Raw genomic sequence first — 115,343 nt, forward strand, 5'->3', positions numbered from 1 at the left:
AGACAGTAGACTTGCTGCTGAAATCCAGCGCGAGAAGACTTTAGGAAAGTATTCCGACGCAAGTCAAAACCGCGGCGGAGTACGAATTTCTCCAAGCCGTATATTTAGCAAAGAGGGAAAACAAGCACGTTCAAATTATAAACTCTTAGTCGATGAACGTGAGAAAAGAGCAGTTGATCGCAAATTCACCGAAAATCTGATCAAAGAATTGACTCCACTCAATGGTTCGGATCTAGCCCTGTTTAAGGAAAGATTTAGACCTTCCTATAAATTTATTCAAAACAGCAGCCAAGAGACTCTGAAAGTCTATATCATGGATAGCTATAAAAAATTTAACGAGAAAAAATAAAAAACAAACACTTTTATCACGTGATTGTCAGAAGGTTTTAAACTGTAATAATTTTTATTTCAGTTTAAAACCTTTTCTGTTACTTTGTGTTATAATTTAGAAAAATCAGCAGAGGATGTTACACAACTTGAGGTTCGCAACAGCATTACACATTATGGTTCTGGCACAGTTAGAAGAGTCAAATCAATGGCTTTCTTCTGAATATATCGCGTCAAGCATCCAAGTCAATGCAAGTGTGGTTCGCAAAGAAATTGCATCTCTCAAAACAGCATCTTTACTAACGAGTAAAGAAGGTAAGGGCGGCGGTATTCGCATAAATCCCGAAAATCCAACGATTACCTTGGCTGATATTTATATCAGCACCAAGCAAACCGATTTCGGTGGGAAATTTAACAGTCCCAATCCGGCCTGTATTGTGGGCAAAAATATCAACTCCAAACTCCAGGATCTGTATCAGGAAGTCGACACTGATATTGTACAGCGTTTGGAAAAGATAATCCTGTCTGATTTTAGCAAAACATTTAATTAAAGGAAGCATGAAAGTAGCAGTAATTGGATCCACAGGATATGTAGGATCTCATCTCGTAAAAGAATTGGTAGACCGTAACTATGACGTAGTCGCCATCGCCCGCCACATCGAAAATATTCCATCGAGTGAAAAAGTAACCAAACTCCAAGTAGATATCAATGATAATAATCAATTGGTTTCTGCCCTAAAAGGTGTTGATGTTGTTGTTTCGGCTTTCAATGCCGGATGGACCAACCCTAATCTTTATGAGGATTTTACAAAAGGTGCATTGGCCATCCAACAGGCTGTTAAAGATGCCGGTATCAATCGTTTCATTGTTATTGGTGGTGCAGGAAGTTTATTGATTGATGGAAATAGACTGGTCGATTCACCGGATTTTCCCAAAGAAATTAAACCTGGGGCATTAGCTGCAGCAGATTATCTGAATACCATCCAGAAAGAAGATCAACTTACCTGGACCATGTTTAGTCCCGCTATAGAAATGAATTCCCATGCTGGTGGAACACGTACCGGAAAATACCGCACAGGCCTTGATGCTCCTGTATTTGATCAGGAAGGTCGTTCTAGATTATCAGTAGAGGATCTTGCTGTAGCAATAGCAGACGAAATTGAGAATAAACAATTCCTCAATAAACGCTTTACAGCAGCGTATTAGTACCCAAACAAGCATTTGATTCAGATTTTATTACAAAAGGGAGGAGCAATCTTCCCTTTTTTCATTGAGATCATTTATATTTGACATTAATTAAACAATTGAAAAGCTAAATAATCGTAAAGAATTAATCCTATGCTATTTAAAAAATCGATTCCTCAACTCATTGCTGAAGCAAATGAAAATGGAGAACACACGCTAAAGAGGACACTGTCCAGCTCGGGCCTTATCGCCCTCGGTGTCGGGGCCATCATTGGGGCAGGACTTTTCTCCCTAACAGGGATTGCTGCTGCTGAAAATGCAGGGCCAGCTGTTATCCTATCTTTCATTATCGCAGCAGTAGGCTGTGGGTTCGCAGGTCTTTGTTATGCCGAATTTGCCTCTATGATTCCTGTTGCCGGAAGTGCTTACACATATTCCTACGCCACAATGGGTGAATTTGTCGCCTGGATTATCGGCTGGGATCTCGTCCTAGAATACGCACTGGCAGGAGCTACAGTAGCGGTCAGCTGGTCCCAATATTTCAACCAGCTCCTGATGATATTCCATATCCAGCTCCCCGATACCCTACTCAAAGGCCCTTGGGAAGGTGGAGTGGTCAACTTACCTGCTATCATTATTGTTTGTTTACTGTCGCTATTGCTCATGCGTGGTACACAGGAATCATCCCGTGTAAACAATATATTGGTTATCCTAAAAGTCGGTGTTGTATTGATTTTTATCGCCTTGGGATGGAGCTTTATCAATCCTGCAAACCACGATCCATTTATCCCTGTAAATGCAGGTGAAGAGCTTGTAAAAAGTGGACAACAAAGCTTCTGGTCATTTTTAAAGAGTGATGACTTCGGTCACTTTGGTATCAGTGGTGTATTGCGCGCTGCTGGGGTTGTCTTTTTTGCATTCATCGGCTTTGACGCAGTGAGTACAGCTGCCCAGGAAGCGAAAGATCCAAAAAAAGGTATGCCAATCGGTATCATCGGCTCGTTAATAATCTGTACACTTTTGTACGTTTTATTCTCTTACGTAATGACAGGCATCGAAAACTATACGATGTTCAAAGGTGACGCAAAACCTGTTGCGACAGCTTTTGCAAAAACTGGATATCATTTCTTAAATACAGCGTTGATTATTACGATTATTGCAGGATACACTTCAGTTATTCTCGTGATGTTACTTGGTCAGAGCCGCGTATTTTATTCGATGAGTAAAGATGGTTTGCTTCCAAAGATATTTTCAGACTTATCCAAAAGACAGACTCCTTGGAAAACAAATGCTATTTTCATGGTATTTGTAAGTATATTCGCAGGTTTCGTTCCAGTTTCTGACCTTGGCCATATGGTAAGTATTGGTACCCTATTTGCCTTCACTCTCGTATGTGTAGGTATTCTAGTACTGCGTAAAACAGATCCTAATTTGGAACGCCCATTTAAAACACCATTGGTTCCTTTCGTTCCAATCATGGGTATCTTGGTCTGTATTTTAATGATGGCTTCATTGCCAATTGAAAGCTGGGAGCGTTTAGCCGTCTGGCTTGCTATAGGCTTATTGATTTACTTTGTATACGGCAAAAAACATAGTGTCATTAGAAAACAACATCAGAACCAACAAAAGGTTGGTTAAACATAAAAAAGCTTCTTAATAAAGAAGCCTTTTTTATGTTTAAGAAATCCAATAACACATTCTTATTACAGCGCATTCAGTTTAAAATATCCATTCGCAATGGTATCTTCTTCTAGACCGATCTTTGGCGTAATTTGAATACTATACAGCTCTTTATCATGAGGTAATAGCAAATCTTCTATCTCATAAATATCATCAACATCCAAACCGTACTTATCATCGATATGTGCCGAACTGTGGTGCTTCCAAAAAACAGTGCGTTTTGCCTTTTCAGTCGCCTTGGCCAAACTAGATGCTACAATAAGTTCTTTGTAATGGAACTCGTCAAATTCATTCGGTTTGTAGCCACCTAAATTGACAAAAAACAACTTCAATTCCGAATCAATAGCCTGTTCATTCCCCCTTTCAGTAACCTTGATCTCATATTCCCCAATCTTATGGACAATACGGTACGCATCAATGTGAATTTTACCGTCAGCCTCTGGCCAAAAATCTTTAATGGGATCGACAAAATCCTTGAGCTCATTACCAATACCAAAGAAAATGTCATGCTGTTCTGTCCGTCTATTTTTCGGTTTACAACCGATCAAAATCATAAATAATTTCATAGTCAAAATCAGTCTTCAATGTCCGTGCTAGTATATCCAGTTTATTTTTCATCGATGTCTGTGCGTACGAATCATGGATATTTCATAACTTAAGCCCTATAAACAATAAAAATAACTATTATCCACCACATTTAACATATATTATATCTTCACAATGCACAAAATATTCCTATCATTTGCGTTACTATTCTCATCATTACTGTCCTTTGGTCAAAAAGCCGCTACCGATAAAAAACTCGAATCACAGATTAAACAGCTGATTCAGGGTTTTCAAGGCGATGTTGGCATTTATGTACACCATCTCAAAAAAAACAAAGAAGTCAACATCCAGGGCGACAGCATTTTCCCGACAGCAAGCATTGTCAAAATCCCCATTTTAGTCGGCATATTTGATAAAATTGAAAAAGGTGAACTACAACTTGATCAGCAACTGCTCTACCGTGCTAGTCAACGATATGGCGGCTCAGGGCTGATGCAATTTTTTAAGGACAGTACACAAGTTGATCTGAAAACCTTGGTTGCGCTTATGCTATCTTATAGTGATAATGTAACCAGCATTTGGAATCAAAAACTTGCGGGCGGAGGTGTCGCGATCAATAAATTAATGAGCGATCTTCAACTGGCCCACACACGTGTCAACTCACAGACAGAGGGACGGAAGCCGGATTGGGAAAGATATGGTTGGGGCCAAACTACACCAAAAGAAATGGCCGACTTGGTCACACGGATCCGACAAGGCAAAGTTGTATCCCAAAAATCTTCCGATCAGATGTATCGTTTTATGGGCAACATGTTCTATGATGAAAGAGGGCTATCGCAAATCCCATCCACTGTTAAAACAGCTTCAAAAACAGGCTCTTTAGATGACGTACGCAATGAGGTCATTTTGGTCAATGCGCCGAAAGGAGATTACGTTTTCAGTATTTTCACTAAGAACAATACGGATAAAAGCTGGGGAAAAACAAATGAAGCAGAGGTACTAACCCGTAAACTTTCCAAATTGTTATGGGATTACTACCAATAAGCTTATTTAAGCCAACGTTATAAAGATGTGATATAAAAAGGGGAGCACTCAAAAAAGTGCTCCCCTTTCCTATCGTTCAAATGAAATATGTCAACTAATTTTTCAACGCTTCACCTACATTTTTAGCTTTCCGACTAATATCGTCACCTACTTTTTTGGAAGCATCTTTTACATCTTTAGCAGCCTCCTTGGTTCCGGTAGCAACATCATTTGCAACTTTCTTCGTACCGTCAGCGACATCTTTTGCAGCGTCTTTTGTTTTATCAACAGCTGTATTTGTCGCATCTACTGTCGCATCTTTTGCATCTTTCAATCCCTCTTTTACATCCTCTCCAGCATTACGCAAAGCATCCTTGGTTTTCTCCCAAGCTGTGTTAGCTTCTTCAGAAGCAGCTCGAGCTTTTTCCTCGGCGGCTTTATCGCCTTTCGCGATAGCTTCATCCAAATCCTTTTTCGCTTGTTCTGCTTTCAAACGGGCATTTTCCTCCGCATTTTTTAAATCTGCGATTGCCGCATCTACATGCTCACCGACTGTTTTTGCCGAATCTGTCGCTGTAGTGTCTTTTTTCTCCGAATTGTTGCAAGAAGACATGACCAATGCTCCTGCTACGACTGCTAAAAGTGCAATTTTTTTTCATTATAAATTGATTTATGAGTGTAGTTTTCAACGGCTCATCAGAGCACGTATACATCAATTTACAACTTCTATGCCAATTAGACAAAATTATTGCTTCGGATAGATTGTTCCTTTCGCAGCTTCTAACGTATTTTTCAATAAACCCACGATTGTCATTAACCCAACTCCGCCCGGTACCGGTGTAATCCAGGATGCTTTAGGAGCAACATTTTCAAAATCGACATCACCAAATAGCTTAAAACCAGATTTTGTAGCTGTAGAAGTTTCTCTATTAATACCGACATCAATCACAACCGCACCGTCTTTAACCATATCTGCTGTAACAAAATTTTTCTTACCGATTGCTGCAACAATGATATCACCCCGCAAAACCTCTGTTTTAAGGTCTTTTGTGCGACTATGTGTTAATGTCACAGTACAATTACCTGGATTGGAATTACGAGCCAGTAAGATACTCATTGGCGATCCCACAATATTACTTCTTCCAACCACTACAGCGTGCTTGCCTGCTGTATCGATCTTATAATATTCCAACATCAACATAATACCATATGGCGTAGCTGGAATAAAACAAGGAAGATTACGTTGCATACGTCCCAGGTTGATCGGATGGAAACCATCAACATCTTTGCGGTAATCAATTGCTTCGGTAACTTTATCTGGATCAATATGTTTTGGTAAAGGCAACTGCACAATCAAACCATCGATAGACTCATCCTGATTGATTTCTTTGACCTTAGCGATCAATTCATCCTCTGTTATGTTTTCATCATAACGAATGTTTGTTGATTCAAAGCCGACCAGTTGACAGTTGCGCATTTTGCTAGCTACATAGGTTTCGCTACCACCATCATTCCCCACAAGGATAGCAACCAGATGAGGCTTACGGCCAGTCTGTGTCGTAAATTCAGCCGCATCTAACGCAATTTGCTCTTTAATTTTTTCGGAAACTAGTTTACCATCTAAAAGATTCATGTTTAGGAGATTTTATTGTATTTAAAAGGAGCCCAAGAGCTCCTTTATTATTGTGTTATTTTGATTAATCTAATTTCAATACCGCCATAAATGCAGATTGCGGAATCTCTACGTTCCCAACCTGACGCATGCGTTTCTTACCTTTCTTTTGTTTTTCCAAAAGCTTACGCTTCCGGGAGATATCACCACCATAACATTTTGCCGTAACATCTTTACGTAAAGCTGAGATCGTCTCCCGGGCAATAATCTTTGCACCGATTGACGCCTGGATACGAATTTCAAATTGTTGACGGGGTAACAGTTCTTTTAGTTTTTCACAGATCTTTTTACCAAAATCATACGCGTTGCTCCGATGTATCAACGATGACAAGGCATCTACAGGTTCATCGTTCAATCGAATATCCAGTTTTACCAAATCTGACTTGCGATAACCAATCTGGTGGTAATCAAATGAAGCGTAACCTTTAGAGATTGTTTTCAACTTATCATAAAAGTCAAATACAATTTCTCCCATTGGCATTTCAAAAACCAATTCAACACGATCTGAAGTCAAATAATGCTGGTTCATGATCGTACCGCGTTTTTGGATACAAAGTGACATAATTGGTCCAACGAAATCCGATTTCGTAATAATATTAGCTTTGATATATGGCTCTTCGATTGAATCCAATTTACTTGGATCAGGTAGATCAGAAGGATTATGTACGATCACTTCCTCTTTATCTTTGGTCATATAGGCCTTATAGGATACGTTGGGAACTGTCGTGATCACCGTCATATCAAACTCGCGCTCTAGGCGTTCTTGAATAATCTCCATGTGAAGCATACCCAAGAAACCACAACGGAAACCGAAACCCAAGGCTGCCGACGACTCTGGTTCAAACACCAAAGAAGCATCGTTTAGCTGCAAACGGTGCATCGATTCACGCAACTCCTCGTAATCCTCCGTATCTACAGGATAAATACCCGCAAAGACCATCGGTTTCACCTCTTCAAACCCTTGGATAGCCTCAGAACAAGGGCGATCTTTATGCGTAATGGTATCCCCTACTTTCACTTCACGTGCCTCCTTGATACCAGAGATAATATAACCTACATCACCGGTCTTAATGACTTCTTTAGGTACTTGATTCAACTTCAGTGTACCAATTTCATCGGCAAAATATTCTTTCCCAGTAGCAACAAATTTCACGCGGTCGCCCTTGCGGATTTCACCATTTTCAACTTTAAAATAAGCCATGATACCACGGAATGAGTTGAAAACAGAGTCAAAAATCAAGGCTTGCAAAGGTCCATCAGGATCACCAACTGGATGTGGAATACGGTCCACAATAGCCTCCAAAATATCCGGAACACCAAGACCTGTTTTACCAGATGCAGGAATAATCGCATCGCGGTCACCACCGATCAAATCCACAATCTGATCTTTGACTTCTTCAGGCATAGCACCAGGAAGGTCCATTTTGTTAAGAATTGGGATGATTTCCAAATCATGTTCCAACGCTAGGTATAAATTTGAAATCGTTTGCGCCTGAATACCTTGAGATGCATCAACGATCAACAAAGCGCCCTCGCAGGCAGCAATTGAACGCGACACCTCATAAGAAAAATCCACGTGTCCCGGGGTATCAATCAGGTTCAAGATATATTCCTGACCATCTCTTTTATAATTCATTTGGATGGCGTGACTCTTGATCGTAATACCACGTTCACGTTCCAAATCCATATTATCAAGTAATTGTGCCTGTGCCTCACGCTGACTGATGGTATTGGTATACTCTAAAAGGCGGTCTGCCAAAGTACTTTTGCCATGGTCAATATGCGCAATAATACAGAAATTACGAATGTGCTTCATATAGGATTTTTAAACTCTTTTGCTAAAAGGCAAAGATACCTTTTTTTATATATATTTATATAAACTAGCTTTTTTTTAGTTTACTATACGCGAAGAAATCAGACTAGACACTATTCCTACTAAGAACGGTAGAAACTGCATCCGCTATTCAGCAATAGCATATAAAAAATGTTTCTGATTTCGTGTAACATTGTCTGTGTCCCAAGAAATTCGTCCCCGAAATTGCTCCGAACGAATTGGACAATTGCCGACCTGACAATATTGGCAGCACTGTGGAAGACAAGGATCCGCATGAACGAAAAATTCGGTCCGTACCGACATTTCCTTATTGACAATCTTATCTACAGCAGAAATTTCATCATGCACCTGGATCAGGTCAAGGTAACGGGGTAGTGTGAGATGGCAATCCACATGGAGTTCGTTCCCATAGCGCTGTACACGAAGATTATGAACATCAATCCATTCATCTTTCCGATTGCGCTCCAAGATTTCGACTACATCCTGTACGAGCGCTGTATCCGATTCATCCATCAATCCACCGATCGATTGGCGAAGTAGCTTATAACCATTGAAGAGGATAAAAAGCCCCAGTACAATTGAAATGACCACATCGATCCATTGGAAACCTGTCAGTCTCATCAATAGTAAACCCAGTATCAATCCGACCGTACTATAGGCATCTACCTGCAGATGTTTTCCGTCCGCCACCAAGGTAATAGACCCCAATGCACGTCCACGCTTCATGATATAGAATCCTACTGCAAAATTTATCACAGATGTAATACCAATTAGATAAATCCCTTGTTCAAGGTGTGTTAACGCTGCAGGAAAGAAAAGATTGTAACAAGCCTTGGCTAAGATAATGGCGCCGGCGATAAAAATAAGTCCACCTTCTAAAAACACCGAAAAGAATTCCACTTTACCATGCCCGTAGGGATGATTCTCATCCTTAGGCTGCGCCGAAAGATAAATACTATAAAATGCAAAACCCGAAGCAATCACATTAACGATACTCTCTGCCGCATCTGTAAAGATTGCACTGGAGTCCGTTAAAAAGTAGGCAAAAAACTTCACAATCATCAAACCTATTCCCGTAAAAAGCGATAATAAAACCAATCTTCTTTGTCTTGACATGATGCTTATCTTCTATATGAAACCTTCTATGAGCTAATGATGAAATGAGGACTAGCCAGCATTTTTGTGAGCGCAAAGGTAAAGATATAACGACAAATCAGAACGATTAGTTTTGAACATCCAACATCAGGGATCAATTAAATAACTGTGCTAAATCGCTTCAACTGCCCTTTTATTAAAAAAGCCCAATAAAAGAGCTACTTTTCTTTGTAAATTCTCAAAAATAAAGAAGATTATTTGCAACGTATATAATATCTTTGTCTTACCATGAGCACATCATCATACTTATCAGACAGGATAAATAATTTGTCCGAATCGGCTACACTTAAAATGACCAAGTTGGGCCGCGAATTAGCAGCAAAAGGCGTTAATGTAATTAGCCTTAGCGTAGGTGAACCTGATTTCAACACCCCTGAGCATGTAAAAGATGCAGCGAAGAAAGCCCTAGATGAAAACTGGACGCGTTATTCGCCGGTACCGGGATACCCTGAATTGCGCCAGGCAATTGTAAACAAGTTGAAGACAGAAAACAATTTAGATTATGATATCTCTCAAATTGTTGTTTCTACAGGTGCGAAACAATCCCTGTCTAATGTAATTTTGACTTTGATCAACCCAGGTGATGAGGTAATTATCCCAACACCATATTGGGTATCATACTCCGAAATGGTCGTTTTAGCAGAAGGAAAATCGGTATTTATCAATACAGAGATCGACAATAACTTTAAGATTACACCAGCACAATTGGAGGCGGCAATTACACCAAAAACCAAATTGTTTATGTTCTCTTCGCCAAACAACCCTACAGGAACAGTTTACAGCAAAGATGAATTGGCTGCATTAGCCGAAGTTTTCGAAAAACATCCACAGGTATTTATCCTATCCGATGAAATCTACGAACATATCAACTTTGTAGACAAACACGAATCCATCGCACAATTTGAAAGCATCAAAGATAGAGTAATTATCATCAATGGCTTTTCAAAAGCATTTGCAATGACGGGATGGCGTTTAGGTTATATCGCTGCCAACAAAACCATTGCTGCCGCGAATGATAAATTACAAGGACAGACAACCTCAGGTACATGTTCAATTTCTCAACGTGCGGGTATCGTCGCTTATGAACAGGGATTAGAATCTGTCAACAAAATGAAAGAAGCTTTCGCTCGTCGTCGCCAATTGGTATACGATCTATTGACTGAAATCCCTGGCGTAAGAACAAATCTTCCAGAGGGTGCATTCTATTTCTTCCCAGAAATCTCTTCGTTCTTTGGTAAAAAAGACCAAGATGGTAATGTCATTAAAAACTCATCTGATTTGGCATTGTACTTATTGAATGTTGGTCACGTAGCTACAGTAGGTGGAGATTCATTCGGTAACGACAATTACATCCGCTTGTCTTATGCAGCCTCAGACGAAAGTTTGATCGAAGCTTTAAAAAGAATCAAAGAAGCATTAGGAAAACTGGCCTAATCTCCTATCCAAATATAAAAAAGAGCTCCTCTGAGCTCTTTTTTTATGCAGTTCTAATTTTCCTCCTAAATTTTCGGCACAGCCTAACCGCCTATTCGGTCAAATATCATCTCAGCCCCATAATTTAAGCAGATGTTATCGCTTAAAATAAATATTTATTACATTTACTCCTATGAGTATTTTAACAGAGAAATTTAAAACGCAGCACGACACGGCTCCGTTTTCACAGATAAAAAACGAAGATTATATTCCCGCATTTGATGAAGCTATTCAGAGGACAAAAGATGAAGTCGATGCTATCGTCAACAATCCCGAAACGGCAACTTTTGACAATACCATCGCTGCTATGTCCTACTCTGGACAGACACTAGATCGTTTGTCCAATATATTTTTCAATCTCCATTCCGCTGAAACCAATGCTGATCTCGAAAAGATCGCACAGGATGTCGCCCCAAAACTATCTGCTTTAGGTAATGATATCACCTTAAATTTCGATCTTTTCAAAAGGGTTAAGGCTGTATACGATCAGAAGGATCAACTGACATTGACAGCAGAGCAAACCACCTTATTGGAAAAATCCTATAAGGATTTTGTACGCAACGGCGCACTTTTAAATGATGAACAGAAAGAAAAGCTCCGCGAAATAGATGCTGAGCTATCACTTTTAAAATTGAAATTTGGAGAGAATGTCCTGGCCGAAACCAATGCCTATCAGCTGGTGGTAACAGACGAAAAAGATCTTGCCGGACTTCCAGAGGGTGCTGTAGAAGCTGCCCATGCTTTGGCTAAAGCCAACGAAAAAGAAGGCTGGCTTTTTACCCTGGATTTCCCGAGCTATCTTCCTTTTGTCACTTATGCCGACAATCGGGAACTTCGCAAAGAAATTACCCTCGCCGCAGGCCGTAAAGCTTTTCAGGACAACGAGCACAACAACGTGGGCAATGTCCTTAAAATTGTAAAACTGCGCTTCGAACGGGCCAAATTATTAGGCTACGCCACCCATGCAGACTTTGTCCTTGCCGAACGTATGGCGCAAAACCCAAGTAAAGTCACCGAATTCCTAAACGACCTCCTTGGAAAAGCGAAACCAGCAGCAGTGAAAGAATTTGCAGAATTATCCCAATTTGCAAAAAACATGCATGGCATAGACCAATTGGAAAAATGGGATGGTGCCTATTATGCCGAAAAGTTGAAACAAGAACGCTTTAATCTGGACGATGAAAAGCTCAAACCTTATTTCAAACTCGAAAATGTCTTACAAGGTGCATTTGAAGTAGCCCATCGCTTGTTTGGCATCAACTTCAAGGAAGTCGATACAATAGATACCTACCACGAAGAAGTACAAACATTTGAGGTCAGTAAAGACAACGGTGAATTAGTCGCTATCTTCTATGCCGATTTCTTCCCACGTAAAGGAAAGAGAAATGGGGCCTGGATGACATCTTTCAAACCACAGTACATTCAACAGGGTAAACAAGAACGTCCGCATGTCTCCATTGTTTGCAATTTTACGCGTCCTACAGCTTCAAAACCTTCGCTGTTGACCTTTCAGGAAGTGACCACATTATTTCACGAATTTGGACATGCCCTACATGGTATGCTAGCTGACAGCACTTATCCTACACTATCTGGAACCTCTGTATATTGGGATTTTGTCGAGTTACCGAGTCAGGTGATGGAAAACTGGTGCTACGAAAAAGAAGCTCTTGAGCTATTTGCCAAACACTATGAAACTGGCGAAGTGATCCCGATTGAACTTGTCGAAAAGATCCGCGAAAGCGCTTCATTTCTTGAGGGTATGGCAACAATGCGCCAATTGAGCTTTGGTCTATTGGATATGGGCTGGCATGGACAAGATCCAACAGCGATCTCGGATCTGAAAGCATTCGAAGATGAACAGTTTGCCTCAACAAAACTCTATCCCGATGTCAAGGAAAATGCCATGAGCACGGCCTTCTCCCATATTTTCAATGGCGGTTATTCTTCGGGCTATTACAGCTACAAATGGGCCGAAGTACTGGATGCCGATGCATTTGACTACTTTAAACAAAACGGCATTTTCAATCAGGAAATCGCAACCAAATTCAAGGATAATATTCTTTCAAAAGGTGGAACCGAACATCCAATGGTCCTTTACAAACGTTTCCGCGGACAAGAACCTTCGGTAGAACCTTTGTTGAAAAGAGCTGGATTGATCAAATAATTAGATTGATCAAATAATAAAAAAGCTGGATTTTATATCCAGCTTTTTTATTGGAAACATAAATCCATCAAGAACTTCCTCCCTATCAAAATCCCTGTAAAAGTAACAGAACACTCAGCCAATCAAATCAGGTTCGATTCTTAAGCTATTTTATTAAAGCATCATTTGTTTTCCATTCAGAACCAAAGCATTAAACAAGAATCGCACGTATCTTGCTGATTAAGCAAAAAAATTGTACCTTTGTAAGACATAATTGGGGTTGACCGGAATTGACAGGATGGAGACGGTTATGTAAGCATGTAGTGCGTTGTTAGTAGAGCACTTTAATCTGAACTTTCAGAATTATAACTGGCGAAGAAAACTACGCCTTAGCTGCTTAAGTTAGACTTAACATAGCTATTTGTCCCGTTAGATCCTGTTCTTTGGTTTAACATTCGGGGCATCGAACAATAGAACTGGCAAGTGTGATGTTGCTAAGCACTTGTGAGAAACAGCAACTACGGCGTACGGTATAGGTAAGCGACTCACCTTCCCTCGCTCGACAATTAAAGAGAAGCTAAACATGTAGAAAGCGTATACAGTACCATGACTGGACGAGAGTTCGAATCTCTCCAGCTCCACAAACAAAAAAGCCTAACTCACGTTAGGCTTTTTTGTTTATTCTAGAATACCTTTGTAGACGGCATCCCGTAAGATACCTCCTGCTGTATCTCCCGCGTATTCCCAGTACATCGCACCGAGTAGTCCTGTCGTGTGTACATAATCGCATTTAAGTGCAATCGATTCTGGCGTTTCATAAGTCAGTACAAAATCCCCTTTATCGTTGACAAGATAATGCGCTTTAGCCTCATCGTCCCATTTCTGCTCAAAGCCCTGCAGTGAAAGCAGATCTTTATAATCGATAAAACCCTTGACTTCAGTTTTATTGCCCCGACCATAGAATGGAATTCCCAGCACCAATTTTTCAACAGGCATACCGCCCTCGATATGGGCCTTAACGGCCTCCACACAAGTTGTATGTCCAGATAAAGGTGAACGGTGTAAACTCGCGTGATGATAAGGCGGATGACCCGAATCATAAGTCATGATATTCACAAAATCCACATCATTCTTAATCTTGTCAAAAGCAATATACTTACCGTTCGCAACAGAAGCCAAAGTCAACAGTTTCTTCTTACCAATAGCCTTGCGGATATCGTGCATGAGCAAGGTGAAATTCTCCGTATCCGCTAAAGAAGACGAGATCCCTGCAGAAGAATTCGTTGGATATTCCCAGTCGATATCAATACCATCAAGATTAAACTCCTTCATCACACGCCAGCAGTCTTTGGCAAACTTTTGCCGATTAGATTCATTAGCAGCCATTTCGCTAAACCGACCGCTTCCCCAGCCGCCAACGGACAGCAATACCTTGAGATGTGGATGTGTTTTCTTAAGATCCGTAATAGCCTTCAATCTAGATTCATTATCTATACGTAGGCCGTCAAAGCTGTCGCTGACATGTGCAAAGGCATAATTGATATGCGTCAGATAAGTCGGATCAGGCATCACTTTAGACCAGGAAGTGACATAGGCGATAACAACTTTTTTGTTTTTCGCTCGTGCACAACTTACACTAGGATACAACAATAAAGTCAATAACAGAACAGTGAAGGTCTGACCAAATATTGATTTCAATTTACATTCCATAATAGCTTTTTATTTTGTTTCTAGATGATATTGATCGTCCTAAAATATAATCCGTAAAGCATTCACATTTGATGCTTACTCGCTAACTAAAGTTTCAGATAAATATGTAGCTTCTTTAGCAAGATTGCATACCACAACATGGCTAAAGCCCAAAACAATGAACCGGCAATAGCTAAGCTCATATAATCAGATTGCTTATAAAAGAACAGTGGAAGATGAAACCCCCAACAGACAAAGTAAATCAGATCAGGAGCAAGATAGGTCGTTAATGAATTCTTTCCGGCCTCCTCAAACAATCTTATCCCGCGATGGTAGCCTTTCACATCAATGAAATAATAAAGTGGTATCAAAAGCAATACACTAATCCCGCAACAAACCAATGCCCAACTTGGCGTACCATGATTTTGGATAAAATAAACCAAAAACGCAATACAAAACCTGCAACTAGCCAAATCAAACCAATAACCAGCAAAAAACGCAACAATACCCTTGGATTTGCCGCATAACGTTTCATAAGCATCCCTATGATTGTTCCAGACAACACAATACAGGGTATATTCCCAGCTAGAAGAACATGTAAATATCTTCCGACACCAGGGAATTCAACTTTAAATCCCATTTGGCTCAGCATATTGAGTACCAAAAACACCAACCATCCACATACAACCACAATTATCTTTCCCCTGCTCAATAAGAAAATAGAAGCCGAGGCAAAATATCCCCATCCTATCAACCCTAAAATCCCCCACCACCCTACTTCCAAGCCTTTTCCATCCGACGCTTTGAAAATATACAGGAGATAAATAATCCCCATAATACCAACTGCACGCAGCCCCTTATAAATGGACTGATATTGCATGTCTTTTGGATAATGATTCCAAATCAGAAAAACGAATACATACAGCAGTCCCAACCACAACAAATGTGACATCCCCGTCAGCTGTGGATCAACTCGCGAACCATTCAGTATCAATACACCAATAAGCAATAAACTTAATGTTCTGATCAGCATATGAACAAAAATGACCGTTGTCGATGAACCTATCTTTTCCCTGGCCGCAACAGCATAAGGCACTGCCATTCCAACCATAAAAAGAAATCCCGGAAATACCCAATCCGCCAATCCCATTCCGTCCTCATCTGCTTCCGAATGAACCAGCCATTTAGGTACACCTGGAATAAACAAGTCGTTGACAAATAACATCAAGAACAGCGTGAAACCACGCATAACATCCATTGAACGGATTCGGATTTTAGGTACAGCTTGCAATGCGTTCATAATTGATTCGTTGTATTCAAAAAAGTAGCTAACAGCATGGCTGCTAGCCAATCTCTTCCCTAGATCCTTCTTAGATAATTTTTTAGTGATTTTATGGCGACCGGAACTCGGTGAAAAATTCCTGTTTAGAAAAGTTCCTGTATAACTAAACGAAAAGACAAGCTATTTCGCTAAGATCTATCATCAATAACGCTGATGTCTCTTCGTTGAATGATCTAAGATGAGAAAAAAATAACACTATGTAGTGAAATATTTGTTCAAATTAGTGTAAATTTCACTCATAAAATACAGAAATCGTGTAATTTACCCCTGTGATCGATATAAACCAGCCAGAAACACAACAAGAAATGTCTCACATGTATGAATTGTTACCTTTATGAAGGGTAATTGTATTGCATATAAAAAGCAATTTATCTAAGTTTGACAAAAACAGATTTAATATAAAGCCGATCTTCATGAAATTCATTCTTTTTATCTGCTTGTTATTCGCAACACAGGCTATCTTCGGGCAGCATATCAGAGTCGTCCAAACAACAATTAAACAGTACAAACCATGAATCAATTAAAATTTCGCGACGCAGCACAACATGATTTACCACGCATAGTAGAAATATACAACTCTACAATAGCCTCCCGCATGGTTACTGCAGACACTGCCCCAGTATCTGTTGCCAGTAGACAAAAATGGTTTGACGAACATAACGCTTCGAAAAGACCCCTGTGGCTGATAGAAGATGAAAATAACCAGATACTTGGATGGGTAAGTTTCCAATCTTTCTATGGTCGTCCAGCTTATGACGCAACAGTAGAAATCAGTATCTATTTGGATGAACAGCAGCGTGGCCGAGGCCTGGGTAAACAGATTCTCCAGTACTGCATTGATAAAGCTCCAGATTTAGGCGTACATACCTTATTGGGATTTATCTTTGCACACAATCTTCCAAGCATTGCATTATTTGAAAAAATGGGTTTCAAGGAATGGGCTAACTTACCCAATATAGCAACCTTAGATCAGGAAGAACGTAGTCTAAAAATATTAGGTATACGAATTAAATAATAGCATGACTACCTAAGCTGTCGCCAAAAATAAAATTGTTAAATTAAAGTATTAACTTGATAAGATCTATAATTCGGTAATATGAAACATTTAATCCAATTCTCCTTGATGTTGATTGCTTATGTATTTATTTTTTCCAGCCCCCTGTTGGCACAAAATCCAGACCGTACTAAAACTATCCCGATCGCAAGTGATTCGGCATACAGCAAGATAATACAAGTGCTTCAGGATGGTGGTTATTTTATTGTACAGCTCGATCGGCCTTCGGGATTTATTCAAACCAGTACATATCTTGAAAACAATAATCTCCTAAGCAATAAAGAAGGAGAAAAATTAATTTTCAACTTCCTGATCAGCCCTTTACAAGCTAAAAGATCAAAAATAGTTCTAAATATATTTTCAATACAAAGGCGTAAAGGCGGGAGTTTTGACGCACCTAATTATTATGATGAAGATAAGGGAATCGTCCGGAACAATAAAGCCTACCAGCAAATTTGGGATAAGATACTCCCTCTATTTCAATAAGTACAATCAAGATAAAGCCCAGTTGATCTCAGCTCACCTGGGCTTTTATAGTTAAAAAGAATTAGATCGAGATTGTCAGCAAAGGAACATCCAGCCCCGAGGCCATCATACGCGTCTTACTTCGATGGGTCAATGAGCTCCAAAAACCGTACCTATAGGGGATCATAACCAACAGATCCGTACTGCTTTCTTTTACCTCGTCCCGGATAGCTTTTACGACCTCATTGGACGTTACATTTTTGTAGTAATAACTTACGATTCCCATCACGTCGTTGATGGTTTCCCTTGTTTCTTTTCCTTTTTCCTCATTTAGCTGCTCCACTGTTTTACGAATGTTGAGTACCTCCAGTACCGCACCAAACTCAGCGGCAAAACCCTTTACTTTTTCAAGAATTTCCTTTTGCACACCACGAACAATATCACAGGCAAAAAGAATATGCTCCAGACCCGTAAATTTTGCGCCGAGCGGAACTGAAAGGATTGGTATTTTTAACTTACTAATGGCTGCCGTGGTCGTATTGCCAAGCATATCTTGATCAAAGGAACGTTTGGCCATTCCCATCACCAACAAATCGGCATTCGTCTCATGGATGCACTTGGTAATCTGGTCATAAAACAAGCCTGCTGCCAGATATGGAATAGTCAAAACACCACTTTCGGCAGTAATAGCCTCGGCTTTACGTCGTAAAACCTTACTTTGATGTTCAAAAATTTTGAACATAGAATCGGGAGAAAGTCGAGCGTTCATCGCATGTATGGAAGGATTTTGAAGAGAAAATAAAACGAGCTCGTATTCTTTTCCCGCGAAAACTTCCATAATAAACTTTAAGGCATGTTCGGCCTCTTCAGCGTAGTCTGTAGCAACAATAATCCGTTTCATATGGTCTAATTTAATCCAATAAAAAATCCCTTTTTATTACATTCAAGTTAACGAAAAATAATAAATCTATCAAACGGAGAATTGTCTCAACTGGGTCAATTTTCTCCCGATTTCCGGCTATTTTAAGTAGCTAGCCTTTACAAAAGAAGCTTTTTTTAGATAATCAATGCTTTGTTGTAAACCGGTGTAAATATCGTTACGTGTTTCTTCCAGCTCAACAAAAATATATTGCAGGCCAACAACTTTTGAATTGTTAAAAATTGCATCAAAACCGACCATACCACTTTGACCAATCTCACGGTGGTCCTTAATGTGCAAAGCCTTGAATCTGCCGGCGTATTTATTGAAATAATCAACAGGACTAACTTGTCCCATTACGGCCCAATACACATCCATCTCGAAAAATACATTCTCAGGATTTGTATGCTCTATCATATAATCGTACATCACTTTATCTTCCACTTTTCTAAACTCATGTGAGTGATTGTGGTATCCGTATACGATTCCCTGCTGACGGCATTTCGCACCCACAGCATCAAGGTAGCGACATTGTGTTTCCAGATCCTTAAGTGTTTTAGGCACATCCATCCAAGGCGTAACAATATATTTCATTCCCGCCGCTTTATGAGTAGCAATACATTCGTCCCACCATTTTAGCGATTCCGTAAAATCTCCAGAAGCTAGCTCCTTGTCTGATAAAGTCTTCGTTGCGTGTGATGAAATTACTTTCATTCCAGCTTTTTCTACTTTTGCCTTAAACTCTTGTGGACTCAAGTTATATAATTTACCATCCTTGTATCCAGCGGCTTCCACTCCTGTATAACCCAATGCTGAGATCTTTTGTAGAATCTGGTCGAAATTCGGGTTTTTCCCGATTTCTTCACGTACAGAATATAACTGTAGACCAATTTCCTTTTTTGCAGCTTTCTGTTGTGCAAATGTTGGACTAACAGCCAACATCATACATCCAGCTACCAATGTTCCGATAAGAGTTCTTCTTTTCATTTAGTGCTCAATTATTTATTATAGACTTCGTTCAACGCAAAATTATTTGTAAACGCAGGGTTTACAGGTTGTTTAGGTTTATCGCGTTAAATATAGCCGCAATGTATGCAAATACTCGAAAAAACACAATGCTTTACCGTTTTATTTATTCACATCGCGCACTCAGTGCCACAAAACAGGTCTTTTATATGAATTAAAAATTGGCCTAACTCAACGATTTACAGTCCACCGCTGTTCTACTTATGATAACAAACAAATTGAATCATGGAAAATAAATATGACATCCCCGAGCATAACGACCAAAAACAGGAGGAGAAATTACCTGATGTTGCCATTGAGGAAAAAGATGATGAACCCGCTGGACGAAATTTAAAACGTACACTTATCATCGCAGTCTGTGTATTGATCGTATTTTATCTGATTTATTATTTTATGAGTGGACGATAATGTGCAACTCACCACAGCTCCGGCGGAACTTGACGGATTCTTGGAAACCGAAGCTGGGCAAGCCGACTTGTTTCGCCATACACGATTTGGTAGAAACTGACCATAGAATTGGCCATCGTGCTGACGTGCGATGTCATTTACCTTAGCTCCGGTGGAACTTGACGGATTCTTGGAAACCGAAGCCAGGCAAATTGACATTTTTCTCTTACAGTATCTTGTTTTTCATATGCCTATGTCCCATTAAGATAGCGAACTATCGTTAAGGTTATTTACATAGGTTGGAGATATAAGGTGTGCTAGTAGTCACTCTAAAGATTCAGTTCTGGCACTCATTCAAAATCAACCTAGACTTTCATGAAATGATTCTTATCACCGATTAAAAACATCTGTTATAACAAATATAAAACAAAAAAGAATAAATGCAAATTTTTAAACAAAAAAATAAACTATATTTTGCGCAAATTGTCATTCATTTCGTTGCATGACGGATGAAGACAAAGCATTACTGGAAACAATTGGTTTACGCTTTCGCGCGAAACGAAATGATCTATATTATTCACTGCGGGATCTATCCCATCTAACGGGCATTTCTACAGGAACACTCAATGGCATAGAAAAGGGAAAAGACTTAACGCTCACAAATTTTTTAACCTTATGTCGTAGCCTGGAAATTCAACCAACGATATTTTTTCAGCATGATATTGTCTTTAATTCTCCTTACTCCCTACCTCCCGATGCACAGGAAAGAATCACGCTAAGCAAAAAACTGGATGACCTCGTCTATCATTCGGATTTTTTCTACTCAGCACGACGTGTTTCGGAGGTATTGGTCCAATTGGGTATTGACAAGAGCCAAAGCAATAAATTCTCTGTTTACCTATCAAACTATTGTGAAGAAGGAACTCTTGTCTATCAGCAGCACGGTAACTATAAAACCTATCGTAAAAAAAGGTAAAAAAATTATTAAACTTTTTTGTTGGAAAGTTCACGAAAACGGTTTGCCCTCCTAAATGTTCCCAAATCATTAAAACGAACCCCATACTTCCGTAAGATTTCTTGTGCCTTCTTACGACCCATATGACGTACGTAAAATGTTTCATTGACAACAAAATGATGGATGCTATGTGTCCAGCCAAAAAAGAAACAAAACAATTGCATCGGAAAAGTCCACCAAACTGTCAATACCTGCGTTTGCTCAATAACATTTCCAGCTTCGACATCGCCAAAATAATGCATGTTTGACGTAATAAAATGTAAACAAAATTGGCGTAATAAGTTTGGTAATAGAATAACATAAATAATCCAATGCAGACTTATCAACATGTTATCAACATAATGTGGAAAACTCAAATCCACCCCAAAAACCTCTCTTAACCAATCAAATAATAGGTCTGCAAAGAAGAAATATAAGATCACATGTGCAAAAATTGTTACTGGAACAATGCTTAAAAACATAATCCGTTTTAGTTTTGAAGAAGTCTCCAATTTTAGATTCCCATTTTTCACCTCTTTGTCCATATCATTAAACATACGATGCAGCCGAAAGAGCCCGCCCAATACAACATCGGCCGTTGTTACCAAACGTTTGATCGACCATTGCTCGCCATTCGTCACACTGCGTTCCTCAACATCATGTAATGTACCCGAAAATTTATGATGATGATGATGCAAGGTCCTGCGTATCCAGGGATTGACAGTCAATGGGCGTAATATCCATACACTAAAAAGCATAAAATGATGAACCACTTTTTGTCTTTTAAAATAAAGCCAGTGAATCAGATCATGTTCTATTTCATGTAAAACACCCATAAAAAAGGCATTACTGACAATCATAAGCCAAGCCGGAACAAGAGCGCGAGACCAAGCTATCGATACAACAACAATGGCCAGGATCGCTAGTGCAAATATGGCCATTCCGATACTGTTCTGACTTTTTAAGATAGGGTACATTCCTTTAAGCTGTTGATAGGAAAGATTTATTTCCCTCCTAATCTGGCTCGACTTTTCCTGATGTCTCAATTCGATGTGATTTTATCGGTAAAATAAGGATTTTTTCGCAGACATCTAAGCAGCTGACGGGACTAATCGAAGCATGAATAGCAGCTATCTCGGAAATATAAGCTTGGAAAGAGGATAAAGGCACTCCAGGGAAACAAATTCATCAACAGGAGAAATAAAACCATTCGAAAATAAGCACACAACACACTTAATTACAATAAGATAACAACATTTTAACCCTGAATTCATGTAAACACCTTAAATTAGTATAAACGATGTGATTTACAATCGATGGTTTCAACAGCCACATCAATTTCGGCCATGAAGCCAATCGTCTTTATATCTAGTAGGCATTTGGTTACCCCCTCAGCAATCCTCAACACATATCCATGTGCAAGCCCTACTACTTTCTCTATTCAGTTCGGCAAGCTCATACCTTGCCGAACATTCTATTACCCATCGGATCAGCCCCACCATGTGACTTAACTGCCAAAAGGATCTGTCTTTTTTTCGGTTTTTACGATTTTAATCAGATGCTCCAACGCATTTTTCAGACGTTTGGCATCCTCTTCCGTTTGGATTGCCCATAAAATTTCATCCGTACTTGGCGAGGACTTAAATCGAATTTGATAACCAGATTTTACTCTTGCGATGACAAGTACATCTGATTTGGCAATATCACTTCGAAAATGCTGGCCACTGGAAAGAAAGACTGTTAACACCTTCCCGTCTACCGTCACCGTATCAATTTTTGTATCCTTATAATGGTAAGCAACCTTATATAGCTTATTAATATAGGCCATGGTCTGTTGTTTATTCAAGCTCGCATTTTGGGCTACCGACGGTACTGTAATACCAATAGCCAAAAGAAAGCACAAGAAAAAATTCTTCATTTATCTAGCATTTTTTATTTCCTTACACCGCAACAACGTATCGCTCAGATTGTACTTGCTTACCACATATCACGTAACGACAATCAGCAGAAGCAAAATACGTTCCTTTTATTGATGACCAAAAATATAGATTTTATTTACTTTTTTGGCTATTGTCCCACAAACTAAACTATTTCCAGCAGCAGCATTTCGATTGCTGCTACTGAAAATCCTTATTTAGTCATTTTTATTTATTCTTTCGATCTCGATAAATCCCGGGCATTTTCTGCAATACGGATAAATTCAGCACGATAACCTTCCTCATCTTTGCCTTTAGAAGCTTTTGCTCGCGCTATGAGCTGATCAAAATTGGCCTTTTGCTTAAAATCAGAATCACGAAGTAATAGACCTAGTTCCGCTACCGCTGTTACGAATCGTAAATCTTCACTCACACTGTTCAATTCCGTAACAGAAGTTCCGACCACCTTTTGCTGCAACTTGCTTTTCTCCCCTTCAGGCTCCTTATACCGAAATTTAACTGTTGCCAGTTCAGCATTTCTCCGTCCGGCTGCCTGATCCGCTTGCTGTTGATATTTTAAGGGATCTACCGTTCCGATCCCCCCCGACTCTACACCGACAGGTACAATTTCATATAAGGCTGTCACCACATGTCCTACGCCCATATCACCACCCATCTTTTGATCATTATTAAAATCCTCAGCCTCCAACAAGCGGTTTTCGTATCCCACTAAACGGTATGCCTGCACATAACTGGGATTAAATTCGACCTGAATCTTGACATCTTTAGCAACGGTAAACAAAGTTCCCCCAAATTCGGTTACCATCGCTTTTCGTGCCTCAGAAATATTGTCTATATAGGCATAATTCCCATGCCCTTTGTCGGCAAGGATTTCCATCTTACTGTCCTTCAGATTTCCCATGCCATACCCCAATACTGTGAGGAAAACCCCCGATTTACTTTCTTTGGAAATTAATTCTTCCATCGATTCGTCACTACTCTCCCCAACATTGAAATCGCCGTCACTGGCCAAAATGATCCGGTTGTTTCCTCCTTTAATAAATTGTTGCTTCGCAATTTCATAAGCCTTCTTAATTCCTGCAGCACCAGCAGTACTTCCACCGGCTTCCAGCTCCTCAATAGCCGATTTTATTTTCATCTTTTCATCACCAGGCGTACTCTCCAGTTTTACCCCTGCCGATCCAGCATAGGTCACAATGGCTACATGGTCCACAGCACGAAGCTGATCGACCAACATTTTCAACGAAGCTTTCACCAAAGGTAGACGCCCCGGTCCCATCATTGACCTCGACACATCGATCAAAAACACCAAATTGGAAGCTTTAAGATTCTCCGTCGGAATATCTTTCGCCTTTAACGTGACGCGCATAAGCTGATGCGTTGTATTCCAGGGTGCCTTCGTCAATTCGGTGACGATATTTACAGGTTCACCATTTTTAGGTCCAGCCACTTGATACTGAAAGTAATTGATCATCTCTTCAACCCGTACTGCGTCTTTTTCAGGCAGAGTTCCCGAATTGATAAATCGACGCACATTACTATAGGAAGCAGCATCAACATCGGCTGCAAAGGTCGATAAAGGCTCTTTACGTGGATTGATAAAGCTATTTTCCTTCAACTTTTGATAAGATTCTTGGTTCTGATTGGGCACATACGCCGTTCCTCTAATATACAAACCCGATACTTGCCCAGACAAAGCTGCATTAACATTCATCACCGATGCCGTCTGACGCTTCGCCTTGTGCTCATATCCGGTCACCACAACCTCATCCAGCGCATTATTTTGCTGCACCAACGCCACATCAACCTTTGACCGATGGTTGACCGCTATCCGCTGCTCAAGATATCCGATATAACTAAAAATCAAGATGTTTTTACCATCAAGGACTTGAATACGATAGTTTCCCTTGTCATCGGTCTGCACATGTGCTTTGGTTGCAGCATTGTTCACCTGTACCCCCACAATTGCCATTCCTGTATTCGCATCGACAACCTTCCCCCTAACCTCATATCCTTGCTTGGCATATCCGCCTAAGGATAGCAACAAGCCTATTACAAAAAGTATTGCTCTCATATCTTTTACATTTTTGCCAAGGGATGCCTCAAATATTAAATTTCCATAAACCAGAAAAAAAAAATATTTTTAACCAATAAAATGTTCGCATTCAAGTCGTCAAAAATAGATACAGCACAAGACCACGAGCTCTTGCTGCACTACCAGGAGTCTAAGGAGCTCCAGGTATTGGGTGATCTATACCAACGACATACGGAGATGGTATACTATGTTTGCTTACGGTATCTCCAAGATTCCGAATTGAGTAAAGATGCTGTCATGAATATCTTTGAAGAATTAATACACAAAGTCAACAAACAAGAAATCAAGGACTTCCCAAGGTGGCTTTATGTATTAAGCAAGAACCATTGTCTGATGTATTTGAGGTCTCAAAAGAACAAAACTCAAATTTCTTTGGATGAATTTGTGAAATTTCCGGGAGACATGCATCAGTATGAACAATATGATGAAAAAGAAGAACAGCTAACAGCCATGGAAGGCTGTCTGGGAAAATTACCAGACAAACAGCAACAGTCGGTTAGACTCTTCTTTTTGGAGGAAAAATGTTACAAAGAGATTAGTGAATCTACCGGTTATAGCTTGAACGAAGTAAAAAGCTATATTCAGAATGGAAAACGGAATTTAAAAAATTGCATGGAGGCTTGGAATGAGCAACAGTAATTACGACATAGCATACTTAAAGAAATACGTCAACGGCGAACTATCTCCTACGGAGATGTATGCGCTTGAACGGGAGGCGCAACGTGACCCCATGTTGGCGGATATTCTTATAGGTATTGAAATGGATCAGAATAAAACCGTACTTACAACAATCAACAACCAAATTGCACAACGTGTTCAGAAAGATAATACCGCTAAAATAACGGTCTTTGATTGGAAGAGACTTGCCATCGCCGCAGCGGCAGTGATCGTGTTGGGGATTGGTCTCCTCCTTTACCGTCAACAGGACAAAAATTCATCCGAAGCGAGGCGTACCGCTGAAGTAAGTATTACGCAGGCAAAACCCAAAACAAAGGTTACAGCAGCAGATTCTATCATTCCTTCAGATGATATTGCATCAAAAATAGGATCTCAAGATCATTCCCCACAATTAGCAGATAATAACAGACCGCGGCTTCATGAACAGCACCCACTGGAAGAGGTGACCGTTTTATCACAGGAACCCTCCCTACGTGTAAAATCACTGGAAGAAATGAAGGAAGGTCTCAATAATGATCGCCCTGTATTTGGATTAAGACCTACAGACAGTACAATTGTTATCGGTTATGCGCCAATGGCAAAGAAAAAAGATGCTTCCCAAACGATTATGATTCGAGGAACCTCAAGTTTAAACAATGCACTTGCAGGCAGAGCTCCAGGTATTTCGATCCCACAACAACAAGGTACACCGCTACAACTTACAATTCGGGACAAAGAGACAGGCTTACCTATTTCGGGAGTGACAATCATTCAACCCAATAGCAAGTTTGCGACGAATACCGACGCACAGGGTCAAGCTACCATCCAACCCAGTACAATGGATTCACTCGTCGACATCATGGCGCTGGGCTACAATTCTGTTGCATTGAATATGCGTCGCAGCAAAAATACAACGATCAAACTGCAACCTTCCGGCGCCACACTTGATGAAGTCGTCGTCACAACGATGTCTTCACGCAAATCAAAGAGTGCCGAACCTATCTGGGGCTGGAGATCGTTCAACAATTATATCAAGAAAAAAACAGCTAAAAGTCGTTATGAGGGCACTGTCCGTTTAAGCTTCTATATCGATAAAGATGGACTCCCAACAAATATCAGCGTTCTCCAAAGTGCAAATGATTACCTCGATGCCAAAGCCAAAGAGATTCTACTTTCGGGACCAAAATGGAAAGGGGAAGACTACCGCTATGTCACGTTAAGCTTCGAATTCACCTTGTAAGGATGCGATCTGAACACATCCTATCTAATTACAACACAAGTTTATCTCGCTATCGGGACAAATAAGCAATCGCAATTGATCGATCCATTTATCTTTTCAACCAATTTAATTTATAAGGGTTTGGATTTAAAATTATTTCATACTTTAGTGTTATAATTCTTAACCATACAGTCATTTTTTATGAAAAGTTTTTTCACTGGCCTCCTCCTGCTTAGTGGTGTATACCTACAAGCGCAAGATTTTTCGTTCGGTAAAATAAAAAAGGAAGATTTTGCCATTACTGTTGACAAAATAGATACAGCAGCAAATGCCTTTGTCTTACGCGAATATGGATCAGCCGAAGTAAGTTATGATAAAAACAAAGGTCCGGTTGTTCAATTTTTCAGACACGTCCGCATTAAAATATTAAATAAGGAAGCTTATAATTACGCTAATTTCAGTATCCCTTTATATAAAAGCGGCAACGACCGGGAAGTCCTTATGGACATCAAGGGAGCGTCCTATCACCTCGTCGGAGATAAGGTTGTAGAAACAGAGATGACGAAAGCGAATATTTTTAACGAAAACGCCTCAGAAAACTATGCGGTAACGAAAGCGGCCATTCCGCAGGTCCAAGAAGGTACAATTATTGAATACCGCTACCGCACAGAATCGCCATTTATTTTTAACTTAAATGCCTGGGAATTTCAGGAAGATCTCCCAAAACTTTATAGCCAATACGTCACGCGTATCCCCGAAGTTTTTCATTATAAAGCCAATTTAAAGGGGGGACTAGCCGTCAGTGACCGGAAGGTAGAAAATTACAACACAGGCCTGGATTCTCAAGTTGGAGAAGTTTTAGGCAATAAAACCACCTATACCATGGAAAATATTCCGGCTTTCCATACCGAAGATTACATGACCTCTTCTAAAAATTTTAGGTCAATCATTTTCTTTGAGCTTGGTCGGTATAGCATTCCAATGGGACCGACAAAAGACTTCTCGCTCACATGGGAAAATGTCAGAGATAAACTCGTACAGGACGAAAGTTTTGGTGGACAGATAAAGCGAAAAACGGCATTGAAGGAGTTCATTGAACCGGTATTGCAGGATTCAAAAGATGACCTGGAGAAAGCGGTACGACTGTATACCTACTTCCAGAAACAAATAAAATGGAATAACCGCCATTCGATCTACGCAAAAAATATCAAAGAAGCCATCGAAAAAAGAACAGGCAATAGCGCCGATATTAACCTTGGACTGGTCAATGCCTTACGTTATGCGAAACTAGATGCCATCCCTGTTATTTTATCGACACGTGAGAATGGCTATGCAGGGCTCTATGCACCAGCGATATCAGAGTTCAACCATGTCATTGCCCAGGTAAAAATAGGTGAAAACTACTACCTGCTGGATGCGACCTCTCCCTATGAGATGTTTGGAAATATTCCAATGAAATGTGTCAACTTTCAGGGAAGATCAATTCCCCTGGAAGGCGAATCTGACTGGGTAAAGCTCGAGGCAAATCTTGCATCTACTTACAGTAACTTCTTCTACGGTGAACTGTCGGAAGATGGTGCATTAAAAGGAAAATGGATTACCTCACGTAACGGTTACGGTGCTTCCAAAATGCGTGAACGCCTTCAAGGAAGTAATTCTGAAGAAGAATTCTACGAAAAAATAGATGAAGAAAACAATCGCATCAAAATCAATAGTTTTAAAGTATCGAATCGGGAATCTCTTGACAAACCACTAACGGAGGAGTTTGAAATTGAGATTAAGAATTTTGCAACCCTGCAAAATGAACAACTTCTATTCAATCCTTATATTGACACCAAAATGTCCAAGAATCCCTTCAACCTAACTGAGCGGAATTATCCGATCGACTTTGGTTCTTTAGTCCAAGAAGAGTGCTACATTGAAATCAAACTACCAAAAGGCTATGCATATCCAACGGAAGGAAAGTTAAAAAATATCAGTATGGCTCTTCCTGAACGTGCGGCCCGATATATTTTCAAAATCAATAATACAACACCGGATGTTCTGATAATAGAATCTGCAACACAATTAAACAAACCCTTGTTTATGCCGGAAGAGTATTTTGATTTAAAAGAGTTTTTCAGCCGAATCATCCAGGCAGAAAAATTAGATGTTGTACTCAAAAAAATATAACAATATCGCTTAACACAAATTTCATTTTATATTGACGATTAGCTTAAATAAGGATGATAACTTTGAATATCAAAAAAATAGTAAAATGATTAAAGATTCAGATTTATTCGAACTAGAGAATACCTTCCTTGGTGAAGGTTTCGAATTAGATGGTGATGATATTATCACCGATGAAGACTAGGTCTTCACTTTTTTAGCAAGTATTATTCCCCTTATATAATCTCAAAGCCCAGACATTCTTTGCTGGGCTTTTTCTTTGCTCCGTTGTTCGGCAATTTGGCCAAAACTTATTATTTCTCTATCTTTATGTCATCCTGACAATCCGCCGTTGAGCTAACCCAGCTTCTATTTTTACAGGAACGCAAGTAACAGGTTTAAATCAAATAACACACATGAGAAAAATAATATTGGATCTGGCCATGACCCTAGATGGCTTTATCGAAGGCTCACAGGGAGAGGTTGACTGGTGCATTATGGATGATGACATGGATTTCGATGGCTTTTTGGCTTCGGTCGATACCATCTTTTATGGCCGGGTAAGCTATGATGCCTGGGGTAATTTCCAGCCGCACGCTAAGGCCGATGAAACAGAAATAAATCTTTGGAAAAATGTCCATGCGAAGAAAAAATATGTTTTTTCTAGTCAGGCAAGGCAAGATGAAAACGCTACCTTCATCCAGACTGAGATCACTAAACAAGTTCAGGAAATAAAAGCACAGCCCGGAAAGGATATTTGGCTATATGGTGGAGCGCGTCTAATTAAAACATTCATTCAAGCTAACCTTGTTGACATCTATCGCATTTCCGTTCACCCTATTGCCCTGGGAAGTGGCAAGCCTTTATTCGAAAACTTACCTGAACGACTATCCCTAAAACTTGTTCAAAGCGTCACATTCAAATCGGGAGTTGTTCAGTTAATCTATACCCCCCAACATGAATCTTAACCATCAGGCAACCCCACAGATCGCTGATGATATGATCAGGAAAGTGATAGATCAACTCGAAAGCATACTTATGCTTCGTTGCTCTAGCCTATCACAAGATCAAACAGGCAGAGCCTATTATGGTTTTAATTTTCAACTGGGCAACAAAAACTTCAAATTTAGAAAGGCCAAGATAACACCAAAAAAAGTAGGATTATTCGTTGCTCTTTGGAAACGTGACAGCGATGGTCAGACCATTCCCTTTACTGCAGATGATCCTTTCGATTATTACCTTATTTTGGTTGAGCAAGACCAGCATTGCGGCCTATTTGTCTTTCCAAAACAGGCGTTAGTTGAACATACAATCCTCACAGCGGGTTCTCAAATGGGCAAACGCGGATTCCGTATTTATCCAGATTGGAGCATGCCAACGAACAAACAGGCTACCAAAAGTAAACAATGGCAGCACACATACTTTGTGGATTTCTGTGGTCCCCACCAAGAAGCCAAAAACAAATTGACCCATATACTGCAAAGCAGCTAGTCGATATTTTCGACCAAATCAGCATAAGCTGCACGCAACAAAGAAATTGCCGCCACCATACTTTGTTCGTCAAGATGAGCAAACCCCAACCGCAATGCAGTGACCGTTTTATTTTGATAAAGGCAATTACTCGGCAACAAAAGTCCCTGCGACCGCACTTTCTCTTGCAAGGCTGTCAGCGAAACAACCTTATTAAACTGTATCCAAAAGGCCAGTCCCGAGGCCGGGACGTCAAACCTGATTTTATCTTCAAAATGCCGTAACAGCAATTGTGCAAACAATTCTTTTCGCTCAGCAATTGTTTTCTGAAATTTACGCTGATACCGGAAGATATCACCCTGGTGGATAATCTCGCCCAATGTCTTCTCGATCATAAAATTCGGCTTTCCGAAGATGTTCAAATACTTTTTTCCCTCTTCCAACAGATCCTGAGGTGCGATCAAAAAATTCATTTGGAAACCAGGGTCAAAGAAACTACCGAAAGCACCTGTATAAATCACACGGTTGCCGCCATTTTTCCGGAAAAGTGATTCACCTTTCTCCTTAAAAAAGGAAGACTCAAAATCCACATCATCCTCAATAATGATAAAGTTATACTGCTCGGCCAACTGTAACAGTTGAATTTTCCTTCGCTCGGAAAGGCTAACCGTCGTTGGATACTGACACCTGGTATTGAGGTAAACACACCTGATTTCTCCGGGTCTAAATTGATCTCCGATCTTATCTACAATCATCCCCTCCGCATCTACGGGAATGGTTTTTAGCTTGGCCCCAGCTTGATTAAAGATCATGTTAGGTAGAAAATAACTTAAATTTTCCACCAACACAATATCGTCGGGCCGGATCAATAATCGGGATAAAATTGAAAAAATCTGCTCCCTGCTGGCAATCGGCAACAAGAAATTCCGGGAAAGATGAAATCCTCTTGTTAAATTCAGATAATAGCTTAACTGATCCCTAAAAAACAAATTTCCCTCAGTCGTCGTCGGAAAGTCATCACTTTTCTTTTTCCGTTTCACCATGGATGCATAAAAACGCACTAGTTCCTCCGCTCCAATGACATTATAATCAGGTGTTCCGTCCGTAAAATAGTACCTTTCGGGAACCTCTGAAATAGGCATATCCAATATGAGTTCCTTCCTAAAAAAGTAAGGCGCAAAATCAGGTGGCTGTCTAAATGCTTCAATCGCCGACCCGGACGTACCGATAAGCTCGGGATTTTTCACAAAAGTCCCGCGATTAGCCAAAATTTTCACCCAGCCCTGTTCCTGCAATTCCGCTAAAGCGGCTACAATGGTTTTTCGATGCACGTTCAGTTCTTCAGCAATTTTCCGGCTTCCGGGCAACAGATCTCCATCTTCCAATAGATTTCGCTTGACGGCATGGATAAATTGATAAACGATCTGTAGATAGATGGCATCTTCCTTCCGGCGATCTATCTTAATAATGGAATGAAAACCTATACTAACCGGACTACTCATTATGTTTATTTCGGACTACCAAAGTTATCATTTAAACTATAATCTTTGCAATCATCATGAAAAAATAATCGCATTGAATTGCTAAATCCGAATGGTCATTAAGTAAAATAGATTTGATTTTAGCATAAAAACTTAGCATTAATATGGAAACAAAACCAAAATGGACGCAGGAAGAAGTTGTCGCTTTATACAACAAACCAATTATGGACCTGCTTTATGAAGCGGCATCGATACATCGGAAATATCACGACCCCAACAAAGTACAAGTATCCACATTGATATCCATAAAAACAGGTGGGTGCCCCGAAGACTGCGCCTATTGTCCCCAGGCCGCACGTTACCATACGAACGTAAAATCGGAAGGCTTAATGAGTGTAGAGCAGGTAAAAGAGCAGGCACTGGCGGCCAAAGCTGGAGGTAGCTCAAGGATCTGTATGGGGGCCGCCTGGCGCAATGTTAAAGATGGTCCTGAGTTTGACCATGTCCTTGATATGGTCCGAACACTGAATAGACTTGACATGGAAGTCTGCTGCACGCTAGGAATGCTGACCGAAAACCAAGCACAACGCCTTTCAGAAGCTGGACTATACGCCTACAACCACAACCTCGATTCCTCTGCCGATTACTATAAGGAAATTATCTCGACCAGAAGCTATGACGATCGCCTTCAAACAATCGAAAATGTACGTAAAACAAACATAACCGTATGTAGTGGTGGTATTATTGGGATGGGAGAAAGTATAGACGACCGTGCCGCGATGTTGATCACACTTGCTTCACTCATTCCACAACCCGAATCGGTACCGATCAATGCGCTCGTTCCTGTAAGCGGTACTCCAATGGAGGTCATGGAAACAGTTTCGATATGGGAAATGGTACGCATGGTGGCTACAGCCCGAATTTTATTGCCCACCACACAAGTTCGCCTTTCTGCAGGACGTACCAACATGAGTACAGAGGGACAAGCGTTATGTTTTTTCGCGGGAGCCAATTCGATTTTCTCAGGCGACAAACTCCTCACCACGCCCAATCCCGACGTCAACGAAGATATGGACATGTTTAAAACATTAGGTTTGGTAGCCCAACAGCCTTTCGAGAAAAGAAATCAACCCGAAACCATCGCAACTGAGATGACACATTACCATGATCTTGGTGAAAGACCAAAATGGTCAAGACCCGAACATAAAATCCAGCGCAACATCGCTAAGCAGCAAAACAAATAACAAAAATAATTCGGCAGACCATCATGGAAAGAGAAGAAATCAACCAACACGACCTTATCGACGATTTTGATAAAAAGCATCTATGGCATCCGTATACCACCATGACAAATCCCTTACCTGCCTACAAGGTTAAACGGGCAGATGGTTGTATAATCGAGTTGGAAAATGGACAGCAGCTTATAGATGGTATGTCCTCTTGGTGGTGCGCCATCCATGGCTACAATCACCCCGTCCTTAACGCTGCGGTCACAACACAGCTCAGTAGCATGTCACACATGATGTTTGGTGGACTTACGCACGAACCAGCAATTGCTCTCGGTAAAATACTGCTTGACATCACCCCTACTTCACTCAACAAAATATTTTATGCCGATTCGGGTTCTGTTGCGGTAGAAGTTGCACTTAAAATGGCTATTCAATACTGGGTCTCACAAAAAAAGACCAATAAGAAAAACTTTGTCACGATTCGTTCGGGGTACCATGGTGATACCTGGAACGCGATGTCGGTCTGTGACCCCATTACTGGCATGCACCGCATCTTTGACAATGCTTTACCCAAACGCTATTTTGCCCCTGCCCCAAAAATAGCGTTTGAGCAAGAATGGGATGCCAATGACATCAAACCCTTGGCAGACCTGATCTGCTCACACAAGGACGAATTGGCCGCTCTCATCCTTGAACCTATCGTCCAGGGAGCCGGTGGCATGCGTTTTTACCATCCGGAGTACTTGCGTCAGGCAGCACATCTCTGCAAAGAAAATCAACTTCTTTTAATCTTTGATGAGATTGCTACCGGATTTGGGCGCACGGGCAAGCTCTTTGCCTGGGAGCATGCCGGAATAGTGCCCGATATCATGTGTATCGGCAAAGCCTTGACCGGTGGCTACATGACGCTATCCGCCGTGATCACCTCAGATCATGTTGCGAATACAATCTCCAACGGTACACCAGGTACGTTTATGCACGGGCCAACTTTTATGGCAAACCCCTTGGCTTGCGCAGTAGCCCACGCTTCCATCAAATTACTATTGGCAACGGACTGGAAAGCGAAAGTAACGTTAATCGAAGAACAATTGAGACGGGAACTTAGCGCTGCAACAGCGCTGCCCCAAGTCGAAGAGCTCAGAATTCTAGGTGCAATTGCAGTCATCGAGATGAAAAACTCCGTCGATCTCTCCAGCATACAACAGCGGTTTATCGAAGAGGGAATTTGGGTAAGGCCATTCGGAAAACTGATTTATATCATGCCCCCTTTTATCATAAATGAAGGTGAGCTTCACAAGTTAACACAGGCATTGCTAGCCGTAATCAGCACAGTCCAATGATTGAAAATAGTCTAATCCAGCGCATTGAAGATGAATTATTCGCCCTTGAAAAACAAGGGAATAAACGAAAACTTCTCCTTATCACACAACAGGATAACACAGCACAGGAGCATGTTAAAGAGCATTACAACCTCTCATCGAACGATTATCTTGGACTTGCGACAGATCAGATACTTCGTCAAGAATTCCTAAACTCGGTGACAAAGGATAATGCTGTATTCAGCGCTTCCTCTTCGCGTCTACTCACAGGAAACCATGCACGCTATACGCAATTGGAAACAAAGCTGTGCCGAATGTTCGGTACGGAGAGTGCATTGGTCTTTAACAGCGGCTACCACATGAATGTAGGCATACTTCCTGCAGTTTGTGATACACAGACATTAATTCTCGCCGATAAGGGTGTGCACGCAAGCCTAATTGATGGCATCCGACTATCCAATGCGGCCTGCTACAGGTACCGGCATTCCGATTATACGCACTTAACGCAATTATTGACAAAATATGCCCATCGCTTCACATGCGTCATCATCGTTACAGAAAGTATTTTTAGCATGGATGGTGATTGCACGGACCTCAACTATCTGGTCAGTCTAAAACAACGTTTCCCCAATACCTTACTTTATGTCGATGAAGCTCACGCCGTAGGGGTACGCGGAATACAGGGACTTGGCTGCGCAGAAGAACAGCAATGTATTGCCGATATTGATTTCCTGACAGGTACCTTCGGAAAAGCTTTAGCATCGGTTGGTGGCTACCTGCTATGTAAGGAACCAATCCGAAATTATTTGATCAATAAGGCACGTACGCTACTTTTTACAACAGCGCTGCCACCAATCAATCTATTATGGACTGTGTTTGTTTTGGAACGCTTAAGTGACTTTACAGACCGGCGCCAACAGCTGCACAAAAATAGCCTATTGCTCAAACAGCAAATAATTGCCAAAGGCTTTAATTGTCCGTCAGAGAGTCATATTTTACCGGTCATTATCGGTAATAACAAGGAAACGGTACTGAAAGCAGAAGACCTGCAGCGAAAGGGATTTTACGTGCTTCCCATACGCCCGCCCACGGTACCAGAAGGAACATCAAGAATCCGAATTTCATTGACAGCAACAATGACATCGTCCATGATCGAACAACTTGCAGCAAGCTTATGATACTTAAAAGAATCGCTCCTAAAAGAGTCACTCCGATCGATAATTTGCCAGGGCAGCATCTTCAGCCAAAATCCAACGAAAAACTACTGTTATTCTTTGCAGGCTGGGGCATGGATGAACATCCTTTTTTGCACTATTCCCCATTCGGCAAAGATCTTATTGTTGCCCATAGCTATACGGATTTACTGTTGGACAAAAGTCTACTGGCAGGCTACCAGGAAATTGAGATTTTCGCCTGGTCTATGGGAGTATGGGCGGCATCAATGGTACTGCCCGAACTTCAAAACAGCAATTACCCCATCAGCACATGTACTGCAATCAATGGAACACCATTTCCAATAGATGACGAAAAAGGAATTCCTAGCCAGTTATTTAAAGGAACATTGGATACACTGAGCAATAAAACGTTAGAAAAATTCAGGTTACGCATGTGTGGTTCCAAGACCCTTTTCAACTACTTTCTTGAAAGAGCCCCCCAACGCAACATCGAAGACCTCCGTTCAGAGCTCATCGCGATTGAAAAAACAGCTGGTGCAAAATCAGCAGCGGCATTCCAATGGCATCAGATATATATAGGCAAAGAAGATCGAATCTTCAACTTAGAGAATCAAAAACGCGCCTGGCCCGGTACTGCATATACGATAATCGATGCTACTCATTATCCCGAACAATTATTTAAGCACCTTTTAAGATGATCATCATGATGGACAAACAAAGGATTAGGTCCCGTTTCGCTAAAGCGGCATCTAACTATCAGTCGGCAGCGATCGCTCAATACGAAATAGCAAAAAAAATGATCAGGTTGATGCAGGAGAACATACAGCTAAGACCGCAAAAAGTATTGGAAATTGGCTGCGGAACAGGTTTTTTTTTCGCGGTTAATCCTACAGCATATCAAACCAAAAAAAATGGTTTTAAATGATATCTGTCCAGAAATGATGCCTGAAGTAATGGATATCTTGACATCGTCGCACACGTTCATCTGTGCTGATGCAGAAACTTATGCTTTCCCCAAAGACATCAATCTAATCGCGTCCTGTTCTACGATTCAGTGGTTCAACAATCCTCGCGCTTTCTTTGAAAGCTGCTATGGATCCCTTCCGGATTCCGGTATCCTTGCCTTCAGCACTTTTGGACATGACAATATGCACGAGATCAATGCAACGGCACATGTTGGACTAACATATCGATCTAAATCGGAACTTATCGCAGAACTTTTAGCGTTGAATTATAAGATCCTCGTTGCACAAGAAGAACATTTAAAACTACACTTTGAAAGCCCACTACAAGTTCTTGTTCACCTGAAACAAACCGGGGTAACGGGAATAAAAAATCACCGGTGGACAAAAGGCACACTTCGGGCTTTCTGTGATAAGTATACATCGCACTATGGGACAGAAGAGGGCGTTTCCCTAACCTACCATCCCATCTATATTATTGCAATAAAAAGCAACAGCTGAGCACTTCAATTACAAACAGTCGAACAACCTACAAAAGAAATACAGCAATGAATGAAAATATCTATTTTGTTTCCGGCATAGATACCGGGATAGGAAAAAGTTATGCAACTGGCCTCCTCGCGAAACAATGGAATACAAGCGGTATACGCACCATTACCCAAAAGCTTGTACAAACTGGAAATACAACTATTTCCGAAGACATCGTCCTCCATCGCCAACTCATGGAAATCCCATTAACGGCAGAAGATCATCAGAAAATCACGATGCCAGAGATTTTCACCTACCCCGCCTCCCCCCATCTAGCAGCACGCCTGGATAATCGTGAAATTGACTTTAAAAAGATCAGACAAGCTAGCATAACATTAAGCCAACGCTACGACGCTGTACTTATTGAGGGTGCAGGTGGGTTGATGGTTCCACTAAGAGAAGATTATCTGATTATCGATTACATCCAAGAAATGCAGTATCCGCTTATTTTTGTCACCTCCGGAAAATTAGGGAGTATCAATCATACCTTACTTAGTCTGGAAGCGATCACCAAGCGCAGGATCAATCTACATACCGTTGTTTACAATACATTCCCTGTTCATAAAGACCGCACGATAAGTACTGATACGGAGTTGTATCTTCGTCGTTATATAGAAACAAACTATCCGGAGACCTTATTTGTTTGCTTGTAAATAAGGTCAAGCTGTTACTATTGATAGATATATAGTAACAGCAGGGAACCCATTCAATAAGAATTGACCGCCATCCCTGCTGAAACAGTACAGATTATGCTAATAATGGATCAGTTGTACACTCAACACCTGTTTCCAATCGCCCTGCGAGCTGAATGACGAAGCTGCTGTCTCCCTTGATTCGTACAGCAATATCATACCAATTTCCTTGACTTTCAACATCCAGGATCAATGGAACTTCTTCGGCGGGAGCTATTTCTTTCGTTATGGCATATTTTCCATAGCTAAGGCTCTCGACAACTACCGTTACCCGCTGGTCACTCTTGTTGCTGAGTCTCAACTGCAATTTCCCTGTCGCTGCCTGAGTTAGCGCTTTCAGTTCCGGAGAAACGGTAGCCTCTAGTGCTGCTGTTCCTTTTTGTCCAGAAAATTTTCGATAAAAACCATTTGGACCGTGCAATTCAAACGCATAGCGATCTCCTTCAAATCGTGCCAGGTCCCACTGATATGCCAAACGATCACCGGCCTTCACCGCAAAATTCCAATTACGGTAAGTTTCACTTTGCCCCTGTTCATCACGATATTCCAACGGACTATAAACGTTGAAGGCTGTACCTGCGGTCCTTTTTCCGAAAAACTTGCTGTCTACAGTCATCGTTAGATGAAACACTCCGTCTTTCACAAAGCCCACCGCATCATGCGCATAAGGCAATGGCAAAGATTTACGAATCCCCCGCTCCTGTATTCGGTCAAATCCCGGAATCCATCCGTTTTTAGTCGCGAGATCAGGATCTTTGACCTCAACAAAGCCTCGCGGATCATCTTTGAACTGCGCATTGTATATCGTTTCGATATACTGATTCCTATCAAGAAAAGGGAGTTGTTCCTTTTGCTGAGTAAAAGGTGTAAAAGCGGTTGTCAAATCACCACAGATTGTTCTACGCCATGCACTGATGTTTTCCAAATGCATATTCTTGTTCAGCTTTTTGTTAAAGAAAGATTCCAAAAATTGCAAAGTAGACGTATGATCAAATACCTGAGAGCAGACCTTACCACCTCGTGACCAAGGCGACGCAATATACATGGGAACACGAAAACCTAGGCCCACAGCCCCTTCGCGTGCCTGTTTTTTAGGAATCCCCTGTTTTAGCTCATTTTCTAAACGAACCATCTCCACCTCCGTATCGATCCCAGGAGAACATGCCCCTGTATCTTTCTTCTTTAAATCAGGTACAAGGAAAGGTTTAACATGATCATAGTAACCATCGTTTTCATCATAGGTAATGATAAAAATAGTTTTTTTCCAAACCTCAGGGTTCTTTGTTAAGATATCTAAAACTTCAGATACATACCAAGCTCCATACCAGGGCGCACTCGGGTGGTCCGAGAAATTCTGTGGGCCGGCCAACCAGGATACCTCAGGCAATTTACCAGTATCAACGTCTTTGCGAAATTGATAAAGAATATCGCCTTTTGGGACTTCCAGCGCAGCTTTTTTCCCCTGTGCCTTAAAATGTAACGTATCAAGCGACCTGTAATTGTTGTCCCCTTTGTTTACCGTAAACGCCCGCTCATTTAATGATTTCGTAAAATCACTTAGCTTTTTATAATTGTTTGGATTGAATTCCTTTAGTTCGGTCTCCGCTCGCTCAAGTGCCTCACTTTTTTTGCGAACATCAGCGCGTATCTTTTCGGCTTGTTCTTCGGAAGAAGGAGACTTCTCTTCCAACTTGGAAATCTGCATGGGCAAATCCCGAACCTGTGTTTCTAGGCTTTTGATATAGTTCTCCTTAAATTTAACTTGATAAGCCTGAAAAAACTCCAGCAGATTACACCCAAAATTGGATAGCCATGCCCTTTCCTGTCCAGAAAACCCGCCGCCACAGCTTGTCTCATTTTGATAAAAACGCCAGTTAATGCCATTCTTTTCAAGCAATTCCGGAAAAGTTTCCCAGGTCATTTTACCATAGCCAAAGTCATCATTCCGAATATTCGCTTTTTGCAGACCATCTTTCATCTCTGTAATCTTACCCGTCCAGAAAAAGGAACGGTTAGGCGTAGTGCTGGTCATGCCCGAGCAAAAATTCTGATCACATACTGTAAAAGCATCCGCTAAGGCATAATGAAAGGGCAAATCTTCACGTGTAAAATACCCCAATGTTAAGGGCATAGCCGCATATTGTTTATTCCCTGATTGCTTCGATAACAGCCAATGATCGTAACGACCTTGGTTAAAGGCATCCACCTGGCTTGCACGACTATGTGGAAGAGAACCCATCCAGGTCACTTTACTTTCCTTCAGGTTTAATCGGAAAGGAGCATACGTTTTTCCCTCTTTATCCGTTTGATACCATACGGGTAAACCGTTCGGTAAACGTATCGAACGTGGATCATTGAAACCCCGAACTCCCGAAAGACTACCTAGCGTATGATCAAAGGATCGGTTCTCCTGCATCAGGATGACGATGTGTTCGGCATCTAAAAAACTACTTCCTGGGTCAGGGTCTATGGCAAAGGCTTTCTGGATCGATGCAGGCATGAAGCTGGCAATACCTGCTGCTCCTGAAAATAGTAGGGTCTTTCGTAGGAATTCTCTTCTGGTTTCCATAACACTTATTTATAATTTCGATTTGAATCTACTTAGATTTCTTTTTGTTTCATATTTCTTCGTGTAAATCTTATGTTACCAAATTAAGTACGAAGAAAACATCGCCTTGATTGGATGACAAAAATTTGTTTATTTTTACGAAAAGACAACAGATATAAATATGGTGGACATTTTGCTGCTCGAAGACGACAAGGTACTCTCTAAAGAGATCCGATCTTTTCTATTAAGCCAGGGCTTTACCTGTGATCAAGCCTTTGATGGAATCGATTTTTTGGCCAAAACACACCAGAAGAAATATGGTTTTTATCTATTGGACATCAATGTCCCCAAAATCAATGGATTGGAAATCTGTAAAAAGATAAGAAGCCATGACGCCTTTACACCAATTATTATTCTCTCGGCATACGATGATATAGATGATAAAAAGGAGGCATTTCTACGGGCTGCTGATGACTATTTGGTTAAACCTTTCGTCTTAGATGAATTGCTGATGCGCATCTATTCCCTATTGCGTCGGCAACAGCATAGCGAAAGCAATGAAACAAAAACACTGGTAGTCGATGATCTGATCATTTATCCTGATGAGGCCCGTGTATTACGTGCAAATGAAGAAATTAATCTTACTCAAAAGGAATTTCAGCTGCTGCTTATCTTAGCACAGGCAAAGGGCCGCACCCTGTCCAAGCAACATATATCGGAGGAAGTATGGCAAAATCAATTTCAGACAACACAGAATACAATTGAAGTTTATATCAACTTTTTGCGTAAGAAGATTGATAAAAACTTTGAGAATAAACTGATCCATACAAGACCTGGCTTTGGTTATTACCTATCGGCAGAAAAATGAATTTAAAGAAGAAAATAGCGATTAGCTTTAGCATTGCATTCTCCGTCCTTTTCGGTATGGCGATGTTGATTATCTACTATGCTAGTTTCGATTTTCGGAAAGATCAATTTCGCCAGCGACTGATTGATAAATTGGACAATATTTCCCATTATATCGCCAGTAACCCCTATTTCAACCGCCAGTCTTACAAAAACTATTTTCACGATGACGAAGATGGCCTTTTCTATGAAGATGTTATCATCCTTGACAAAAACAAACAGCTCGTCTTCAGTACCGTAAAGGATCAGACCATTACCTGGAATGCCTCGATTGTCAACCGGCTAAATCAGGAAAAACAGATCTTCTACAATCAGGACCAATATGAAACGCTGGCTAAATATTATCGCATCAACGGTTTACCTTATTATATTATCGTAAAAGCACAGGATTACTCCGGAAATGAAAAAATGGACCATCTAGCGCTCGTCCTAACGATATTATTTGTCCTGAGCGCTGTTCTGGTCTGGATATTTAGTTATAAACTCATCCAGCGCCTATTGATCCCACTCGATAAATTAAAAGATAATATCACGCAGATTAATGCCAGTAAACTTACCAAACCTGTCGAGTATACCGGTCATACCGATGAGATTGCTGTACTAACCCGAGCATTTAATACCATGCTGCTGCGACTTTCGGCTGCTTTCGAATCGCAGAAAGAATTTAATTCCAGCGCCTCCCACGAGCTGCGAACACCGCTTGCCCGAATGTCCTTTCAGCTGGAGAACCTTTATCATCAAAATCAGCTGAGTGAAGACGTAAAGCAGGTTTTACGTAACATATCCAAGGAAACCTTACATCTTTCGGAGGTAACCGATTCGCTGATGTTACTTTCAAAGTTCGACTCTGAGCGTTTGAAAATGACCTATAAGGAAGAGCGGATCGATGAAATTATCTTTATGGCTTATGAAAAAGTAGCCAAGGTATTCCCCGACCTACAACTGGATTTTTCAATCGGTGGGATCGAAGATCCAAAACTTAGTATTTTCTGTTCCGCACAATTGATTGAAATTGCTTTTGTGAATTTATTTAAAAATGCCGCGCTCTACTCCGATACCAGGGAGGTAAAAGTGATGATTCTAGAATCAACCTTCGAACTCAAGGTACTTGTCAGCAATACTGGCCCGGCTTTAAGTACAATCGACCAAAAGCGGATTTTTGATGCGTTCAGCCGCGGTGAAAATGCAAATGAAACAACAGGATCAGGCTTAGGGCTACGTATCGTTCAGCGTATCATGCAATCGCATCAAGCAACAATAGCATATCAGGCAGATCTAAAACAATCTACGCATACTTTTGTATTACTATTTAAATTGTTTCCTAACCGCGAAGTATAGTTACCTGATTTAGACAGACTATGTCAAGTCTCTTAGCAACAAGAACATCTATTTACTATACCCATTAATACCTATCCACCCATCTGACAAACATGCTTTTTTAAGCTTTTTTTAAGCATTTATTAAGGGGTCTTTAATCTTCGACCAGTTATTTTGTTACATAAGATTTGAAACATATGACAAAGACACCCCTTATATTTTTATTGCTTTTCAATAGCATGACTTTTGCTCAACAAAAACCACCACAAGCTGTTTATACGAGCATTCATGAAAGTACATTTGGGACTAAGCAAAGTGAGATCTTGGGACAACAGATGACCCTGCAGGAATGCGAAGAAGCCTTTATCAAAAGTAACCTCTCCTTGCTCGCGCAACAATATGACATCAGCCAAGCAGAGGCTGACGTCATACAAGCCAAAATATGGGATCTACCACAATTGCAGTTATCTGCCAATGCCTACGATCCACAGAACAAAAAAACATTTCATATTGGTCAATCCAAGGAAGCAAGCGTATCCCAATTGGTTTATCTCGGTGGAAAAAAGAAGAATGAAGTGGAATTTGCCAAATCAAATGTTGAACTTGCTAAGTTGCAGTTCAGTCAATTACTGGCGAGCCTTCGCGCGCAACTGCGTACAACCTTCTACTCCCTCTACTTTGAGCAACATAAGTTGGCAGATATTAAAATTCAGTTGGATTACCTAAATAATCTGCTTGCAGCTTATAAAGAGCAAGGAAAAAAGGGGAACGTTTCTTTGAAAGATCAAGTTCGTCTTCAAACAATGGCCATCGATCTCAACAACGAAAAAACGACAGCGATCAATAATAGCATCAATCTACAGCAGCAATTACGTGTGCTTATTTCCAGTCAGGAAGATGTATTACCGAAGTTAACAGATCAAGAAGCAGATCAGGAACTTGCCGTAAAGCCAACCATGGCTTTGGACAAAATCTATCAATTGGCCTTGGAAAACAATGCCGATTATCAATTTGCCTTAAAGACTGCTGAAAGCTCACAGTTATTTACAAAATGGCAACAGTCTTTAAATACACCTGATATTAACCTTGGCCTTTCCTACAGCCAGAATGGGGGTGTATTCCACAATGAAGTCAATGTTACAGCCGCCATTCCGATCCCCTTGTGGAAACAAAATAAAGGAAATGTTATCAAAGCGAAATACGCCGAAGAAGAGGCAAAGAAAAATATTGAAGTCCAACGGCAGCTGTTGGAGTCACAGATCCGTTCCAACTATCAGTCATGGGAAAATCAATATAATCAATATTTTACCATTACTCCAGACGACCTTCACAACATCGCTGTGGTCTATGATGGCATATTCAATAATTTTAAAAAAGGGAATATTTCTTTAGTTGAGTTCACTGATTTTATGGACAGCTATCGCATATCTATTCTTAAGTTATACGATATGAAAAAGGAAATTATTCTAAACGCCGAACAACTAAACTACCTGGCTCAAACTTCTATATTCAATTCAACTCATGTCAACTAAAAAACTTCTTATAGCCACTGTGGCAATAGTGCTACTTTACTCTTGCCAAAATCATAAAGAAACAGATAATGCAGCCATTGTCAAAGGTTTCGAAATTAGTGAGACGATGCTTAAATCGACAAGTTTTGCTACGGTAAAAAAAGAAAATGTGACCGAAGAACTCAACTTTTTTGGAAAGATATCGGCCGATCAAAACAATTACATTGATATTTTCCCACTCGTTGGAGGGAATGTTGTCTCCGTTAATGTTTCTTTGGGTGATTATGTCCATAAAGGTCAGGTATTGGCAACAATCAGAAGTACGGAAGTCGCTGGTATACAAAAGGATCTTTCGGATGCCAAAACCGATGTACTACTCGCAGAGAAAAACTACCGTGTAGCTGAAGATATGTATAACGGAAAATTGAGCACAGATAAAGACATGTTGGAAGCAAAAGGACAATTGACAAAAGCCAAAGAGCAGCTACGCCGTTCAGAAGCTGTAAGTCAGATTTACAATGTCCGTACAGGCAATATTTATTCGGTCGTATCTCCAATCGATGGTTACATCGTCCAAAAGAACATCAATAAGGACATGCAGTTGCGTAGTGACCGCAGCGACAACATCTTTGATGTGGCCAATACAAAAGATGTATGGGCAATTCTTAACGTCAACGAAACGGATATCGACAAGATTAGTATGGGCATGCCCGCTATTGTGTCTACCCTGAGCTACCCGGACAAAAAATTCCAGGGCAGTATCGATAAAATCTTTAAGATCATCGATCCGCAGACGAATTCAATGCAGGCACGGGTGGTGCTAGACAATAAGGATGGTTTACTTATTCCGGATAGTAAAGCGACCATTAAAGTATTGCATCGCTCCAATACGGAAGCGCTCGCAGTTCCTTCTGATGCGGTCATTTTCGATCAAAACAAATATTTCGTATTAATCTATAAATCCCAAAATGATATTAAGATTCGCGAAATATTGCCGATCAAACAAAACGAAGGAACAACCTACATGGCTACGGGACTACAGGAAGGTGAAAAAGTTGTTGTCAACAATAAACTTCTGATCTATAGAGCTCTGAATAATTAATCCGTCTTAGCATTTACACGAATGAACAAATTCATTAAAAATATCATTGCCTTTTCCATTAAAAATAAAGCATTTACCTTTATTTGGGTTGGTATTTTGGCTATTGCTGGTTTCATTAGCTTTAAAAGCATGCCTATTGAAGCATTTCCTGATGTAACCAATACACAAATAACCATCATTACCCAATGGAATGGAAGGAGTGCGGAGGAAGTCGAACGTTTTGTAACGACACCAATCGAACTAGGCATGAGTCCAGTTCAAAAGAGAACAAGTATACGGAGCACCACCATGTTTGGCCTTTCCATTGTTAAAATCATTTTTGATGATGGTGTAGACGACACTTTTGCCCGCAACCAGGTCAACAACCTCATGCGGTCTGTAAGTCTGCCAGACAATGTCGACCCTGAAGTGCAGCCCCCTTATGGCCCCACAGGAGAGATATTCCGTTATACATTACATAGCGATCAACGCAATTCACGCGACCTCCTTACTTTGCAGACTTGGGTCATTGACCGCGCTTTACGTGGTGTCCCTGGCGTAGCAGATATCAACGTTTTTGGTGGACAGGATTTGGTTTACGAAATCAGTACTGACCCTATCAAACTAGACAAATTTAATCTGACTCCGTTGCAGGTATTTGATGCTGTCAGCAAAAGTAACCTGAATGTCGGTGGAGATGTCATCGAAAAAAGTGGCCAGTCCTACGTCGTACGCGGTATTGGTTTGGTCAACTCAATCAATGATATCGAAAACATCACTGTAATCAACCAAAAGGGAAATCCGGTCTTTGTTAAAAATGTAGCCGAAGTAAGAGAAAGCGCGATGCCCCGCGTGGGCCAAGCCGGTTTTGGTAAAAATGATGATGTGGTAGCAGGAACCATCGTAATGCGGAAAGGCGAAAATCCAAGAGAGGTTTTAACTGCTGTAAAAGCGAAAATAGACGAGCTCAACAACAAAATTCTTCCCAAAGATGTCAAAATGCAAACCTTCTATGACCGTGACAATCTCATGGATTTCACGACCCATACCGTTATGCATAACTTGATTGAGGGTATTGTACTCGTCACCTTAATGGTATTGCTTTTTATGGCAGATTGGCGCACTACGGTCATCGTTTCCATTATCATACCTCTCGCATTACTTTTTGCCTTTCTATGTCTTAAACTAGCAGGCATGAGTGCCAACTTGCTTTCTCTAGGCGCTGTAGACTTTGGTATTATCATCGACGGTGCCGTCGTCATGGTTGAAGGGATATTTGTCATGTTGGACCACCAAGCCCATAAGCTGGGCATGGAGAAATTCAACAAAATGGCCAAAGCAGGTTGGATCAAACAAACAGGAACAGGCTTGGGAAAAGCAATCTTTTTCTCCAAGCTAATTATCATCACCTCCTTGATGCCTATATTCTCCTTCCAAAAAGTAGAAGGAAAAATGTTCGCTCCGCTGGCCTTTACCCTGGGTTTTGCTTTACTGGGTGCATTACTATTTACCTTGACACTCGTTCCGGCTTTATCGCATATTCTGCTCAATAAAAATGTGAAAGAAAGACACAATCCATTTGTTGAATTCTGGAATAAAATTGTCGCCAAGGGTTTTGGATTTACATTCCGAAACAAGCGTCTGAGTATGATCGTTGCAATTACTTTACTAGCTGCAGTCTTATTTTCTGCAAAATTTTTAGGAACTGAATTTTTACCGACATTAAATGAAGGATCTCTTTGGGTTACTGCCGAAATGCCCATGAGCACTTCTTTACGTGAATCGGTTAAAACTACCAAACTGTTAAAGAGTACTTTGGAAACCTTTCCTGAGGTCACCGGTGTACTGTCGCAAACAGGACGGAGCAACGATGGTACCGACCCCAATGGCTTTGGCTTTGTTCAGTTTGCGGTGGCCCTAAAACCTAAAGAAGAATGGACACGTAAAATCACCATGGATCAACTGATCGAAGAGATGGACCATAAACTCAAACAATTTCAGGGTATTACCTATAACTATTCACAGCCTATTTCGGATAATGTTGCCGAAGCCGTTGCCGGTTTCAAGGCCGAAAACGGCATCAAGATCTTTGGCGATAACCTCGCAACCTTAGACCGCCTGGCGAAAGAAGTTTATGCACAGGTCAAAGGTATTCAAGGCATTAAAGAACCCGGTATTATTCTCAATATTGGTCAGCCCGAAGTGAGTGTGGTATTGGATCGGACCCGTATGGCAGCCTTCAACGTTCTACCGGCAGATGCACAGGCGGTACTCGAAATGGCCTTCGGCGGAAAGACCGCTTCCATTTTGTACGATGGTGAACGCAAATTTAACATTCGCCTACGCTATGCACCCGAATATCGGAAAACAGAAAAAGATATTGCACAGCTGATGGTTCCATGTGGTGATGGTACATTAATTCCTTTGAAAAGTATCGCGACCATTGAAAAAGATAATGGTGCTGCTTTTATCTATCGCGACAACATCAAACGCTATATCGGCATCAAATTTTCCATCCGCGACCGTGACTTAGGAAGCACCATTGCTGAAGCACAACAAAAAGTAAGTAAAATTAAGCTTCCGGAAGGATATTCCATTGGCTGGACTGGACAATTTGAAAATCAGCAACGTGCTACACATCGTTTAGCACAGGTGGTACCAATCAGTTTGATCGTCATCTTCTTCCTATTGTTTATTCTATTCGGGAATATCAAGGATTCGCTGCTCGTATTGGCCAACGTTCCTTTTGCGCTTATCGGTGGAATTATTGCCTTACACGTTACAGGTATGAATTTTGGAATTTCGGCTGGCGTAGGTATGATTGCATTATTCGGGATATGTATCCAGAATGGGGTTATCCTGATCTCGGAATTCCATCAGAACAAGAAGGAAGGTCTACCCAATGACCAATCAATTTATAAAGGTGTAAAATCGCGAACACGACCTGTGGTCATGACAGCTCTAATGGCTTCCATCGGACTACTGCCGGCTGCATTATCGACCGGTATAGGTTCGGAATCACAAAAACCTTTGGCGATCGTCATCATTGGCGGACTAATCTCAGCGACGATATTGACGTTGTTGGTATTTCCAATCATCTATGATATCTTCAACAGAAAAGAAAAGGTACAACAAACAATTGCTGAATAATGTTGTCCATATTTTATATACGATATACTTAGACCATTAAAAGGTCATCGATACTGCCCCGCGCTGGGAAGCGGCAGGGCAGTATCATTTTTTTGATGATACTTTTGATGTAACATTTGTATCTATTCCGGCTTAAAAATTTCAAAAACAATAAAAAGCCCTTAAGTTTACAACAAATTACCTTCCATTAAGCGAAAGCTGCTTTTTGGATCACACAAACAAACAAATATTTATGACTATTCTCACCTTTACAATCATCCTTCTCCTGGGTGCTTTTGTAGCAGGACTCTTAGGATCCCTGACAGGCTTAGGCGGAGGGGTCGTTGTCATCCCTTTATTGACTCTGCTGTTTCATGTCGACATCCGTTATGCCATTGGAGCTGCCTTGCTTGCTTCCATAGCGACTTCATCCGGTGCAGCTACAGCTTACGTCAAGGAAGGCATCACCAACATCCGACTGGGGATGTTTCTTGAAATTGCAACTACCATTGGAGCAGTGATCGGCGCTGTTATTGCCATTTACATGCCTACGAATACCATTGCAATCATCTTTGGTGTTGTACTTATCTTCTCTGCGGCTATGACGGTACGTAAGAAAAACGAACACGCACTTTCCGGCGGTTCGGTCCTGGCAGAAAAATTGAAGCTGAACAGTACCTATCCTGCTGATGGCAAATTAATTCCATACAAACTTACCAACATAGCCGGAGGCTTCTCTTTGATGGGGATTGCCGGAATTCTTTCCGGTCTATTAGGAATCGGCTCAGGATCCCTTAAAGTTCTCGCAATGGACAGCATGATGAAAATTCCATTTAAAGTCAGTACCACAACGAGCAACTTTATGATCGGTGTCACCGCAGCTGCTTCTGCAGTAGTCTATCTACAAAGAGGCTATATGGATCCAGGTATTGCTTTTCCAGTTATCCTAGGCGTATTATGCGGCGCCATTACCGGATCCAAGCTCTTAAAACGTATGAATCCGAAGACTTTACGCATTATTTTCGCCGTCGCCATTACATTGGTGGCATTGGAAATGATCTTCAACGGATTCCAGCATAAATTCTAAAAACGGTAGTTTACACGATTTAGAATTTTAGTTTGTAACGTCCTTCCGCTAGACAATGAAGGACATAACTACTCAAAATGAAACAAGTATTTTCGAAACACTATTGGGGAGACAAGGACATCTCACTTTTGGTAGGACAAATTTTACGTATAGGCGTTATACTCGCCTCCTCTATTCTTATTCTTGGTGGTATTTTCTACCTCATTGTTCATGGACAGGATACGGTACCGAATTACAGAGATTTTGTCGGTGAGGGAAATTCCAACACAACAATGACCGGAATTATTACCGGGGCATTTAGCCGAAATATTCCACAGGTTATACAGCTCGGTGTACTGCTATTGATTTGCACCCCCATCGTGCGCGTGATTGGCTCGTTATTGGGGTTTATCATCGAGAAGGATAGGCTTTACATTATTATCACATTAATTGTATTAACCGTCATTATAGGCAGTATACTCAGCGGGGTCAAGGGATAATAAGGCTTTATCTCTTGATCCGCCGCCAGGCCGATTTTTCTAATGCGTATTCAAAATTTTTACGTTCAGGTTCGTTCACATAGCTGACCATCTTTTCAGCCACTTTAATTGCGCCCAAGCGCTCAACTGCTGTCTGAGAACGATAATTTTCAGCCCCCACATGCAGGTAAATTCGATCCACAAAATTGAAGGCAAAATCAAACATCATCTCTTTGACCAATGGATTGATTCCTGCACCCCAATAGGCTCGGGCATAAAACGTATACCCAACAAAAATCGATTTTTCCGCTTCATCAAGCCCATAATACCGCGTACTACCAATGCAGGCACCACTTACCTTATCCAAGATCAAATAAGCAGACTTACTTGCCAAGGCACCTTCAAAAAATAGGCGAAAAACATCTTCCTTCCAGCGGTCCTTATTGGGATGCTGTTCCCAGATCAGGGGATCTTTGGCAACTTGATACAACGTATCAAAATCCGCTGGTTCCATGATTCGTAATACGACCTTATCGTTTTCAAGGGTATTGGGTGCAACAAACTTCATGAGACATATTTATGGTTTTAGCAATCAAATTATTTTAAATCCTACAGAAGATACCAATTATTGATGAAACTATTTAAATTACGGCAATATCCAGTCAAATATTACACCAAAATGTTGATTTCATCGCTGTTTTGATAAAATTGAATAAAAGCAACAACCATCAACTGGATTATTTCAACTTAGAATTGATAGGAGTCAAACAGCTTGTTAAATTAGTATTACAAAATTTTGTATTTTACAGCCAAATGGAACAATTCAAGGAATTTGTAAAACAACGCATTGATGTCACCGAGGAAGAACTGAATGACATCGTTTCACGTTATCAGGTAAGGAAAATAAAGAAAAAAGAATACTTTCTCCGTGCAGGCGAAGTCTGCCATCATGAGGCCTATGTGATCAGTGGGTTATTTAAATCATTCTATGTCACCGCCGATGGAATCGAACATATTCTACAGTTTGCAATTGAAGACTGGTGGATCGGCGATATCGCGAGCTTCAATTACCAGGAACCCGCACTACAAAACATCCAGGCCCTGGAAAACTCCGTAGTACTTACACTGTCAAAAAAAAATAAAGACAAACTCTACGAAGATCATCCAATCTTTGAGAAACTCTCCAGGATAATGGCCCAACGTGCACAAATAGCATCGCAGCACCGTATTATCTCGAGCATAGGTTTTACAGCACAAGAGCGGTATCTGGATTTCATCAAAAGGTATCCTAAAATCTACCCGCGGATCTCCAATATGCAATTAGCCTCCTATCTCGGTGTCACACAAGAGTTTTTAAGCCGTCTAAAAAGGCAAATATTGAAGCCTAATCGAAATTCTTGACCTACATCAATTTTTTCTTTGCTAGTTTATCCCACCTTTGCAAAGCTTGTTCAAACAAACATTTTGAACTTTTGAAGGTTAGATAAATAAAAAAAGAAAACAAGATGAATAAATTTTTCCAAATTCTGGCAGCAGCAGTATTAATGGTTAATGCCGCTGTAGCACAAGTAAAGTGGTCTGCTGACCCTGCGCACACAAATGCAAGATTCGATGTAAAACACCTTGGAATCAGCTTTGTTGACGGTGAATTCACAAAGGTAGAAGGTACAGTTGAAACTGCTACTGGAACAAGTTTTAACAATGCCAAAGTAAATTTCGCTATCGACGTCAATAGCATCGATACACGTATCGCAGCTCGCGACAACCACTTGAAAACCGATGATTTCTTTGCTGCGGAAAAATTCCCTAAAATGACATTGAAGTCTATCAGTTTTAAAAATGCAAAAGTAAAAGGAAAATATGTTATGGTAGCAGATTTGACTATTCGTGATGTAACGAAAAAAGTAACTTTCGATGTGACTCAAAATGGCGGAATCATTACCGACCCTTGGGGAAAAACACGTGCCGGCTTTACTGCTAAAACAAAAATTAACCGTCAGGATTTTGGCATCAAATACAATGATAAATTACCATCTGGTGTAGAGGCAGTTGCTTCTGATGTGGATATCATTGTCAATACCGAATTGGTATTGAACTAATTGAAAATAATAAATCACACAAACTTAGTGGCTATCCTATTTGATATAGGATAGCCACTTTTTTATAAGCCTTTTTAACATACCGCCATCCAGGGGAATATTGGTCCCAGTCAGATAACCTGCATATTCGGAGCAAAGGAAAGCGACGAGATAACCGTATTCTTCAGGCTTACCCAGGCGCTGTGCAGGAACCTGTTTTAACCGCAATTGCAACGCTTCCTCATAGGAAATTCCCAGACGTTGTGCATCTAGGTTGGTTAGCGACTGGATACGATCCGTATCAAACAGACCTGTTAAGATGCTGTTGACAGTCACACCGTCTTTGGCAACATCTTCGGCCAACGATTTACTCCAGCTAATCAATGCTGTACGGATTGTATTGGACAACACTAAATTAGATACCGGTTCTTTCACTGTTGAAGAAGACACATTAATAATACGGCCATATCGGTTTGCCAACATATAAGGCAGCGCACATGAGGTTGTGTAGCAATGATTTTGAAATAAGAGTTCAAAAGCATGTTGGTAATCCGCCAGATTTTTTTGGTCTATGGTTCCAGATTGTGGACCATTCGAATTATTGATCAAAATATCAACCTTATTCGACTCAAAATAATGTGCTATCTGCTTTTTGTATGCTTCGTGGTTGTTATAATCCACCAAGATATATTGATGTACCTGTCCTTTGGAGGTATCAAGACTTTCACAGGTACGCTGCAGCTTTTCCTCATGTCTGGACGCTAAAGTTACAGATACACCGCAAGAGGCAAGCACCTGGGCAATACCTGCACCTATACCCGCAGAACTCGCTCCGATCAACGCCTTTTTCCCATTTAGATTGATTTCCATATTTTTTTGTTTTCTATTTTATCGTGTGTATGTATGCATAGCCCATCATCGTCGCTGAAAATGTATGCTAGATCTAGCTAATCGTTGTCTTTTGCCCGGATCATCGCGATAAATAAATATATGGCAAATACCCATGCTGAGCCAAGGCATATCCAGGCAAAAATGGGAATTCCCCACCACTGCGGTTCTACCCTTGCAACGATAATCATTCCGCCCAGTAAATTGAGTGACATAAACATAATACCGATGACAATACGATTGACCCCCTTGCGTAAAATGGCATTAAAAGATCGCGCACTGATCAGACGATGGTTGAGTGTAAAATTTCCCGTCCGAAACAAACGCACAAGGGCACGCATATCTTCAGGGAGTTTTTCGACATCGCGGGCAAAAGATTCAACTTTATGTTTTCCTTTTTTGAAGATTGCCTCTGGAGAGAGCCGCTCCATCATAATCCTTCGTGCAAAAGGCTTGATACTTTCCATAATATTGAGATCGGGATATAACTGCCGTCCAATACCTTCCATCAACGAAATACCCCGCATTAACTGATAGATATATTCCGGAAAATACAAGCGGTTGTCGCCAATAATGTTCCACAGTTTATTGAACAATAAATCTAAGCTAAGATCCCCGAGAGACACATTGTCAATCATATCGAAAATCTCATATAGGGATCTTTCAAACCGGTTACGGTCCGGAATATGACTCACCACGGCAACGTCTTCAATCACGTCAGCAAGCCGGACAGCATCTTCGGAAATAGCCGATTGAATAAATTCTTCAAGCTGCCTACGGTCTATCCCCAATAATTTACCCATATTTCCGAAATCTAAAAAAGCAATCCGTCCATCCGGCATCACCATCATATTGCCGGGATGCGGATCACCATGAAAGAAACCATGAATAATCACTTGCTCAAGGTATAAATTGATCCCATTTTTGACCAGCGTTTGGACATCCATTCCCCGACGTTTAATTTCAACGGCATCAGTTACCTTGAAACCATCAAGATATTCCATGCAAAGAACACGGTCCGAGGAGAGTTCAGGAAAAACACGGGGTACCTTGATCAGCTTATTTCCTTTAAAGTTCTTCGTGAAGCGTTCGATGTTATGCCGCTCAATCACCAGGGACATCTCTTCCTGCATGGTCGTAGCGAAAGATTCAACAATCAGCAGCAGATTAAGGTTTTCCAGCACATCATTGTACATGGTTAGGATTTTGGCAATATCACGCATGAGCGCCAGATCACAGCGCATAACCTCATCGATGCCGGGACGTCGGACTTTTAAAACCACAGGGGTTCCATCTTTTAAGGTTGCGCGATATACCTGTGCAATAGAGGCCGCAGCAAAAGGTTCCGCAGCAATCTCCTGGAAATGCGCCTCAATATCCAGCTCCAGTTCTTCCTTCAGATAAGATTTAATATCCACTTCAAAGGGCGGAACATTGTCCTCTAGACGCTTCAGTTCCTCTACGAGCTCTTTGGGCAACAATCCTTCCCGGGTCGAAGCAGATTGTCCAAGCTTAATAAAAGCCGGACCGAGCTCCTCAAGTGCCATGCGAATACGGGTATAAACACTAATCTCATCGACATCAATAGGATGTTCTACGGCTGATCTGGGTCCTTTCCACGGCAATCGAGCGATCGCATCTTTAAAACCATATTTGGCCAATATACTTAAGATCTGGGAACTGCGCTGTAACTTCTTTGTCGGATTATACATAATGGACAATGATTTTCGATAACAATATACGAAATATCCATGCGCTATAAACACGAACACCTGTAAAACAAAGTAGATATTTCATGTGGTCGCTCTATTCCGTTTCCATTTGATCCAATTTTTCCTTGATCTCTGCGATATACCTACTGTAGTAACAACGAATCATAATTTCTGTCAGACCAACAACAAGGACGATAGACACAATTGCCGAAAGAATCATCCACACAATAAAGTTCGGTTCCTCTTGGAAAGTTTCCTTGAAATGGTACAACCGATCAAACCACACCGTTGTCTTATTCTGTGCTATCATAATAAGATATAGAAACAAAGCTTGTGGAATCATCACATAGGCCGCAATACGATAAGTCTCTACGGCATACTTCAAATCGTAATACAACTTGAGCAAATGTTCTTTAGAAGCCAACAACTCGATCTTTTTCGTGCTCTTTACCAAATAAAAGAACCTCCGGTAATATAAAAGACTTGATAACGATATCTGTACGATAAAAAAGTAATAGGCAAATGCCGCATAACCTTCAATCTTATACATTGGCAAGATAGGCACCAAAAACAAAAAGCCCATACAAACGACCCAGGAGATAAACTCGCGTTTGATATTCTTGCGCAACTTGCCCATGATATTGCCAACTTCCTTATAGTATTTGAGATTTGGATTCTGTAAATCCTCATCTGTAGGCTGTTCCTGCCAAGATTTCTTTAACTCATCAAAATTCATACTTGTATTTTTTAATGATTTGTTGAATTCGCTCCTTTGTGCGGTTTAATTTTACGCGGGCATTGACTTCCGATATACCCAGATTCTCTGCAATCTCGCGATGACTCTGACCTTCCAAAAACAAAAATATCAGAGCTTTTTCAATTGCATTGAGCTCTTGAACGGCCTGGTAAAAGACTTTCAGTTGCTCATCTTTATCGGTATCGTAAGCTTCTTCTGCAAAATCATGTCGCTCCTCTAACGCATCATAAATCTGATGCTTCTTTTCTTTTTTTAAGAATACCATTGCGGTATTGAGGGCAACACGGTACATCCACGTTGAAAATTTACTCTGTTGCTTAAATGTCGCATAGGATTTCCACAGCTGATACACGATTTCCTGATACAGATCTTGCCGCCCCTCGTGATCATCCATATACATACGGCTCACCTTAACGAGAATACCTTTATTCTCGTCAATCAGTCGAAGAAATTCTATTTCCGATGGGTTCACCTAGCGATTTTTCTTTAAATATATTTAGGTAATAAGTATAGCAAACAAACAAAGTGTTACAGCTTTATTTAAAAATATGTAAATTGTTATTAAAAAAGAGACTAATCGCTGAAGATTATGGAGAATATATTTTATCAAGGTCAAATTATATGGGCGCAGATCGATGCAAATAGACATATGCGGCATTCTGCTTACGCAGACATATGCGCTCAGGCCCGTAGTAATATGTTGAACAAAATGGGCTTTTCGTTGGATAAATTTGCCGAATTTCATATCGGTCCGATTTTGTTCAGGGAAGAACTTATCTATTTTAAAGAAGTACATTTGGATGAATATGTACAGGTAAAAGTAGAACTGACGAAATACAACAAAACAAATAGTCGTTTTTCATTTATACATCAGGTTTTTCGTAATGACGGAGTTTTGTGCTGTACCGTTAACGTCGATGGAGCCTGGCTGGACCTTCAAAAGCGGAAATTAACGAAATTACCAGAAGAGATGGAGCCTTATCTCGCCAGAATTCCCCGATCTGAAAACTATACGGAAACTGAATAGTCTTTTCATCATGTCAAGACCATCCTTATAAAAGAAAAATCCCTCGGAACACAAACGGAACTCCGAGGGATTAAAACATAAACTAAACCTAAAAACTATTGTCTTTTATTCATCTTTTGGTCATTCCCAAAATGAACTATTTCCTGTGCATTGCTGAATTATTTAACTTCAATCAAACGTTTTGCAATGATTGCATCTTCTTTCTTACCAACAGTCAAAATTAATATCCCACCTTCATAGGCAGCCTCGATATTGCTGTAATCTACGGTCTCTGGCAATGTAAATGATCTTGAGAACGAAGAGTAATTGAATTCTTTTTTGCTGTATAATTTTTCTTCACTAACACTTTCCTCTTTTTTCTCAGCTGAAATCGTAATTAGATTTTTATCTACATTGATCTTAAAATCAGATTTATCCAATCCGGGCGCTGCCATTTCAACTTTAAATGATTTTTCGGATTCCGATATATTGACCGCCGGCACACGGGATACCAAACGATCTGAAATGAAGTTATCATTGAATAAATTGTCAAATACAGTGTTTACAAATGGATTTACTGCATCAGTGTTTAAACTTTTTGTAGGGAATTTAATTAATGCCATTTTTTGTCCTCCTAATTTTTTGTTTTATTGTTAAGCTTTTTTGTTCTAACTATTTGAAGAGAATTATTCAATTTGCGTACCAGCAGTTTTTAAAAGACAAAATGTCATTTAAAAACAAAAACAAATGCCATTTTGACTCATTCACAAACTATTGTTAGCGACTTAGCGATCAATCTGTCATCGACGCCCCGCCCTATCATAAATTGTCTCCATATACAGACTAACGTATAGGAGACAAAACAGTTTATCAGAAGGTGTTATTTTTTTATTAAGCATCTGAAGCGGAGCGTTCAACTAACAGACTCACTTAGAAGAGAAAAACAGTTTATCAGAAGGTGTTATTTTTTTATTAGACATCTGAAGCAGAGCATTCAACTAACAGACTAACGTAGAAGAGAAAAACAGTTATCAGAAATCGCTATTTTTATTAAGTATCTCAAGCGGAGCGTTCAAAAAATCATTAAGGTTGATTTTGTTCCAATGCAGCAATCAATAAGAATTTGACAGCATCGTAAATATAGTCCTTAGCCTCTGCATAGGAGATCCCATAGCGTCGAGGTACGACATCAGCATAATGCGGAAATGGCCTAAATAATTTATCATAATAAGCATCCAACTGCACCATTGTCGGCAACTCAAACGCCAAACGAAGCTGAAACCGCCGGATAATGGCTGTATCCAATATTTCGGGATGGTTGGTTGCTGCAATCAATACCGCTTCAGCAGGAAAATAATCGATCAGCTGAATAATGGTATTCACGAGACGACGCATTTCACCCACATCCTTTTCTTCACTAATCCGTGCCTTTCCTATCTGATCGAATTCATCTAAAAACAGTACCGCTTTTTCACGCCCAGCTTTATCAAAGACCTGTTTAATGTGCTGCGAGGTTTCACCAATACGAGAAGAAATGAGGTTGCTCAGATTCAACACATAAATTGGTTTTTCGAGCGCTGTGGCCAAGGCTTTCGCCGTTGTTGTTTTTCCGCAACCAGAATAACCGTGCAGTAAAATCTTATTACTCACCGGCAGGCCATATTGTGAAAGCTCTTTAATATAACGATGCTCTTTAATCAGCTGATGGAGCTTCTGACGGCTCTCCTCTTCCAAGAAAACATCTTCCAAAGCTATCCTTTCCTTATCGGCAATTACAAGATCGTAAATATTCATAATGTTAATTTAAGACTATCAGATAACGGTTGGCAAAACTAAATCTTTCAGTCGATATATAGCTGATCCAGTTTCGATTTAATCCTTGAAATATTTAAGGCCAACTTGGGAGCAGGAAAGATCTCCACCAAAGGGAGGGTTCGATTTACGTATCACCACTTCGATCGTCAGGGCATGGGATACTTTTTCCCGAATCTGATCTAATATTTCTGAAGCCGCAGATTCCAACAATTTCCGTTTAGGCTGCATGACGCTAGCGGTAATCTGATAGAGTTCTTCGTAATTAAGTGTATTTTTTAAGTTCTCTGTCTCGGTATTCAAAAAGGGAAAACATACATCAATAGAAACAAAAAACTCATTGCCAAGCACCTGTTCTTCTTCATAATAACCTATTGGTGCATAGAATCGGGCTTCTTTCAGCGATACTGTTTGTAAAATGGTTGCCATGTACAAACCTAAGGAAATTGTTCCATACAGATGGAATTATTTGTATATTTAGCCATACCAAAAACCCAACAGATGAACTTTTTTTTATCATCAGCACTAGCAACAACGCTCTTATTTGGTGCCACAGCACTGCAGGCCCAAACCAATATGAAAGCCAGTGACACGGAATATTATAGTCCTGTCCCCCCTACATTAACGATCGATCATGGTATTCCAAGCGATGCAATTGTCCTTTTTGACGGGAAGGATCTCAGTAAGTGGAAAAGTGAAAAAGGGAAAGCCAATTGGACTGTAGCCAACAACGTACTCGAAGTAAAACCGGGAGCTGGAGCCATTGAGACTAACGAACACTTTAGCGATTTTCAACTGCATGTTGAATGGAAAAGCCCCGAAGTAATCAAAGGTGAAGGCCAAGGACGCGGCAATAGTGGAATTTTCCTACAGGGGCATTATGAAATTCAGGTATTGGACAACAATAACAACCCAACTTATGTCAATGGTGGAGCGGGTAGCCTGTACAAACAACGTCCGCCATTGGCGCAAGTAATTGCACCGGACAAATGGCATGTATATGATATTATTTATAAGGCGCCTCAATTCAGCAAAGATGGAATATTGACCGCTAAAGGAACGGTAACAGTCTTACATAATGGGGTCGTTGTACAAAACAATACCCAAATCGACGGTACCACAGAATATATAGGACTACCTAAGCAGATAAGCCATGGCCCAGGCCCGATTATACTGCAGGATCACGGTGATTTGGTCCAGTTCAGAAACATTTGGCTACGTAAACTATAGCTAAGCAGCAAGAAGTAAAAGACTGCTGCAAACAATTTTAGTTAGAAAAGCAACAATTCTGTATTAGGTTTTATAGGGCTATTTCCCTAATTTAGCCCTATAAAATTTAAAAACAAACGGAATGTAATGAGCTCCTTGCGCCATTAATTTCTTACCGCAATAGACTTAGAAGCCTTATGTGAGTGGATTAATGACACGCAAATAACCACTGGAATGGGCTCACTTATGCCGTTGAGTATAAACATTCACACAATATTACAGTTTAATGAAAAGAATTGCGCTATTCTTCTTGTTGGCAAGCTCCATCAGCAGCTATGCACAACGTAACCTCAATTTAGAAGAAACAGTATTTGGTCCCCGCACGTATGCCCCAACATCGATAGCCGGAGTATCGTGGATCCCAAAATCAAACAACCTCTCCTATCTCGATAAATCGTACCAGAACCTATTATCCAAAAGCGCTTCCAACAACTGGAGCGAAACAAATCTCGCTTCTAAAACAGACCTCGAAAAAGCACTAAAAACGGCTATCCCCAACGAAACATTTAATTTGCGCGTATTTCCTTACGACTACAAATGGCGCGACGGAAATGTACTATTACTGCAAGTTGAAGGAAAAGATAAAACCTATACGGTAGCTTACAATATTAAATCAAAAAATATTGAAAGTTTTATCGGTAATGACAACAAGGGAGCTAATCGCGAGATCAGTTCGGATTTTTCAAAAATCGCCTATTTAGTAGACAACAACATCGCAATTGTTGACAAAAACGGCAAAATTACCGCTGTAACCAACGATACAGACAAAGGAATTGTCAATGGAAGCGATTATACACACCGTCAAGAATTTGGCATCAAGAAAGGAATGTGGTGGAACAATCAAAATGACAAACTGCTGTACTACCACAAAGATGAGACGATGGTTGCCAATTATCCGTTACCACAATGGAGTCCCAAAATTGCGGACATCAAATGGATTAAATACCCCATGACAGGCCAAAAATCGGAAGAAGTTTCTTTGATCGTTTACAATACCACCACAGGGCAAAAGGTAACCCTTCAAACCGGCGAGCATTCAGAGCAATATTTAACCATGGTCACTTGGGATCCTTCTGGTAAATACATCTACGTCGGAGTACTTAACCGTGGGCAAAATGATCTTAAAGTCAACAAATACAACGCAGAAAACGGCTCCTTCGTCAAAACCCTGTTCGAAGAAACTGCAACAACCTGGGTTGAACCAGAAAACCCATTGACATTCTTACCAAACAAACCGGATCAATTCCTTTATCAATCCGATAAAGAGGGTTATAATCAACTTTACCTTTATAACACGGAGGGCAATTTGATTAAGAAATTAGGCTATAAAGACATTGTCATGGAAGCATTCCTTGACTTTTCGGCTGATGGCAACAAAGTAAGTTATACAGGAGTAACCAACAACGGTTTAGATCGCCAATTATTTGAGGTCGATCTAAAATCAGGTAAAACGGTTCAATTAACGAATGAATCCGGCATACACCATGCTGCGCTAAGTGGCGATGGCAAGTACATCTACGATCAGTATAGTAATTTAAAAACACCAAATAAAGTTCAGATCAAAGAAGTAAAATCTGCTAAAGAAACAACCTTAGTCAATGCTGAGAATCCTTTTGCCGGAAAAATAAATGAACCTAAAATTGAATTTGTACAATTGACATCCGCAGATGGAAAATACCCATTGACAGGACGTATCATTTATCCCAACGATTTTGATCCCGCAAAAAAATACCCCGTCATGTACTATTTATACGGCGGATCACATTCGCAGCTGGTTTCCAACAAATGGCTAGGGGGCGCTGGTTATTTTGACATGTATATGGCCCAACAAGGCTATATCGTGTTCACTATGGACAATCGTGGCACAAATTACAGAGGCCGTGATTTCTATACTGCTACGCATCGCAACCTCGGTCAAAATGAAATGGCCGACCAGATGAAAGGAATTGAGTTCCTAAAATCAAAATCTTTTGTTGACCAACAGCGCATGGGTATTTTCGGGTGGAGCTTCGGTGGTTTTATGACAACTTCCTTCATGTTACATCATAACGATATTTTCAAGGCTGCTGTAGCAGGAGGCCCTGTAATCGACTGGAAATTTTATGAGGTTATGTATGGCGAACGCTATATGGACACTCCACAAGAAAATCCCGAAGGTTATAAATTGACTTCTCTGCTCAATAAAGCCGATCAACTGAAAGGAAGACTATTGATTATTCATGGTGCACAAGACCCTGTCGTTGTACAACAAAACAGCATGGAGTTTTTAGAAGCCTGTATTAAAGCCGGAAAGCAAGTAGATTATTTTCTATACCCTACTCATGAACACAATGTGATGGGAAAAGACCGTATTCATATGTACGAAAAAATTGCAGACTACTTTAATCAGCACCTCAAAAATCCTTCCTAAAACTCGAGCAAGCTAGAAAAACAAAAAAGGCACCTTTCAATATGAAAGATGCCTTTTTTGTTTTATAATGTACAATACGTATCTTTAATGACAACGCTTTAACCGATTATCCATAGACTTTGAAGAAGAACATTCCTTTTGCCCTGATCATACTGCGCCTTGTCTTAGGCCTGCTGCTGTTGCTCTTTTACTGGCTCAAAGTGGATCATTTTAAATGGTATGCAATTTCATTTCTTATAATCGGATTATTAAGCGACATATTCGACGGCATTATTGCCCGTAGGCTAGCTGTTTCTACCACGTTGTTACGTCGATGGGACTCCAGTGTTGATCTCCTGTTTTTTGCCTGCATTTCACTGGTAAGTTACCTAAGCTGTCCCCAATTTTTTAAGGATAATGCTACATTGATTTTGATCCTGGTCGGATCAGAGATAGTAACCTACATCATTAGCTTTGCAAAATTTAAAAAGGAAATTGCAACACACTCCATTGGAGCGAAGATCTGGACGCTGTTTTTATTCGCCCTTTTAGTCGAATTACTGCTACATTGCCAATCAACAATCTTATTTCAGTTAACGGTCTGGCTGGGCCTTCTTACACGTTTGGAAATTATTGCTATTATCCTCACGCTCAAAAACTGGTCTAACGACATCCCAAGTATCTACTACGCTATCCAGCTACGCAAAGGAAAGGCGATCCTTAAAAACAAGTTGTTCAATAGTTAACGCGACTCCTCATCCAAGCTTTCAGATAAGCTATACAATGTCCAATGTTTTGTTTTTATTGACTGAGATTCTGTCCGAAGCAACTGGATAAAATCCTGCACACCGAGTTCTTCATTCCCATTACCATGAATCAGAACAATACTTCCGTTCTTGGCTTGCTGTCCTTTAGCCAACCATGCATCCGAGCCAACTGCAATAAGACCATAAGACAATAGCCGCTCAATAATATTTCGATCTGAAACTAAGCCCGGACAACGAAAAAAAACGGAAGGCATAAGCCCATTTTTTAGCATCAATTTTTCATTCTCCAATACCTCATAATTTAGATTCGTATTTTTAGACAGCAGAAAATTGGACGTTAAAGGGTTATTATTAAAAACATGGTCGTACGTATGATTGATCCAGGTAATCTTTACACCTTTTGTATCCAATGACTTTAGCCATTCCAGATCTGCAGCATGATTTAGCATCCATTTGCCCGAAACAGAAACGGCCAGTGGCAGGGTGCTATCAATTCCCTTAAACGCAACGAGAAGATCCTCAAAAATAGCTTTGTCCAAAGGTTTGTGTGAAGGACATAGATCGATCGTCAAATTAATACCAGCCTCTTTGGGAAGTCTAAAATTCAATCCCGCATCCTGTAAGTTATTTTCAGTTTTTCTGACCAAGGAAAAACAACTTTCATATACCGAACCACTTAGACTTTTCGTAACCTGAGCCGCATCTTTGTACAGAACGCTTACTGATCGATCTCCTACTACACGCGTTTGCAATGTAGTAGGATCTACCGTTAAATAATATTTTACAGCATTTTTCGTGAAACTACGGATCCCCACCAGGGAATTATTATTTTCACGAAGGATTAACCACTCGGTTCTGTAGTTTTCCAAATTAGCAAATGAAGCCTGTCCATAAGAGAATAGGGCGCATACCAAAAATAGACAAACAAAAATGAGCTGTTTCATCATCAGTTACCACTTGTTCTTTTTGACTGTAGATTTGTTGGCCATACCGTCTGCTTGCCATCTTTATCGATTGGCAATATGATCTTTTCCCGGGAGACCAAAGTTGGTTCTTCACAGGCTAGGTAAGTTAAAATCGCAACGATAATAGCGTTTTGTTTCACCTCATCAAACACAATCTTATCGTAGGTATCGCGATTGGTATGCCAGGTCACTTTACCATAATCCCAGGAAGTGGAAGAGAGCCCAAAGGCTGGAATTCCTTTTTGAACGAAAGAAGAGTGATCACTCCCTCCCGTCCCCGGCATGCCCGGAAAACTGGTTTGGATTTCATTGCGGAACTCTTCAGGCAAATATTGCAGCCAGCGGCTAATGTATTCGTAGGACTTTTCAAAACCACTCCCCCCGATACGGACAATTCGCCCCGTCCCGTTATCCTGATTCCATACCACCTGTATATTTTTAGCGATCTCGGGATGGTCCTCGACAAATGCGGAAGAACCGTTCAGCCCCTGTTCCTCACTTCCCCAGTTACCGACCAAAATTGTTCTTTTATTTTCCGGATAAACCTTTCTTAAAATACGGACTGCCTCCATCATTGTAATTACCCCGGTAGCATTGTCTGTCGCACCCGAAGCGCCGTCCCAAGAATCCAGATGTGCAGAAAGCACAACATATTCGTCCGGTTTTTCTTTTCCTTTGATCTCCGCAATACTATTATAGGTTTTTGATGTCCCAAGCTCCTTTGAATTTCCCTGTAGTGATACCCGAGGTTTGACCCCATGTTCTGCCATGCGGTATAACAGACCATAATCTTCTAGGCCGATATTAAATACCGGAATCTGTTTGGACTTTGCGTCAAAAATCCGTGTGATGCCCGGCAACTCCGTCCAGTAAGAATCTATGACACCAACTGCCCCGGCATTCTCTAAAGCCAAAGGAATTGTCCGACGGGTGCTTCCCGTGTAAGACATACTAGTTTCCCATTTCTTCAACTGATCATTCTTTAAGGTTTGATATTTTTCATAACCTTTCGGGGAAGCAGACTCCTTCCAGTTGGCATCAGATCTTCCCGACAGTGGATTCATCCCAATCAATACAATCTTGCCTTTAACTCTTTTTAGCCACGACTGAAAATCAGATTGGGAGCTAAACAAAGGCATAGCGACCACTTCTGCCTCGATCCCTTTCTCCTTCGTCATAGGACTAAAAGCCAACTGTGTACCTTCTAAAGACTTTATTCTCGGATAAGTCATCGTCACTTGAGAAGTTCCCCGTTCCCAGGAACGCCATTCACCATAAGGCTCATTACGAGCCTGTGCTCCAAGCGCATTATAATTTTTGACAACCCAATCATGTGCCTGTTGCATTTGCGGACTCCCGACAAGACGGGGGCCGATCATATCGACAAGCTCAAACGCATACTTCTCCAATTGTGAATTTGCATTTGCCTCCTGCACAATTGACGAAACCATCGCGTCTTTATTTTGAGCAAAAATAGTTGGAGCGCTCAACAATAGAAGTGCCAGCCCCAAAGATTTCATTCCACGGTGTTTCATTGAATCTATCTTCATCTGTATATCATTATTTATAATAAATTGTTAACCAGCGAACACGGCCATCGGGAGTATACTTAATTGTACATTCACTTTCCTATTTTGTTCACCTATAGCTAATTCAGAAACCCAAAGTTTCCTGTGATTGGTTTTTCCGAAAATTACTAAAGAATATTTAAAAAAACACATTCATTTTTAATCAATTAAAGAATATGCCCTTATTTAGTTAAAAAGAGAACATAAAAAAGCCTGAAAAGAGTCTTTCCAGGCTTTACTAAATATAGATATGAGGGTTGATTAGTTACACTGCTTCCACTTTGGATTTTTCATAGCTCTCTTGGTGGACTGAGGCTACAGCTCTTCCAGATGGATCATTCAGATGCTGGAAAGAAGCATCCCAAGCCAAGGCCTCTGGTGTACTGCATGCGACAGATTTTACCGAAGGAACAGTTTGTGCCGCCGCTGTTGAAGGAAAATGGGACTCGAAAATTGTCCGATATAAAAACTCTTCCTTATTTTTCGGTGTGTTTATCGGGAAGCGCGTTGAAGCCTCTGCAAATTCCTGATCAGAAACTTTATTTTCAGCCTGCTCTTTCAAGGTATCGATCCAGCTATAGCCTACACCATCAGAAAATTGCTCTTTCTGGCGCCATGCGATGCTCTCCGGCAAGTAGTCTTCAAATGCCTTACGTACAACCCATTTCTCCATTCTTCCTTCGCGAATCATTTTATCGGAAGGATTGATGCGCATGGCAATATCCATAAATTCTTTATCCAAGAAAGGCACACGTCCTTCTACTCCCCAGGCCGCAAGTGATTTATTTGCCCGCAGACAATCGTATAGATAGAGCTTTTTCAGCTTGCGTACAGTTTCTTCATGAAATTCCTGCGCATTAGGTGCTTTATGAAAATAAAGATACCCACCAAAAAGCTCGTCTGAACCTTCACCTGACAATACCATTTTTATGCCCATTGATTTGATTACACGAGCTAATAAATACATAGGTGTAGAAGCACGTACCGTTGTAACGTCATAAGTTTCCAGGTGATAGATCACATCACGAATAGCATCCAATCCTTCTTGGATCGTAAAGTTGATCTCGTGGTGTATCGTTCCGATATGATCTGCAGCTTTTTGTGCTGCAATTAGATCCGGTGCACCCTTCAGTCCCACCGCAAATGAATGTAATTGAGGATACCAAGCATCTTCTTTATCGTCACTTTCAATGCGTTTGGAGGCAAACTTCTTCGTTACCGCCGCAATAACGGATGAATCCAATCCTCCGGACAGCAGTACACCGTAAGGTACATCTGACATCAATTGACGATGTACCGCATCTTCCAAAGCTTTGCGTAAAACGGCGATATCGGTCTCGTTGTCTTTTACGACAGCGTAACTTTCCCAATCACGTTGGTACCAGCGCTGCGGAGTTTTCCCAGCTTTGCTATACAAGTAATGTCCCGGAGGAAATTGTTCAATCGTCGTACAGAAACCTTCCAGTGATTTTAATTCAGATGCAACAAACAACTGTCCCTGTTCATCTTCACCGTAATATAAAGGGATAATACCCATATGGTCACGTGCAACAAAAAAGGAATCATCACGCGAATCATAGAGTGCAAATCCAAAAATACCATTTAATTCATCCACAAATGAGGGACCTTTTGCTAAATATAAAGCCAAAACAACTTCAGAGTCACTTTGTGTAGAAAACGCATAATCAGGAAGGCTATTTCTTAATTCATGGTGGTTATAGATCTCGCCATTAACTGCTAGTACAACTTTACCATCCGGACTGTACAAAGGTTGACTTCCCGATTTGGGATCAACGATAGCTAATCTCTCGTGTGCCAACAAAGCTTTCTCACCAGTAAATATACCCGACCAATCGGGACCACGGTGACGAATACGTTTTGACATTTCTAATACTTGAGATCTCAATGAGCTTGCAGGTTGCTTTAATTCAAAAGCGCCAATAATTCCACACATATTATGAAAATTTTAAATATTTCGTTTTTACATTATGTTATTGACACAAAGTAAAACAATTAAAAACTAAATTCATAATATTTTTTAATTTTTATTGTGTTTTTATTAAAAATAACTTCATAAACAAACAAAATTATCAACGAAACACTTATTTGTTTACAATAATCACACAATAGATTAACAATTGATCTGCGGATTTATCGTTAAATTAACGTCATAATCAAATAACCAGGACATGGATCTCATTAGAACCTTCTATAGTGAGCTTGCGCTCACACCACAGGAATTAACGGCCATCACGGAGAAACACGAAGCCATAACCGTCAAAAAGGGCGATTTTATATTGACCAAGGGACAGGTTTCAAATGCTTACTACTTGATTGAGTACGGACTTACACGCTCCTTTTTACATGATTATGAAGGCAATGAAGTTACCATCGGCTTCTGTAGTGACAATGATGTTGTCATTGAAGTGGCTTCTTTTTTTCAACGCAATCCAACGGTGGAAAATATTCAGGCGCTCATGGAAACCCGTCTCTGGAAAATAAAATTTGAAGATTTCCAGGAACTCTTTCATCAGATACCTGAATTTAGGGAATGGGGCCGTTCCTGGATGGCTAAAGAACTTGTTCACAGCAAAAATAGAGCTATTGCCATGATTACAGAACCTGCTACTGCCCGCTATCTACGCCTGATTAAGGAAAAACCAATATTGATACAGCAAGCCCCCTTAAAGCATATCGCATCTTATCTAGGTATCACCGACACTTCCCTAAGCCGTATTCGAAAGGAAATTGTCCATGGAAATTAGTCCTTTTTAATGAATAAAGAACTACTTTTTTAAATCTTGCCTTAAGGCAAGATTTTTAAGAAAACTTCAGTTTAATTTTACAAATGTACTCCCAAGCTATTTATTGTAGTCCCCCGGGAACAATAATTGAGAAAAAGAACGAAAAGAAGTAATCATTATATTCAAAAATTAGAAATCATGGCAAAATTACACGCTTATCTAAATTTCAACGGAAACTGTGAAGAAGCATTCAATTTTTATGAAAAAGTCTTCAACACAAAGAACCCAGGCTACATGCGTTACGGAGATATCCCCGCTGATCCACAAATGCCACCTGTTCCAGATGAAGCAAAAAACAAAATCTGTCATACAGCAATTTCGATCAATGGAGACAGCATGTTGATGGGTGCCGATTTCATTCCTGCTTTTGGTCAACAATACATTCAAGGAAACAACAGCTATGTTATGCTGATGTGTGAAAGCACCACAGAGGCAAAAACATTATACGATGCACTGAGTACCAATGCAAAGGCTGTTGAAATGCCGCTCGGCGAAACATTCTTTGCCGAACTATACAGCGCTTTTCAAGATCAATTTGGCATTTGCTGGATGGTTTATTTTGGCGGAAATAAAGAAGAAGATTGCGAAAGTAAGCCTTAAGCCAGCGAAACAGTCCGCAATATATTTGGCAAAAAAGGGCGATAACAACAGTTTACCGCCCTTTCTTTTTGGGGTGACTTTTGCCTATTTTATGCGATCTCAATCGAAACTGTCGCTACAGCAAGTGCATCCCTATTCGACCGTAAGCTCCCCCTAAAGCTGAACGTATTATTTCTTTACCAATACCTCTTGCTCAAACAGGATCCCATCCCAGCCATTTGTCCTAAATTGACGGATGTTCTGATGTCCCTCTCCCTCAGGATTATCGAGTACATTCTGATAATGCTCGGCAAAAAGGCGCAAAGTATCCTCCTGCGAAAGACCATTCAACTGTGCAAAATAGAAAACTTTTGCACTGCCTTGATTTTCTTCTTTCGAATTTTTCAACGTCCCATTCTGAAATGCACTGGGACTATAGCTGTAATGATCGGCAATATGAGCCAATACTTCCTGAAACTGTAATTCGCTTCCTTTTGATTTAATCAATAATTCTGCTGTATTCATCTTGATGTTATACCTTTTAAAATCTATTCTAATTTAATTTCTCAACCATAAACCTGAATGAACAGGCATTAAGCGCCCTTAAATAACTCCATGCAGCGAGCCTCCCTTTGCAGCAAGCTGATCCACACGCCTTTCCACCGCTTCATCTTTAATCAAAGCCGGGGCATGGTGGGGTTTTGTTCGCGCATCAATAATCAGAGGACCTTCACAACCCCAATGTTTAAATGCTGTAAAACTATTTATTCCATAAATATCATACGCAGGATTACTCCGGGTAAACGTTGTCCAAACAAAGTTATTGACAGTAGCAGCGGTAAAGTTAGCATCATCGCATAACACGATCAATGGAAAACCTTCCCAGGAGCTTGCAGCGGCAGCGCGACACCATTCCGCCATAATTTTCGATTCATGCTCGTATGTGGAGAATGCCTGTCCATCTATCGCAATAACACCAGGTATGACAAATTTTGCCTGATTGAAAGGTCGTGGCAGCTCAAAATTGGCTGGCAATTCACGGCCCAATGTTCTTTTCTTTGTACCAGCAGCAGCAAAAACCACCTTTGAACCCGCATTTAATCCATCGCCGGAATAATCTAAGGTATCAATAGTCGTGTTGGTCTGAAAATGAACATCTCGAGTAAGGTCTATGCGTTCAAGGATATGCCCCAAAAAAGCCGGAATATCATAAATATCCAATTGCGGATTATCTTCATGTGCTGAAATAAACAAATATTTAGCAAGGCTGAGCTGGTTTTTACCCAGTATCTGATTGGCTATTGTTAAAATTTCCTGCGGTCGATCGACACGCTGATAAGGCGTATATCGTTCAGACCCTATTGCAAAAAGCAAGGGATGTACACCAGCCGCATCAACAGCATTAACTGCATGGAGACCCGAAATCTCCTTTGGAATAGCTGCACCCGTAATTTCATGGATTAAAGCACCAAAGCTAGTATCTTCCTGCGGCGGTCGCCCCACAACCGTAAAAGACCAAATTGGATTTTTCTTGTGGTACACATTATGCACCTTCATCAAAGGAAACGGATGAGTTAAGCTATAATAGCCGATATGGTCACCAAAAGGACCTTCCGGTTTATTTTCGTTGGGATAAACGGTACCTGTAATAACAAAGTCCGCATCCGCAGAGATACAAAAGCCTTCATCATCATAAAAATAGCGAAACCTTCTATTTCCCAATGCTCCGGCAAAGATCATCTCGGAGAGTCCTTCCGGTAGTGGCATTACTGCAGACAAGGGGTGGGCTGGAGGTCCGCCGACAAAAATACTCACCTTTAAAGGTTTACCGAGCGCGTTTGCCTTAGTTTGATGGACCCCGATACCACGATGTAATTGATAATGTAAACCAATCTCCTGATCGGGCAGATAATCATTCCCGGAAAGCTGAATCCGGTACATCCCCAAATTAGCCTGCATAATACCAGGTTTGGCAACATCTTCCGTATATACCTGCGGCATCGTCACAAAAGCGCCACCGTCCATTGGCCAGTTGACAATCTGCGGAAGTTTACTAATTGATGTTTTTCCGTGAAGTATGGGAGCCGCCGACTTTTTTTTCCAGGGTAAAGCTCCTAGGGCGGTCATCGATGAACCAATATATTGAAAGGGATTTTTCAGCACTGCGGCAGGATTCATCTTAACGTCCACCAATTTTTTCAGGTGATCCAACGAATCCCGAAACATAAACTTCGAACGATCCAGCGTTCCAAATAAATTAGATACAGCGGGAAACTCCGAACCTTTGATATTTTCAAAATACAATGCCGGTCCTTCAACATCAAATACCCGCATATGAATTGCAGCCATCTCCAGATACGGATCGACCTCTTCTTTGATCCGGATTAAATGGCCATGTTTTTCAAGATCCGCAACACATGCTTCTAAACTATTGTATCCCATATATTAAATCTGCTTCAACACGTTAATCCACAAATTTAACAGAATAATTTATTAAACAGGATATAAAGAGAAAACCTTTAGCGATCTTCGATCTTGCTCCCCTACCATCGGATACAACCGACATAAGATGGCCAAAACACCCTAAAAGCAACGTTCAAACAAAACAAGCACATCGAGCAAGGGCTTCCAGTAGCCCACTAGGTATCCATGCAGACATAGGATTTCAAAGGAGTAAATTCAAACGCCTGCACCCGCTGCCAAGTTGAATTGTCTACATTTTTCTCATAATAAAGTACTCTTCTAAATTCGTCGATATCTTCTTTATTGATATCATTCAACCTTGTCAGCAAAAGTTTAGCAAAGAATTTATTGACGCCTATTTCTCTCTTTTGACTCTCGGAAGTGCACTTGAGGAAATGGTAAAATAAGCCTCTAAATGTCATTTCTTCATTGCCGCCGAGGTAAATAACTTCTGATATAAAATTATTTTCCCAAGGCATTTCCCGCAGCCAGCGGTATACATCGAGCAAAGGCAGCGGTCGAAACTTCAGCGAAGCCACCCAGTTCCAATAAAAGATAGTCTGCCGTTTGGCAAGTTTCGCAAATATCCGGTTTAAAACACTCTCTTTCCCGATCACACTACTTTTAATCACAATGGTATATTGGACACGTAAGTTTTCCAGTAGATTACGTACCGGCTCCAAAAAATGTTCATCCATCAACCGAGCAACATAGATGACACGATTATTGCCAGCACGTTTACAAATTTCTACAAAATTGCGCAGGCCGAGCAGTTCAAGCTGAAGCTGTATATCATTGTCAAGCGAGGGAACTTGCGTAAAATAAATCCCAAAATTGAGATCAGTAATTTGAAAACGCTCGAAAGCTTCCCCTTTCCGCAGCAGGTCCAATTCAAAAAGCTTTGCCGTTACCTTTTCTTTCACTATTTTATTAAAAAGGGATAAGTTGCGCACTAATCCCGTCACATCAAAATCGCTGGATTGCAAATAACAGGATGCCCGTCGTCCCAAATAGGTATTTAGCCCGCTGATTAAAACCTTTTTCATTCGTATTCTCTATTTTTATGGCTATGAAACCATCACGATTTAATGATCCGTTCTCACGATCGTGAGCCATTAAATAAGATCGTTTCTTCCTAGTACGCTGTATTTATGTATTACCCTTCCAATCTCTTAAACGAACAAATTCCCTAGGATGGTTTCATTGGTGATGCAGCTATCTTTTCCATGTTTTTCTTACGCTTTTAAAATTTTACTCCGATCGTCTCAAGAGCAACGGCAATGACCTACAAATATCATAATTTCCTGATTTTAGAACAGAGAAACATCAAATAAGTTTAACACTATTTTTATTTTTTCCTAACCAAAATATAGTAAACCATTCAAACAAGTGCCGTCATTGTCCTTTTTTTGTCAATTCGCGCATAAATACTTTCAGGAACACAATATCCTTATATATTTGTAAATCTTCTGAAAATAGGCTGCACTAAAAAGTATTTATCTTCACCTCTATGGACAAAAGGGCTACAATGATCTGGTTTAGAAATGATTTAAGACTTCATGACAATGAAGTATTTTATCAAGCTTCTGAAAAAAGTTCATTTATCATCCCGGTATACTGTTTTGATCCCCGATATTTCGACCGCAATCAATTTGGCACCTTAAATACCGGTGTTTTACGGGCGGCCTTTGTCATCGAAGCCGTGACCGCTTTAAAAGAAAAATTAAAGAGCCATGGTAGCGACTTATTAACTTATATTGGCAAGCCTGAAGATATTATCCCAAGAATAGCACAAAAATACCAAGTCAACGAAGTTTATCACCACCGCGAAGTGGCACTTCGGGAAACTTCGATATCGGAAAAAGTAGAAAGTGAGCTTTGGAGCAGCAAAATAAATTTGCGTCATTTCATTGGCCATACCCTGTACCACAAAGAAGACCTCCCTTTCCCTATTAAAGATATACCCAATGGTTTTTCTATTTTCAAGAAAAAAGTTGAGCGGGAAAGTCTAGTTCGGCAACCAATCCCGTTTCCGACCAATTTCCTTACCCCTCCCCATCTCGAGGACACCAAAATCCCTTCATTAAAAGATTTAGGCTATTCAGAGGAGGAGATCAAATCTGTTGATGACATCTATATTCTCGGTGGCGAAGACACAGCGCTTAGTATTATGCATGCGGTATTGTCAACCTATCCGGAAACGGACCAGGACCCCTTGATTCTAGGGCCTTTTATAGCTTCAGGTGCCTTGTCACCTATTTTACTCTATAACAATATCAAAAAACTTGGTGAAGGTAAAAAGGACAAACGATTTGAAAAAATTGTCGACATCCTTCTCTGGCGCGATTATTTTAGGTTTATGCTTAAAAAATATCCGAATATATTTTTTAAGCCACAGGGCACTAAAAACAGCTCCCATCAGGATCATCCGACCTTAGAAGGAAATGAGGAATTATTTGAAAAATGGAAATCGGGCCATACAGAACATGATTTTATAAACAGTGTGATGGTCCAATTACAGAAGACCGGCTATATCCCCTATCAAGCACGCCTAATCGCGGCCAGCTATTTAGTTCATGAGTATCAGGTAAACTGGCTTCGTGGCGCCTCCTGGTATGAGGAACATCTATTAGACTATTCTCCGGCAACTGTTTATGGACAGTGGTCTCATATTGCCGGGGTTGGGACAAGTGAAAAAGACAATAAGGCACTGGACTGGCAAAAATTGATCAAAACTCATTTCCCAAATGGACTTCCAAAACTGGAGGAAATACTGGTTAAATAAATCTTCGGCAGAAATAAATAATTCCAATAGAAAATAAATTTGTAGTACGCTAGAAGCCCTTTTTAAATCATGCTAAAAATGTTAAGAATTGGATAGATTTATTGATTAAATTATTCAATTTCAGTATTAGAAACTCTTTTTTTATTCATAACTTTGACAAATTTCATAGTTTTAATTGTAAATGGACAATCTGACATATTTGAGTAATGCTGATTCGGCTTATGTCGATGGCTTATATCAATCGTACAAGCAAGATCCCCAATCGGTAGATTTCGGATGGCAAAAATTCTTTGAAGGTTTTGATTTCGGTCAAAATGCTGGTGGAACAACAAGTTCAGTAGGCGAAGCTACTCCTGAGCACGTATTGAAAGAAATCAATGTGCTGAACATGATCAATGGCTACCGTGACCGTGGCCACCTATTCACACACACTAACCCTGTTCGTGAGAGACGTAAATACTATCCTGGCAAGGAATTGGAAACGTTTGGTCTTGCTGAAGCAGACATGAACACCGTTTTTAATGCAGGTGTTGAAGTCGGTTTAGGTCCAGCGACATTAAAAGACATCCGTCAATTGGTGGAGGATACTTACTGCCGTTCTATTGGTGCAGAATTCAAATATATCCGTAACCCAGAAAAAATTAAATGGTTACAGGACCGTATGGAAGCGGACCGTAACATGCCAAAATTCTCTTTGGACACAAAAAAGAGAATTTTAAACAAATTAAACCACGCCGTTGTATTCGAAAACTTTTTAGGTACTAAATTTTTAGGTCAAAAACGTTTCTCATTGGAAGGCGCGGAAAGTTTAATCCCAGCATTAGATTCTGTCATTGAAAAAGGTGCAGAAATCGGTATCCAGGAATTTGTTATCGGTATGGCTCACCGTGGCCGTCTGAATGTATTGACTAATATCATGGGTAAATCTTACAAATCAGTATTCTCTGAATTTGAAGGTAAGACTTACGCTGATGATCCTGAAGTAAACTTTGGTGGTGACGTAAAATACCACTTGGGCTTTTCATCTGAGGTCAAAACAAACGATGGCAAATCTGTCCACTTAAGTTTGGCACCGAACCCTTCGCATTTGGAAACTGTAGATCCAATCGTTGAGGGTATGGTCCGTTCTAAGATTGATTTCAAATACGAAGGTGACTCTTCTAAAATTGCACCGATCATCATTCATGGTGACGCAGCAATTGCTGGACAAGGTGTAGTCTACGAAGTAACCCAAATGTCCAAACTCGATGGTTACAAAACTGGCGGTACGGTACATATTGTCATCAACAACCAGATTGGATTTACAACGAACTACAAGGATGCGCGTTCTGGAACATATTGTACAGACGTAGCAAAAATCACTTCTTCACCTGTGTTCCATGTGAACGGTGATGATGCTGAAGCGGTAGTTTATGCGATTAATTTAGCGGTTGAATACCGTCAAAAATATAAAACAGACGTATTTATCGATCTGTTATGTTATAGAAGATTTGGACACAATGAGGCTGATGAACCAAAATTCACGCAACCATTGTTGTATAAAATCATCGAAAAACATCCGAACCCGAAAGAAGTTTACGCTAAAAAATTAATTACTGAAGGAAGTATTGACGAGGCGTATTCTAAAAATATCGAGAAAGAATTTAAAGCTGAATTGCAAACTAAATTTGAGGAATCTAAAACAGTTGAGGTATTGACTGAAGAGATCCCGATGTTTAAAGGTGCATGGGAAGGATTGCGTCCTGCTAAAAAAGGTGAAGTATTAACAACCTCGGATAAAACGAAAGTTGCAAAAGATCTATTCTTAAAATTAGCAAAAGAAATCACAACCTTACCTTCGGACAAAAAATTCTTCCGTAAGATTACACGTTTGTTTGAAGATCGCGCCAAAATGATCACTGCTGATTCATACGATTGGGCAATGGGCGAATTGATGGCCTACGCGACATTATTGGATCAAGGTAACCGTGTACGTATCTCGGGTCAGGATGTACAACGTGGAACATTCTCACACCGTCATGCGGTATTGACGCTTGAAGATTCGGAAGAGAAATATGTTCCTTTAGCCAATATTAAAGGTGGCGATAAATTCTCTATCTACAATTCGTTACTTTCAGAATATGCTGTTTTGGGATTTGAATATGGTTATGCATCTTCTAATCCAAATTCGTTGACAATCTGGGAAGCTCAATTCGGAGATTTCTATAACGGTGCTCAAATTATCGTTGATCAATATTTATCGAGTGCAGAGACAAAATGGAAACGTTCTAACGGTTTAGTTATGATGCTTCCTCATGGTATGGAAGGTCAAGGTCCTGAGCACTCTTCAGCACGTATCGAAAGATTCTTAGAGTTATGTGCAGATGAGAATATGATCTTAGCAAACTGTACTACTCCGGCTAACTATTTCCACTTGTTGCGTCGTCAACTTGTACGTGAGTTCCGTAAACCATTGGTTGTATTTACGCCAAAATCATTGTTGCGCCACCCTAAAGTGGTATCACCGTTGAAAGATTTTACAGAAGCTGCTTTCCAAGAGGTAATTGATGATGCAAATGTTGCGGCGAAAGACGTTAAACGCGTGTTATTCTGTTCGGGTAAAGTTTACTACGACTTATTAGAAAAACAAGAAACGGACAAACGCAAAGATATCGCTATCGTGAGATTGGAACAATTATTCCCAATTCCTACAGAGCAATTGAAAGCAATCCGTAAAAAATACAACAAGGCAAAAGAATTTGTTTGGGTTCAGGAAGAAAATGAGAACATGGGAGCATGGTCTTACTACTGCCGTAAACTAATGGGTACTGAGATTGCATTTACAGGTTTTGTTGCCCGTAAAGAAAGTGGAAGTACAGCTACGGGTTACATGAAACAACACGTTGCACAACAAGCAGAAATCTTAAATAAATCATTCGAATAAAAACAATTTAAAATCAATTGCGTCTTAGCTATAGGACGCAATTGTCAATAAAGAACATTATATATGAGCTTAGAAATTAAAGTACCAACCGTAGGTGAATCAATCACGGAGGTAACCTTATCACAATGGTTGAAACAAGATGGCGATTATGTGGAGATGGATGAAAACATCGCCGAACTGGAATCAGACAAAGCAACGTTTGAATTACCAGCTGAAAAAGCGGGTATCTTAAGAATCATTGCACAAGAAGGTGATACTTTAGAAATCGGTGCTGTTGTTTGTACAATTGAAGAAGGTGCTGCTCCTGCCGGTGGTTCAGCTCCAGCTGCTGCCCCTGCTGCAGAAGTGTCAAATGCAGCTCCAGTTGCGGCTGCCGCTGCAAAAGATGAAGATCCAGATAGCTATGCTGCTGGTACAGCTTCTCCTGCTGCTGCAAAAATCTTAAGAGAAAAAGGAATTGATCCTTCTACAATAAAAGGAACAGGTAAAGAAGGACGCATCACAAAAGAAGATGCCGAAAAAGCTCAACCTGTTGCTAAAGCAGCTGCACCAGCAGCAAAACCTGCCGCTGCTCCTGCTGCGACAGTTGCTCCGGTAGCGGGCTCTAGAAACGAACGTCGTGAGAAATTATCTTCATTACGTAAAACAATCGCAAAACGCTTAGTTGCCGTTAAAAACGAAACGGCGATGTTGACAACATTCAATGAAGTCAATATGCAGCCGATCATGGATCTTCGTGCTAAATATAAAGATACCTTTAAAGAGAAATTTGGAATCGGTCTTGGCTTCATGTCATTCTTTACAAAAGCAGTAACAACTGCATTAGCTGAATGGCCTGCCGTGAATGCACGTATCGAAGATAACGAGATTGTATATTCTGATTTCGCAGATATTTCAATCGCGGTTTCTGCCCCTAAAGGTTTAGTTGTTCCGATTATCCGTAACGCTGATGCAATGTCATTGGAACAAATCGAAAAAGCAATCGCTGCACTTGCCGTTAAAGCGCGTGACAACAAATTAACGATTGACGAGATGACTGGTGGTACATTTACAATTACCAACGGTGGTGTATTCGGATCAATGATGTCTACACCAATCATCAATGCTCCACAATCCGCAATCTTGGGTATGCACAACATCATCCAACGTCCTATTGCTGAAAATGGCCAAGTGGTGATCCGTCCAATGATGTATATTGCACTTTCTTATGATCACCGCATCATCGATGGTCGTGAATCAGTAAGCTTCTTGGTTCGTGTAAAACAATTATTGGAAGATCCAGCTCGTTTATTGTTGGGTGTTTAAACCGCAATAAAATTGGAAATATAAAAAGACCTATGCTTTGCGGCATAGGTCTTTTTTTTATGAAAGAGTGTCCTATTATTGGCCAGAAAGAACCTTCAGTTCGCTTCCATTACTGTTGGTGCCTGCGAAATCATGAAGGTTTTTATTGACATCGGAATAGAAACAATATACTTGACAAATATGAATCGGAGGTAGACGAATATGAATCGCCTTTTTAATTTCTCCCTTTTAATTTTTACTTTCATCTTGTTAAATATCAAGCATATCCTAATATACAGCCGCCCATGTCATTTAAAGGCCGCATACGAATATGAAACTTGATATTAAGCAGACAATATCAAGCAAATGAAGTATAAAATTCTACTAACAACCGTATATCTATTACTCGCTGTAATGACATTGTTTGCCAACATGGCAAATCCAATGAGCCCCCATAGTATAACAGGACAGCTTGTTCCTGCCGCAAAGCTGAAAGTCACCAATGAGCGTATTGACATTCATCTTTTGGCAGACACTGCTGATTATAATTCGGACTATCGCAGTCACTTCAGCATTGTCTATAACATCCATGCAGAAGAGGCTATCGAATTGCCACTGGTATTTCTCGCTTTAAATATGGACGGATTAGATCGCATCCTTGTCAATCAGAACGAAATTGAAGGAAAAAAAATGGATCAGCCCGGTTCAAAATTTCCCTTTTTACGTTTAAAGGATGGCTATTATGAAATCAGCTACGACAGCGATGAATGGAAACGTATTTCGCTGAATGATGCATTTCATTTTACGGCTAAGCTACGCAAAGGTGATAACAGTATTCAGGTTCAATACAGCGCTTATATGGGCTATGACCGACGGGATATTCGGACCAGATACCAAATTGACTACCTCCTATTCCCTTCCAGGTACTGGTCGTCTTTTGGCCCGATTGAACTGTATCTGCACCTCGATGGAAAGATGGATGTACTTACACAGGATCTGGGAACCGCCAAATTACAGACAGACTCCATTGTTCACTGGAGGATTGATCAGGTAGAAAAGAAAGAAAGTTTTCATATTGAAGTTGGCTTAAAAATCTCTTTGTTAGCAAAAGCAATTCTTTGGTTACATCCCGAGCTGCTCGCCCTGATCGGCTCAATATGCCTGCTCTGCCTGCATATCCGCTGTATTTATCTAAAATACAAAACTGGCCGATACCGCTATGCACTCCTACTTGGAAATCTAATCATTCCAAGCTCTTTCTACTTTTTTATCTGGTTTTGGTCCAGTCTGGCTAACTATCTTGTCAATGGAGTCTTTGACGAAAAGTCCCGCGGTTTTATCCTGTTGGTCATCTTTACCTTACCCTTGATCTACCTCGTCTATGATTTGGTTTTGTTTATTATCGATAGAAGCATTCGCGCTAAATTGAACAGGTAGAAAACCGGCTGCTATTTTTTATAGGTCAGCTTGTTTTCAATCATACGGTTGTTATATTGCTGGATAAAGGCTTTCATCTTGGTCTCCATCGTATCCAATACCGCTGGATGTTGTTTTAACAGATCCTGTTTCATCAAGCGGTCCTTCTTAAGATCATAAAATGAAGTCACTTTCAGTCCATCATAAGACATCATATAATCTTTATAGTAGAGATTATAGCTTCCTGAGTTATTATTAAGCACAAAATTATCCTTACCCGGTTTGAAGGCATCTGAACCAAATGCGAAATAAGGCTCATCATAGTGCAGATAATTCAACACTGTCGGCATAATATCTATTTGCTGTACCAATTTATCCGCTTTGCCAACTAGATTATCACCGGGTGCATAAAATATAATAGGGATTTGGAAGCCCCCTGCTGCCGTTTGATATTCCGGCAGGTAGCTTACGGTAGCGTGGTCTGCACAAATAACAAATACGGTATTCTTGTACCAGGGCATTTTCGATGCTGTTGCAAAAAATTCACGCAGCGCATTATCGGTATATCCAATGGGTTCCTGTACGGGCAAAGGTCCTTTAGGAAATTTCCCCTGATACTTTTCAGGTACCTTAAATGGGTGATGCGAAGATAAAGAGAAGAAACTAGCGAAAAATGGCTGATGAAACGTGTTGATCTTATTCGCTACAAATTGCAAAAACGGTTCATCCCAGATTCCCCATATACCATCAAAGTCAGCGTCATTGTTATATTCGTTTTTACCAAAATAATGCTGGATACCCGCCAGCTTCATATAAGCGGAGAAGCCCATGCTGCCATTGGGTGCTCCGTGAAAAAAAGCAGTCTCATATCCCTTTTTCCCTAAAAGCTTCGCTAAGCTTGTGGTTTCATTTCCAGAATATATCGAAAGTACAAAAGGCTCTCCTATGGAAGGAATACCGGTAATGACTGATGGTAAAGCATCAATTGATTTACGGCCATTGGCATAGGTATCTGTAAATGTGTAAGCATTGCGGATTAATGAATCCAAAAAAGGCGTATAACCTTTGTATTTTCCACCTTGGATATCTTTATTCAACTCACCAAAATGTTCTTTTGCAAAACTCTCTAAAATCAGAACGACGACATTTTTCTTCGCAAAGGGCTGGTCTGATTGCGGCACATGAATAGGGTTGTACAATTGCTCAAGCTCTTGTTCGGAATAATAATGGATAGGTTTAAGATTGACAGCCTTTAAAGTTTTCAATATACTGAATGGCGTATTCAGCACAATATTCATTTCTTCCGGTGTCTCCACATAATCACCCGCATTACTCAATGTAATGGGACGGGTACTATGGGCCCAACCGCCACGCACACCACCAATGAAAAGGAAGGCCGTCAATAAAAACAAAGGCAATTGGATCAAAAATGACTTCCAGCTATATTTCGTAGTCCTTTCAATTTGAATAAGTTTATACGATTTAATCAAACCATACACAACCAGTACCAACACAATAATGAGATACCAATAATCCAAACAGAAATCAAAAGCCAGCTTCATCAGGTTGGATTCATTGGAAAATTGGTCAATTACTGTTCCTGTCGTCCTTTTTAGGGTAAATGGATAGTAGGCAAAATCAATCAGATTTAACGCTATACCAATTGAATTGGTCACGACAAAGATCCATTTTGCAACTTTTTGATAGATTTTATTCGATTTAAACGGACCTGGAACAGTCAGCATCACAATATAAAGAATATTAAAATACAGTAGGGCTACAATGTCGAATCGTACACCACCCGCAAACATCACCAAGAGCTTACCTGCATCGACATGAGGAAATAAGGAAGCATTGACGCCATAAAACCCCAATCGCAATAACGCATAGATGACCAAAAGAAAGATAAAACGAATTGCGACAGCAAAATAAGGTGCAAATACTCCTCTTAATTTCATAGCTCTAATATTTTAAAAATTCACGGTATACGTCTTGATAATACGCTTTGGCAATATTCAATAAGCTGTCTGTTTTGCCAACGGGATATTCCTTATTGGACCTATAATTAATAATCCGTCCTACATTATCAAAAGAAACAGCCTGTTGAGGGGTAATCACTCCAAAGGCATCTTTGGAATTATAGAACGCTATTTGAGGTGTCGTCGGATTAAAAAGATCCCGGCTCCAATGATAACGATCTGTAGGGAGTTTCAGTTGTGTCAATAAGGTAGTCGCCAAATCCGTTTGATTGCCGATTCTATTGAATATTTTCCCACGATATTCAGGTTTGATCACATCACCGAAAAAGATCAGCGGAATATGAAAGCGATTGGGGTGAAATAGCTCCCATTTTTCTGAAGGAAGGCGATGTCCATGATCAGCCACAATTACGAAAAGGGTATTTTTATACCAAGCTTCCTTTTTAGCTTTATTGATAAAATCAAAAACAGCTGAATCCGTATAGTTTGCCGTACTTCGGAATTTATCCGCATTGGTAGCATTGCCAAATTTATAGCCGTGTTTTAACTCAAATGGTTCGTGATTAATTAAGGTAAAGATCGTCGAAAAGAAAGGTTGTTTTTCTTTTTTAAAATCCTTGATCATCTGATTAAAGACCACATGGTCATATACACCCCATGAGGCACGTTCTGCATCCAATCCAAAATTGGCGTTATCCACCACCCTAGACATCCCATGCGTCAGCATATACGATTTAAAATTGTAAAACTCGCTCTGACCACCATGATAAAATGATGTTTCATAGCCGGCATGATCGAACTCCTGTCCAATGGCAGGCATATTTTCATGTTTGTCGATATACTTGATAATACTCTCGGGTCCTTGTGCCGGAAAACCGCTCAAAACCGCTACCATGCCCTTATCGGATCGATCAGCAGCAGAATAAATATGGTCAAACAAAATACCGCCTTTAATCAATTCTTCCATGTGTGGCGTAATTCCCTTTTCCCCGCCAAGAGACTGAATGAGATCGCCGACAAAACTTTCCAACATAATAATAACGACATTCGGACGAGTCGTTGACAATACCTCAACGGCAGAATCAGGTTGGCTTTGAAAGGCAGGTCGTAGCTTGTCCTGAATATCCTTCTGATCCGCGTAATAATTATAGGGGTTTTTTAGCTTGGTACTTTCGGCAAAGAAATCCCGTAAAAAAGACCATTGGGTATTAACCGCTGCATGATTATAAAACGTTTCCTCGGAATAATAGGCTTTACTAGGGTTTAGTGTCGCTCTCCCATAACCACCGCGAATAAACGTGAAAAGTACAAAGACTCCGATTGCCAGTTTGAAAAAATTACCTACAGGAGATTTGATATTGAAAAAAGAGACTTTTTTAAACATCCAGCGGTACAGAAAATAACCACAGAATATACCGATCAACATCCCAACGATGGGGAGAAACACCGGCGTGGACTCAGCCGAAGCTACGGCTCCCGAAGGTGAGGCAAAAAATGCATCGATGGCACGTTTAGAAATTTTGTCACCCCATTCCCGGTAGATGTTAACATTGATAAAGCTTGTCACAAAGAACAATACCAGGACAATAATGGTATAGATATCCAGGATCAGCCGTTTGGGTTTCAGTTTTGGGAAAAAACTTAACATGCAATACACAAGAAACGGCAGCGCACATATATAGGAAACAGCAGAAAAATCCAGGTTCAAACCGTGGTAATAAATTCTGAAAATCTCCTTAAAATTAGAAAAACCTATTTTCTCAAAAAAAGCAGTAACAAAAATCAATCTATCTATAAAACAGATAATTAACCAGAACAGAAAATACTGTGTTAAAGCTCTAAGCTCATTCGCAAATCGTTGCATCCCTTCGTGTAAAAATAAAACAGGCAAATTTACATTAATTTACATGAAATACGGGCTAATTACTTAGTAATATGAAGAAAAGATTAAAAAAGTATAAATCCTGCGTTATGCTTTACCCCACTGCAATAACCACCTCTTCTGCTTAGGAGGATCTTCAATAAACTTATTGCTTAGCCTTTATTCATAACTTCTTTTTGTTTGAGAACAAGATCAATGGATTACTAAGGAAAATAACATAGAATTCCTTACTTTTGTGTTCCTTAAAAGTTTGAATACAAAAATTTAAAATGAGCATAGCGAAAACTTACAATCCAAAAGAAGCTGAAGAAAAATGGTACAGCTATTGGAAAGCGAATGGATTTTTCCGTTCAACCCCGGACGAACGTGAACCTTACACGATTGTGATGCCTCCTCCGAATGTCACGGGAGTATTGCACATGGGGCATATGCTGAATAATACCATTCAAGACGTTTTGATTCGCCGCGCACGTATGCAGGGAAAAAACGCTTGTTGGGTACCGGGGACCGATCACGCCTCCATTGCCACTGAAGCTAAGGTCGTCGCTATGTTGAAAGAACAAGGAATTGACAAACGATCTTTATCGCGTGAAGATTTCTTAAAACATGCTTGGGAATGGAAGGAAAAATACGGTGGTATTATTCTAAAACAACTCGAAAAACTTGGCGCTTCCTGTGACTGGGATCGTACACGTTTTACCATGGATCCGGAGTTATATCAATCTGTTATCCGCGTATTCGTAGATCTATATCGTAAAGGATTGATTTATCGTGGTTACCGCATGGTCAACTGGGATCCTAAAGCAAAAACAAATATCTCAGACGAAGAGGTTATTTATAAAGAGAAAAACGGCAAATTATACCACCTGAAATATCAGGTTGAAGGAACAGATCAATATATTGTTGTGGCGACTACCCGTCCTGAAACCATCTTTGGTGACACAGCGGTGTGTATCAATCCCAATGATGAGCGCTACACCTGGTTAAAAGGAAAGCAAGTCATTGTTCCGATCGTTGGCAGAAAAGTGAACATCATTGAAGATGAATATGTTGATTTGGAGTTTGGTACAGGATGCCTTAAAGTTACTCCAGCGCACGATGTGAATGACTACGCACTAGGTAAAAAGCACAACCTGGAATTTGTCGACATCTTTACTGACGAAGCAAAACTGAACGACAATGGCCTGCATTACGCTGGCATGGATCGTTTTAAAGTCCGCAAGGAAATCGAGAAAGAGCTGGAGGAAAAAGGATTATTGGAGCAAGTTGAAAACTATACCAATAATGTTGGAACTTCAGAGCGAACAGGTGCTGTTATTGAGCCAAAAATCTCTAATCAGTGGTTCCTTAAGATGGAGGATCTTGCAAAACCGGCATTGGATAATGTCATGGACGATACCATTAAATTTCATCCGACGAAATTCAAAAATATTTACCGCAATTGGATGGAGAATGTTACCGACTGGAATATCTCAAGACAATTGTGGTGGGGACACCAAATACCGGCGTATTTCTATGGCGATGGAAACGAAGACTTTGTGGTTGCACAAACGGTTGAAGAGGCCCTTGTTTTAGCGCAGGAAAAATCAGGTAATACAACGCTTCATTTGACCGATCTACGTCAAGATGAGGATGTGCTTGATACCTGGTTTTCAGCTTGGCTATGGCCAATTTCGGTTTTCAATGGCATCAACGAACCAGAAAATGCAGAAATAAACTACTATTACCCTACGCAAGATTTAGTCACTGCCCCAGACATCATTTTCTTTTGGGTAGCACGTATGATCGTTTCAGGATATGAATTCCGCGGACAATTGCCTTTTGAAAATGTTTATTTCACAGGTATTGTACGCGACAAACTGGGCCGTAAAATGTCTAAATCACTGGGCAACTCTCCTGATCCGATTGATTTGATGAATGAATATGGTGCAGATGCTACGCGAATGGGAATGTTATTGACTGCTCCAGCAGGTAATGACCTTCCTTTTGATGTAGAACTTTGTGTACAGGGCCGTAATTTTGCCAATAAGATCTGGAATGCCTTCCGCTTGGTTAAAGGCTGGGAAATTACAACTACTCCAGCTTCAGATTCAGATAAGATTTCGGCAGCTTGGTTTGAGGCAAGGTTAAATCAAGCTCTGGTCGATATCGAAGAAAACTTCAAACACTATCGTTTATCAGATGCATTGATGACAACCTACAAATTGGTATGGGATGATTTCTGTGCTTGGTACCTTGAATTAGTGAAACCGGCTTATGGCTCCCCTATTTCTAGCGAAACCTTAGCAACAGTAAAATCTTTTTTCCAACGTATACTCACTTTAGTACATCCTTTCATGCCTTTCCTAACAGAAGAATTGTGGCATGACGAACTGTTCGGTGTGAAAGACGAGAAAGATTGCATTATCGTAGCCCCTTATCCTACAGCGAATGATTTTGATGAGCAGCTTATAAAAGATTTCGCTATCGCTCAACAGATTATTTCGGAAGTTCGGAATATTCGTAATTCTAAAGGTATCTCCCCTAAAGTTGCTTTACCATTAGCGATCAATCAACAATCGGAGATCAACCTGGAGCAATATATTGATATCATCACCAAGATTGCAAACTTGGAAGGCGTAACTTTTGTTTCTGAGAAAGTAGCTGGTGCCGCAAGTTTCCTTGCTGGCAAAGACGAATGTTATGTTACGTTGGAAAATAATATTGATTCAGATGCTGAACGTGAGCGTATCGAGAAAGAATTGGAATACCTAAAAGGTTTCCTTGTATCTGTAGACAAAAAGCTTTCCAATGAACGGTTTGTGCAAAATGCTAAACCTGAAATTGTTGAAAACGAAAAAAGTAAAAAGGCTGATGCCGAAGCGAAGATTAAAATTCTTCAAGAAAGCTTAACAGCATTAGGTTAACAGCTACACTATAAACATAAAAAAGTCCCGTGCAATGCACGGGACTTTTTTATGTTTAACGAGCGACCAAATTCGGAGATCGTTCGGTGCTTCTTCGGTACTTCTTCGGAGCTCGTTCGGTTCTTCTTCGGTTGCAAGCGAATAAGCTCCGTTAAATATCCGAAGTATATCCGATAAAAAAACGTATCAAGAGCGAATCTGACTGACAATTGTACCCCACGAAGAGCACGAGCTTTCACGAAAGAGCCAAACAGATTGCTCAAGTAAATTTTGGCCCATCATTCACGGGCAATATATAACCAAGGATATACCATAAAAACTTTTGAAACAAAAGGCAAAAGCGCTTTGCCCTATTTCAAAATAGCCATACAGTTTATAATTAACCAAAGATCAACCATGCTGATAACTTTATATAAATTCCTGTAAAAAAATGAATAACTTTATAGGAGCGAACTTAAATTATATCATTATGGGATTCAAAGAGACATTTCAGATTAACGGTGAAAACCTTTTACAAAAGATCAAAGAAATCATTGCTGAGGGCAATGTGAGCAAAATCAGCATTTCGGACAAACATGGCAAAGAAATCATGAGCTTTCCAGTAACTGTTGGTGCCATAGGCTTGATCTTAGCACCTGTTTTTGCTGCAATCGGTGCTGTAGCCGCATTGCTTACAGAATGTACGATCACCGTAGAACGAAATACAAACAAGGAAGAAAAAGACAAAGAAGATAACAGCACTGATCCCCCTACAACGATAACCGTAAAATAATCAATTTAAAATTGACCGTTATGAAGATCTTTAAAAATATACTTTGTATTTTATTTGCCTTGCTATTCATCAATGCAGGGCTGGATAAACTTTTTCATTATATGCCTACGCCACCAATGGATATGGACATGAAAAAAGTATTTGAGGCTTTTGCCACGATTAAATGGCTAATGCCACTGGTTGGAATCATCGAACTCTTGGGCGGTTTATTGTTTATTTTCCCAAAAACGAGAACACTGGGTGCACTGGTCATCTTCCCCATACTCATTGGTATTTTTACCCACAACATGATTTTTTACAGCCAAATGGGACTAATTATTTGGGCTGTACTTTTCATTATTTGGCTATGGGTGGTATTCGAAAACTGGGGCAAGTATAAAAAACTGATGGAATAATTGCCTATATTCTTCTCCAAACGAATATCGAGCAGGATAATGCATCTATTAAATACCTATTACTTTGACAAATTGATAGGTATTTAATGTTTTTATTAACATAAAATTAAAAAACAAAAAACTTTGTACGACTAGAATGGTTTGGTCAATTATTTGATGTGTTTTTAGAACATTCCCACGATAAAATGATTTTATACAAGGGAAATGAAGAGCTGTCTAATATTTGCTAGCAAGTATAGTACATAAATTAAACTTGCATTTACACGCAAATTTACCTTAGTTTGCTGAAATCGTGGCGATATACATTATATAGCTGAAAACTTAGCAAACTTTTTTCCGTTTTAATTTTTATTAATAGATACTTAAATCAAATTATACGTTGAACAGATTTACCCGAATTGCTTTCAAAACAATATTGTGGATTATTGGAGTAATAATTGCGCTGGCTATTTTAATCGTATTTTTAATCAGAATACCCTCCGTTCAGAATTATATTGCTGGAAAAGTAACACACTATGTGGAAGGTAAGATCGGTACCCCCGTTAAAATTGGCTACATTAATATTGATTTCCCTAAAAAACTGGTTTTAGAGGACATCTATTTAGCTGACCAAAGCAAGGATACCTTAGTAGCAGGAAAAAGCATAGCTGTCGATATCAACATGCTAAAACTTCTGAAAAATACCATTGAAATTCAAAGCATTGAAGCAGAAGGAATCACCGCAAAAATCCGCCGTACATTGCCGGACAGTTCATTCAACTTTGATTATATTGTTAAAGCTTTCGCTTCTCAAAAGGAAAGCAAACCGACTGCAGACAGCAGTTCAGCCCTTCTATTTAACCTTGATAAGGTCAAATTTGATAAATTTCATATTGTCTATGCCGATGATGTTATTGGAACGAGTGCTGATGTTTACCTGAACAGCCTAAATACCAACGTCAAGAAGTTCGACCTCACAAAAAACATGGCTTTCAATCTGCCCAAAGTGAAGATAGATGGTCTGAGTGCCACAGTGAAACAATGGCGACCAGTTGTTGATGGCACGGCACCCACGGTCGAAGATTTTGGCATTACAGATAAAACGGCACAAGTAACCACCTTGCTTCCCGATGTCGGTATACAGATTGCTGACCTGACCAATATCTTAGTGCGCTATGAGGATCAATCCAGTCTGCTGAATACAAAATTTTATATCAAAAATCTTCATGCAGACATTAACAAGATCGACCTTAACAAAGAACTTGTCGATATTCAAACGATCAATCTTGACGGTTCAGACAATAATGTGCTCTTTGGAAAGATCCAGAAAAAAGTAAACACAGAAGCGAAAAACACCGCGGATACCACCAAAATAAACTGGGTTGTCTCAGCCAAAGAAATCCAAATCAACAATACAAGCTTAGCGTATAGAGACAACAATCAGGCCCGTATGAAAGGCTTTGATTACTTCAATATTAAGATCCCTGGAATGAAAACCAGTTTAAATGATCTTTACTATAGCGCCGATTCGATCAGCGGATCATTAAAAGAGCTTGTAGCCTCTGATCATTCCGGGTTTGTGATCAAGCAATTGAAAGGGGATTTTAAGTATACAAATACCGGCGCGGAGATCAAAAACCTGTACGCAGAAACACCACGTACCCTACTGCGTGATTACTTAAAAGTAACCTATCCATCTTTGGATATTATTGCCAAAAAGCCAGAGCTGATCTATGTCAATGCAACGATCAAAAAGAGCCACGTAGATATGCGCGACATCTACTATTTTGCTCCTTTTTTGGATACCATGCAGGTGATGAAACCATTGATGGACAAAAAGTTTAATATTGATGGTCGCGTTGTGGGTAAGGTAAATGATTTAAATATTCCGGCAATTGATTTCCAAACCCTGTCCAATACACGTGTCATTGCAAGTCTGCATTTAAAGGGTCTACCCAACGTCGATAAAATGTCAATGGATCTTAATTTAAAGAAATTGACCACAGGACGTTCGGATATCGAAAAGCTGGTTTCAAAAAAAAATGCTTCCTAGCGGAATAGAGTTGCCCAATACGATCGGCCTTACCGGAACTTTTAATGGTGGGATGAATGCCTTTAACACCAATCTTTCGCTGGTAACAGAGAAAGGAACAGCCAAGTTCAATGGTAAAGTAGGCATGATAGGTCGCGATACAACCTATGATGCATTTGTGAGTATTCGTGATTTTGACATTGGTAAGATCATGAAAATGGACAGTACATTAGGCATACTTTCATTTGAGGGAAAAATCAAAGGTCATGGAACAGATCCGAAGAAACTTGTCGCCAATTTTGATGGCAAAGTAAATCGAATGGATGCGATGGGTTATCGTTATCAGAATATCGATATGAATCTCACTGCCGATAAAGGGGATATCAAAGCCTCCGTGGTTAGTCCCGACCCTAATATTCAATTGAAGTTAAATGCAACGGCCAACATGAAGTCCAAATATCCGCAGGTGGATTTTGAGCTTATGGTAGATACCATTAATCTTAAAAACTTAAAATTAATGGATGATGAACTCAAATACCATGGTAAACTTGTGGGCAATTTCAGTTCAGCCGATCCGAATTTTTTAAATGGGGAGGCACATATCACCAATTCATCCATTCTTTACAACGACGCATATTATACTTTAGACAGCATTTCACTTGTTGCAAAAGCCGATACCAGCCGCAATTTGCTGCTACTCAAATCGGACTTTTTGAATGCCCATTTGGTCGGGAAATACAAAATTTTAGAGTTGCAGAATGCTATTCAAGACATTTTACAGGTATACTACCAGCCGGGAAAAGCTGTTAAAGTTCCCAAATATGAGCCTCAGAATATTGAGTTTTCCGCCCAATTGACCAGGACTAAATTTATAAAGGATTTTCTTCCAGAACTAACGGAAATGTCTGATATTACGTTGGATGGTATGTTCAATAGTCAGTCAAAAACTATTCTTGCGAAATTGGATGCCCCTAAAATCACCTATAGTGGTACCGAAATCAATAACGTCACCTTGGATATTAATACCTTGGACAGTACACTTTACTACTCGGCCTTGATCAATAAAATCAAGGTGAGCAATATCGAACTGGTGAATACAGTCTTCAGTGGTAAAGTCATTCAAAATAATTTGGATTTTGGCCTTTGGATTAAAGACAAGAAAGAGAAAGAGCAATATCATTTGGGCGCCAATATGCGCGTTGATAATGGAGCATTTGTTTTTAGTTTACTTCAGGATGGCCTTATGCTGAACTATGACAAGTGGACGATAAATCCAAACAACGTGCTCAAATTTGGAAGTACAGGTATTCAGGCCAATGACTTTATCTTAAGTAATAAAGGACAAGAGCTAAGTATATCATCGCAGGACAGTGTGCTCAATTCGCCACTCAACATTGCCTTTAAAAATTTCCGCATTGAGACATTAAGTAAAATGCTTGAAAGTGAAACAGTCGATCTTGGCGGCGGGATTAATGGTCAGGCAACCATATCACGTTTGGAAAGTAGCCCTGTCTTTGTATCCGATCTTACGATCGACAAATTCTATATTGGACAAGATACTGTCGGTAATGTCAACATAAAAGTTAACAATGAAAAGGAAAACACCTATAATGCGAATATCAGTATCAGTGAAAATGGCAATAATGTCGTATTAAGTGGTGATTTTATCAATCCTCCAAAGGGAGAAGCAAGCTTGGATTTCACCTTGGATATTGCGCCACTCTCCATGCAGACAGTTCAGGCATTCAGTTTGGGTTATCTAAAAGACTCGAAGGGAAATCTTGAAGGCCAGTTAAAAATAACGGGATCGCCATCCAAACCACTCATTAATGGCGATGTGAAGTTTAAAGATGCACAGTTCAATATTGCTATGTTGAATGCACTTTTCAAAGCTAAAGATGAAACCATTCATCTGGATGAAAGGGGTATTACTTTCCCAAAATTTGCATTGGAAGACAAGAAAGGAAATATTGCCAAGGTAACAGGATCCATAGAAACCAAAACGTATACTGATTTTGATTTTAATCTCAATATCAATACAGACAATTTTGAGGTACTCAATTCAACACAAAGCGACAACGACATGTTCTACGGTAAAATGTATCTTACCTCGAACCTTCGCATTCGGGGGAATCTTGATAAGCCTATCGTTGATGGTACAATCAAGGTATTAGATGATACCGATTTCACCTTTGTTATGCCAAACGAGGATCCTGGGATGGCCGATCGTAAAGGTGTTGTCGAATTTGTTGATAAGAGTGATACCACAAGAGCTAACGTATTTGCGAAATTAGATTCGATGACCGTAACCCGTCTGACGGGAATCGACGTAGATCTGAATCTTCAAACGGATAAGGATGCCAAATTTAAAATCCTCTTGGATGCCGGTTCACAGGATGCACTGAATATCCAAGGGGAAGCGGAACTGAACGCAGGCATTGATGCGAGCAGCAAAATTACCTTGTCAGGTACATTTACCGTAGACAAAGGGAGCTATTCATTCAGTTTTGGTCCCGTAAAAAAAGATTTTACATTCCGAAAAGGAAGTACGATCACCTGGAACGGAGATCCCTTGGATGCGCAGCTTAATATCACAGCGGCATACACAACCAAAGCTCCAACGCTGGAGCTTGTAGCGACGCAACTGGGATCAGAAAACGCTAATTTATACAAGCAACGTATTCCTTTCAATGTCTTGTTGAAGATTACAGACAAATTGTTTCAACCGCAACTGAATTTTGATATCGACTTGGACGAAAACAACTCGGTTGTTTCCCAAGATGTGATCAGCAAAGTAAATAACGCATTGACCACCTTGCGTGAAAATCCATCTGAACTTAACAAACAGGTCTTTTCACTCATCGTTTTAGGGCGCTTTATGTCGACCAATCCATTTGAAAGTTTATCCGGTGGCGGTGGTACAGAAGCCATTGTCAGAAATAGCATCAGTTCATTCCTGAGCGGTCAATTGAACCGCCTTGCCTCCGAGCTTATCACCGGAGTAGAACTGGATTTCAACTTAACTTCGGAGGAAGATTATGCTACTGGAGCAGGCCAAACCCGAACAGATCTGAATATCGGTGTATCTAAAATGCTTTTAAATGATCGACTAAAAATTACCGTTGGTTCTAATTTTGAAGTTGAAGGAAATACACGTCCGGGAGAAACCGCCAACAATATTGCTGGGGATATCCAATTGGATTATCAACTTTCGCAAGATGGTCGCTATTTTGCACGGGTATATCGTAAAAATCAATATCAGGTTACACTCCAAGGCCAATATGTAGAAACAGGTATCGGATTTATCATCAATATGGATTACAACCGATTTAAGGAAATCTGGATGAGTTCGAAAAAACTCAAAGCGTACTATGACACGAATAGCAAAGGTTTCAGAAAACGTTTTGATGTGGAACGTATGGAAACCGATTCAGTGTATCGTGATAGCGTACGCACAGTCATCAGAGATAGTTTGATGACCCATAGCCCTGAGTACAGAAAACGTATGGAGAAAAGAGAACAAGAGAAACGTAAACAACAGTTGGACTCCAGTAAAAACACGCCGAAAAGCGATAGTCCAAAATCAAATATAGATACCATCAGAACGACAGCTATAAAAAATGAAGATGAGGAAAGGAGTTATCATGCAAGCTAAACTAAAGTATATTGTTGGAATAGTTTCATTCGCTGCATTTATAGCATCCTGTTCTTCAACAAAGAATCTGAAAGAAGGGGAAAGCTTATATGTTAAAGGCAACGTGATAGTCGATTCGGACACCATCTCCAAGGAAAATAAGGAAAAGATTGCGACCCATTTAGAAGCGGCATTGATGCCCAAACCCAATAAACGTCTAGCTGGCGTACCATTCAAGTTGTACTTCAACAATATGGCCGGCGATTCTGTAGGGAATAATATCATTAAAAAATTTTTCAAGAAAATTGGTGAGAAACCGGTATTGTTGAGCGATGTCAATCGCGAGTACAATGAGAATCTACTGCGTAATCGTCTGGAGAATTTTGGTTTCTTTAATGCTGAAGTAAAATCCGACACTTTAGTTGAAAACAAAAAAGCAACGGTTAATTATACGGCCAAGCCAAATTTTATCTACCGAATAAGGTCTGTTCAATTTGATATTGACAGCACAACGCAGCTGGGTAAAGATATTCGTTCGAGCTCCGATCAAAGTCTCTTACAGGTGGGCAAAAATTATAGCCTTGATGTTATCCTAAATGAGCGTGACCGCATCGACAATGACCTCAAAAATAAAGGGTATTATTATTTCAGTCCTGATTACATCCTGGTTCAGGTAGACAGTTCACACCGGAACAACAAGGTCGACATGTATGTTACTGTAAAGAAGGAAACACCGGCACAGGCGAGGGTACCGTCAAAGATCAATAAAATCTACATTTACCCGAACTACACGGAAACAAGCACCGGTTATCAGCGATCCACCCGTAACGCGGAACTATATGATAGCAGCTACTATTTTATAGACCGCCAGCATCTTTATAGAAAGCCTGTTATCGCGAACCATATCTTCTTCCACCCCGGCGATGTCTACAACCGTAATGCCCACAACCAAACCATCAGCCATCTGGTGAATCTCAATAGCTGGAAATTTGTCAAAAATAACTTTGTTGACAGCAAAGAAGTTCCCAATGCACTAGACGTCTACTACTACTTAACCCCATTGCCAAAAAAATCACTCCGTGTGGAACTTTTGGGAAAAATGGCTTCGGTATACAATGGTACAGAAGTTAATGTCAACTGGACTTTACGCAACGCATTTAAAGGCGCGGAGCAGTTAAGTTTTAATGTATTCGGTGGTTATGAAACCCAAACCGGTGGATCGGCTGACCTCAATTCGAGTTATTACCGTTACGGGATGGAGGCTACATTGACCTTTCCGCGGATATTGTCTCCTTTTGGAAGGATTTCTCCTACGCGACGTTTTATCCCGAAGACTTATGTCAAAGGCCGCTATGAATTTTTAAATCGCCGCAAAGCATATACCTTAAATTCCATCGCATTGGATTACGGTTACATCTGGCAGGAGTCTGAGGAGAAGCAGCACGATCTTGCTTTAATGGAGATTACCTATGTTCAGCCTAAAGGTATTTCTGAAAACTACCAAAAACAAATGGATACTATTCCGGCGTTAAGGCATGCAATAGATCCACAATTTACGATTGGCCCCAATTATAACTTCACGTTTCAAAACACGATGAAGCAGCATTTGAAAAATACATTTTATTTCAAAGGCAACCTGGACCTCTCGGGGAATATACTCGGTTTGATAAAAGGAGCAGATTTCAATAAAGGGAAAACCTTCAAATTGTTCGATGCTTATTTCTCCCAATACATCAAGATCAGTGGCGACGGCAGACACTATCTCAAATTGTCGGAGAATTCGCAGCTTGCTTCACGGGTCAGTTTAGGGCTAAGCTATTCCTATGGTAACTCTCGGTCACTTCCCTATTTAAAACAATATTATGTGGGTGGACCTAACAGTATCCGTGCATTTGGTGCTCGTGCAATTGGACCGGGAACAGTTGCCCCTGAAAAATTAAGCAACGGCCTCTTCTATGCCGATCAGACCGGTGATATCAAATTGGAACTTAACACAGAATACAGAGCTAAATTAGCAGGCTTTGTTCATTGGGCAGCATTCATTGATGCCGGGAATGTGTGGTTGCAACGGGAAGATGTCAACAAGCCGGGCGGTAAATTCAGCAAGAACTTTTTAAATGAATTAGCCGTTGGCGGTGGAGCTGGATTACGCTTCGACTTTACGTTTTTGATCATTCGTACAGATATGTCAATACCTTTCCGCATCCCCTATCTTCCAAAAGGAGAACGTTGGGTATTCAAGGATATCGACTTTGGAAGTTCAAAATGGAGAAAGGATAATTTGATGTTCAACCTAGCCATCGGCTATCCGTTCTAGGAATTCAAATTTGATTTACACGATAAGAAATGACAGGCTTGAACGAATTTCAGGCCTGTTATTTTTTTTTGCTATTTTATAAAAGTCATCGATTTTGGAGGGTTCTATTTCTTATGTCAAAAAACAAGTTATTCCCGCTAAATACATTGATTTACTGACAATAATTGATTAAATTCAAGAATTATTTAGTAACCCACATAAATGCTCATGAAATATCCATTAAGAAAAAGTACAAGCATTCGTGAAGATGGACCGGATATCCGATGTGGCATAAAGACCGCCGGAGGCGGCATGCATATTTAAGCGGAAAAATTAGCTCATGAATAAACAAATAATTTACATATGAAAGTAACTATTGTTGGTGCTGGAGCTGTAGGAGCAACTACAGCGGACAATTTAATCCGTCGAAATGTCGCAGAGGAGATTGTATTATTGGATATTAAAGAAGGTTTTGCAGAAGGCAAAGCGCAAGATATGGCACAAACCGCCGCCTTATTGGGTTTTGAATCAAAAATCAAGGGGGTAACCAATGACTATCTTTCAACTGCAGGTTCTACTGTTGCCGTCATTACATCGGGAATTCCACGTAAACCCGGAATGACACGCGAAGAATTGATTGGGACAAATGCCAATATTGTCAAGTCGGTTGTCGAAAACTTAGTAAAACATTCTCCGGATATTATTATTGTCATCGTATCTAATCCCATGGATACCATGACCTATCTAGCACTTAAATCAAGTGGATTGCCTAAGAATAGAATTATTGGAATGGGAGGTACATTGGATTCAGCCCGATTCAAATATCAACTGAGTGAAAAACTGAATGCTTCTGCGGCCGATCTCAATGCCATTGTCATTGGCGGTCATGGAGATACAACGATGATACCACTCATCAAGCACTCCACGTGGAACAGTATTCCAGTCACTGATTTCCTTACCCCGGAAGAGCAAGACGAAATTGTACACAAAACTATGGTTGGTGGAGCAACATTGACCAGCCTAATCGGTACCTCAGCCTGGTATGCTCCGGGAGCCGCAACGGCTGCAGTCGTCGAAAGTATCGTACGTGATCAAGGAAAATTATTTACAGCATCCGTCTATTTGGAAGGTGAATTTGGCCAAGAAGATATCAATATGGGCGTACCTGTTATCATCAATAAAAAAGGATGGGATCGCATCGTCCCCATTCAACTCGATGAAGAGGACAAAGAAAAATTCAATAAAAGTGCAGAAGCAGTACGGACAATGAATAATGTACTGAAAGAAATAAAAGTGCTGTAGCGCATAAACTATAAACAGATAAGCTGTAGCTTATAAACTATCAAGAGATAAAAAGCTGTTATTCTATCAATAACAGCTTTTTTTATGAACGTTCAACACGCACTGCGGGTTTTAAAATTTCTTTTTTAAGGGAATTTTTGGGTATGTTTGGCTATATGACAACAGTACCATTTCAATTATTGGATTTACAAGGCCAGGGCACACACATTTTAGTCGATGTAGAAATATATAATCGTTCGTTCAAGATGGTAGTTGATACTGGCGCATCTAAAACTGTATTTGATAAAACGCAATTGGGGCATCTTTTGGAGGACCAATTGCAGCTTGAACCTTCAGAAACATTATCAACAGGACTTGGCACCAATTCAATGGAGAGTTTCAATATAAAAATTCCGAGTCTGACATTAGGTGAATGGCAGATAAAAAACTTAAATACTGCGGTATTGGATTTAAGCTCGATCAACTACGCCTATCAGCAGATGGACCTCGAACCAGTGATCGGCGTACTGGGCGGAGATATTTTTGCAGACTATGGCGCTGTCATTGATTATGCAAAGTGCACCTTAAAATTAAGAACCCGGAAATTAAAACTTAAATAGGCGTTTGTGGATATGGAGCCGGAGATAGCCATAGTACACGATTGCGATCAATATACCCAGTCCCCCCATGACGTATAATGTCGTTCGAAGCCCACAGTAACTGGCTAAGGAACCTATCATCAATGTACCAATGGGAAATATCCCCTGAAAAGCCATGACGTAATACGAGATTGCCCGGGCACGATAGATTGGTATGGCATGCGTCTGAATATACGTATTGATACTTGAGTTTTGCATCATCATGGCAAAGGATACCAACATCACATAGACGAGTGCCATCTGCAGCATACTCGAATGCGCCAAAAACAATAATGCAACTCCCATAAGCGCAGCTGCCCCCATCACCTGATAGCGCAAATTGGTACCCGATTTTAAACGGGCCATATTAAATGCCCCAATCATGGCACCCAGGCCGGCCGCACTTTCAAACCAGGAGAACGTACGTTCATCACCATGAAACATTTCTTTTGCTATGGCAGGCAGCAACGAGGTATACGGAATAACGATCAAGCTGGAGAATGTCATGATAATAATCAGCGAGGAGATGTGCGGTGAACGTTTAAGGTAACGAAAGCCTTCGACCAAGCCTTCCCAATTGCTTCCCTTACTCAGTTGAACATGTGTTTCATCGACCTGCATCATCAATAATGTAATAATAACCGGAACAAAACTGATAAAGTTAAGGGCAAAACAGACGAGTTCACCGTATGTACTCAGTAAAATACCTCCTATTGCAGGCCCCAACATTCGGGCACCATTGAAAATTGTTGAATTCAGCGCTATGGCATTCGGCAGATCTTTACGGTCCCCAACCAAATACATCATCAGCGACTGACGCCCCAAAACATCGAAGGAATTAATGACTCCCTGTATAAGACCTAAGATGGAAAGCCATAAAACACTCTCCCATTTCAGATAAACGACCAGGGTCAAGATCCCAGCCTGTATCATCAGACCAATTTGGGTCATCAGAACCAATTTATACTTTTTATGCTTATCGACAAAACTGCCGATAAATGGAGACAGGACCAAAGAAGGCAACAGGGAGATAAACTGCACAAAACCAAGCCAAAACACAGATCCGGTCAATTCATAGACTAACCAACTGATGGCTATCCGCTGCATCCAAGTTCCCATAAGGGAAATTGCTTGACCTATAACATGTAACCGGAAATTTCTATAATGGAGCGAACGAAAAACCTGCATACGTAAAGATAATACTATATTAAAAGTATAACAAAAAATTAGGAGAAGAGATTCCTTTTTGCTAAAATAAAGATACAATAGGTGAAAATCAATGCTTCAATACTGGAATATAATCAATAACTTTGCATCATTATTTTGAACTTTAGAATAATCAAATTATTATCATTCAATAACATATACAATGAAATTTTTTATTGACACAGCGAACCTAGAGCAAATCAAAGAAGCCCAAGACTTAGGCGTATTAGACGGGGTAACAACCAATCCAAGTTTAATGGCTAAAGAAGGTATTAGCGGTGATGAAAACGTAATCAACCATTATAAAGCGATCTGTGCAATCGTTGATGGCGATGTCAGTGCTGAAGTTATTTCTACAAATTATGAAGAAATGATCAAAGAAGGAGAAGCGTTAGCAGCTCTTGACAGCAAGATAGTTGTCAAAGTCCCTATGATCAAAGATGGCGTAAAAGCAATTAAATATTTCAGCAAAAAAGGTATTAAAACAAATTGTACATTGGTATTTACAGCTGGTCAGGCACTATTGGCTGCTAAAGCTGGGGCAACCTATGTATCTCCTTTTATCGGTCGTTTGGATGATATCTCTACAGATGGATTAGCGTTGATCGAAGATATTCGTTTAATCTATGATAACTACAACTATCCTACACAAATTTTAGCTGCTTCTGTACGTCACAGTGCACACATTTTAGGATGTGCTAAAATCGGTGCTGATGTTATGACAGGTCCTTTATCAGCGATCCTAGCCTTATTGAAACACCCATTGACAGACAGCGGTCTAGCGACATTCTTAGCTGATCACGCTAAAGCTGCAGGCAAATAAGATTCCTATATTTCCATATAGTAACGAAAACCGATAAGTAAGATGACACTAATCTTAAACTTATCGGTTTTCTTATTTTTAATAGTTTCCGTATTTTTGTATTGTCAAAAGCATCTTTGAGAGAGAAAATGGTCCGTTTATGTTCGTTAATGGTCTATGCAAAGGGAAAAAATACGATGAATAAATTCGTCGGATAGTTTTTAAACTTGCAAATAAAAGTAAATTTCTCTTAGTTTGTATTTGATCTAAGGCTTAACGAAGAAATCCATGGAAGATTCCAACACTGTATATCCAGAAATTCTCAAACGAAATAGTTTAAAAGTTACCCAACCCCGGTTGAAGGTACTTGAAATTATTTCGAGGAAAGAGTCTGCAATTTCACAGCCAGAACTGGAGAAATTACTGGGCAAGGATATTGACCGTGTCACATTATACCGGGTATTGGCCAGCTTTGAAGAGAAAGGGATTATCCATAAAATCTTTGATCTACATGGTACAGCTACTTACGCTATGTGTTCGACAAACTGTTCAGAACATGATCATCATGACCAACACGTACATTTTATTTGCCGGGTATGCAATTCTGTGTACTGCCTGGAAGATATGATCTTACCAAAAGTATCGATTCCAGAAGGCTTTAGTCTTGAAGCGATAGCCGTAAATGCACTTGGTGTGTGCAATCATTGCAAAAAGTAAATCAGGCTGTACGAATCCAAAACTATTTTTCGGGTGAACTGTCTATACATTGGCTATCGGAAGATGCTCCGTTTAGCTCGTTATAGTCGTGTCGAATGCTGTTTTTTTCGTACATTGTATTAGCATCGATCTTGATGTACGGCTCGCTCATGATCTATTGTATCGGCTGAATTTACAAATTCGCTATCACAGCCAGTTCGCTGCAATAGGAAGACTGCCGCAAATCGATGCAAATAAATAAATAATAAATAATAATTGGATGAAAACAAGAAAAGAAAATCCATATAAGGAGGTCTTAACACAACTGATCATCGATATCTTCGAAAAATCGGGTAATAAGCCCCTCAACTATAAACAAGTTTCGTCAAAATTGAACCTTACAGATAACGACTCGAAAGTCGCCATAGCCGATATTTTACATGATAATGTAAGAAATGGACTTTTTATTGAGATCGAACGCGGCAAATTTAATCTGAAGCAACTTAAAGTTTATGTCACAGGAAAAGTAGATATGACTGCAGACGGTTCTGCCTATGTAATCCCTGATGACGAATTTGAAAATGACATCTATATCGCTCCACGGAAACTTAGACAGGCACTCCATGGCGATATTGTGAAGGTCCATACCTTCGAAAAAAGAAAAGGTGGCCGCAAAAAAGAGGGTGAAGTCGTTGAAATCCTGCAAAGGGCCAAGACTGATTTCACGGGAACGATCAGCATCTCCAACAATTTTGCTTTTTTTATTGCGGACGACCGCAAGATGTTACACGACATTTTTATCCCTTTGGACAATCTGAATGGAGCCAAGGACAAGGAAAAAGTGGTCGTTTCGATTATCGACTGGCCAAGCGGGAGCAAAAATCCTGTCGGAACGGTAAAACATGTTTTGGGTACCAAAGGGGAAAATAACACCGAGATGAACGCTATTTTGGCCGACTATGGTTTCCCATTGGAGTTCCCTAAAAAAGTTGAAGCTGAAGCCAATCAGATTTCGGAAAAAATAAGCGCGGAAGAAATTGCAAATCGGCGTGATTTTAGAAACGTTACGACCTTTACCATTGACCCAGCGGATGCAAAAGATTTCGATGACGCCATCTCCTTTCAAAAATTAGAGAATGGCAATTATGAAATCGGTGTTCATATTGCGGATGTTTCGCATTTTGTCATACCCGACACAGAATTGGACAAAGAAGCTTTCAACCGCGGCACATCCGTTTATCTGGTTGACCGCGTTATTCCGATGCTTCCGGAGCGTCTTTCCAATGGTGTCTGTTCGCTACGTCCGCATGAAGATAAACTTTGTTTTTCGGCTGTTTTTGAATTGGACGAAAAAGCCAATGTACACGATCAATGGTTCGGCCGTACAATTATCCATTCGGACCGACGTTTCAGTTATGAAGAAGCACAGGAGGTGATCGAAACGAAATCGGGTGATTTCAGTGAAGAGATCCTAAAATTAAATGAACTGGCTTATATTCTGCGGGAGCGTAAATTTAAGAATGGTGCAATAGCCTTTGAAAGTGAAGAGGTAAAATTCACCTTGGATGAAAATGGAAAACCTACAGGGGTATATACCAAAGTCCGTAAAGATGCGCACAAGCTGATCGAAGATTTTATGTTATTGGCCAACCGGAAGGTTGCCGAGTTTATTGGCAAACAAGGCCGTGGAAAAAACAAGCTTACTTTTGTGTACCGGTTCCACGATGTACCTAATCCGGAGACGCTGACAACTTTCTCGCAATTTGCAGCGCGGTTTGGTCATAAATTGACCATCAAAACGGATAAGGAAACAGCTAAATCTTTAAATGCGCTGATGACAAAGATAGAAGGTAGCAAAGAACAAAATATGCTGACTTCGCTTGCGGTACGTTCGATGGCCAAAGCGATCTATACGACAAAGAAGACAAGTCACTATGGACTCGCATTTGATTATTACACCCATTTCACCTCTCCTATCCGTCGTTATCCCGATGTGATGGTACACCGTCTTTTACAATTCTATCTGGAGGGCGGTACCAAGATCAATGCGGAGCATTACGAGAAAATGGCCGAACATTCTTCACAAATGGAGAAAAAAGCGGCTGAAGCCGAACGTGCATCGATTAAGTACAAACAGGCCGAATACTTGCAGGATCAGATTGGCACGGAATATACGGGTATTGTCTCGGGTGTTACTGAATGGGGGATGTATGTGGAGATTGAGGAAAACAAATGTGAGGGTATGGTCAGGCTGCGGGATATCACCGATGACTTTTACGTGCTTGACGAGAAGAACTATGCGATCATTGGCCAAAGGAAGAAAAAGAAATTCCAGCTGGGTGATGAGGTTCAAATCCGCGTAAAGAAAGTGGATCTGGATAAAAGGCAGATTGATTTTACGTTGTTGTCTTAAAAATAAATCTGCAATAATTGGCAGCGTATTAAGCTCATCCAATTGGATATATGACAAAAAAAGCGGTATTGACTAAAGTCAATACCGCTTTTTCTTTTGAACAAGAAAGGATAAACTTATTGTTTCGTTCCTTCGAAAGTGAAAAAGACCTCATTTTCAGTAGTTTTCTTTCCTTGGCAAAGAAGTGTCTTTTTTTCCACATCAAATAAAAATGATCCTTCTGGAGAAACACCAGCCGTTTGAATTGCAATGTTCATATTATTGATAACCTTAAACTCTTTCGCAGGTATTTTTAGCGCTTTGTCTCCAATCTCAACTTTCAAAGTATTGTCAGAAATTTTTGTAACCGTCACGATTTTATCAAACATCGGTCCGCTTGTATTCGATAGATCTAAACTACCCTTGTAAGTACCAACAGCTGCATCGATGCTTCCACCTGTTTGAATGGGTTCATCTTTATCCTTTGAACATCCAACAAAAGCGAAGGTTACCAAGGCCAATACCACTGCATACATTAATCTCATTTTGATTTTCATAACTTGAATACATTAATTTGTTTCTACTAAATATTTACACGTTTTTATCAAACACTTTGCCAAACAGAACGCAAAAACATGCAGGAGGTACAATATACCTGAAAACCAGTAGAAGAATATTTATGAGAGAATACCATTATTTAAAGAGTACTACACAGAGAAAGAACAACTTAGAGTGCTTACAAGAAGAAACCTATATTATATAGCTTTTTGCCGTTTTTTTACCCTATAATCGTCCATATTCGTGTACAACAAACCTTCAGCAATTAAATTTTCAATTTCGACAAGATATTACAGGCGGTAGCGGTTGGGAGGATGATTACATCCTAATCTATGCAAATTAGTTTGATGGCGGAGGCGTAGCGATTGACGAAAGATGCTGGACTGTACATTTAGCATGCTACAGCTATGATGATAGGGTCATAAAGAAAAGAGCAGTTCATTTTCAAAAAATAATCTAAATTTTATACACTAACTATTTCATATTCAAAAGGGAATAAGTATCTTTGCGAACTTAAAATATTTAAGGTAAAAAAATTTATAAACAAAAACAGGTAAATGCCTACTATTCAACAATTAGTTAGAAAAGGTAGAGTAGCTCTGGTTGATAAGAGTAAGTCACCAGCGTTGGACTCATGTCCACAGCGAAGAGGTGTATGTACACGTGTATATACTACTACCCCTAAAAAACCAAACTCAGCAATGCGTAAAGTAGCTCGTGTACGTTTAACAAACGGTAAAGAGGTCAACGCTTACATCCCTGGAGAAGGTCACAACTTACAAGAGCACTCGATCGTATTGATCCGTGGTGGTCGTGTTAAGGATTTACCAGGTGTACGTTACCACATCATCCGCGGTGCATTAGATACTTCAGGTGTAGCAGGTCGTAACCAACGTCGTTCTAAATATGGAACTAAGCGTCCTAAACCAGGACAAGCAGCTGCAGCTCCAGCAAAAGGTAAAAAGAAATAATTAAACGGAGGAAAGAAAAATGAGAAAATCAAAACCGAAAAAGAGAATCATTTTACCTGATCCAAAGTTTAATGACGTTCAGGTAACACGTTTCGTAAACAATATGATGGTGGATGGTAAAAAATCTATCGCTTATTCTATTTTTTACGACGCAGTAGAATTAGTAGAACAAAAAACACAAGAAAGCGGTTTAGAAGCTTGGAAAAAAGCTTTGAACAACGTTATGCCTGCTGTTGAAGTTAAATCACGCCGTGTTGGTGGTGCTAACTTCCAAGTTCCTATGGAAGTTCGTCCAGATCGTAAAATCGCTTTGGGTATGAAATGGTTAATTTCATACGCTCGTAAACGTGGTGAAAAAACAATGTTCGAAAAATTAGCAGGAGAAATCATTTCAGCTTCTAAAGGTGAAGGTGCTGCTGTTAAGAAGAAAGAAGATACGCACAAAATGGCGGAAGCTAACAAAGCGTTCTCACACTTCAGATTCTAATTTTGAAGACATTCAAAAAAATATGATTACACCGACCTCCGATAAAAACAATCTTTTATCAAGGTCGGTGTACTTATTTAACATTACATTTAAACACATAAGACCATTAAGGTCCGCTGCTTAAAAATATTATGGCAAGAGATTTAAAATTCACTAGAAATATCGGTATCGCTGCCCACATCGATGCTGGTAAAACTACAACAACTGAGCGTATCCTTTACTACTCAGGTGTAAACCACAAAATTGGTGAAGTTCACGAAGGTGCTTCTACAATGGACTGGATGGAGCAAGAAGCTGAACGTGGTATCACAATTACTTCTGCTGCTACAACCGTTTTCTGGAACTACCGTAACAACAAATACCAAGTAAACGTAATCGATACTCCTGGACACGTGGATTTCACGGTTGAGGTAAACCGTTCGTTACGTGTACTAGACGGATTAGTTTTCTTATTCTCTGCGGTTGATGGTGTTGAGCCTCAATCTGAGACTAACTGGAGACTAGCTGATGGATATAAAGTACCTCGTATTGGTTTCGTTAATAAAATGGACCGTTCAGGTGCTGACTTCTTAAAAGTTGTTGGCCAAGTAAAATCAATGCTAGGTTCCGATGCAGTAGCTTTACAATTGCCTATCGGTGCTGAAGATACATTCAAAGGTGTAGTTGACTTGATCAACAACCGTGGTATCGTATGGAATGAGCATGATAAAGGAATGACCTTTACAGAAGTTCCAATTCCAGAAGATATGTTGGATGAAGTTGCTGAATACCGTGAGAAATTATTGGAAGCTGTAGCTGGTTATGATGAGACTTTGATGGAGAAATTCTTCGAAGATCCAAATTCATTGACTGAGCGTGAAATCTTAGATGCTTTACGTAAAGCGGTATTAGATAATGCAATTGTTCCTATGGTATGTGGTTCATCTTTCAAAAACAAAGGTGTTCAAACCATGTTGGATCTAGTAATGGAATTATTGCCTTCACCTCTTGATATCGATGCTGTAAAAGGTACTAACCCTGATACAGGTGAAGAAATTTTACGTAAACCATCTGTAAACGAGCCTTTCGCAGCTTTAGGTTTTAAAATTGCGACTGACCCATTTGTAGGTCGTCTATGTTTTATCCGTGCTTACTCGGGTAAGTTAGATGCTGGTTCTTATGTATTGAACACTCGTTCAGGAAACAAAGAGCGTATCTCTCGTATCTTCCAAATGCACGCGAACAAACAAAACCCTATCCCTTTCATCGAGGCTGGTGATATCGGTGCTGTTGTAGGTTTCAAAGACATCAAAACTGGTGATACACTTTGTGACGAAAAAGCACCTATCGTTCTTGAGTCTATGACTTTCCCTGAGCCAGTAATTGGTTTGGCGATTGAGCCTAAAACTCAAGCTGACGTTGATAGATTAGGTATTGGTCTTGGTAAATTGGCTGAAGAGGATCCTACATTCGTTGTAAAAACTGACGAAGAAACTGGTCAAACAGTTATCTCTGGTATGGGTGAGCTTCACTTAGAGATCTTGATCGACCGTTTGAAACGTGAATTTAAAGTAGAGGTTAACCAAGGTGCTCCTCAAGTATCATACAAAGAGTCTATCAACGGTACTACTGAGCACCGTGAGGTATTCAAAAAACAATCAGGTGGTCGTGGTAAATTCGCGGATATCAAAGTTGTTATTTCTCCAGCGGATGAAGATTTCGATTTATCAAAATCACCACTTCAATTCGTTAATGAAATTGTTGGTGGTAAAATTCCTAAAGAGTTTATCCCTTCAGTTCAAAAAGGATTTGAAACTTCAATGAAAAATGGTGTATTAGCAGGATTCCCATTATCAGGAATGAAAGTTCGTTTGATTGATGGTTCATTCCACGCTGTCGATTCAGATTCATTGTCTTTCGAATTAGCTGCTCGTCAAGCATACCGTGAAGGATTGCCTAAATGTTCTCCAGTGTTAATGGAACCAATTATGAAAATAGAGGTTTTAACACCAGAAGAAAACATGGGTGATGTAATGGGTGACTTAAACCGTCGTCGTGGTCAAATGCAAGGTTTGGATTCACGTAACGGTGTACAAGTAATCAAAGCATTGGTTCCACTTTCTGAGATGTTCGGTTACGTAACGCAATTACGTACAATCACTTCAGGTCGTGCAACATCAACAATGGAATTTGATCACTTTGAAGAAGCTCCTCGTAACGTTGCTGAAGAGGTAATTGCAAAATCAAAAGGTAAAATCAAAGGTTCTGTAGAATAATATAGAACTCAAAAATAAACCGACCGCTGGTTGTTAATAGCTCTAATCAGCGGTCATTTTTAAATAATATCATATACTATGAGCCAAAGAATCAGAATTAAATTGAAATCTTACGATTACAATTTGGTTGACAAATCAGCTGAAAAAATCGTAAAAACAGTAAAACCTACAGGTGCAGTTGTTAGTGGTCCTATTCCATTGCCTACTGAGAAAAAAATCTATACGGTATTACGTTCACCACACGTTAACAAAAAAGCACGTGAGCAATTCCAATTGTGTGCTTACAAAAGATTGTTGGATATCTATTCATCAAACGCTAAAACTGTTGACGCATTGATGAAACTTGAATTGCCTTCAGGTGTTGAAGTAGAAATCAAAGTGTGATAGATTTCAGTCACTGAAAAAAGAAGGGGCCTTTCGCAAGAAAAGCCCCTTTTTTTGCTGTTTATACCTTTTAATTAGAATTGGTATCCGATACCTACTGAGAATATTCGGTTCTTGAAATTCCCTGTTTCATCTGGATATTTTGAAAAATTGGTCAAACCAAGACTATAGCCTCCATTAATCAAGAAACCATTAGCGAACTTAAAACCTGCCAAAAAGTTAGCTCCTGCATCAAATGTTTTCAAACCTGCATCGCTAAAACTCCCGCTTTCGCTAATATTCCCACTTTTGGCTTTAGCACTAATGCCAAATCCGGCATACGGGCCAGCCCCTAAAAAAATATTTCCTACTTCTCCAGTAGGGATACTATAAACCAAATTCACAGGTACCTCGATATACATTAAATTCAATTTAGCATCCTCTCCTACCACCTTCCCTCCTTTACCTTGCAAGGAAACCCCAGGCTGAATACTAAAATTATTTGCTATTGGCATATCCGCATAACCGGCTACATAAAAATTGGTAGTTGCATCAGATGACGCACTAAGATTACCTTGTGATATATCCAGCTTAGAAAAATTTAACCCAGCTTTAATACCATAAGATGTCTGTGCTCTTGCGCCAGCGACAAAACATAATGCTGCAACGACTGATAGTAATTTTCTTTTCATTAAAAATAAATTAAATGTGAAACTAAAATAACATATTATTTACTGAAATACAAAAAGAAAATAAATAGCAATGTTTGAAATAATGAATTATGTATTTGCCCAATTGGCCAATATAATTGGTATGCTCCTATTGCTTCTATGAGGTGTTGTACCCAATGAACCAAATACATAAACTGTTTGTATTTACAATTCCTTCTCCTCATTTTCAATAATCTTCTTTTCAATGGGATTTAAAGTCTCAAATAGGTCTTTATAAACTTCATCCTTGCTATCCTCTTCCCCTAAAAGAAATCCCCAGGGTTTTAACTCCTTAATACGGTCCATTATAATTTTGACAATAGCCAAAATAGGAATCGCCAAAAACATACCGGAAATACCCCATACCATTTCGCCAATAATAATGGAAAGCATAGCAAACAACGAATTAACTTTCACCTTAGAACCCACAATCTTAGGGACAATAAAGTTGCTGTCGATCATATGTATGATAATGAGGGCTATGATGACCAGGACGACATGGGTAAAAGAAGATGTTGCAAACGTCAGAATAGCAATGATGAGCATTGAGGAGAAAATACCAACATAAGGTAGCACATTGAATACGCCAGTGATCAATGCCAATAACAGACTATATTTTACCCCAATCAAGGAAAGGACGATAAAGACCAAAAGGGAAACCAAGCTCATTTGGATCAGTAGTCCAATAAGATATTTTTTGACGACATACTGAACCTGTTGAACAACGTCCAAAACAATAGGTCGGTCTTCCACACGGTTGACAAACAAAAGAAACTTGACAATATGTCCCCTATATATCAGTAAAAAAAACGTGTAAAGAAAAGTAAAAACAAACAAAATAAACATTGACGAGAGAGAAACCAATGCTGTTCCCAGGAATAAAGTACCCGAATCTACCGACTTTGATGCTGTTTTATTAATAAAATCAATCTGATCTTTATGCTGGATTCCAAACTGCTGGCTCACCCAGGTCTGTAAATTGCCCACACCGTCCATGATCTGTTGCTTAAAAGCCGGGAAATCCTCTTTAAGGAGTGTAAGCTGAGAAGCTAATAGAAAAAGTCCGTAACCTAACACACCGAAAAATAAAATAACGCTCAATATGCCAGCCAATGTCCTTGGGAACCGCAGCTTCCGCTCCAAAAAATTACTTAACGGAATCAGCAGCAGCGAAAACAACAAGCCCAAAATCATGGGAATAAGTATGGTATCTCCGATCTTTGCCAAATATCCCAATAAAAGTATACTGATCAATACACAGGCAAGTTTGACATAAAAGGGTAAAGGAAGAAATCTTTTCATGCAGCAATCTTTTGAATAAAAATAACAATTTCGGTTGACTTAAGTTTAATCCAATAAAAAAGTCCCCACAAATGCAGGGACTCTTTCCTCATAATAAGTTTAAGTACTTATATTTCTTATAGTCCGAAACCGATACCCACAGACCAAATACGATTTTTAGCCATATCACCTGACCCTGGAGCTAAGTTGGTTAAACCCAAACCATAACCAGCATTGATTTGAAAACCATTAGTCAATTGGTAACCAGCTAAGAAATTGATACCAAAATCGGTACGTTTAAGATCATCATTTTCATTGCTACCAAAATTTAGATCACGTTCAATTTTCACATTTCCCTCGCCTAACTCTCCTTTACGTTTACCACTTAATCCGAATCCAACATAAGGTCCTGCACCAATAAAAAAGTTACCAGAATCTCCTGTAGGTAATTTAGCCACTAGATTTACTGGAATATCAAGTGACATTACACTCTCTTTAATTTCAGAAGCTGAACCTGGTGTCCACTTTCCACCTTTATTTTGCAAAGACAATCCCGGCTGAATAGAAAAATAAGGCGAAACGGGAGCGTCCAAATAACCCGTTACAAAAAATCCTGTATTTGATTGTGTGCTTTCATTACTTAAAGAATATTTAGGAATATTTACACCCGCACGGAGACCATATCCCAATCCACCTTGTGCAAAAGCTCCTAACGAACCAAATAAAATTGCTGCAGATAATAATAGTTTTTTCATGTTTCCTAATTTAATTTACTTTCTTCTTTTATCATTTAATCTCATAATTTCCTGTATGAGATTTATTACATCCCCATTTGCAATATCTATTCCAAAATCCATAAGCCTTTAATTTACAAAGTAAAACATCACAAAAAAGTATCTTTTCACGATTTAGCATTGTCCTTTAAAAGATACAGTAATTGCCGTATTATTTCAATCTGATGGCGAGCTGCAATGGGTTCGGTGTTTGATTTTACCGAGGAAAGTGCTTTATCAAAAACGTCTTGGTTATCCCAAGCTGAAAACCCTCCGGTATGTTGCTGCTGACTATCGCTCAAAGGATCACACAGCAAAATACCAGCTTGGTTTTCAGACCAATGCTTAAAAACATAAAAGTTTTATCATAAAGATTTTTTAATTCCAATTATAAGTTTTATTTTTGCAGACCTTCAAAAGGAAAAAAATAGGGTCGGATGGCCGAGTGGCTAGGCTGAGGTCTGCAAAACCTCCTACAGCGGTTCGAATCCGCTTCCGACCTCGTTTTATTTTAAACAATAAAAATATTATCAAAATGGGAGTTACACGTTTAAAAAGAAAAGATAGAAGAAATAAAACTGTTTCACGTGTTGAAGTTCAGTTTTTGAAATTAGGAACTAACGTAGAGTTAGGTTCTAGATCAAAAATGAAAGCTAGCAACCAAATCGTTAAAAACGATGCTATCTTAAATCAATTAGCTTCAGAAGCTAAATAGTAAGAAGAATTTAATAGCCTTTAAAGTACTACTTTAAAGGCTTTTTAATAGGTCCACCATTTGGTGGACTTTTTCTTTTGAGCTCATCCACTGTGCCTCATCCATTCCATTGACCTGACTCTGGTTAAACCTCATCTTCGACACATGCAATTCTTTCGCTGAGCTATGTATTGCAACTGCACCAGTTTGCTCTAAAATATGAACTATATTAGCTGCATCTACACCTGCACCAGGCATAATTACAATACGGCCATTTGCTTGTTGAACTAACTGTTTGAGTAATGGAGCTCCAGCTAAAGCAGAATTTTGCAGACCAGATGTCAAAATACGATCTATCCCCAGTTCGATGACATCTTCCAGTGCCTGAAAAGGATCTTTCACGCGATCAAAAGCACGATGAAAGGTAACATGCATGGGACGCGCAGCTTCCACCAATCGCAAAGTATTCACTTTATCCACCGCACCATCTGCGTTCAGCATACCTATTACAACACCATCTATCCCCAATTCCTTGCACAACTGAATATCTGCTATCATTTCTAAGATCTCGGTCTCTGTATAAAGAAAATCACCTCCACGTGGCCTGATAAGCACATGAATACCAATATTCACCAGTTTCCGCACTAATTGCAACTGACCAAACGAAGGTGTAGTCCCTCCGTTTTCCAAATTTTGACAAAACTCTATCCTGCTCGCACCTCCTTGTTCGGCTTCAATTGCAGATGCTACGGAATTTGAACAGATTTCTAATTGGTAATTTCCAATTGCCTTTTCCTTCATTATATTATATTTTAAGCTATTTTTCGTTTACGCGAATAACGTAAAAAAAAAAGCAAATAACCTACTCCCCTACCTATGGTCAAACTAGTATAAGCTTTAGAAAAGACTACAGTTAAAAAGATACTTTACCTTCATGGTAAATTTTGCTTCTAGACAAAGATCTACAACTTTAGCTTATAATGATGTACCTCTACTTTTTTCCACTTCCAATCTGGTCCTTTTGAGGTACTCATGCCACCTGACAGCTCCCTTGAAGAAGGAGGGTCTAAGAAACGCTCCCGTTTAATATAAGTTGGCAATTGGAAGCCAGGCGATGTATTTAGCGTTTCAAAACATTCCCGCGCGAGTTTCATAATGTCATTCCGATTTTCTGCATTGCTTTCAATTCGACTTCCTATATAAGATGTCGGACCATACAATTGCTCATAAATTGCTGAATCTTCAAAAGGTTTGAATTTCAGACGCATCATTATTTGTACCAATAGAGCATACAAATCATTGTCCGTTGGTGTCAGAACCAACTTATCCAACACCTTTGGTATCAACTCCCACATCATCAATTCAACCACTAAATCTTTGGTGTTCTCGCCAATAAAATCGAGTGTAGGCCACATCTGGTCCACATATCGTACAACGGAATCTCTATTTCCATGCAAAGCAACCAACTGTCTATTGCTCCAATATTCCAGCGGTATGTCCCCTCGATAAAAGACTCCAAATATATGTTGACCTTTCAACCGCCCCAAGGAACCACAATTTTGCATCTCAAACTCAGGTGCAAGCATACAGTAACTAAACATATCACGCGTATTTAGCGTTTTAAATGTTTGTACCGAAAGAGAATTCCATAAAGCAGGATAACGTTCCCTATCCAAACTATCTTCTCCTGATACCAATCTATACACGTAATAGTCTTTCAGTAATATTCGCAAGATTGCTTCACGACCACCAAGGGGATAATTTCTAGACTTAATCTTCCCCATTCTTCCGAGATATCTGGGCAACTGATCGTTTATAAATTTTGTAGAATCTTTCAGCTTATATTGGCCATGACACATGGGCAAGCTGCATACCAACAGTAGTGCTAAAAAAAGGACATAGTACCTCCTCTTCTTTAAGAAATCAACAAAACTAGATGCTAACATAGTTAATACATTTTCAGTGCATTGGCTGCAATACAGCATATTAAATATACTTAAAATTAAATAGTATTAAATAAATTAGGTTTCAAAAAAAATCTACGATTTGAAAACGGGACCAAAAACCAAAAAAAACTCAGTTCCGTTTTAAGCTCAGTCTCTTCTTTTATATACAAAAATCATAACCGAATTTTAGACATGTAAAACATTCGGCTGAACTATTTGTATATACCTTACATGCTTTTATTTAAATAACTAAAAACCAAGCGCATACATTTTTAAGTAAAATATCATGGCAATTATATCAAAAAACATGGAGACCCAAGAAAAGATCATCAGTACTTTTGAAGAGCTCCAAAAAGCTATATATGACCTGAAACATCAAATTGTTGAATTTGAATTGCTTTTTAATCAGGCTTGCAACAGACATATTGACTCCAATTTCCAAAAGGAATGGTTGCTGGACCGAATATCTTCACGTCATGATATGATTACACTTCGACATGATGCCATGCTGCTTATTCGGGACACTGTCTCTGCGTTCCGGGATTTCGACGGTTATTTTCTAGATCTCAAACAGCTACTCCAATCGATCGAGTTACTTATGCTGAACCATGCCGATGAGGAAGAGTATGAAATTGCAGCTATTATCAAAAAATGGTATGAAAAATTTGCCCAAGCGATTGATTTCGTTGGTGACTTAACCTATTAAGTCGCTGTTTTATTATACTTTTGCAGCATTGTAAAATATTGAGAAATGCGCAAACCACCAGCTATCGTAGACTTACACACCGATACTTTCCTTGAAGATTGGGAAGATTATTCGCCAGAGGAGCTCTTACAAGAATCCATTGATTTTATGCGATCTAATCTAGATGCAGCTATTTATTGGGAAATGAACGAAATAAAGTTTATTCATGGCAAGGGAAAAGGAATGTTAAAAAAAATGGTTTTTGAAGAGTTGCAAGAGTACAAAGCTCACGGCTCCATTGAACGCTATTACACCTCCTACCAGAATGAAGATATTGTAGTAGTTGTCATAGGGATTTAAAAAGGCTACCTTTTCAGATAGCCTTTGTATCATGTTATGCTATTTAATAGCTGGAGTAATAATCACTTTTCGGAATTCCACGGGACCATGATCCCCTTGGAAATAAATTGGTCCCGGCTCTGCCTCTTTACTATCCAAAGCACCGCCCGTTATACCAGGGATTTCTTGGTTACTGATAACAGTCTTTCCGTTTGCCACAACCGTCACTAGACGTCCTACCAATGTAATATCATAGGTTTGCCATTCTCCGGCTCCTTTATTGACCATTTCATTTGCAGCTAAGAAGCCGTATACCCCTGCGAAAAGCACAGCATTAGGATGTGCATCTTTGGGGCTATCTTCTATCTGAACCTCATAACGGCCCCTTAAGTAGACACCACTATTACTTCCTGCTGGAATTTTAAATTCAACATGTAATTTAAAATCTTCAAATTTTTGCTCAGAGACCAAATTAGAACCAGATTGCGGGCTAGTCAAAATTCCGTTTTTCACCACCCACTGATTCGTTTTACCGGTAGCTTTCCATCCTGACAGATCCTTGCCGTTGAACAGCTGAATGGGCTTACCCCATTTTACTGCAGCTGTTCGCTTCAGCTCCGGAGCACGAACACCTTTAAAGCGATATGTTTTCCCATCAGGCTCTGTTATTGTCCCTTGCAATACACCGTTTACAACCTCTCCTTCAACACTTAGATTCATCTTTCCGCCTTCCCATTGGGGTGGGATAGCAAATCTAAACTTTCCTTTCTCATAAAACACCTGCGAAACTGGCCGAGCACTTCCGGAAGTACTCACATAATGACCGACTAAAGTTCTATAGCCCGACAATTTTACCTCCAACCAGGATGGTGCAGGGGTACCATTAATATCAACTTCGATGTCCCATCGACCAATCAGCTCTTTGCCTTCTACGTCTTGTTGATAATGACTGGATTCTCCGATTGAATGTTTAGCAAAGGTTACTTGCGGTAATGCACAAGAGGCCAAAATTCCTAAAAGAAATGCCGCTTTTCTGTTCATATTATTTATGCTTATATTCTAGTTGACAATAAATTTCAAGCAATTTAACTGTTTAACAGCGGGTTTACAAGGATATAATGTTAAAAAATGCGAAGAATGCACCTGGTCGTAAGTTCGCCTTAATACCCTGAAACAAAAAAAGCCCTAACTTTCGTTAGAGCTTTTCTCGTCGGGGTGGCAGGATTCGAACCTACGACCTCCACATCCCAAATGTGGCGCGATACCGGGCTACGCTACACCCCGAAAAGGTATCACCTTTGTTTTGTGTGGCACAAAAGTAAACTAAAAATATGTTTTTTTCAAAAATATTCTTCACATAACACCTAACAAGCTGACTTATTGTAAAATAATTTACAAAACATTTAAAACACATATCGATTTCGATCCAAAATAATTTTAAAAACCAGCATGACTGCCCTGAATAGCGAAGTTAACGCTTAGCTAGCTGAAATAGTGGGATTGGCAGGCCCTGACTGAGTCTCCTCCGGATCAAACTCAATAATATCCTAAGGCTGTAGGTTCGCCTTCTTGCCCCAAAACGAAAAAAGCCCTAACTTTCGTTAGAGCTTTTCTAGTCGGGGTGGCAGGATTCGAACCTACGACCTCCACATCCCAAATGTGGCGCGATACCGGGCTACGCTACACCCCGAAAAGGTATCACCTTTGTTTTGTGTGGCACAAATATACGCTTCTTACAAATTATTTGCAAATGAAATACATAAAATAAAACTAACAAGTTGTTATATTGCGACATACTCTTTGCCCTGACGATACATAGCTCTCCTTTATACATCAAATCTAATGCTATTTCGAATATTTGTCACTTCGATCAAGCGCTCACCTGTCAATTAAAATCTTTTTGACCTCCCAACTGTAGCCTGTTCGAATATGAACATGAAGTGTTCGAATCCAAACACTTTAACCACAAAAAGAAAGAATACAATCTATTGACTAAAAACACTTTAGCCCTTTGGCCGCTTTTTTGAAATTGACTCATTGCACATTTTTTCAAAAATAGAAAT

99 protein-coding genes, 3 tRNA genes and 1 other RNA gene (1 of these 103 running past the window's edge) are annotated in these 115,343 nt (G+C 40.0%); 62 read left to right on the forward strand and 41 right to left on the reverse strand.

Translation table 11 applies throughout. The features are described 5' to 3' along the window. The 4 genes from BV902_RS23785 to BV902_RS23800 all read left to right on the forward strand — a co-directional run. Nucleotides 1-349, forward strand: partial view of a carboxypeptidase-like regulatory domain-containing protein gene (locus BV902_RS23785; RefSeq protein ID WP_075994047.1) — the 3' portion only. Its footprint begins 338 nt before the window's first position; only the last 349 of its 687 coding nucleotides appear in the window; its start codon lies off the left edge, out of view; it ends in the stop codon at nucleotides 347-349. 115 nt (nucleotides 350-464) lie between these two features. Continuing rightward, nucleotides 465-878, forward strand: coding sequence for an Rrf2 family transcriptional regulator (locus BV902_RS23790; protein WP_075994048.1), 414 nt, complete (start codon nucleotides 465-467; stop codon nucleotides 876-878). A gap of 7 nt (nucleotides 879-885) precedes the next feature. Beyond that, nucleotides 886-1,533 (forward strand): NAD(P)-dependent oxidoreductase, encoded by a 648-nt coding sequence (locus BV902_RS23795; protein WP_075994049.1) that lies wholly within the window; start codon nucleotides 886-888, stop codon nucleotides 1,531-1,533. 132 nt (nucleotides 1,534-1,665) lie between these two features. Next, entirely contained in the window at nucleotides 1,666-3,150 is a 1,485-nt protein-coding gene (locus BV902_RS23800) for an amino acid permease (RefSeq protein WP_075994050.1), read from the forward strand. Between the two features lie 65 nt (nucleotides 3,151-3,215). Here the strand turns inward: BV902_RS23800 and BV902_RS23805 are convergent, their stop codons facing one another. Beyond that, complete coding sequence (locus tag BV902_RS23805) at nucleotides 3,216-3,758, reverse strand: DUF1543 domain-containing protein (protein ID WP_198385983.1); 543 nt, start codon at nucleotides 3,756-3,758, stop codon at nucleotides 3,216-3,218. 154 nt (nucleotides 3,759-3,912) lie between these two features. On the opposite strand from BV902_RS23805, the gene BV902_RS23810 reads away from it, so the two are divergent. Continuing rightward, nucleotides 3,913-4,782, forward strand: coding sequence for a serine hydrolase (locus BV902_RS23810; protein ID WP_075994051.1), 870 nt, complete (start codon nucleotides 3,913-3,915; stop codon nucleotides 4,780-4,782). 94 nt (nucleotides 4,783-4,876) lie between these two features. Here BV902_RS23810 and BV902_RS23815 read toward each other — a convergent pair whose 3' ends face one another. The 4 genes from BV902_RS23815 to BV902_RS23830 form a co-directional block, all read right to left on the reverse strand. Beyond that, nucleotides 4,877-5,374, reverse strand: coding sequence for a hypothetical protein (locus BV902_RS23815; RefSeq protein ID WP_075994052.1), 498 nt, complete (start codon nucleotides 5,372-5,374; stop codon nucleotides 4,877-4,879). A gap of 132 nt (nucleotides 5,375-5,506) precedes the next feature. Continuing rightward, nucleotides 5,507-6,394, reverse strand: a complete 888-nt coding sequence (locus BV902_RS23820) for a bifunctional 5,10-methylenetetrahydrofolate dehydrogenase/5,10-methenyltetrahydrofolate cyclohydrolase (RefSeq protein WP_075994053.1) — start codon at nucleotides 6,392-6,394, stop codon at nucleotides 5,507-5,509. Nucleotides 6,395-6,458: 64 nt separating this feature from the next. After that, nucleotides 6,459-8,249, reverse strand: a complete 1,791-nt coding sequence (gene lepA, locus BV902_RS23825) for a translation elongation factor 4 (RefSeq protein WP_046672392.1) — start codon at nucleotides 8,247-8,249, stop codon at nucleotides 6,459-6,461. Nucleotides 8,250-8,393: 144 nt separating this feature from the next. After that, entirely contained in the window at nucleotides 8,394-9,383 is a 990-nt protein-coding gene (locus BV902_RS23830; RefSeq protein ID WP_075994054.1) for a cation diffusion facilitator family transporter, read from the reverse strand. A 267-nt stretch (nucleotides 9,384-9,650) separates the two neighbouring features. Here BV902_RS23830 and BV902_RS23835 point away from each other — a divergent pair, with 267 nt between their 5' ends. From BV902_RS23835 to ssrA, 3 genes are all read left to right on the forward strand, one after another. Further along, the gene (locus tag BV902_RS23835) at nucleotides 9,651-10,856 is read left to right on the forward strand and encodes a pyridoxal phosphate-dependent aminotransferase (protein ID WP_232475608.1); all 1,206 of its coding nucleotides are present in this window, start codon (nucleotides 9,651-9,653) and stop codon (nucleotides 10,854-10,856) included. Nucleotides 10,857-11,028: 172 nt separating this feature from the next. Further along, nucleotides 11,029-13,059 carry a M3 family metallopeptidase gene (locus tag BV902_RS23840; protein WP_075994056.1) on the forward strand — a complete coding sequence of 677 codons (2,031 nt, stop codon included), beginning with the start codon at nucleotides 11,029-11,031 and terminating at the stop codon, nucleotides 13,057-13,059. A gap of 255 nt (nucleotides 13,060-13,314) precedes the next feature. Then, nucleotides 13,315-13,682: a transfer-messenger RNA gene (ssrA, locus tag BV902_RS23845) on the forward strand. Between the two features lie 34 nt (nucleotides 13,683-13,716). Here the strand turns inward: ssrA and BV902_RS23850 are convergent. The 3 genes from BV902_RS23850 to BV902_RS23855 all read right to left on the reverse strand — a co-directional run bounded on the left by BV902_RS23850 (nucleotide 13,717) and on the right by BV902_RS23855 (nucleotide 16,027). Further along, nucleotides 13,717-14,748 (reverse strand): glycoside hydrolase family 18 protein, encoded by a 1,032-nt coding sequence (locus BV902_RS23850; protein WP_075994057.1) that lies wholly within the window; start codon nucleotides 14,746-14,748, stop codon nucleotides 13,717-13,719. An 86-nt stretch (nucleotides 14,749-14,834) separates the two neighbouring features. Then, on the reverse strand, nucleotides 14,835-15,098 hold the full coding sequence (locus BV902_RS28255; protein WP_237241810.1) for a DUF418 domain-containing protein: 264 nt from the start codon (nucleotides 15,096-15,098) through the stop codon (nucleotides 14,835-14,837). Beyond that, entirely contained in the window at nucleotides 15,095-16,027 is a 933-nt protein-coding gene (locus BV902_RS23855; RefSeq protein ID WP_237241812.1) for a DUF5009 domain-containing protein, read from the reverse strand. Before BV902_RS23855 ends, BV902_RS28255 begins: the two co-directional genes overlap by 4 nt. A gap of 553 nt (nucleotides 16,028-16,580) precedes the next feature. Between BV902_RS23855 and BV902_RS23860 the strand changes: the two genes are divergently transcribed. Continuing rightward, nucleotides 16,581-17,084 (forward strand): GNAT family N-acetyltransferase, encoded by a 504-nt coding sequence (locus BV902_RS23860; protein WP_075994058.1) that lies wholly within the window; start codon nucleotides 16,581-16,583, stop codon nucleotides 17,082-17,084. Between the two features lie 81 nt (nucleotides 17,085-17,165). Further along, nucleotides 17,166-17,609, forward strand: a complete 444-nt coding sequence (locus tag BV902_RS23865; protein WP_157626209.1) for a hypothetical protein — start codon at nucleotides 17,166-17,168, stop codon at nucleotides 17,607-17,609. 61 nt (nucleotides 17,610-17,670) lie between these two features. Here the strand turns inward: BV902_RS23865 and BV902_RS23870 are convergent, their stop codons facing one another. Both BV902_RS23870 and BV902_RS23875 read right to left on the reverse strand, forming a co-directional pair. Continuing rightward, nucleotides 17,671-18,489: a universal stress protein gene (locus tag BV902_RS23870; protein WP_075994060.1), complete on the reverse strand. Its 819-nt coding sequence runs from the start codon at nucleotides 18,487-18,489 to the stop codon at nucleotides 17,671-17,673. A 117-nt stretch (nucleotides 18,490-18,606) separates the two neighbouring features. Further along, the gene (locus BV902_RS23875; protein WP_075994061.1) at nucleotides 18,607-19,494 is read right to left on the reverse strand and encodes a sugar phosphate isomerase/epimerase family protein; all 888 of its coding nucleotides are present in this window, start codon (nucleotides 19,492-19,494) and stop codon (nucleotides 18,607-18,609) included. Between the two features lie 264 nt (nucleotides 19,495-19,758). Between BV902_RS23875 and BV902_RS23880 the strand changes: the two genes are divergently transcribed. Continuing rightward, entirely contained in the window at nucleotides 19,759-19,941 is a 183-nt protein-coding gene (locus BV902_RS23880) for a hypothetical protein (protein WP_075994062.1), read from the forward strand. 481 nt (nucleotides 19,942-20,422) lie between these two features. Then, the gene (locus BV902_RS23885; protein ID WP_075994063.1) at nucleotides 20,423-20,896 is read left to right on the forward strand and encodes a helix-turn-helix domain-containing protein; all 474 of its coding nucleotides are present in this window, start codon (nucleotides 20,423-20,425) and stop codon (nucleotides 20,894-20,896) included. 8 nt (nucleotides 20,897-20,904) lie between these two features. Here the strand turns inward: BV902_RS23885 and BV902_RS23890 are convergent, their stop codons facing one another. From BV902_RS23890 to BV902_RS23900, 3 genes are all read right to left on the reverse strand, one after another. After that, nucleotides 20,905-21,960 (reverse strand): fatty acid desaturase, encoded by a 1,056-nt coding sequence (locus tag BV902_RS23890; RefSeq protein ID WP_157626211.1) that lies wholly within the window; start codon nucleotides 21,958-21,960, stop codon nucleotides 20,905-20,907. Between the two features lie 461 nt (nucleotides 21,961-22,421). Further along, nucleotides 22,422-22,832: a hypothetical protein gene (locus tag BV902_RS23895; protein WP_075994065.1), complete on the reverse strand. Its 411-nt coding sequence runs from the start codon at nucleotides 22,830-22,832 to the stop codon at nucleotides 22,422-22,424. A gap of 230 nt (nucleotides 22,833-23,062) precedes the next feature. Then, nucleotides 23,063-24,925 (reverse strand): vWA domain-containing protein, encoded by a 1,863-nt coding sequence (locus tag BV902_RS23900; RefSeq protein WP_075994066.1) that lies wholly within the window; start codon nucleotides 24,923-24,925, stop codon nucleotides 23,063-23,065. Nucleotides 24,926-25,006: 81 nt separating this feature from the next. On the opposite strand from BV902_RS23900, the gene BV902_RS23905 reads away from it, so the two are divergent. The 5 genes from BV902_RS23905 (at nucleotide 25,007) to BV902_RS23925 (ending at nucleotide 30,461) form a co-directional block, all read left to right on the forward strand. After that, nucleotides 25,007-25,585 carry an RNA polymerase sigma factor gene (locus tag BV902_RS23905; RefSeq protein ID WP_075994067.1) on the forward strand — a complete coding sequence of 193 codons (579 nt, stop codon included), beginning with the start codon at nucleotides 25,007-25,009 and terminating at the stop codon, nucleotides 25,583-25,585. Continuing rightward, on the forward strand, nucleotides 25,572-26,843 hold the full coding sequence (locus BV902_RS23910) for a TonB family protein (protein WP_075994068.1): 1,272 nt from the start codon (nucleotides 25,572-25,574) through the stop codon (nucleotides 26,841-26,843). The genes BV902_RS23905 and BV902_RS23910 overlap by 14 nt, the downstream gene beginning before the upstream one ends. 180 nt (nucleotides 26,844-27,023) lie before the next feature. Then, nucleotides 27,024-28,994, forward strand: coding sequence for a transglutaminase domain-containing protein (locus BV902_RS23915; protein ID WP_075994069.1), 1,971 nt, complete (start codon nucleotides 27,024-27,026; stop codon nucleotides 28,992-28,994). A 392-nt stretch (nucleotides 28,995-29,386) separates the two neighbouring features. After that, complete coding sequence (locus BV902_RS23920) at nucleotides 29,387-29,938, forward strand: dihydrofolate reductase family protein (protein ID WP_075994070.1); 552 nt, start codon at nucleotides 29,387-29,389, stop codon at nucleotides 29,936-29,938. Continuing rightward, entirely contained in the window at nucleotides 29,928-30,461 is a 534-nt protein-coding gene (locus BV902_RS23925; RefSeq protein WP_083663754.1) for a MepB family protein, read from the forward strand. Before BV902_RS23920 ends, BV902_RS23925 begins: the two co-directional genes overlap by 11 nt. Here BV902_RS23925 and BV902_RS23930 read toward each other — a convergent pair. Next, nucleotides 30,458-31,942, reverse strand: coding sequence for an aminotransferase-like domain-containing protein (locus tag BV902_RS23930; protein ID WP_075994071.1), 1,485 nt, complete (start codon nucleotides 31,940-31,942; stop codon nucleotides 30,458-30,460). The two genes, BV902_RS23925 and BV902_RS23930, sit on opposite strands and share 4 nt — an antisense overlap. 143 nt (nucleotides 31,943-32,085) lie before the next feature. On the opposite strand from BV902_RS23930, the gene bioB reads away from it, so the two are divergent. Genes bioB through bioD form a run of 7 tightly spaced genes read left to right on the forward strand, consistent with a single transcriptional unit; the run spans nucleotide 32,086 to nucleotide 37,787 of the window. Further along, nucleotides 32,086-33,165: a biotin synthase BioB gene (gene bioB, locus BV902_RS23935; protein WP_075994072.1), complete on the forward strand. Its 1,080-nt coding sequence runs from the start codon at nucleotides 32,086-32,088 to the stop codon at nucleotides 33,163-33,165. Nucleotides 33,166-33,188: 23 nt separating this feature from the next. Continuing rightward, on the forward strand, nucleotides 33,189-34,490 hold the full coding sequence (gene bioA, locus BV902_RS23940; protein WP_083663755.1) for an adenosylmethionine--8-amino-7-oxononanoate transaminase: 1,302 nt from the start codon (nucleotides 33,189-33,191) through the stop codon (nucleotides 34,488-34,490). Continuing rightward, nucleotides 34,487-35,647, forward strand: coding sequence for an 8-amino-7-oxononanoate synthase (locus BV902_RS23945; protein ID WP_075994073.1), 1,161 nt, complete (start codon nucleotides 34,487-34,489; stop codon nucleotides 35,645-35,647). The genes bioA and BV902_RS23945 overlap by 4 nt, the downstream gene beginning before the upstream one ends. Further along, the gene (locus tag BV902_RS23950; RefSeq protein WP_075994074.1) at nucleotides 35,644-36,342 is read left to right on the forward strand and encodes a DUF452 family protein; all 699 of its coding nucleotides are present in this window, start codon (nucleotides 35,644-35,646) and stop codon (nucleotides 36,340-36,342) included. Before BV902_RS23945 ends, BV902_RS23950 begins: the two co-directional genes overlap by 4 nt. A 5-nt stretch (nucleotides 36,343-36,347) precedes the next feature. Continuing rightward, complete coding sequence (locus tag BV902_RS27880; RefSeq protein ID WP_216640407.1) at nucleotides 36,348-36,569, forward strand: hypothetical protein; 222 nt, start codon at nucleotides 36,348-36,350, stop codon at nucleotides 36,567-36,569. Beyond that, nucleotides 36,556-37,107 (forward strand): methyltransferase domain-containing protein, encoded by a 552-nt coding sequence (locus tag BV902_RS23955; RefSeq protein ID WP_216640408.1) that lies wholly within the window; start codon nucleotides 36,556-36,558, stop codon nucleotides 37,105-37,107. Before BV902_RS27880 ends, BV902_RS23955 begins: the two co-directional genes overlap by 14 nt. Before the next feature lie 47 nt (nucleotides 37,108-37,154). Beyond that, complete coding sequence (gene bioD / locus BV902_RS23960) at nucleotides 37,155-37,787, forward strand: dethiobiotin synthase (RefSeq protein WP_075994075.1); 633 nt, start codon at nucleotides 37,155-37,157, stop codon at nucleotides 37,785-37,787. Between the two features lie 94 nt (nucleotides 37,788-37,881). Here bioD and BV902_RS23965 read toward each other — a convergent pair whose 3' ends face one another. After that, a complete protein-coding gene (locus tag BV902_RS23965) occupies nucleotides 37,882-40,395 on the reverse strand; it encodes a phosphocholine-specific phospholipase C (protein ID WP_075994076.1) in 2,514 nt (837 codons plus the stop codon). 160 nt (nucleotides 40,396-40,555) lie between these two features. Here BV902_RS23965 and BV902_RS23970 point away from each other — a divergent pair, with 160 nt between their 5' ends. The 7 genes from BV902_RS23970 (at nucleotide 40,556) to BV902_RS24000 (ending at nucleotide 49,884) form a co-directional block, all read left to right on the forward strand. After that, complete coding sequence (locus BV902_RS23970) at nucleotides 40,556-41,242, forward strand: response regulator transcription factor (protein ID WP_201667286.1); 687 nt, start codon at nucleotides 40,556-40,558, stop codon at nucleotides 41,240-41,242. Then, nucleotides 41,239-42,618, forward strand: a complete 1,380-nt coding sequence (locus BV902_RS23975) for a HAMP domain-containing sensor histidine kinase (RefSeq protein ID WP_075994077.1) — start codon at nucleotides 41,239-41,241, stop codon at nucleotides 42,616-42,618. Before BV902_RS23970 ends, BV902_RS23975 begins: the two co-directional genes overlap by 4 nt. A gap of 176 nt (nucleotides 42,619-42,794) precedes the next feature. Continuing rightward, nucleotides 42,795-44,129, forward strand: a complete 1,335-nt coding sequence (locus BV902_RS23980) for a TolC family protein (RefSeq protein ID WP_216640409.1) — start codon at nucleotides 42,795-42,797, stop codon at nucleotides 44,127-44,129. Beyond that, entirely contained in the window at nucleotides 44,119-45,210 is a 1,092-nt protein-coding gene (locus BV902_RS23985; RefSeq protein WP_075994078.1) for an efflux RND transporter periplasmic adaptor subunit, read from the forward strand. Before BV902_RS23980 ends, BV902_RS23985 begins: the two co-directional genes overlap by 11 nt. Nucleotides 45,211-45,231: 21 nt before the next feature. Continuing rightward, nucleotides 45,232-48,339: an efflux RND transporter permease subunit gene (locus BV902_RS23990; RefSeq protein ID WP_075994079.1), complete on the forward strand. Its 3,108-nt coding sequence runs from the start codon at nucleotides 45,232-45,234 to the stop codon at nucleotides 48,337-48,339. 232 nt (nucleotides 48,340-48,571) lie between these two features. Beyond that, entirely contained in the window at nucleotides 48,572-49,405 is an 834-nt protein-coding gene (locus BV902_RS23995; protein WP_075994080.1) for a sulfite exporter TauE/SafE family protein, read from the forward strand. Nucleotides 49,406-49,482: 77 nt separating this feature from the next. Next, on the forward strand, nucleotides 49,483-49,884 hold the full coding sequence (locus BV902_RS24000) for a DUF1634 domain-containing protein (protein ID WP_075994081.1): 402 nt from the start codon (nucleotides 49,483-49,485) through the stop codon (nucleotides 49,882-49,884). Nucleotides 49,885-49,891: 7 nt separating this feature from the next. Here the strand turns inward: BV902_RS24000 and BV902_RS24005 are convergent, their stop codons facing one another. After that, nucleotides 49,892-50,431: a GNAT family N-acetyltransferase gene (locus BV902_RS24005; protein ID WP_075994082.1), complete on the reverse strand. Its 540-nt coding sequence runs from the start codon at nucleotides 50,429-50,431 to the stop codon at nucleotides 49,892-49,894. Nucleotides 50,432-50,676: 245 nt separating this feature from the next. Here BV902_RS24005 and BV902_RS24010 point away from each other — a divergent pair, with 245 nt between their 5' ends. Continuing rightward, nucleotides 50,677-51,264: a Crp/Fnr family transcriptional regulator gene (locus tag BV902_RS24010; RefSeq protein ID WP_075994967.1), complete on the forward strand. Its 588-nt coding sequence runs from the start codon at nucleotides 50,677-50,679 to the stop codon at nucleotides 51,262-51,264. 104 nt (nucleotides 51,265-51,368) lie between these two features. Continuing rightward, a complete protein-coding gene (locus BV902_RS24015) occupies nucleotides 51,369-51,962 on the forward strand; it encodes a YceI family protein (RefSeq protein ID WP_075994083.1) in 594 nt (197 codons plus the stop codon). A gap of 36 nt (nucleotides 51,963-51,998) precedes the next feature. On the opposite strand, the gene BV902_RS24020 is transcribed toward BV902_RS24015, so the two are convergent. From BV902_RS24020 to BV902_RS24035, 4 genes are all read right to left on the reverse strand, one after another. Then, nucleotides 51,999-52,811 (reverse strand): SDR family oxidoreductase, encoded by an 813-nt coding sequence (locus tag BV902_RS24020; protein ID WP_075994084.1) that lies wholly within the window; start codon nucleotides 52,809-52,811, stop codon nucleotides 51,999-52,001. 77 nt (nucleotides 52,812-52,888) lie between these two features. Further along, nucleotides 52,889-54,541 (reverse strand): ABC1 kinase family protein, encoded by a 1,653-nt coding sequence (locus BV902_RS24025; protein WP_075994085.1) that lies wholly within the window; start codon nucleotides 54,539-54,541, stop codon nucleotides 52,889-52,891. 94 nt (nucleotides 54,542-54,635) lie between these two features. After that, nucleotides 54,636-55,277 (reverse strand): hypothetical protein, encoded by a 642-nt coding sequence (locus BV902_RS24030; RefSeq protein WP_075994086.1) that lies wholly within the window; start codon nucleotides 55,275-55,277, stop codon nucleotides 54,636-54,638. After that, nucleotides 55,267-55,770, reverse strand: coding sequence for an RNA polymerase sigma factor (locus BV902_RS24035; RefSeq protein WP_075994087.1), 504 nt, complete (start codon nucleotides 55,768-55,770; stop codon nucleotides 55,267-55,269). The genes BV902_RS24030 and BV902_RS24035 overlap by 11 nt, the downstream gene beginning before the upstream one ends. Nucleotides 55,771-55,887: 117 nt before the next feature. Between BV902_RS24035 and BV902_RS24040 the strand changes: the two genes are divergently transcribed. Next, nucleotides 55,888-56,325, forward strand: a complete 438-nt coding sequence (locus tag BV902_RS24040; protein WP_075994088.1) for an acyl-CoA thioesterase — start codon at nucleotides 55,888-55,890, stop codon at nucleotides 56,323-56,325. Nucleotides 56,326-56,483: 158 nt separating this feature from the next. On the opposite strand, the gene BV902_RS24045 is transcribed toward BV902_RS24040, so the two are convergent. From BV902_RS24045 to BV902_RS24055, 3 genes are all read right to left on the reverse strand, one after another. Further along, nucleotides 56,484-56,927: an Hsp20/alpha crystallin family protein gene (locus tag BV902_RS24045; RefSeq protein WP_075994089.1), complete on the reverse strand. Its 444-nt coding sequence runs from the start codon at nucleotides 56,925-56,927 to the stop codon at nucleotides 56,484-56,486. Nucleotides 56,928-57,387: 460 nt separating this feature from the next. Continuing rightward, nucleotides 57,388-58,098: an AAA family ATPase gene (locus tag BV902_RS24050; RefSeq protein WP_075994090.1), complete on the reverse strand. Its 711-nt coding sequence runs from the start codon at nucleotides 58,096-58,098 to the stop codon at nucleotides 57,388-57,390. Between the two features lie 78 nt (nucleotides 58,099-58,176). After that, nucleotides 58,177-58,545 carry a dihydroneopterin aldolase gene (locus tag BV902_RS24055; RefSeq protein WP_075994091.1) on the reverse strand — a complete coding sequence of 123 codons (369 nt, stop codon included), beginning with the start codon at nucleotides 58,543-58,545 and terminating at the stop codon, nucleotides 58,177-58,179. A gap of 72 nt (nucleotides 58,546-58,617) precedes the next feature. On the opposite strand from BV902_RS24055, the gene BV902_RS24060 reads away from it, so the two are divergent. From BV902_RS24060 to BV902_RS24070, 3 genes are all read left to right on the forward strand, one after another. After that, nucleotides 58,618-59,346, forward strand: coding sequence for a 3-keto-disaccharide hydrolase (locus BV902_RS24060; RefSeq protein WP_083663847.1), 729 nt, complete (start codon nucleotides 58,618-58,620; stop codon nucleotides 59,344-59,346). Nucleotides 59,347-59,611: 265 nt separating this feature from the next. Continuing rightward, nucleotides 59,612-61,795 carry a S9 family peptidase gene (locus tag BV902_RS24065; protein WP_075994092.1) on the forward strand — a complete coding sequence of 728 codons (2,184 nt, stop codon included), beginning with the start codon at nucleotides 59,612-59,614 and terminating at the stop codon, nucleotides 61,793-61,795. Nucleotides 61,796-61,914: 119 nt separating this feature from the next. Beyond that, on the forward strand, nucleotides 61,915-62,520 hold the full coding sequence (locus tag BV902_RS24070) for a CDP-alcohol phosphatidyltransferase family protein (protein ID WP_075994093.1): 606 nt from the start codon (nucleotides 61,915-61,917) through the stop codon (nucleotides 62,518-62,520). Here BV902_RS24070 and BV902_RS24075 read toward each other — a convergent pair. The 3 genes from BV902_RS24075 to asnB all read right to left on the reverse strand — a co-directional run bounded on the left by BV902_RS24075 (nucleotide 62,517) and on the right by asnB (nucleotide 67,028). Continuing rightward, on the reverse strand, nucleotides 62,517-63,488 hold the full coding sequence (locus BV902_RS24075; protein WP_237241814.1) for a polysaccharide deacetylase family protein: 972 nt from the start codon (nucleotides 63,486-63,488) through the stop codon (nucleotides 62,517-62,519). The genes BV902_RS24070 and BV902_RS24075 overlap by 4 nt on opposite strands. Further along, nucleotides 63,488-65,056, reverse strand: a complete 1,569-nt coding sequence (locus BV902_RS24080; protein ID WP_075994094.1) for a M20/M25/M40 family metallo-hydrolase — start codon at nucleotides 65,054-65,056, stop codon at nucleotides 63,488-63,490. Before BV902_RS24080 ends, BV902_RS24075 begins: the two co-directional genes overlap by 1 nt. Before the next feature lie 283 nt (nucleotides 65,057-65,339). After that, entirely contained in the window at nucleotides 65,340-67,028 is a 1,689-nt protein-coding gene (gene asnB, locus BV902_RS24085) for an asparagine synthase B (protein ID WP_075994095.1), read from the reverse strand. Between the two features lie 235 nt (nucleotides 67,029-67,263). Between asnB and BV902_RS24090 the strand changes: the two genes are divergently transcribed. Further along, entirely contained in the window at nucleotides 67,264-67,839 is a 576-nt protein-coding gene (locus BV902_RS24090; RefSeq protein WP_075994096.1) for a Crp/Fnr family transcriptional regulator, read from the forward strand. A gap of 177 nt (nucleotides 67,840-68,016) precedes the next feature. Beyond that, nucleotides 68,017-68,478, forward strand: a complete 462-nt coding sequence (locus BV902_RS24095; protein ID WP_075994970.1) for a VOC family protein — start codon at nucleotides 68,017-68,019, stop codon at nucleotides 68,476-68,478. Nucleotides 68,479-68,646: 168 nt separating this feature from the next. On the opposite strand, the gene BV902_RS24100 is transcribed toward BV902_RS24095, so the two are convergent. The 3 genes from BV902_RS24100 to BV902_RS24110 form a co-directional block, all read right to left on the reverse strand. Next, nucleotides 68,647-68,982: a HopJ type III effector protein gene (locus tag BV902_RS24100; protein WP_075994097.1), complete on the reverse strand. Its 336-nt coding sequence runs from the start codon at nucleotides 68,980-68,982 to the stop codon at nucleotides 68,647-68,649. 78 nt (nucleotides 68,983-69,060) lie between these two features. Beyond that, nucleotides 69,061-70,899 carry a UbiD family decarboxylase gene (locus BV902_RS24105; protein ID WP_075994098.1) on the reverse strand — a complete coding sequence of 613 codons (1,839 nt, stop codon included), beginning with the start codon at nucleotides 70,897-70,899 and terminating at the stop codon, nucleotides 69,061-69,063. Between the two features lie 197 nt (nucleotides 70,900-71,096). Continuing rightward, on the reverse strand, nucleotides 71,097-71,966 hold the full coding sequence (locus BV902_RS24110; protein ID WP_075994099.1) for an NAD(P)-dependent oxidoreductase: 870 nt from the start codon (nucleotides 71,964-71,966) through the stop codon (nucleotides 71,097-71,099). Between the two features lie 482 nt (nucleotides 71,967-72,448). Between BV902_RS24110 and BV902_RS24115 the strand changes: the two genes are divergently transcribed. From BV902_RS24115 to BV902_RS24130, 4 genes are all read left to right on the forward strand, one after another. Continuing rightward, on the forward strand, nucleotides 72,449-73,705 hold the full coding sequence (locus BV902_RS24115; protein ID WP_232475611.1) for a deoxyribodipyrimidine photo-lyase: 1,257 nt from the start codon (nucleotides 72,449-72,451) through the stop codon (nucleotides 73,703-73,705). 181 nt (nucleotides 73,706-73,886) lie between these two features. Continuing rightward, nucleotides 73,887-76,628 carry a 2-oxoglutarate dehydrogenase E1 component gene (locus BV902_RS24120; RefSeq protein WP_070562932.1) on the forward strand — a complete coding sequence of 914 codons (2,742 nt, stop codon included), beginning with the start codon at nucleotides 73,887-73,889 and terminating at the stop codon, nucleotides 76,626-76,628. A gap of 63 nt (nucleotides 76,629-76,691) precedes the next feature. After that, on the forward strand, nucleotides 76,692-77,933 hold the full coding sequence (odhB, locus tag BV902_RS24125; protein ID WP_075994101.1) for a 2-oxoglutarate dehydrogenase complex dihydrolipoyllysine-residue succinyltransferase: 1,242 nt from the start codon (nucleotides 76,692-76,694) through the stop codon (nucleotides 77,931-77,933). Nucleotides 77,934-78,278: 345 nt separating this feature from the next. Further along, nucleotides 78,279-79,349, forward strand: coding sequence for a hypothetical protein (locus tag BV902_RS24130; protein WP_157626213.1), 1,071 nt, complete (start codon nucleotides 78,279-78,281; stop codon nucleotides 79,347-79,349). An 11-nt stretch (nucleotides 79,350-79,360) separates the two neighbouring features. Here the strand turns inward: BV902_RS24130 and BV902_RS24135 are convergent, their stop codons facing one another. Together BV902_RS24135 and BV902_RS24140 are read right to left on the reverse strand one after the other, a co-directional pair. After that, nucleotides 79,361-81,286 carry an LTA synthase family protein gene (locus BV902_RS24135; protein ID WP_075994103.1) on the reverse strand — a complete coding sequence of 642 codons (1,926 nt, stop codon included), beginning with the start codon at nucleotides 81,284-81,286 and terminating at the stop codon, nucleotides 79,361-79,363. A gap of 4 nt (nucleotides 81,287-81,290) precedes the next feature. After that, the gene (locus BV902_RS24140) at nucleotides 81,291-82,955 is read right to left on the reverse strand and encodes an LTA synthase family protein (RefSeq protein WP_237241817.1); all 1,665 of its coding nucleotides are present in this window, start codon (nucleotides 82,953-82,955) and stop codon (nucleotides 81,291-81,293) included. Nucleotides 82,956-83,458: 503 nt separating this feature from the next. Between BV902_RS24140 and BV902_RS24145 the strand changes: the two genes are divergently transcribed. The 8 genes from BV902_RS24145 (at nucleotide 83,459) to BV902_RS24175 (ending at nucleotide 97,104) form a co-directional block, all read left to right on the forward strand. Next, nucleotides 83,459-86,095, forward strand: coding sequence for a valine--tRNA ligase (locus tag BV902_RS24145; protein WP_075994105.1), 2,637 nt, complete (start codon nucleotides 83,459-83,461; stop codon nucleotides 86,093-86,095). 430 nt (nucleotides 86,096-86,525) lie between these two features. Continuing rightward, entirely contained in the window at nucleotides 86,526-86,867 is a 342-nt protein-coding gene (locus BV902_RS24150; RefSeq protein ID WP_232475613.1) for a DUF4342 domain-containing protein, read from the forward strand. A 20-nt stretch (nucleotides 86,868-86,887) separates the two neighbouring features. Next, nucleotides 86,888-87,262 carry a DoxX family protein gene (locus BV902_RS24155; protein ID WP_075994106.1) on the forward strand — a complete coding sequence of 125 codons (375 nt, stop codon included), beginning with the start codon at nucleotides 86,888-86,890 and terminating at the stop codon, nucleotides 87,260-87,262. 379 nt (nucleotides 87,263-87,641) lie between these two features. Next, the gene (locus tag BV902_RS28260) at nucleotides 87,642-89,294 is read left to right on the forward strand and encodes an AsmA family protein (protein ID WP_237241819.1); all 1,653 of its coding nucleotides are present in this window, start codon (nucleotides 87,642-87,644) and stop codon (nucleotides 89,292-89,294) included. Next, nucleotides 89,284-92,928, forward strand: a complete 3,645-nt coding sequence (locus BV902_RS24160; RefSeq protein ID WP_237241821.1) for a translocation/assembly module TamB domain-containing protein — start codon at nucleotides 89,284-89,286, stop codon at nucleotides 92,926-92,928. The genes BV902_RS28260 and BV902_RS24160 overlap by 11 nt, the downstream gene beginning before the upstream one ends. Continuing rightward, complete coding sequence (tamL, locus tag BV902_RS24165) at nucleotides 92,900-95,224, forward strand: translocation and assembly module lipoprotein TamL (protein ID WP_237241823.1); 2,325 nt, start codon at nucleotides 92,900-92,902, stop codon at nucleotides 95,222-95,224. Before BV902_RS24160 ends, tamL begins: the two co-directional genes overlap by 29 nt. 342 nt (nucleotides 95,225-95,566) lie before the next feature. Further along, nucleotides 95,567-96,505 (forward strand): malate dehydrogenase, encoded by a 939-nt coding sequence (locus tag BV902_RS24170; protein WP_075994108.1) that lies wholly within the window; start codon nucleotides 95,567-95,569, stop codon nucleotides 96,503-96,505. Nucleotides 96,506-96,660: 155 nt separating this feature from the next. Further along, the gene (locus BV902_RS24175; RefSeq protein WP_075994972.1) at nucleotides 96,661-97,104 is read left to right on the forward strand and encodes a retropepsin-like aspartic protease; all 444 of its coding nucleotides are present in this window, start codon (nucleotides 96,661-96,663) and stop codon (nucleotides 97,102-97,104) included. On the opposite strand, the gene BV902_RS24180 is transcribed toward BV902_RS24175, so the two are convergent. After that, a complete protein-coding gene (locus tag BV902_RS24180) occupies nucleotides 97,090-98,310 on the reverse strand; it encodes an MFS transporter (RefSeq protein ID WP_075994109.1) in 1,221 nt (406 codons plus the stop codon). The genes BV902_RS24175 and BV902_RS24180 overlap by 15 nt on opposite strands. Nucleotides 98,311-98,491: 181 nt before the next feature. Here BV902_RS24180 and fsa point away from each other — a divergent pair, with 181 nt between their 5' ends. The 3 genes from fsa (at nucleotide 98,492) to rnr (ending at nucleotide 102,239) form a co-directional block, all read left to right on the forward strand. Next, the gene (fsa, locus tag BV902_RS24185) at nucleotides 98,492-99,151 is read left to right on the forward strand and encodes a fructose-6-phosphate aldolase (RefSeq protein WP_075994110.1); all 660 of its coding nucleotides are present in this window, start codon (nucleotides 98,492-98,494) and stop codon (nucleotides 99,149-99,151) included. Between the two features lie 267 nt (nucleotides 99,152-99,418). Then, entirely contained in the window at nucleotides 99,419-99,847 is a 429-nt protein-coding gene (locus tag BV902_RS24190; protein WP_075994111.1) for a Fur family transcriptional regulator, read from the forward strand. A gap of 259 nt (nucleotides 99,848-100,106) precedes the next feature. Next, complete coding sequence (gene rnr / locus BV902_RS24195; protein ID WP_075994112.1) at nucleotides 100,107-102,239, forward strand: ribonuclease R; 2,133 nt, start codon at nucleotides 100,107-100,109, stop codon at nucleotides 102,237-102,239. Nucleotides 102,240-102,355: 116 nt separating this feature from the next. On the opposite strand, the gene BV902_RS24200 is transcribed toward rnr, so the two are convergent. Further along, complete coding sequence (locus tag BV902_RS24200; RefSeq protein ID WP_083663757.1) at nucleotides 102,356-102,775, reverse strand: hypothetical protein; 420 nt, start codon at nucleotides 102,773-102,775, stop codon at nucleotides 102,356-102,358. A 558-nt stretch (nucleotides 102,776-103,333) separates the two neighbouring features. Between BV902_RS24200 and rpsL the strand changes: the two genes are divergently transcribed. The 4 genes from rpsL to rpsJ all read left to right on the forward strand — a co-directional run bounded on the left by rpsL (nucleotide 103,334) and on the right by rpsJ (nucleotide 106,873). Further along, the gene (gene rpsL, locus BV902_RS24205) at nucleotides 103,334-103,747 is read left to right on the forward strand and encodes a 30S ribosomal protein S12 (RefSeq protein WP_002993550.1); all 414 of its coding nucleotides are present in this window, start codon (nucleotides 103,334-103,336) and stop codon (nucleotides 103,745-103,747) included. A 19-nt stretch (nucleotides 103,748-103,766) separates the two neighbouring features. Further along, the gene (gene rpsG / locus BV902_RS24210; protein ID WP_046671863.1) at nucleotides 103,767-104,234 is read left to right on the forward strand and encodes a 30S ribosomal protein S7; all 468 of its coding nucleotides are present in this window, start codon (nucleotides 103,767-103,769) and stop codon (nucleotides 104,232-104,234) included. A 131-nt stretch (nucleotides 104,235-104,365) separates the two neighbouring features. Beyond that, nucleotides 104,366-106,489, forward strand: coding sequence for an elongation factor G (gene fusA / locus BV902_RS24215; protein ID WP_075994113.1), 2,124 nt, complete (start codon nucleotides 104,366-104,368; stop codon nucleotides 106,487-106,489). 78 nt (nucleotides 106,490-106,567) lie between these two features. Beyond that, entirely contained in the window at nucleotides 106,568-106,873 is a 306-nt protein-coding gene (gene rpsJ / locus BV902_RS24220; RefSeq protein WP_028070501.1) for a 30S ribosomal protein S10, read from the forward strand. A 74-nt stretch (nucleotides 106,874-106,947) separates the two neighbouring features. Here the strand turns inward: rpsJ and BV902_RS24225 are convergent, their stop codons facing one another. The 3 genes from BV902_RS24225 to BV902_RS24235 form a co-directional block, all read right to left on the reverse strand. Further along, nucleotides 106,948-107,544, reverse strand: a complete 597-nt coding sequence (locus BV902_RS24225) for a porin family protein (protein ID WP_075994114.1) — start codon at nucleotides 107,542-107,544, stop codon at nucleotides 106,948-106,950. Nucleotides 107,545-107,727: 183 nt separating this feature from the next. Beyond that, nucleotides 107,728-108,864 (reverse strand): AI-2E family transporter, encoded by a 1,137-nt coding sequence (locus BV902_RS24230; protein ID WP_075994115.1) that lies wholly within the window; start codon nucleotides 108,862-108,864, stop codon nucleotides 107,728-107,730. Nucleotides 108,865-108,980: 116 nt separating this feature from the next. After that, entirely contained in the window at nucleotides 108,981-109,598 is a 618-nt protein-coding gene (locus tag BV902_RS24235) for a porin family protein (protein WP_075994116.1), read from the reverse strand. Between the two features lie 449 nt (nucleotides 109,599-110,047). Between BV902_RS24235 and BV902_RS24240 the strand changes: the two genes are divergently transcribed. Together BV902_RS24240 and BV902_RS24245 are read left to right on the forward strand one after the other, a co-directional pair. Next, a tRNA-Cys gene (locus tag BV902_RS24240) sits at nucleotides 110,048-110,118 on the forward strand. Between the two features lie 33 nt (nucleotides 110,119-110,151). After that, complete coding sequence (locus BV902_RS24245) at nucleotides 110,152-110,331, forward strand: hypothetical protein (RefSeq protein WP_046671880.1); 180 nt, start codon at nucleotides 110,152-110,154, stop codon at nucleotides 110,329-110,331. Nucleotides 110,332-110,364: 33 nt separating this feature from the next. Here the strand turns inward: BV902_RS24245 and BV902_RS24250 are convergent, their stop codons facing one another. Continuing rightward, nucleotides 110,365-111,111, reverse strand: a complete 747-nt coding sequence (locus tag BV902_RS24250; RefSeq protein WP_075994117.1) for a copper homeostasis protein CutC — start codon at nucleotides 111,109-111,111, stop codon at nucleotides 110,365-110,367. Nucleotides 111,112-111,272: 161 nt separating this feature from the next. Continuing rightward, nucleotides 111,273-112,094, reverse strand: a complete 822-nt coding sequence (locus BV902_RS24255; protein WP_157626215.1) for a hypothetical protein — start codon at nucleotides 112,092-112,094, stop codon at nucleotides 111,273-111,275. A gap of 448 nt (nucleotides 112,095-112,542) precedes the next feature. On the opposite strand from BV902_RS24255, the gene BV902_RS24260 reads away from it, so the two are divergent. Both BV902_RS24260 and BV902_RS24265 read left to right on the forward strand, forming a co-directional pair. Beyond that, the gene (locus tag BV902_RS24260; protein ID WP_075994119.1) at nucleotides 112,543-112,962 is read left to right on the forward strand and encodes a hypothetical protein; all 420 of its coding nucleotides are present in this window, start codon (nucleotides 112,543-112,545) and stop codon (nucleotides 112,960-112,962) included. A gap of 45 nt (nucleotides 112,963-113,007) precedes the next feature. Then, entirely contained in the window at nucleotides 113,008-113,301 is a 294-nt protein-coding gene (locus BV902_RS24265; RefSeq protein ID WP_075994120.1) for a Smr/MutS family protein, read from the forward strand. Between the two features lie 39 nt (nucleotides 113,302-113,340). Here BV902_RS24265 and BV902_RS24270 read toward each other — a convergent pair whose 3' ends face one another. The 3 genes from BV902_RS24270 to BV902_RS24280 form a co-directional block, all read right to left on the reverse strand. Next, complete coding sequence (locus BV902_RS24270; protein ID WP_075994121.1) at nucleotides 113,341-114,321, reverse strand: 3-keto-disaccharide hydrolase; 981 nt, start codon at nucleotides 114,319-114,321, stop codon at nucleotides 113,341-113,343. Between the two features lie 169 nt (nucleotides 114,322-114,490). Beyond that, nucleotides 114,491-114,564 (reverse strand) — tRNA-Pro (locus tag BV902_RS24275). A gap of 332 nt (nucleotides 114,565-114,896) precedes the next feature. Beyond that, nucleotides 114,897-114,970: transfer RNA gene (locus BV902_RS24280), tRNA-Pro, on the reverse strand. Nucleotides 114,971-115,343 lie beyond the last annotated feature (373 nt).

The sequence above is a fragment of the Sphingobacterium sp. B29 genome (assembly GCF_001952815.1).
Lineage (GTDB): Bacteria > Bacteroidota > Bacteroidia > Sphingobacteriales > Sphingobacteriaceae > Sphingobacterium > Sphingobacterium siyangense.

Bases quoted from the DNA above. Each gene is read 5' to 3' on its own strand.
- BV902_RS23790 (WP_075994048.1), top strand. From the start codon at position 465: ATGTTACACAACTTGAGGTTCGCAACAGCATTACACATTATGGTTCTG.
- BV902_RS23795 (WP_075994049.1), top strand. From the start codon at position 886: ATGAAAGTAGCAGTAATTGGATCCACAGGATATGTAGGATCTCATCTC.
- BV902_RS23800 (WP_075994050.1), top strand. From the start codon at position 1,666: ATGCTATTTAAAAAATCGATTCCTCAACTCATTGCTGAAGCAAATGAA.
- BV902_RS23805 (WP_198385983.1), bottom strand. From the start codon at position 3,758: ATGAAATTATTTATGATTTTGATCGGTTGTAAACCGAAAAATAGACGG.
- BV902_RS23810 (WP_075994051.1), top strand. From the start codon at position 3,913: ATGCACAAAATATTCCTATCATTTGCGTTACTATTCTCATCATTACTG.
- BV902_RS23815 (WP_075994052.1), bottom strand. From the start codon at position 5,374: ATGTCTTCTTGCAACAATTCGGAGAAAAAAGACACTACAGCGACAGAT.
- BV902_RS23820 (WP_075994053.1), bottom strand. From the start codon at position 6,394: ATGAATCTTTTAGATGGTAAACTAGTTTCCGAAAAAATTAAAGAGCAA.
- lepA (WP_046672392.1), bottom strand. From the start codon at position 8,249: ATGAAGCACATTCGTAATTTCTGTATTATTGCGCATATTGACCATGGC.
- BV902_RS23830 (WP_075994054.1), bottom strand. From the start codon at position 9,383: ATGTCAAGACAAAGAAGATTGGTTTTATTATCGCTTTTTACGGGAATA.
- BV902_RS23835 (WP_232475608.1), top strand. From the start codon at position 9,651: ATGAGCACATCATCATACTTATCAGACAGGATAAATAATTTGTCCGAA.
- BV902_RS23840 (WP_075994056.1), top strand. From the start codon at position 11,029: ATGAGTATTTTAACAGAGAAATTTAAAACGCAGCACGACACGGCTCCG.
- BV902_RS23850 (WP_075994057.1), bottom strand. From the start codon at position 14,748: ATGGAATGTAAATTGAAATCAATATTTGGTCAGACCTTCACTGTTCTG.
- BV902_RS23855 (WP_237241812.1), bottom strand. From the start codon at position 16,027: ATGAACGCATTGCAAGCTGTACCTAAAATCCGAATCCGTTCAATGGAT.
- BV902_RS23860 (WP_075994058.1), top strand. From the start codon at position 16,581: ATGAATCAATTAAAATTTCGCGACGCAGCACAACATGATTTACCACGC.
- BV902_RS23865 (WP_157626209.1), top strand. From the start codon at position 17,166: ATGAAACATTTAATCCAATTCTCCTTGATGTTGATTGCTTATGTATTT.
- BV902_RS23870 (WP_075994060.1), bottom strand. From the start codon at position 18,489: ATGAAACGGATTATTGTTGCTACAGACTACGCTGAAGAGGCCGAACAT.
- BV902_RS23875 (WP_075994061.1), bottom strand. From the start codon at position 19,494: ATGAAAAGAAGAACTCTTATCGGAACATTGGTAGCTGGATGTATGATG.
- BV902_RS23880 (WP_075994062.1), top strand. From the start codon at position 19,759: ATGGAAAATAAATATGACATCCCCGAGCATAACGACCAAAAACAGGAG.
- BV902_RS23885 (WP_075994063.1), top strand. From the start codon at position 20,423: ATGACGGATGAAGACAAAGCATTACTGGAAACAATTGGTTTACGCTTT.
- BV902_RS23895 (WP_075994065.1), bottom strand. From the start codon at position 22,832: ATGAAGAATTTTTTCTTGTGCTTTCTTTTGGCTATTGGTATTACAGTA.
- BV902_RS23900 (WP_075994066.1), bottom strand. From the start codon at position 24,925: ATGAGAGCAATACTTTTTGTAATAGGCTTGTTGCTATCCTTAGGCGGA.
- BV902_RS23905 (WP_075994067.1), top strand. From the start codon at position 25,007: ATGTTCGCATTCAAGTCGTCAAAAATAGATACAGCACAAGACCACGAG.
- BV902_RS23910 (WP_075994068.1), top strand. From the start codon at position 25,572: ATGAGCAACAGTAATTACGACATAGCATACTTAAAGAAATACGTCAAC.
- BV902_RS23915 (WP_075994069.1), top strand. From the start codon at position 27,024: ATGAAAAGTTTTTTCACTGGCCTCCTCCTGCTTAGTGGTGTATACCTA.
- BV902_RS23920 (WP_075994070.1), top strand. From the start codon at position 29,387: ATGAGAAAAATAATATTGGATCTGGCCATGACCCTAGATGGCTTTATC.
- BV902_RS23925 (WP_083663754.1), top strand. From the start codon at position 29,928: ATGAATCTTAACCATCAGGCAACCCCACAGATCGCTGATGATATGATC.
- BV902_RS23930 (WP_075994071.1), bottom strand. From the start codon at position 31,942: ATGAGTAGTCCGGTTAGTATAGGTTTTCATTCCATTATTAAGATAGAT.
- bioB (WP_075994072.1), top strand. From the start codon at position 32,086: ATGGAAACAAAACCAAAATGGACGCAGGAAGAAGTTGTCGCTTTATAC.
- bioA (WP_083663755.1), top strand. From the start codon at position 33,189: ATGGAAAGAGAAGAAATCAACCAACACGACCTTATCGACGATTTTGAT.
- BV902_RS23945 (WP_075994073.1), top strand. From the start codon at position 34,487: ATGATTGAAAATAGTCTAATCCAGCGCATTGAAGATGAATTATTCGCC.
- BV902_RS23950 (WP_075994074.1), top strand. From the start codon at position 35,644: ATGATACTTAAAAGAATCGCTCCTAAAAGAGTCACTCCGATCGATAAT.
- BV902_RS27880 (WP_216640407.1), top strand. From the start codon at position 36,348: ATGATGGACAAACAAAGGATTAGGTCCCGTTTCGCTAAAGCGGCATCT.
- BV902_RS23955 (WP_216640408.1), top strand. From the start codon at position 36,556: ATGGTTTTAAATGATATCTGTCCAGAAATGATGCCTGAAGTAATGGAT.
- bioD (WP_075994075.1), top strand. From the start codon at position 37,155: ATGAATGAAAATATCTATTTTGTTTCCGGCATAGATACCGGGATAGGA.
- BV902_RS23965 (WP_075994076.1), bottom strand. From the start codon at position 40,395: ATGGAAACCAGAAGAGAATTCCTACGAAAGACCCTACTATTTTCAGGA.
- BV902_RS23970 (WP_201667286.1), top strand. From the start codon at position 40,556: ATGGTGGACATTTTGCTGCTCGAAGACGACAAGGTACTCTCTAAAGAG.
- BV902_RS23975 (WP_075994077.1), top strand. From the start codon at position 41,239: ATGAATTTAAAGAAGAAAATAGCGATTAGCTTTAGCATTGCATTCTCC.
- BV902_RS23980 (WP_216640409.1), top strand. From the start codon at position 42,795: ATGACAAAGACACCCCTTATATTTTTATTGCTTTTCAATAGCATGACT.
- BV902_RS23985 (WP_075994078.1), top strand. From the start codon at position 44,119: ATGTCAACTAAAAAACTTCTTATAGCCACTGTGGCAATAGTGCTACTT.
- BV902_RS23990 (WP_075994079.1), top strand. From the start codon at position 45,232: ATGAACAAATTCATTAAAAATATCATTGCCTTTTCCATTAAAAATAAA.
- BV902_RS23995 (WP_075994080.1), top strand. From the start codon at position 48,572: ATGACTATTCTCACCTTTACAATCATCCTTCTCCTGGGTGCTTTTGTA.
- BV902_RS24000 (WP_075994081.1), top strand. From the start codon at position 49,483: ATGAAACAAGTATTTTCGAAACACTATTGGGGAGACAAGGACATCTCA.
- BV902_RS24005 (WP_075994082.1), bottom strand. From the start codon at position 50,431: ATGAAGTTTGTTGCACCCAATACCCTTGAAAACGATAAGGTCGTATTA.
- BV902_RS24010 (WP_075994967.1), top strand. From the start codon at position 50,677: ATGGAACAATTCAAGGAATTTGTAAAACAACGCATTGATGTCACCGAG.
- BV902_RS24015 (WP_075994083.1), top strand. From the start codon at position 51,369: ATGAATAAATTTTTCCAAATTCTGGCAGCAGCAGTATTAATGGTTAAT.
- BV902_RS24020 (WP_075994084.1), bottom strand. From the start codon at position 52,811: ATGGAAATCAATCTAAATGGGAAAAAGGCGTTGATCGGAGCGAGTTCT.
- BV902_RS24025 (WP_075994085.1), bottom strand. From the start codon at position 54,541: ATGTATAATCCGACAAAGAAGTTACAGCGCAGTTCCCAGATCTTAAGT.
- BV902_RS24030 (WP_075994086.1), bottom strand. From the start codon at position 55,277: ATGAATTTTGATGAGTTAAAGAAATCTTGGCAGGAACAGCCTACAGAT.
- BV902_RS24040 (WP_075994088.1), top strand. From the start codon at position 55,888: ATGGAGAATATATTTTATCAAGGTCAAATTATATGGGCGCAGATCGAT.
- BV902_RS24045 (WP_075994089.1), bottom strand. From the start codon at position 56,927: ATGGCATTAATTAAATTCCCTACAAAAAGTTTAAACACTGATGCAGTA.
- BV902_RS24050 (WP_075994090.1), bottom strand. From the start codon at position 58,098: ATGAATATTTACGATCTTGTAATTGCCGATAAGGAAAGGATAGCTTTG.
- BV902_RS24055 (WP_075994091.1), bottom strand. From the start codon at position 58,545: ATGGCAACCATTTTACAAACAGTATCGCTGAAAGAAGCCCGATTCTAT.
- BV902_RS24060 (WP_083663847.1), top strand. From the start codon at position 58,618: ATGAACTTTTTTTTATCATCAGCACTAGCAACAACGCTCTTATTTGGT.
- BV902_RS24065 (WP_075994092.1), top strand. From the start codon at position 59,612: ATGAAAAGAATTGCGCTATTCTTCTTGTTGGCAAGCTCCATCAGCAGC.
- BV902_RS24075 (WP_237241814.1), bottom strand. From the start codon at position 63,488: ATGATGAAACAGCTCATTTTTGTTTGTCTATTTTTGGTATGCGCCCTA.
- BV902_RS24080 (WP_075994094.1), bottom strand. From the start codon at position 65,056: ATGAAGATAGATTCAATGAAACACCGTGGAATGAAATCTTTGGGGCTG.
- asnB (WP_075994095.1), bottom strand. From the start codon at position 67,028: ATGTGTGGAATTATTGGCGCTTTTGAATTAAAGCAACCTGCAAGCTCA.
- BV902_RS24090 (WP_075994096.1), top strand. From the start codon at position 67,264: ATGGATCTCATTAGAACCTTCTATAGTGAGCTTGCGCTCACACCACAG.
- BV902_RS24095 (WP_075994970.1), top strand. From the start codon at position 68,017: ATGGCAAAATTACACGCTTATCTAAATTTCAACGGAAACTGTGAAGAA.
- BV902_RS24100 (WP_075994097.1), bottom strand. From the start codon at position 68,982: ATGAATACAGCAGAATTATTGATTAAATCAAAAGGAAGCGAATTACAG.
- BV902_RS24105 (WP_075994098.1), bottom strand. From the start codon at position 70,899: ATGGGATACAATAGTTTAGAAGCATGTGTTGCGGATCTTGAAAAACAT.
- BV902_RS24110 (WP_075994099.1), bottom strand. From the start codon at position 71,966: ATGAAAAAGGTTTTAATCAGCGGGCTAAATACCTATTTGGGACGACGG.
- BV902_RS24115 (WP_232475611.1), top strand. From the start codon at position 72,449: ATGATCTGGTTTAGAAATGATTTAAGACTTCATGACAATGAAGTATTT.
- BV902_RS24120 (WP_070562932.1), top strand. From the start codon at position 73,887: ATGGACAATCTGACATATTTGAGTAATGCTGATTCGGCTTATGTCGAT.
- odhB (WP_075994101.1), top strand. From the start codon at position 76,692: ATGAGCTTAGAAATTAAAGTACCAACCGTAGGTGAATCAATCACGGAG.
- BV902_RS24130 (WP_157626213.1), top strand. From the start codon at position 78,279: ATGAAGTATAAAATTCTACTAACAACCGTATATCTATTACTCGCTGTA.
- BV902_RS24135 (WP_075994103.1), bottom strand. From the start codon at position 81,286: ATGAAATTAAGAGGAGTATTTGCACCTTATTTTGCTGTCGCAATTCGT.
- BV902_RS24140 (WP_237241817.1), bottom strand. From the start codon at position 82,955: ATGTTAAGTTTTTTCCCAAAACTGAAACCCAAACGGCTGATCCTGGAT.
- BV902_RS24145 (WP_075994105.1), top strand. From the start codon at position 83,459: ATGAGCATAGCGAAAACTTACAATCCAAAAGAAGCTGAAGAAAAATGG.
- BV902_RS24150 (WP_232475613.1), top strand. From the start codon at position 86,526: ATGAATAACTTTATAGGAGCGAACTTAAATTATATCATTATGGGATTC.
- BV902_RS24155 (WP_075994106.1), top strand. From the start codon at position 86,888: ATGAAGATCTTTAAAAATATACTTTGTATTTTATTTGCCTTGCTATTC.
- BV902_RS24160 (WP_237241821.1), top strand. From the start codon at position 89,284: ATGCTTCCTAGCGGAATAGAGTTGCCCAATACGATCGGCCTTACCGGA.
- tamL (WP_237241823.1), top strand. From the start codon at position 92,900: ATGAGGAAAGGAGTTATCATGCAAGCTAAACTAAAGTATATTGTTGGA.
- BV902_RS24170 (WP_075994108.1), top strand. From the start codon at position 95,567: ATGAAAGTAACTATTGTTGGTGCTGGAGCTGTAGGAGCAACTACAGCG.
- BV902_RS24175 (WP_075994972.1), top strand. From the start codon at position 96,661: ATGACAACAGTACCATTTCAATTATTGGATTTACAAGGCCAGGGCACA.
- BV902_RS24180 (WP_075994109.1), bottom strand. From the start codon at position 98,310: ATGCAGGTTTTTCGTTCGCTCCATTATAGAAATTTCCGGTTACATGTT.
- fsa (WP_075994110.1), top strand. From the start codon at position 98,492: ATGAAATTTTTTATTGACACAGCGAACCTAGAGCAAATCAAAGAAGCC.
- BV902_RS24190 (WP_075994111.1), top strand. From the start codon at position 99,419: ATGGAAGATTCCAACACTGTATATCCAGAAATTCTCAAACGAAATAGT.
- rnr (WP_075994112.1), top strand. From the start codon at position 100,107: ATGAAAACAAGAAAAGAAAATCCATATAAGGAGGTCTTAACACAACTG.
- BV902_RS24200 (WP_083663757.1), bottom strand. From the start codon at position 102,775: ATGAAAATCAAAATGAGATTAATGTATGCAGTGGTATTGGCCTTGGTA.
- rpsL (WP_002993550.1), top strand. From the start codon at position 103,334: ATGCCTACTATTCAACAATTAGTTAGAAAAGGTAGAGTAGCTCTGGTT.
- rpsG (WP_046671863.1), top strand. From the start codon at position 103,767: ATGAGAAAATCAAAACCGAAAAAGAGAATCATTTTACCTGATCCAAAG.
- fusA (WP_075994113.1), top strand. From the start codon at position 104,366: ATGGCAAGAGATTTAAAATTCACTAGAAATATCGGTATCGCTGCCCAC.
- rpsJ (WP_028070501.1), top strand. From the start codon at position 106,568: ATGAGCCAAAGAATCAGAATTAAATTGAAATCTTACGATTACAATTTG.
- BV902_RS24225 (WP_075994114.1), bottom strand. From the start codon at position 107,544: ATGAAAAGAAAATTACTATCAGTCGTTGCAGCATTATGTTTTGTCGCT.
- BV902_RS24230 (WP_075994115.1), bottom strand. From the start codon at position 108,864: ATGAAAAGATTTCTTCCTTTACCCTTTTATGTCAAACTTGCCTGTGTA.
- BV902_RS24235 (WP_075994116.1), bottom strand. From the start codon at position 109,598: ATGAAAAAACTATTATTATCTGCAGCAATTTTATTTGGTTCGTTAGGA.
- BV902_RS24245 (WP_046671880.1), top strand. From the start codon at position 110,152: ATGGGAGTTACACGTTTAAAAAGAAAAGATAGAAGAAATAAAACTGTT.
- BV902_RS24250 (WP_075994117.1), bottom strand. From the start codon at position 111,111: ATGAAGGAAAAGGCAATTGGAAATTACCAATTAGAAATCTGTTCAAAT.
- BV902_RS24255 (WP_157626215.1), bottom strand. From the start codon at position 112,094: ATGGGGAAGATTAAGTCTAGAAATTATCCCCTTGGTGGTCGTGAAGCA.
- BV902_RS24260 (WP_075994119.1), top strand. From the start codon at position 112,543: ATGGCAATTATATCAAAAAACATGGAGACCCAAGAAAAGATCATCAGT.
- BV902_RS24265 (WP_075994120.1), top strand. From the start codon at position 113,008: ATGCGCAAACCACCAGCTATCGTAGACTTACACACCGATACTTTCCTT.
- BV902_RS24270 (WP_075994121.1), bottom strand. From the start codon at position 114,321: ATGAACAGAAAAGCGGCATTTCTTTTAGGAATTTTGGCCTCTTGTGCA.